Origin of the sequence: Prauserella endophytica, from assembly GCF_005146945.1 — a bacterium.
Lineage (GTDB): Bacteria > Actinomycetota > Actinomycetes > Mycobacteriales > Pseudonocardiaceae > Prauserella_A > Prauserella_A endophytica.
Map to the genome: position 1 here is coordinate 56,763 of NZ_SWMS01000010.1, position 109,884 is coordinate 166,646.

112 protein-coding genes, 1 tRNA gene and 1 pseudogene (1 of these 114 cut by a window edge) are annotated in these 109,884 nt (G+C 71.9%); 55 read left to right on the forward strand and 59 right to left on the reverse strand.

Annotated features, from left to right (window positions below; genetic code table 11):
* Both hsaC and hsaB read left to right on the forward strand, forming a co-directional pair.
* Positions 1-9, forward strand: partial view of an iron-dependent extradiol dioxygenase HsaC gene (gene hsaC / locus FCN18_RS18900; RefSeq protein ID WP_137095738.1) — the 3' end only. Its footprint begins 891 nt before the window's first position; the window shows 9 of its 900 coding nt (coding positions 892-900); the start codon falls outside the window, past its left edge; it ends in the stop codon at positions 7-9.
* On the forward strand, positions 6-539 hold the full coding sequence (hsaB, locus tag FCN18_RS18905) for a 3-hydroxy-9,10-secoandrosta-1,3,5(10)-triene-9,17-dione monooxygenase reductase subunit (RefSeq protein WP_112267048.1): 534 nt from the start codon (positions 6-8) through the stop codon (positions 537-539). Before hsaC ends, hsaB begins: the two co-directional genes overlap by 4 nt.
* Positions 540-578: 39 nt before the next feature.
* Here the strand turns inward: hsaB and FCN18_RS18910 are convergent, their stop codons facing one another.
* Both FCN18_RS18910 and FCN18_RS18915 read right to left on the reverse strand, forming a co-directional pair.
* Positions 579-1,004: a type II toxin-antitoxin system VapC family toxin gene (locus FCN18_RS18910; protein WP_137095739.1), complete on the reverse strand. Its 426-nt coding sequence runs from the start codon at positions 1,002-1,004 to the stop codon at positions 579-581.
* The gene (locus FCN18_RS18915) at positions 1,001-1,252 is read right to left on the reverse strand and encodes a ribbon-helix-helix domain-containing protein (protein ID WP_110338595.1); all 252 of its coding nucleotides are present in this window, start codon (positions 1,250-1,252) and stop codon (positions 1,001-1,003) included. Before FCN18_RS18915 ends, FCN18_RS18910 begins: the two co-directional genes overlap by 4 nt.
* An 87-nt stretch (positions 1,253-1,339) precedes the next feature.
* Between FCN18_RS18915 and FCN18_RS18920 the strand changes: the two genes are divergently transcribed.
* The 3 genes from FCN18_RS18920 to FCN18_RS18930 all read left to right on the forward strand — a co-directional run bounded on the left by FCN18_RS18920 (position 1,340) and on the right by FCN18_RS18930 (position 3,075).
* The gene (locus tag FCN18_RS18920; RefSeq protein ID WP_112267046.1) at positions 1,340-2,083 is read left to right on the forward strand and encodes an SDR family oxidoreductase; all 744 of its coding nucleotides are present in this window, start codon (positions 1,340-1,342) and stop codon (positions 2,081-2,083) included.
* A gap of 120 nt (positions 2,084-2,203) precedes the next feature.
* Complete coding sequence (locus tag FCN18_RS40190) at positions 2,204-2,647, forward strand: hypothetical protein (protein ID WP_228714035.1); 444 nt, start codon at positions 2,204-2,206, stop codon at positions 2,645-2,647.
* Positions 2,648-2,778: 131 nt separating this feature from the next.
* On the forward strand, positions 2,779-3,075 hold the full coding sequence (locus tag FCN18_RS18930) for a hypothetical protein (protein WP_112267045.1): 297 nt from the start codon (positions 2,779-2,781) through the stop codon (positions 3,073-3,075).
* A 3-nt stretch (positions 3,076-3,078) separates the two neighbouring features.
* Here FCN18_RS18930 and FCN18_RS18935 read toward each other — a convergent pair whose 3' ends face one another.
* The gene (locus tag FCN18_RS18935; RefSeq protein WP_137095740.1) at positions 3,079-4,242 is read right to left on the reverse strand and encodes a steroid 3-ketoacyl-CoA thiolase; all 1,164 of its coding nucleotides are present in this window, start codon (positions 4,240-4,242) and stop codon (positions 3,079-3,081) included.
* 241 nt (positions 4,243-4,483) lie between these two features.
* On the opposite strand from FCN18_RS18935, the gene FCN18_RS18940 reads away from it, so the two are divergent.
* Positions 4,484-5,710 carry a cytochrome P450 gene (locus FCN18_RS18940; RefSeq protein WP_112267043.1) on the forward strand — a complete coding sequence of 409 codons (1,227 nt, stop codon included), beginning with the start codon at positions 4,484-4,486 and terminating at the stop codon, positions 5,708-5,710.
* 271 nt (positions 5,711-5,981) lie between these two features.
* On the opposite strand, the gene FCN18_RS18950 is transcribed toward FCN18_RS18940, so the two are convergent.
* Positions 5,982-6,683, reverse strand: coding sequence for an NAD(P)-dependent oxidoreductase (locus tag FCN18_RS18950; protein ID WP_137095741.1), 702 nt, complete (start codon positions 6,681-6,683; stop codon positions 5,982-5,984).
* A 72-nt stretch (positions 6,684-6,755) separates the two neighbouring features.
* Between FCN18_RS18950 and FCN18_RS18955 the strand changes: the two genes are divergently transcribed.
* Positions 6,756-7,409, forward strand: a complete 654-nt coding sequence (locus FCN18_RS18955; RefSeq protein ID WP_199543236.1) for a TetR/AcrR family transcriptional regulator — start codon at positions 6,756-6,758, stop codon at positions 7,407-7,409.
* 61 nt (positions 7,410-7,470) lie between these two features.
* Here the strand turns inward: FCN18_RS18955 and FCN18_RS18960 are convergent, their stop codons facing one another.
* Genes FCN18_RS18960 through FCN18_RS18970 form a run of 3 tightly spaced genes read right to left on the reverse strand, consistent with a single transcriptional unit; the run spans position 7,471 to position 10,702 of the window.
* The gene (locus FCN18_RS18960) at positions 7,471-8,637 is read right to left on the reverse strand and encodes a thiolase domain-containing protein (protein WP_113644006.1); all 1,167 of its coding nucleotides are present in this window, start codon (positions 8,635-8,637) and stop codon (positions 7,471-7,473) included.
* A 3-nt stretch (positions 8,638-8,640) separates the two neighbouring features.
* The gene (locus tag FCN18_RS18965) at positions 8,641-9,696 is read right to left on the reverse strand and encodes a thiolase domain-containing protein (RefSeq protein ID WP_112267040.1); all 1,056 of its coding nucleotides are present in this window, start codon (positions 9,694-9,696) and stop codon (positions 8,641-8,643) included.
* Between the two features lie 10 nt (positions 9,697-9,706).
* Entirely contained in the window at positions 9,707-10,702 is a 996-nt protein-coding gene (locus FCN18_RS18970; RefSeq protein WP_112267038.1) for a Zn-ribbon domain-containing OB-fold protein, read from the reverse strand.
* A 101-nt stretch (positions 10,703-10,803) separates the two neighbouring features.
* On the opposite strand from FCN18_RS18970, the gene FCN18_RS18975 reads away from it, so the two are divergent.
* Entirely contained in the window at positions 10,804-12,378 is a 1,575-nt protein-coding gene (locus FCN18_RS18975; RefSeq protein WP_137095742.1) for an acyl-CoA synthetase, read from the forward strand.
* Positions 12,379-12,472: 94 nt separating this feature from the next.
* Here the strand turns inward: FCN18_RS18975 and FCN18_RS18980 are convergent, their stop codons facing one another.
* A complete protein-coding gene (locus FCN18_RS18980; RefSeq protein ID WP_112267034.1) occupies positions 12,473-13,261 on the reverse strand; it encodes a crotonase/enoyl-CoA hydratase family protein in 789 nt (262 codons plus the stop codon).
* Between the two features lie 59 nt (positions 13,262-13,320).
* On the opposite strand from FCN18_RS18980, the gene FCN18_RS18985 reads away from it, so the two are divergent.
* Both FCN18_RS18985 and FCN18_RS18990 read left to right on the forward strand, forming a co-directional pair.
* Entirely contained in the window at positions 13,321-14,940 is a 1,620-nt protein-coding gene (locus tag FCN18_RS18985) for an acyl-CoA synthetase (RefSeq protein WP_199543237.1), read from the forward strand.
* Between the two features lie 13 nt (positions 14,941-14,953).
* Positions 14,954-16,066 (forward strand): NAD(P)H-dependent flavin oxidoreductase, encoded by a 1,113-nt coding sequence (locus tag FCN18_RS18990; RefSeq protein ID WP_112267030.1) that lies wholly within the window; start codon positions 14,954-14,956, stop codon positions 16,064-16,066.
* Here FCN18_RS18990 and FCN18_RS18995 read toward each other — a convergent pair.
* On the reverse strand, positions 16,053-17,300 hold the full coding sequence (locus tag FCN18_RS18995) for an APC family permease (RefSeq protein ID WP_137095743.1): 1,248 nt from the start codon (positions 17,298-17,300) through the stop codon (positions 16,053-16,055). The two genes, FCN18_RS18990 and FCN18_RS18995, sit on opposite strands and share 14 nt — an antisense overlap.
* A 77-nt stretch (positions 17,301-17,377) precedes the next feature.
* Between FCN18_RS18995 and FCN18_RS19000 the strand changes: the two genes are divergently transcribed.
* Together FCN18_RS19000 and FCN18_RS19005 are read left to right on the forward strand one after the other, a co-directional pair.
* Positions 17,378-17,854, forward strand: a complete 477-nt coding sequence (locus FCN18_RS19000; RefSeq protein WP_228714036.1) for a hypothetical protein — start codon at positions 17,378-17,380, stop codon at positions 17,852-17,854.
* Between the two features lie 20 nt (positions 17,855-17,874).
* On the forward strand, positions 17,875-18,327 hold the full coding sequence (locus FCN18_RS19005; protein ID WP_113644012.1) for an SRPBCC family protein: 453 nt from the start codon (positions 17,875-17,877) through the stop codon (positions 18,325-18,327).
* A gap of 132 nt (positions 18,328-18,459) precedes the next feature.
* Here FCN18_RS19005 and FCN18_RS19010 read toward each other — a convergent pair whose 3' ends face one another.
* The 4 genes from FCN18_RS19010 to FCN18_RS19025 form a co-directional block, all read right to left on the reverse strand.
* Positions 18,460-20,124 (reverse strand): fumarate hydratase, encoded by a 1,665-nt coding sequence (locus tag FCN18_RS19010; protein ID WP_137095744.1) that lies wholly within the window; start codon positions 20,122-20,124, stop codon positions 18,460-18,462.
* Between the two features lie 341 nt (positions 20,125-20,465).
* On the reverse strand, positions 20,466-21,494 hold the full coding sequence (locus FCN18_RS19015; RefSeq protein WP_112267022.1) for a sigma-70 family RNA polymerase sigma factor: 1,029 nt from the start codon (positions 21,492-21,494) through the stop codon (positions 20,466-20,468).
* A 249-nt stretch (positions 21,495-21,743) separates the two neighbouring features.
* A complete protein-coding gene (dtd, locus tag FCN18_RS19020) occupies positions 21,744-22,169 on the reverse strand; it encodes a D-aminoacyl-tRNA deacylase (RefSeq protein WP_112267020.1) in 426 nt (141 codons plus the stop codon).
* Positions 22,166-23,656 carry a DUF7782 domain-containing protein gene (locus FCN18_RS19025; protein ID WP_137095745.1) on the reverse strand — a complete coding sequence of 497 codons (1,491 nt, stop codon included), beginning with the start codon at positions 23,654-23,656 and terminating at the stop codon, positions 22,166-22,168. Before FCN18_RS19025 ends, dtd begins: the two co-directional genes overlap by 4 nt.
* A gap of 72 nt (positions 23,657-23,728) precedes the next feature.
* On the opposite strand from FCN18_RS19025, the gene FCN18_RS19030 reads away from it, so the two are divergent.
* Both FCN18_RS19030 and FCN18_RS19035 read left to right on the forward strand, forming a co-directional pair.
* The gene (locus FCN18_RS19030) at positions 23,729-25,003 is read left to right on the forward strand and encodes a M20 family metallopeptidase (RefSeq protein ID WP_137095746.1); all 1,275 of its coding nucleotides are present in this window, start codon (positions 23,729-23,731) and stop codon (positions 25,001-25,003) included.
* A 40-nt stretch (positions 25,004-25,043) separates the two neighbouring features.
* Complete coding sequence (locus tag FCN18_RS19035; RefSeq protein WP_112268245.1) at positions 25,044-25,358, forward strand: DUF3099 domain-containing protein; 315 nt, start codon at positions 25,044-25,046, stop codon at positions 25,356-25,358.
* 87 nt (positions 25,359-25,445) lie between these two features.
* Here the strand turns inward: FCN18_RS19035 and FCN18_RS19040 are convergent, their stop codons facing one another.
* Complete coding sequence (locus FCN18_RS19040) at positions 25,446-26,318, reverse strand: carbohydrate kinase family protein (RefSeq protein ID WP_112267014.1); 873 nt, start codon at positions 26,316-26,318, stop codon at positions 25,446-25,448.
* Positions 26,315-27,214 (reverse strand): pseudouridine-5'-phosphate glycosidase, encoded by a 900-nt coding sequence (locus FCN18_RS19045; protein ID WP_228714049.1) that lies wholly within the window; start codon positions 27,212-27,214, stop codon positions 26,315-26,317. The genes FCN18_RS19040 and FCN18_RS19045 overlap by 4 nt, the downstream gene beginning before the upstream one ends.
* Positions 27,215-27,336: 122 nt before the next feature.
* Here FCN18_RS19045 and FCN18_RS19050 point away from each other — a divergent pair, with 122 nt between their 5' ends.
* The gene (locus FCN18_RS19050; RefSeq protein ID WP_112267010.1) at positions 27,337-27,585 is read left to right on the forward strand and encodes a DUF3039 domain-containing protein; all 249 of its coding nucleotides are present in this window, start codon (positions 27,337-27,339) and stop codon (positions 27,583-27,585) included.
* Here FCN18_RS19050 and FCN18_RS19055 read toward each other — a convergent pair.
* Positions 27,552-28,721: a YihY/virulence factor BrkB family protein gene (locus tag FCN18_RS19055; protein WP_112267008.1), complete on the reverse strand. Its 1,170-nt coding sequence runs from the start codon at positions 28,719-28,721 to the stop codon at positions 27,552-27,554. The two genes, FCN18_RS19050 and FCN18_RS19055, sit on opposite strands and share 34 nt — an antisense overlap.
* 212 nt (positions 28,722-28,933) lie before the next feature.
* Here FCN18_RS19055 and FCN18_RS19060 point away from each other — a divergent pair, with 212 nt between their 5' ends.
* From FCN18_RS19060 to FCN18_RS19080, 5 genes are all read left to right on the forward strand, one after another.
* A complete protein-coding gene (locus tag FCN18_RS19060) occupies positions 28,934-30,694 on the forward strand; it encodes a DEAD/DEAH box helicase (RefSeq protein ID WP_112267006.1) in 1,761 nt (586 codons plus the stop codon).
* Positions 30,695-31,156: 462 nt separating this feature from the next.
* The gene (locus FCN18_RS19065) at positions 31,157-32,290 is read left to right on the forward strand and encodes a sugar ABC transporter substrate-binding protein (protein WP_112267004.1); all 1,134 of its coding nucleotides are present in this window, start codon (positions 31,157-31,159) and stop codon (positions 32,288-32,290) included.
* A gap of 86 nt (positions 32,291-32,376) precedes the next feature.
* Positions 32,377-33,150 (forward strand): ATP-binding cassette domain-containing protein, encoded by a 774-nt coding sequence (locus FCN18_RS19070; protein WP_112267002.1) that lies wholly within the window; start codon positions 32,377-32,379, stop codon positions 33,148-33,150.
* A 29-nt stretch (positions 33,151-33,179) separates the two neighbouring features.
* A complete protein-coding gene (locus FCN18_RS19075) occupies positions 33,180-34,598 on the forward strand; it encodes a sugar ABC transporter permease (protein WP_113642526.1) in 1,419 nt (472 codons plus the stop codon).
* A 25-nt stretch (positions 34,599-34,623) separates the two neighbouring features.
* On the forward strand, positions 34,624-35,793 hold the full coding sequence (locus FCN18_RS19080; RefSeq protein WP_137095748.1) for an ROK family transcriptional regulator: 1,170 nt from the start codon (positions 34,624-34,626) through the stop codon (positions 35,791-35,793).
* A gap of 52 nt (positions 35,794-35,845) precedes the next feature.
* On the opposite strand, the gene FCN18_RS19085 is transcribed toward FCN18_RS19080, so the two are convergent.
* Complete coding sequence (locus tag FCN18_RS19085) at positions 35,846-37,225, reverse strand: PepSY-associated TM helix domain-containing protein (RefSeq protein ID WP_137095749.1); 1,380 nt, start codon at positions 37,223-37,225, stop codon at positions 35,846-35,848.
* Between the two features lie 137 nt (positions 37,226-37,362).
* Positions 37,363-37,542 carry a DUF7455 domain-containing protein gene (locus FCN18_RS19090; RefSeq protein ID WP_110338539.1) on the reverse strand — a complete coding sequence of 60 codons (180 nt, stop codon included), beginning with the start codon at positions 37,540-37,542 and terminating at the stop codon, positions 37,363-37,365.
* Positions 37,543-37,867: 325 nt separating this feature from the next.
* Here FCN18_RS19090 and FCN18_RS19095 point away from each other — a divergent pair, with 325 nt between their 5' ends.
* From FCN18_RS19095 to FCN18_RS19105, 3 genes are read left to right on the forward strand one after another with little or no spacing between them, the layout of a single operon-like run.
* Entirely contained in the window at positions 37,868-38,671 is an 804-nt protein-coding gene (locus FCN18_RS19095) for an EamA family transporter (protein ID WP_228714037.1), read from the forward strand.
* A gap of 38 nt (positions 38,672-38,709) precedes the next feature.
* Complete coding sequence (locus FCN18_RS19100; protein WP_137095750.1) at positions 38,710-40,062, forward strand: type I glutamate--ammonia ligase; 1,353 nt, start codon at positions 38,710-38,712, stop codon at positions 40,060-40,062.
* A gap of 4 nt (positions 40,063-40,066) precedes the next feature.
* The gene (locus FCN18_RS19105; protein WP_137095751.1) at positions 40,067-40,870 is read left to right on the forward strand and encodes a DUF6885 family protein; all 804 of its coding nucleotides are present in this window, start codon (positions 40,067-40,069) and stop codon (positions 40,868-40,870) included.
* On the opposite strand, the gene FCN18_RS19110 is transcribed toward FCN18_RS19105, so the two are convergent.
* Genes FCN18_RS19110 through FCN18_RS19120 form a run of 3 tightly spaced genes read right to left on the reverse strand, consistent with a single transcriptional unit; the run spans position 40,863 to position 44,183 of the window.
* Entirely contained in the window at positions 40,863-42,320 is a 1,458-nt protein-coding gene (locus FCN18_RS19110) for an amino acid permease (protein WP_113642533.1), read from the reverse strand. The genes FCN18_RS19105 and FCN18_RS19110 overlap by 8 nt on opposite strands.
* Positions 42,321-42,372: 52 nt before the next feature.
* Positions 42,373-43,011: a response regulator gene (locus tag FCN18_RS19115; RefSeq protein ID WP_112266985.1), complete on the reverse strand. Its 639-nt coding sequence runs from the start codon at positions 43,009-43,011 to the stop codon at positions 42,373-42,375.
* Positions 43,008-44,183 (reverse strand): sensor histidine kinase, encoded by a 1,176-nt coding sequence (locus FCN18_RS19120; protein ID WP_112266983.1) that lies wholly within the window; start codon positions 44,181-44,183, stop codon positions 43,008-43,010. Before FCN18_RS19120 ends, FCN18_RS19115 begins: the two co-directional genes overlap by 4 nt.
* Before the next feature lie 110 nt (positions 44,184-44,293).
* Between FCN18_RS19120 and FCN18_RS19125 the strand changes: the two genes are divergently transcribed.
* Positions 44,294-44,500 carry a hypothetical protein gene (locus FCN18_RS19125; protein WP_113642535.1) on the forward strand — a complete coding sequence of 69 codons (207 nt, stop codon included), beginning with the start codon at positions 44,294-44,296 and terminating at the stop codon, positions 44,498-44,500.
* 55 nt (positions 44,501-44,555) lie between these two features.
* On the opposite strand, the gene FCN18_RS19130 is transcribed toward FCN18_RS19125, so the two are convergent.
* Both FCN18_RS19130 and ppgK read right to left on the reverse strand, forming a co-directional pair.
* A complete protein-coding gene (locus FCN18_RS19130; protein WP_112266968.1) occupies positions 44,556-45,965 on the reverse strand; it encodes an RNA polymerase sigma factor in 1,410 nt (469 codons plus the stop codon).
* A gap of 174 nt (positions 45,966-46,139) precedes the next feature.
* Positions 46,140-46,901 (reverse strand): polyphosphate--glucose phosphotransferase, encoded by a 762-nt coding sequence (ppgK, locus tag FCN18_RS19135; RefSeq protein WP_137095752.1) that lies wholly within the window; start codon positions 46,899-46,901, stop codon positions 46,140-46,142.
* A 72-nt stretch (positions 46,902-46,973) separates the two neighbouring features.
* On the opposite strand from ppgK, the gene FCN18_RS19140 reads away from it, so the two are divergent.
* The gene (locus FCN18_RS19140; RefSeq protein WP_228714038.1) at positions 46,974-47,801 is read left to right on the forward strand and encodes an inositol monophosphatase family protein; all 828 of its coding nucleotides are present in this window, start codon (positions 46,974-46,976) and stop codon (positions 47,799-47,801) included.
* Positions 47,802-47,876: 75 nt separating this feature from the next.
* Here the strand turns inward: FCN18_RS19140 and cei are convergent, their stop codons facing one another.
* On the reverse strand, positions 47,877-48,560 hold the full coding sequence (cei, locus tag FCN18_RS19145) for an envelope integrity protein Cei (protein ID WP_112268241.1): 684 nt from the start codon (positions 48,558-48,560) through the stop codon (positions 47,877-47,879).
* A gap of 449 nt (positions 48,561-49,009) precedes the next feature.
* Between cei and FCN18_RS19150 the strand changes: the two genes are divergently transcribed.
* On the forward strand, positions 49,010-49,318 hold the full coding sequence (locus FCN18_RS19150; protein WP_009153915.1) for a DUF4193 domain-containing protein: 309 nt from the start codon (positions 49,010-49,012) through the stop codon (positions 49,316-49,318).
* Between the two features lie 111 nt (positions 49,319-49,429).
* Here the strand turns inward: FCN18_RS19150 and FCN18_RS19155 are convergent, their stop codons facing one another.
* Positions 49,430-49,924 carry a DUF3093 domain-containing protein gene (locus FCN18_RS19155; protein WP_113642537.1) on the reverse strand — a complete coding sequence of 165 codons (495 nt, stop codon included), beginning with the start codon at positions 49,922-49,924 and terminating at the stop codon, positions 49,430-49,432.
* Between the two features lie 24 nt (positions 49,925-49,948).
* On the opposite strand from FCN18_RS19155, the gene dut reads away from it, so the two are divergent.
* Entirely contained in the window at positions 49,949-50,413 is a 465-nt protein-coding gene (gene dut, locus FCN18_RS19160) for a dUTP diphosphatase (protein ID WP_137095753.1), read from the forward strand.
* On the forward strand, positions 50,413-51,081 hold the full coding sequence (locus tag FCN18_RS19165; protein WP_137095754.1) for a DUF3710 domain-containing protein: 669 nt from the start codon (positions 50,413-50,415) through the stop codon (positions 51,079-51,081). The genes dut and FCN18_RS19165 overlap by 1 nt, the downstream gene beginning before the upstream one ends.
* Before the next feature lie 14 nt (positions 51,082-51,095).
* On the opposite strand, the gene FCN18_RS19170 is transcribed toward FCN18_RS19165, so the two are convergent.
* Positions 51,096-51,812, reverse strand: a complete 717-nt coding sequence (locus tag FCN18_RS19170) for an alpha/beta fold hydrolase (RefSeq protein WP_137095755.1) — start codon at positions 51,810-51,812, stop codon at positions 51,096-51,098.
* Between the two features lie 116 nt (positions 51,813-51,928).
* On the opposite strand from FCN18_RS19170, the gene FCN18_RS19175 reads away from it, so the two are divergent.
* Together FCN18_RS19175 and FCN18_RS19180 are read left to right on the forward strand one after the other, a co-directional pair.
* The gene (locus FCN18_RS19175; RefSeq protein ID WP_110338513.1) at positions 51,929-52,306 is read left to right on the forward strand and encodes an OB-fold nucleic acid binding domain-containing protein; all 378 of its coding nucleotides are present in this window, start codon (positions 51,929-51,931) and stop codon (positions 52,304-52,306) included.
* A gap of 97 nt (positions 52,307-52,403) precedes the next feature.
* On the forward strand, positions 52,404-53,072 hold the full coding sequence (locus tag FCN18_RS19180; protein WP_228714050.1) for a DUF3159 domain-containing protein: 669 nt from the start codon (positions 52,404-52,406) through the stop codon (positions 53,070-53,072).
* A 4-nt stretch (positions 53,073-53,076) separates the two neighbouring features.
* Here the strand turns inward: FCN18_RS19180 and FCN18_RS19185 are convergent, their stop codons facing one another.
* Positions 53,077-53,733 carry a potassium channel family protein gene (locus FCN18_RS19185; RefSeq protein WP_112266962.1) on the reverse strand — a complete coding sequence of 219 codons (657 nt, stop codon included), beginning with the start codon at positions 53,731-53,733 and terminating at the stop codon, positions 53,077-53,079.
* 163 nt (positions 53,734-53,896) lie between these two features.
* Complete coding sequence (locus tag FCN18_RS19190; protein ID WP_112266961.1) at positions 53,897-54,562, reverse strand: potassium channel family protein; 666 nt, start codon at positions 54,560-54,562, stop codon at positions 53,897-53,899.
* A 156-nt stretch (positions 54,563-54,718) separates the two neighbouring features.
* Here FCN18_RS19190 and FCN18_RS19195 point away from each other — a divergent pair, with 156 nt between their 5' ends.
* From FCN18_RS19195 to FCN18_RS19205, 3 genes are read left to right on the forward strand one after another with little or no spacing between them, the layout of a single operon-like run.
* Entirely contained in the window at positions 54,719-55,174 is a 456-nt protein-coding gene (locus tag FCN18_RS19195) for a GbsR/MarR family transcriptional regulator (protein ID WP_112266959.1), read from the forward strand.
* A gap of 36 nt (positions 55,175-55,210) precedes the next feature.
* Positions 55,211-57,271, forward strand: coding sequence for an APC family permease (locus tag FCN18_RS19200; RefSeq protein WP_112266957.1), 2,061 nt, complete (start codon positions 55,211-55,213; stop codon positions 57,269-57,271).
* Positions 57,268-58,452, forward strand: coding sequence for a class I SAM-dependent RNA methyltransferase (locus tag FCN18_RS19205; RefSeq protein ID WP_137095756.1), 1,185 nt, complete (start codon positions 57,268-57,270; stop codon positions 58,450-58,452). The genes FCN18_RS19200 and FCN18_RS19205 overlap by 4 nt, the downstream gene beginning before the upstream one ends.
* A gap of 51 nt (positions 58,453-58,503) precedes the next feature.
* Here FCN18_RS19205 and FCN18_RS19210 read toward each other — a convergent pair whose 3' ends face one another.
* Genes FCN18_RS19210 through FCN18_RS19225 form a run of 4 tightly spaced genes read right to left on the reverse strand, consistent with a single transcriptional unit; the run spans position 58,504 to position 62,243 of the window.
* Positions 58,504-59,520 (reverse strand): L-idonate 5-dehydrogenase, encoded by a 1,017-nt coding sequence (locus FCN18_RS19210; protein WP_228714039.1) that lies wholly within the window; start codon positions 59,518-59,520, stop codon positions 58,504-58,506.
* Positions 59,521-59,536: 16 nt separating this feature from the next.
* Complete coding sequence (locus FCN18_RS19215; RefSeq protein ID WP_137095757.1) at positions 59,537-60,289, reverse strand: SDR family oxidoreductase; 753 nt, start codon at positions 60,287-60,289, stop codon at positions 59,537-59,539.
* A gap of 12 nt (positions 60,290-60,301) precedes the next feature.
* A complete protein-coding gene (locus FCN18_RS19220; protein ID WP_137095758.1) occupies positions 60,302-61,693 on the reverse strand; it encodes a GntP family permease in 1,392 nt (463 codons plus the stop codon).
* Between the two features lie 40 nt (positions 61,694-61,733).
* Positions 61,734-62,243 (reverse strand): gluconokinase, encoded by a 510-nt coding sequence (locus FCN18_RS19225; RefSeq protein ID WP_112266949.1) that lies wholly within the window; start codon positions 62,241-62,243, stop codon positions 61,734-61,736.
* A 94-nt stretch (positions 62,244-62,337) separates the two neighbouring features.
* Between FCN18_RS19225 and FCN18_RS19230 the strand changes: the two genes are divergently transcribed.
* Positions 62,338-63,054: a FadR/GntR family transcriptional regulator gene (locus FCN18_RS19230; RefSeq protein WP_112266947.1), complete on the forward strand. Its 717-nt coding sequence runs from the start codon at positions 62,338-62,340 to the stop codon at positions 63,052-63,054.
* A gap of 231 nt (positions 63,055-63,285) precedes the next feature.
* Here FCN18_RS19230 and FCN18_RS19240 read toward each other — a convergent pair whose 3' ends face one another.
* Together FCN18_RS19240 and FCN18_RS19245 are read right to left on the reverse strand one after the other, a co-directional pair.
* Complete coding sequence (locus tag FCN18_RS19240) at positions 63,286-63,867, reverse strand: putative glycolipid-binding domain-containing protein (RefSeq protein WP_137095760.1); 582 nt, start codon at positions 63,865-63,867, stop codon at positions 63,286-63,288.
* Positions 63,868-64,159: 292 nt separating this feature from the next.
* Positions 64,160-65,635 carry an aldehyde dehydrogenase family protein gene (locus FCN18_RS19245; RefSeq protein ID WP_112266943.1) on the reverse strand — a complete coding sequence of 492 codons (1,476 nt, stop codon included), beginning with the start codon at positions 65,633-65,635 and terminating at the stop codon, positions 64,160-64,162.
* Between the two features lie 147 nt (positions 65,636-65,782).
* On the opposite strand from FCN18_RS19245, the gene dxs reads away from it, so the two are divergent.
* The 4 genes from dxs to FCN18_RS19265 all read left to right on the forward strand — a co-directional run bounded on the left by dxs (position 65,783) and on the right by FCN18_RS19265 (position 70,471).
* A complete protein-coding gene (gene dxs / locus FCN18_RS19250) occupies positions 65,783-67,702 on the forward strand; it encodes a 1-deoxy-D-xylulose-5-phosphate synthase (RefSeq protein ID WP_112266941.1) in 1,920 nt (639 codons plus the stop codon).
* Between the two features lie 98 nt (positions 67,703-67,800).
* The gene (locus tag FCN18_RS19255; protein WP_112266939.1) at positions 67,801-68,496 is read left to right on the forward strand and encodes a response regulator transcription factor; all 696 of its coding nucleotides are present in this window, start codon (positions 67,801-67,803) and stop codon (positions 68,494-68,496) included.
* Positions 68,493-69,629: a sensor histidine kinase gene (locus FCN18_RS19260; protein WP_112266937.1), complete on the forward strand. Its 1,137-nt coding sequence runs from the start codon at positions 68,493-68,495 to the stop codon at positions 69,627-69,629. Before FCN18_RS19255 ends, FCN18_RS19260 begins: the two co-directional genes overlap by 4 nt.
* A 17-nt stretch (positions 69,630-69,646) precedes the next feature.
* Complete coding sequence (locus FCN18_RS19265; protein WP_137095761.1) at positions 69,647-70,471, forward strand: aldo/keto reductase; 825 nt, start codon at positions 69,647-69,649, stop codon at positions 70,469-70,471.
* 101 nt (positions 70,472-70,572) lie between these two features.
* On the opposite strand, the gene FCN18_RS19270 is transcribed toward FCN18_RS19265, so the two are convergent.
* From FCN18_RS19270 to FCN18_RS19290, 5 genes are all read right to left on the reverse strand, one after another.
* Entirely contained in the window at positions 70,573-72,681 is a 2,109-nt protein-coding gene (locus tag FCN18_RS19270) for a 3-hydroxyacyl-CoA dehydrogenase NAD-binding domain-containing protein (RefSeq protein ID WP_137095762.1), read from the reverse strand.
* Positions 72,678-73,868, reverse strand: coding sequence for a thiolase family protein (locus FCN18_RS19275; protein WP_112268235.1), 1,191 nt, complete (start codon positions 73,866-73,868; stop codon positions 72,678-72,680). Before FCN18_RS19275 ends, FCN18_RS19270 begins: the two co-directional genes overlap by 4 nt.
* Before the next feature lie 122 nt (positions 73,869-73,990).
* Positions 73,991-75,205: a ribonuclease D gene (locus tag FCN18_RS19280; RefSeq protein WP_206077940.1), complete on the reverse strand. Its 1,215-nt coding sequence runs from the start codon at positions 75,203-75,205 to the stop codon at positions 73,991-73,993.
* Positions 75,206-75,298: 93 nt separating this feature from the next.
* Positions 75,299-76,015, reverse strand: a complete 717-nt coding sequence (locus tag FCN18_RS19285) for a response regulator transcription factor (RefSeq protein WP_110338478.1) — start codon at positions 76,013-76,015, stop codon at positions 75,299-75,301.
* Positions 76,016-76,372: 357 nt separating this feature from the next.
* Positions 76,373-76,927 carry a DUF3000 domain-containing protein gene (locus tag FCN18_RS19290; RefSeq protein WP_112266929.1) on the reverse strand — a complete coding sequence of 185 codons (555 nt, stop codon included), beginning with the start codon at positions 76,925-76,927 and terminating at the stop codon, positions 76,373-76,375.
* A 96-nt stretch (positions 76,928-77,023) separates the two neighbouring features.
* On the opposite strand from FCN18_RS19290, the gene hemE reads away from it, so the two are divergent.
* Genes hemE through FCN18_RS19315 form a run of 5 tightly spaced genes read left to right on the forward strand, consistent with a single transcriptional unit; the run spans position 77,024 to position 80,908 of the window.
* On the forward strand, positions 77,024-78,121 hold the full coding sequence (gene hemE, locus FCN18_RS19295; protein ID WP_113644842.1) for a uroporphyrinogen decarboxylase: 1,098 nt from the start codon (positions 77,024-77,026) through the stop codon (positions 78,119-78,121).
* Positions 78,122-78,125: 4 nt separating this feature from the next.
* Positions 78,126-79,532 carry a protoporphyrinogen oxidase gene (hemG, locus tag FCN18_RS19300; protein WP_113644841.1) on the forward strand — a complete coding sequence of 469 codons (1,407 nt, stop codon included), beginning with the start codon at positions 78,126-78,128 and terminating at the stop codon, positions 79,530-79,532.
* A gap of 4 nt (positions 79,533-79,536) precedes the next feature.
* Positions 79,537-80,229 (forward strand): hydrogen peroxide-dependent heme synthase, encoded by a 693-nt coding sequence (gene hemQ, locus FCN18_RS19305; RefSeq protein ID WP_113644826.1) that lies wholly within the window; start codon positions 79,537-79,539, stop codon positions 80,227-80,229.
* A gap of 15 nt (positions 80,230-80,244) precedes the next feature.
* Entirely contained in the window at positions 80,245-80,517 is a 273-nt protein-coding gene (locus FCN18_RS19310) for a FitA-like ribbon-helix-helix domain-containing protein (RefSeq protein WP_228714041.1), read from the forward strand.
* Positions 80,507-80,908, forward strand: a complete 402-nt coding sequence (locus tag FCN18_RS19315; RefSeq protein ID WP_228714042.1) for a type II toxin-antitoxin system VapC family toxin — start codon at positions 80,507-80,509, stop codon at positions 80,906-80,908. Before FCN18_RS19310 ends, FCN18_RS19315 begins: the two co-directional genes overlap by 11 nt.
* A gap of 6 nt (positions 80,909-80,914) precedes the next feature.
* On the opposite strand, the gene msrB is transcribed toward FCN18_RS19315, so the two are convergent.
* From msrB to FCN18_RS19335, 4 genes are all read right to left on the reverse strand, one after another.
* Positions 80,915-81,340, reverse strand: a complete 426-nt coding sequence (msrB, locus tag FCN18_RS19320; protein WP_113644824.1) for a peptide-methionine (R)-S-oxide reductase MsrB — start codon at positions 81,338-81,340, stop codon at positions 80,915-80,917.
* A 10-nt stretch (positions 81,341-81,350) separates the two neighbouring features.
* Positions 81,351-81,650 carry a hypothetical protein gene (locus FCN18_RS19325; protein WP_112266919.1) on the reverse strand — a complete coding sequence of 100 codons (300 nt, stop codon included), beginning with the start codon at positions 81,648-81,650 and terminating at the stop codon, positions 81,351-81,353.
* Between the two features lie 35 nt (positions 81,651-81,685).
* Positions 81,686-83,224 carry a serine/threonine-protein kinase gene (locus FCN18_RS19330; protein WP_112268229.1) on the reverse strand — a complete coding sequence of 513 codons (1,539 nt, stop codon included), beginning with the start codon at positions 83,222-83,224 and terminating at the stop codon, positions 81,686-81,688.
* 140 nt (positions 83,225-83,364) lie between these two features.
* Positions 83,365-84,018: a TVP38/TMEM64 family protein gene (locus tag FCN18_RS19335; protein ID WP_137095830.1), complete on the reverse strand. Its 654-nt coding sequence runs from the start codon at positions 84,016-84,018 to the stop codon at positions 83,365-83,367.
* Between the two features lie 61 nt (positions 84,019-84,079).
* Here FCN18_RS19335 and ligD point away from each other — a divergent pair, with 61 nt between their 5' ends.
* Positions 84,080-85,096, forward strand: a complete 1,017-nt coding sequence (ligD, locus tag FCN18_RS19340; RefSeq protein ID WP_112268228.1) for a non-homologous end-joining DNA ligase — start codon at positions 84,080-84,082, stop codon at positions 85,094-85,096.
* 91 nt (positions 85,097-85,187) lie between these two features.
* Here the strand turns inward: ligD and FCN18_RS19345 are convergent, their stop codons facing one another.
* Together FCN18_RS19345 and FCN18_RS19350 are read right to left on the reverse strand one after the other, a co-directional pair.
* A complete protein-coding gene (locus FCN18_RS19345; RefSeq protein ID WP_112266915.1) occupies positions 85,188-85,598 on the reverse strand; it encodes a pyridoxamine 5'-phosphate oxidase family protein in 411 nt (136 codons plus the stop codon).
* A gap of 49 nt (positions 85,599-85,647) precedes the next feature.
* Positions 85,648-86,922 carry an AMP-binding protein gene (locus tag FCN18_RS19350; protein ID WP_112266913.1) on the reverse strand — a complete coding sequence of 425 codons (1,275 nt, stop codon included), beginning with the start codon at positions 86,920-86,922 and terminating at the stop codon, positions 85,648-85,650.
* 57 nt (positions 86,923-86,979) lie between these two features.
* Here FCN18_RS19350 and FCN18_RS19355 point away from each other — a divergent pair, with 57 nt between their 5' ends.
* A complete protein-coding gene (locus FCN18_RS19355) occupies positions 86,980-87,819 on the forward strand; it encodes an endonuclease/exonuclease/phosphatase family protein (RefSeq protein ID WP_137095763.1) in 840 nt (279 codons plus the stop codon).
* 120 nt (positions 87,820-87,939) lie between these two features.
* Here the strand turns inward: FCN18_RS19355 and FCN18_RS19360 are convergent, their stop codons facing one another.
* The 4 genes from FCN18_RS19360 to FCN18_RS19375 all read right to left on the reverse strand — a co-directional run bounded on the left by FCN18_RS19360 (position 87,940) and on the right by FCN18_RS19375 (position 91,852).
* On the reverse strand, positions 87,940-89,493 hold the full coding sequence (locus FCN18_RS19360) for an alpha/beta hydrolase (RefSeq protein ID WP_112266911.1): 1,554 nt from the start codon (positions 89,491-89,493) through the stop codon (positions 87,940-87,942).
* A 75-nt stretch (positions 89,494-89,568) separates the two neighbouring features.
* The gene (locus FCN18_RS19365) at positions 89,569-90,645 is read right to left on the reverse strand and encodes an ATP-dependent DNA ligase (protein ID WP_113644819.1); all 1,077 of its coding nucleotides are present in this window, start codon (positions 90,643-90,645) and stop codon (positions 89,569-89,571) included.
* Positions 90,646-90,670: 25 nt separating this feature from the next.
* Positions 90,671-90,988: a hypothetical protein gene (locus FCN18_RS19370; protein ID WP_137095764.1), complete on the reverse strand. Its 318-nt coding sequence runs from the start codon at positions 90,986-90,988 to the stop codon at positions 90,671-90,673.
* Between the two features lie 93 nt (positions 90,989-91,081).
* Positions 91,082-91,852 (reverse strand): pyrimidine reductase family protein, encoded by a 771-nt coding sequence (locus FCN18_RS19375; RefSeq protein ID WP_137095765.1) that lies wholly within the window; start codon positions 91,850-91,852, stop codon positions 91,082-91,084.
* 60 nt (positions 91,853-91,912) lie between these two features.
* On the opposite strand from FCN18_RS19375, the gene zapE reads away from it, so the two are divergent.
* A complete protein-coding gene (gene zapE, locus FCN18_RS19380; protein ID WP_137095766.1) occupies positions 91,913-92,944 on the forward strand; it encodes a cell division protein ZapE in 1,032 nt (343 codons plus the stop codon).
* On the opposite strand, the gene FCN18_RS19385 is transcribed toward zapE, so the two are convergent.
* Positions 92,879-93,517: a phosphatase PAP2 family protein gene (locus FCN18_RS19385; protein WP_112266901.1), complete on the reverse strand. Its 639-nt coding sequence runs from the start codon at positions 93,515-93,517 to the stop codon at positions 92,879-92,881. The genes zapE and FCN18_RS19385 overlap by 66 nt on opposite strands.
* Positions 93,518-93,572: 55 nt before the next feature.
* On the opposite strand from FCN18_RS19385, the gene FCN18_RS19390 reads away from it, so the two are divergent.
* Positions 93,573-95,177, forward strand: a complete 1,605-nt coding sequence (locus FCN18_RS19390; protein WP_206077941.1) for an ABC-F family ATP-binding cassette domain-containing protein — start codon at positions 93,573-93,575, stop codon at positions 95,175-95,177.
* Positions 95,178-95,328: 151 nt separating this feature from the next.
* Here the strand turns inward: FCN18_RS19390 and FCN18_RS19395 are convergent, their stop codons facing one another.
* Both FCN18_RS19395 and rocD read right to left on the reverse strand, forming a co-directional pair.
* Complete coding sequence (locus FCN18_RS19395; RefSeq protein ID WP_137095768.1) at positions 95,329-96,708, reverse strand: DUF2252 domain-containing protein; 1,380 nt, start codon at positions 96,706-96,708, stop codon at positions 95,329-95,331.
* 16 nt (positions 96,709-96,724) lie between these two features.
* A complete protein-coding gene (gene rocD, locus FCN18_RS19400; RefSeq protein WP_112266897.1) occupies positions 96,725-97,957 on the reverse strand; it encodes an ornithine--oxo-acid transaminase in 1,233 nt (410 codons plus the stop codon).
* Between the two features lie 155 nt (positions 97,958-98,112).
* On the opposite strand from rocD, the gene FCN18_RS19405 reads away from it, so the two are divergent.
* Both FCN18_RS19405 and FCN18_RS19410 read left to right on the forward strand, forming a co-directional pair.
* Complete coding sequence (locus tag FCN18_RS19405; protein WP_137095769.1) at positions 98,113-100,194, forward strand: S9 family peptidase; 2,082 nt, start codon at positions 98,113-98,115, stop codon at positions 100,192-100,194.
* Positions 100,191-101,141, forward strand: a complete 951-nt coding sequence (locus FCN18_RS19410; protein WP_137095770.1) for an LLM class F420-dependent oxidoreductase — start codon at positions 100,191-100,193, stop codon at positions 101,139-101,141. The genes FCN18_RS19405 and FCN18_RS19410 overlap by 4 nt, the downstream gene beginning before the upstream one ends.
* Here the strand turns inward: FCN18_RS19410 and crcB are convergent.
* From crcB to FCN18_RS19425, 3 genes are read right to left on the reverse strand one after another with little or no spacing between them, the layout of a single operon-like run.
* A complete protein-coding gene (gene crcB, locus FCN18_RS19415; protein ID WP_112268222.1) occupies positions 101,138-101,512 on the reverse strand; it encodes a fluoride efflux transporter CrcB in 375 nt (124 codons plus the stop codon). The two genes, FCN18_RS19410 and crcB, sit on opposite strands and share 4 nt — an antisense overlap.
* A 46-nt stretch (positions 101,513-101,558) precedes the next feature.
* Entirely contained in the window at positions 101,559-101,699 is a 141-nt protein-coding gene (locus FCN18_RS19420) for a DUF190 domain-containing protein (protein WP_112266891.1), read from the reverse strand.
* Positions 101,699-102,142, reverse strand: coding sequence for a fluoride efflux transporter FluC (locus FCN18_RS19425; protein WP_112266889.1), 444 nt, complete (start codon positions 102,140-102,142; stop codon positions 101,699-101,701). The genes FCN18_RS19420 and FCN18_RS19425 overlap by 1 nt, the downstream gene beginning before the upstream one ends.
* A 43-nt stretch (positions 102,143-102,185) precedes the next feature.
* On the opposite strand from FCN18_RS19425, the gene FCN18_RS19430 reads away from it, so the two are divergent.
* The gene (locus FCN18_RS19430) at positions 102,186-104,129 is read left to right on the forward strand and encodes an aconitate hydratase (RefSeq protein WP_137095771.1); all 1,944 of its coding nucleotides are present in this window, start codon (positions 102,186-102,188) and stop codon (positions 104,127-104,129) included.
* Here the strand turns inward: FCN18_RS19430 and FCN18_RS19435 are convergent.
* The gene (locus tag FCN18_RS19435; RefSeq protein WP_137095772.1) at positions 104,075-105,082 is read right to left on the reverse strand and encodes a GlxA family transcriptional regulator; all 1,008 of its coding nucleotides are present in this window, start codon (positions 105,080-105,082) and stop codon (positions 104,075-104,077) included. The genes FCN18_RS19430 and FCN18_RS19435 overlap by 55 nt on opposite strands.
* A gap of 97 nt (positions 105,083-105,179) precedes the next feature.
* Here FCN18_RS19435 and FCN18_RS19440 point away from each other — a divergent pair, with 97 nt between their 5' ends.
* The 3 genes from FCN18_RS19440 to FCN18_RS19450 all read left to right on the forward strand — a co-directional run bounded on the left by FCN18_RS19440 (position 105,180) and on the right by FCN18_RS19450 (position 106,565).
* Positions 105,180-105,872 (forward strand): DJ-1/PfpI family protein, encoded by a 693-nt coding sequence (locus FCN18_RS19440; RefSeq protein WP_137095773.1) that lies wholly within the window; start codon positions 105,180-105,182, stop codon positions 105,870-105,872.
* A gap of 224 nt (positions 105,873-106,096) precedes the next feature.
* Positions 106,097-106,170 (forward strand) — tRNA-Pro (locus FCN18_RS19445).
* A 170-nt stretch (positions 106,171-106,340) separates the two neighbouring features.
* Positions 106,341-106,565, forward strand: coding sequence for a hypothetical protein (locus FCN18_RS19450; RefSeq protein ID WP_137095774.1), 225 nt, complete (start codon positions 106,341-106,343; stop codon positions 106,563-106,565).
* A 14-nt stretch (positions 106,566-106,579) separates the two neighbouring features.
* Here FCN18_RS19450 and FCN18_RS19455 read toward each other — a convergent pair whose 3' ends face one another.
* The 3 genes from FCN18_RS19455 to FCN18_RS40210 are packed head-to-tail and all read right to left on the reverse strand — an operon-like array spanning position 106,580 to position 108,311.
* The gene (locus FCN18_RS19455; protein WP_112268412.1) at positions 106,580-107,329 is read right to left on the reverse strand and encodes an SDR family oxidoreductase; all 750 of its coding nucleotides are present in this window, start codon (positions 107,327-107,329) and stop codon (positions 106,580-106,582) included.
* Positions 107,326-107,799 (reverse strand): nitroreductase/quinone reductase family protein, encoded by a 474-nt coding sequence (locus tag FCN18_RS40205; RefSeq protein WP_112268414.1) that lies wholly within the window; start codon positions 107,797-107,799, stop codon positions 107,326-107,328. The genes FCN18_RS19455 and FCN18_RS40205 overlap by 4 nt, the downstream gene beginning before the upstream one ends.
* Positions 107,796-108,311, reverse strand: a complete 516-nt coding sequence (locus FCN18_RS40210) for a pyridoxamine 5'-phosphate oxidase family protein (RefSeq protein ID WP_137095775.1) — start codon at positions 108,309-108,311, stop codon at positions 107,796-107,798. The genes FCN18_RS40205 and FCN18_RS40210 overlap by 4 nt, the downstream gene beginning before the upstream one ends.
* Before the next feature lie 83 nt (positions 108,312-108,394).
* On the opposite strand from FCN18_RS40210, the gene FCN18_RS19470 reads away from it, so the two are divergent.
* Together FCN18_RS19470 and FCN18_RS19475 are read left to right on the forward strand one after the other, a co-directional pair.
* On the forward strand, positions 108,395-109,252 hold the full coding sequence (locus FCN18_RS19470; protein ID WP_137095776.1) for an AraC family transcriptional regulator: 858 nt from the start codon (positions 108,395-108,397) through the stop codon (positions 109,250-109,252).
* Positions 109,253-109,280: 28 nt separating this feature from the next.
* Positions 109,281-109,636, forward strand: a pseudogene (locus tag FCN18_RS19475) (ArsC/Spx/MgsR family protein).
* The last annotated feature ends 248 nt before the right edge of the window (positions 109,637-109,884 follow it).

Here is a 109,884-nt window from a genome sequence, read left to right on the forward strand (position 1 = left end):
GCGCGATGACCTCGGTGGCGCTGGACCCCGCGCGGTTCCGGTCGGTGCTCGGGCACTTCTGCACGGGCGTGGCCGTGGTGACGGCGTGCGACGGCGACGAGCCGGTCGGCTTCGCCTGCCAATCGTTCGCGGCGCTGTCCCTGGACCCGCCGCTGGTGCTGTTCTGCCCGGCGCGGACCTCGCGCACCTGGCCCGTGATCGAGCGGGCAGGCCGTTTCGCCGTGAACGTCCTCTCCGGTGAGCAGCGCGACGTGAGCGTGACGTTCGGCGCCCGGGGCGCCGACAAGTTCGCCTCGGTGGACTGGACGCGCGCGCCGAGCGGTGCCCCGCTGCTGACCGGTGCGCTCACGTGGATCGACTGCGCACTCGACGCCGTGCACGAGGCCGGTGACCATCACGTGGTGATCGGACGTGTCACCGCGCTCGGCGAGGTCTCCGACGCCCAGCCGCTGTTGTTCTACCGGGGCCGCTACACGGTGACCGAGACAGAGGCCGTGGGGGAGCTGTTCACCTGGCCTCGCCCGGACGACTGGTTCTAGGCCCGGCCGCGGTGAAGGCCACCTTCACTGCGGCCGGGCCTAGCCCAGCTTGTGCACGCGCACGCCGTCGAAGCGCGTGAAGTCGGCGTCGAAGGACACCACCTCGGCACCGTGCTGGGCGGCGGTCGCCGCCAGGTGGGCGTCGTTGACCAGATTGCCCGCCGTGCCGGCCTTGCCCAGCAGCCCGCGCAGTACCCCGGCGTGCCGGGTCGTCGGCTCCACGAGCACCGCGCCGGGCTGACTCAGCCACGCCTCGACGGTGTCGAACGCGGTGTCCTGCGACAGCGGGCGCGGGAAGATGCCCGGATGGGTGCTGATGCGGAGGAACGCCAGCAGCACGATCCACGAGAAGCCCACGGTCTCCTCACCGGAGAACGCCTTGTCCAGCCACTCGCGGGCGGCCCGGTGCTGAGGGACGTCGCTGTTGACGGCGTAGAGCAGGACGTTGGCGTCGACGATCTTCATCGGCCCGTGGCGAGCTTGCGCTGCAGCTCGGCGTCCTCCAGGTCGGCGGCCACGCGCAGCGCGTGGTCGAGCGGCACGGTGGGGCCGCCCATCGCGAACGTGGGCGTGTGGAACCGCTCGCGGGCCGGCGTGCCCAGCGCAGAGCGCAGCGCGCTGTTGACGGCTTCCTTGAACGACAGCCCCCGCTCGGCCATCAGCTTGCGCACCAGCGCCTCGACGTCCGGGTCCAGCGTGATCGTCGTCCTCACCGCTGCATCATAGCATCAGCCCGGATGATGCGCTGATGCGTGGATGTCTCTGTCGGTCACGGTGCGCACGGGGGGTATCAACGGCCCATGACTCACGAGCGGGTGGCAGTGGTGACGGGTGCGGGTTCCGGGATCGGCAGGAGTGTGGCGAGGGCGTTGCTCGCGGACGGCTACCGGGTGGCGCTCGCGGGCAGGCGCGTGGATCCGCTCACCGAGACCGCGGCCGGCTCGGGGCTGGCGCTCGTCGTCCCCACGGACGTCACCGACGACGCGCAGGTCGCCGCGTTGTTCGCCGAGGTGCGCCGGAACTGGGGCAGGGTCGATGTGCTGTTCAACAACGCGGGCACGTTCGGCGCGCCGGGCGCTGTCGACACGCTGCCGGTGGAGGAGTGGCGCCGGACCGTCGACGTGAACCTGACGGGCATGTTCCTGTGCGCGCACCACGCGGTGCGGCTCATGAAGGAGCAGGACCCGAGGGGCGGGCGGATCATCAACAACGGCTCGATCTCGGCACATGCCCCGCGCCCGGAGAGCGTGGCCTACACCGCGACCAAGCACGCGATCACGGGACTGACGAAGTCGATCTCACTGGACGGCCGTGCATTCGATGTCGCGTGTGGACAGATCGACATCGGCAACGCCGCGACGGAGCTGACCGCGGGCATCGCGACCGGGGCCAAGCAGGCCGACGGCAGCGTGCGGCCGGAGCCGACGTTCGACGTCGAGCACGTCGCGGAGGCCGTGCTGGGCATGGCGGCCCTTCCCCTCTCGGCGAACGTGCAGTTCCTGACTCTCACCGCCACCGCGATGCCGTTCCTCGGCAGGGGCTGACCCGTCACCCGGTGGACTGCTCCTGTCATCCGACCGGGTCGCGTCGCGATCGAACGGCCCCCGCGCGGGTAAGCCCCTCCTTGTGCGGAAACGAACGCCTTTCCCGGGGGTGATGGTCCGGTGACGACACGGCGATGGCTGGCCGCGCTGGGTGCGGTGCTCGTGCTGCCGGTGGTGACGGGGGCGGCCGCGCCCGAGCAGGTGCCTGTGCAGGCCGCCCAGCAGCAGCCCGCGGCGGACCGGGAGGACGGTGACGGCGACCCCGGGCTGTGGGGCCTGCTCGGCCTGGGCGGGCTGCTGGGACTCGCCGGTCTGGTGCGGCGCAGGCCCAAGCCCGCGCCCGGTGACCCGCTGGCCGCCTACCCCGCCGCTCGCCGGCAGCCGACGCCGCACGGCCCTCCGGCGCGCCACCGTGCGACCGGGAATCCGCCTCCTTCGTCCGCGGATACGGCGCCCGTCAGCGTGAACGGGCGCAGGCCGCCCACCGCGCCGGGCGACGTCCCGCCCCACGCGCCCCAGTACCCACCCCACGCGCCCCAGTACCCGCCACCGCGCGAGGACTGAGCGGCGCCGGATCCGGTGGCGTGCGGGTGGAGGGGCCCGCACGCCACCGGTCTGAAAAACCTCGCGTTGACGGCCTTCGCCGACCGGGCGCATGATCCGGTGCGCAGGGGGCCGGCACCGGAGGCACTGCCATGACTTTCATGCAACTCATCGAGTTCAGCACGTCGCGGTACGACGAGATGAACGAGCTCATGGAGAGCTGGATGCGGGAAACGGAGGGCAAGCGGACAGCCACCCACGCGGTGATGGGCAGCGACCGCGACCACCCGGGCACCTATGTCGAGCTGGTGGAGTTCCCGTCCTACGAGGAGGCGATGAAGAACTCCGCCCTGCCGGAGACGAGCAAGTTCGCGGAGAGGATGACGGCCCTGTGCGACGGCCCGCCCGTCTTCCACAACCTCGACGTCGTCAGGGACGAGAAACTGTAGCCCTCACAGGCGTTCGAGCACGGTGGCCGTGGACAGCGCCCCGCCCGCGCACATGGTCACCAGCGCCGTCGCCGCGTCACGCCGTTCCAGCTCGTGCAGCGCGGTGGTGAGCAGGCGCGTGCCCGTGCTGCCGACCGGGTGGCCGAGCGCGATGGCGCCGCCGTTGACGTTCACGGCTGCCGGGTCGGGCCCGTGCACCCGCTGCCACGAAAGGACGACGGAGGCGAACGCCTCGTTCACCTCGAACAGGTCGAGGTCGCCGATCGTCATCCGCGCCCGCTCCAGGACGCGCGCCGTCGCCTGCACCGGCCCGTCGAGGTGATAGTAGGGCTCGGCGCCGACGAGCGCCTGCGCGCGCAGGCGCGCCCTCGGGCGCAGGCCGAGGGTGCGTGCCCGATCGGCTTCCATGATCAGCACCGCCGACGCGCCGTCGGAGATCTGCGACGAGGTGCCCGCGGTGTGCACGCCGCCCTCGAGCACGGGCCTGAGCCTCGCGAGCGCCTCGGTGCTGGTCTCCCGCAGCCCCTGGTCCCGGCCGACCAGCCGGGTCTCGCCCGTCGGCTCGCCGTCGTCGCCGAGTACGGGTGCCTTGACCGGCACGACCTCCCGGTCGAAGCGGCCCTCCGCCCAGGCGGTCGCCGCCTTGTGCTGGGAGGCGAGCCCGAACGCGTCGACGTCGGCACGGGTGAGCCCGCGGCGCTGCGCGATACGCTCTGCGGCCTCGTACTGGTTCGGCATGTCGATCGACCACGACGCCGGCCTCCGGGAACCCGCGTCCACACCCTGGTTGGCGCCCAGCGGCACCCGGCTCATCGCCTCGACGCCGCACGCGATGCCGATCTCGATCGCGTCCGCGGCTATGAGCCCCGCCACCAGGTGCGCCGCCTGCTGGGCCGACCCGCACTGGGCGTCGACGGTCGTGGCCCCGGTCTCCTGGGGCAGCCCCGCGTGCAGCCAGGCCGTGCGGGCGATGTTGCCTGCCTGCTCACCGGCCTGCGTCACGGTGCCGGCGATGACCTGTTCGACGAGGTCCGCACCGAGCCCGGCCTTCTCAACGAGCGCGGTCTGGGCGGCGCCGAGCAGCTCCGCGGCGTGCAGGCCGGACAGCCAGCCGTTGCGCCTGCCGATCGGGGTGCGCACGGCCTCGACGATGACGGGTACGCCCACGCTGGTCTCCTCGGTTCGGGGGATGTCGCTCAAAACTAGAACACGTTCCTAAATCTGGCAACGCTCCGCGAGGTCAACCGCCATTTGGTGACCGATTGCGAAGATGTTGTCTACCAGGAGTTTCAAGATCCTCATCGATCCAGTAAACATCGTTCACTAAAACCCTTCCCGTAGTTAACACCGTATGCTTCAATCAGGCTCTAGAACGTGTTCCACGACGCTGCTGTCGGAGGTACGGCGTATGAGCCCCTCGTTGCTCCCCACCGGATTCGACTTCACCGATCCCGACCTGTACGCCACCCGGCTGCCGCTGGAGGAGTTCGCCCTGCTGCGGCGCACGGCGCCGGTGTGGTGGAACTCCCAGCCCTACAACAAGGCGGGATTCAAGGACGAAGGCTTCTGGGTGGTCACCCGGCTCGAGGATGTCAAGGCCGTCTCCAGGGACAGCCAGCTGTTCTCGTCCCAGGAGAAGACGGCCATCATCCGGTTCGACGAGACCATGGACGAGGACGGCCTGAACGCCAACCGGCTCGTGCTGCTCAACATGGACGCGCCGCAGCACACCAAGCTGCGCCGCATCGTGTCCAAGGGCTTCACGCCGCGCGCCATCGGGAAGCTGGAGGACGCGCTGCGCGAGCGCGCCCAGCAGATCGTGCACACCGCCAAGGCCAAGGGCTCCGGGGACTTCGTCGCCGACGTCGCGTGCGAGCTGCCCCTGCAGGCCATCGCGGAGCTGATCGGCATCCCGCAGGAGGACCGGCTCAAGATCTTCGACTGGTCCAACCAGATGATCGGCTACGACGACCCCGAGTACGACGTGGAGCCGATCGCGGCCTCGGCCGAGCTGGTCGGCTACGCGTTCAACATGGCCGAGCAGCGCCGCCAGTGCCCGATGGACGACATCGTCACCAAGCTCGTCCAGGCCGATGTGGACGGTGAGTCGCTCGCGTCGGACGAGTTCGGCTTCTTCGTGATCCTCCTCGCCGTGGCGGGCAACGAGACCACGCGCAACGCGATCACGCATGGCATGAAGGCGCTCATCGACCATCCCGAGCAGTGGGAGATCTACAAGGAGCAGCGGCCCAAGACCGCGCCCGACGAGATCGTGCGCTGGGCGACGCCGGTGGTCGCGTTCCAGCGCACGGCGACCGCCGACACCGAGCTCGGCGGGCAGCACATCAGGGCGGGCGACCGTGTCGGCATGTTCTACAGCTCCGCCAACTTCGACCCCGAGGTGTTCGACGAGCCCGAGAAGTTCGACGTGCTGCGCGAGGACAACCCGCACGTCGGCTTCGGTGGCACCGGGTCGCACTACTGCATCGGCGCCAACCTCGCGCGACTGGAGATCGACCTCATCTTCAACGCGATCGCCGATGTGATGCCGAACATCCGGGAACTGGCACCGCCCGAGCGGCTGCGGTCCGGCTGGCTCAACGGAATCAAGCACTACCAGGTCGCCTACGAGTGAGAAGCTCCGCGCCGCGATCGCCTATCGCGGCGCGCCGCCCCTGCCCGACGGCGTCTGCGACCTGCAGTCGCGGCCAGGTCCGCCCGGTGTCGTGCGCTTCACCGGGTGGCCCGACCGCGTCAAGGACGTCGAAACCCGGTTGCCGCACAACGAGGTCACCGAAATGGTGGCGCCCACGCGCCCACGCGCCCACGCGCCCACGCGCCGGGTGGATCCAGGCGATCTGCCTGAGCGGCGGCCGCGCTATCCCGGTCATCCCCGGTCATCCCGACTATCCCGCCTGTGGGGTGCCGTCTTCGGCGTGGGCGAGCGCGCTGGGGGAGAGGCGGCCGACGATCGCGGGTGCCTCGCGCACGAGCGTGTCGTCGGTGAGCGCCTCCACCATGAACAGTGCGAAGTCCACGCGCCGCGTGAGGTTGCTCGCGAGCACCGGGTCGCCGACGTGGCGGCTCCACACGGGCAGGCCCTGGCTCTCCCCCTCCTCGAGATCGCTGCCGCGGACGACGGTCCAGCGCCGGTCGCTGGCGAAGATCCGCCGGCACGCCTCGACCTGGTCGTCGATGTCAACGGCGCGCACCAGGCGGGCCAGCTTGGCGGCTATCCAGAGGGCCGTCCTGAACCGCCGGGAGTACCGGTCCTTTCCGTCCCGCGTGATGTGCCAGCCGCACGAGAAGACCAGGCGCGCACCCGGTTCGGCGTGGTCGAGCACCGCCTGCGCCGTGCCCGACGAGTACTGCCGCACGCCCCAGGGCACCAGCACGGTCAGCACGCCGTCGCACCCCGCGACCGCCTTCCGGATCACCTCCCGGTCGTTCGTCGGCCCGGGCACGATCGTGATCCGGTCGGCGACCGCGGCTAGCTTGCCCACGCTGCGTTCGCGGCACACGCCGACGACTTCGTAGCCCCGGTCCAGTGCGTGCCGGACCAGGTACTGCCCGAGCTTCCCCGAGGCACCGATGACGCAGATCCTCATGTCCCTGCTCCTTACTTACGGTGTAAGTCACGGTAGACTTACGCTGTAAGTCGCGTCAAGGAGGAAGCAGGCATGGGGCCGAAGCGGGAACCGCTGTCCCGGGAGCGGGTGGTCGCCGCGGCGATGGCGCTGGCCGACGAGAAGGGGGAGTCCGGCGTCACCATGCGGGCGGTGGCGGCGCGGCTCGGGGTCGAGGCGATGTCGCTCTACAACCACGTGGCGGGCAGAGAGGGCCTGCTGAACGGAATGGTGGACGCGGTGTTCGCCGAGATCGAGCTCCCTGCGCCCACCGCTGACTGGAAGACGGCCATGCGCGAGCGGGCGGTCTCGTCGCGCGCGGCGCTGCGGCGTCATCCGTGGGCCGTCGGGCTCATGGACTCCCGCAGGCAACCCGGACCGGCGACCCTGCGCCACCACGACGCCGTCCTGGGCGCGCTGCGCGCGGGCGGCTTCTCCGTAGCCATGGCCGGGCACGCCTTCTCGCTGATCGACAGCTACCTTTACGGGTTCGTCCTCCAGGAGCTGAGCCTGCCGTTCAACGACCATGCCGGGCTCGAGGAGGTCGCGGGCGACATCCTGAACGACCTCCCAGCCGGCGCCTACCCGCACCTCACGGAGCTAGCCACCGAGCACGCCCTCAAACCGGGCTACGACTACGCCGACGAGTTCGAGTTCGGCCTCACGCTGATCCTCGACGCGCTCCAACCCGACGAGCGCCCGCAGTGAAGGCCACCTTCACTGCGTTCAACGCAGGCAAGGTGGCCTTCACTGCGGCCGGGGTGTGCTGCTAGCTGCCCGGCTTGGCGGAGCCGACCACCCACATCGAGAAGTACTGCGAGCCGCCGCCGTAGGCGTGGCCGAGTGCCGTGCGGGCGCCGTCGACCTGGTAGTCGCCCGCCCGGCCCATCACCTGCTTGGCCGCCTCGGAGAAGCGCAGCATGCCCGACGCGCCGATCGGGTTGGACGAGAGCACCCCTCCCGAGGGGTTCACCGGCAGCCGCCCGCCGATCGCCGTCTCGCCTGCCTCGGTGAGCTTCCAGCCCTCGCCCTCGGGCATGAAGCCGAGGTTCTCCAGCCACATCGGCTCGAACCAGGAGAACGGCACGTAGATCTCCGCGGCGTCCACTTCGGACAGCGGATCGCTGATGCCGGCCTCGCGCCACAGCGCCGCCGCCGCCTCCTGGCCCGCCCGCGGGTTCACCTGGTCCCGCCCGGCGAACGTCGTTGGCTCGGTGCGCATGGCCGTCGCGTGGATCCACGCGGCGCCACCCACGACGGCGTCGCCCGCAGCCTCGTCACCGAGGACCATCGCGCACGCGCCGTCGGAGGAGGGGCACGTCTCGTCGTAGCGGATGGGGTCCCACAGCATCTGCGACGCCCGCACCGACTCGACGGTGATGTCGGGCTGACGCAGGTGCGCGAACGGGTTCAGCGCGCCGTTGCGCCGGTCCTTGGCCGCGACGATCGCGCCGACGTGCTCGGGGGCTCCGGAGCGGCGGATGTAGGAGCGAACGTGCGGCGCGAAGTACCCGCCCGCACCCGCCCCCACCGGCATCTGGAACGGCGGCAGGATCGACAGCGCCCACATCGCGTTGGACTCGGACTGCTTCTCGTAGGCCACGGTCAGCACCCGCCGGTGCACGCCTGCCTGCACGAGGCTCGCCGCGACCAGCGCCGTCGAACCGCCCACGGAGCCCGCGGTGTGCACCCGCAGCAGCGGTTTGCCGTTCGCGCCGAGCGCGTCGGCGAGAAACAGCTCCGGCATCATCACGCCCTCGAACATGTCGGGCGCCTTGCCCACCACGACGGCGTCGATGTCCGGCCAGTCCACCCGCGCGTCCTCCATCGCCCGGTCCACGGCCTCCCGCAGCAGCCCTGGCATCGACACGTCGGTGCGCTTCGCGCGGTGGTGGGTCTGTCCCGTGCCGAGCACGGCGGCGAGTTGCTTGCCCACGCACTAGCCCCTTTCCAGTACTGCCACGAGGTTCTGTTGAAGGGCCGGCCCGCTCGTCGCGTGCGCGAGCGTCCGCCGTGCGTTGCCCGCGAGGATCTGCCTGGCCGCCTCGCCGATGCGCACGAGCCCCGCAGAGAACATGGGGTTGCCGGTGAGCGCCCCGCCGGAGGGGTTGATCCGCACCTGCTCGCCGAGGCCCAGTGCGTCGCGCACGATCAGCTCCTGGTGGGTGAACGGCGCGTGCAGCTCGGCGATCTCGACGTCCGGGCTCGCCCCCGCCGCGCGGCCCGCCGCCGTGGTCGAAGGGGAGCGGGTGAGGTCGCGCGCGCCGAGGCCGGGGGAGTCGACGCGGTGGTCGATGCCGGTGATGACGGCGGGTCGCTCCGCGAGGTCGCGGGCCCGTTCGGCGGAGGCCAGCACGATCACCGCGGCGCCATCGGTGACGGGCGCGATGTCGTGGGCCCGCAACGGATCCGCGACGAACGGGGTGTCGAGAAGCGCGGCGGCGTCGGTGTCGCCGGCGAGCTGGGCGAACGGGTTGCCCGCCGCGTCGCGCCTGCTGCGGGCGGCGACCTCGGCGAGGTCCTTCTCGCTCCAAAGCCCGGCCTCCATGCCCAGCCGGGCCTGCAGGCCGGCCAGCGAGATCGAGTCCGGCCACAGCGGCGCGACGACGTACGGGTCGAGCTGCAGTGAGAGCACGCGGCGCAGCTGCCCCGCCGAGGACTTGCCGAAGCCGTACACGAGCGCGGTGTCGACCTCGCCCATGCGGATCTTCAGCCACGCCTCGTAGAGCGCCCAGGCGGCGTCCATCTCCACGTGTGACTCGTGGATGGGCGGGAAGGCGCCGATCGCGTCGATCGCGGCGATGAACGAGAAAGCCCTGCCTGCGAGGTAGTCCGACGAGCCGGAACACCAGAACCCGATGTCGCGTTTGGACAGCCCGGTCTGCTCGAAGACCTCCTTGAAGATCGGCACGAGCATCTCGACTCCGTTGGTGGTGCCCTGGGTTCGCCGCACGCTCGGTGACTGCGCGAACCCGACCACCGCCACGTCTGTCATGGCGTACTCCTCACAAGTGGTGGGCGAAGGACTCGTACGGCGCGTCGGGCTCGCCCGTCGGCTCGAAGTGCGCGATGTTCTCGAGCGTCGTCGACCACTCCTCGCGGGGCTTCCACGCCGCTCGCACCCGCATGCCCATGCGCACCTCAGAGGCCTCGCAGCCGAGCACGAGGTGCAGGAAAGCGATGTCGGCGCCGTCGAGCAGGATGTAGGCCGCGACGTACGGCGGTTTGATGCGCTGGCCGAGGAAGGGCACGTTGACGATGCAGAACGTGGTGACGATCCCGGTGTCGGGCAGCTCCACCTCGTCGGTGGTCGGCACGCCGTCGGTGGGGCACGCGCCGCGCGGCGGGACGTAGACCTTGCCGCATGCGGGGCAGCGCTGGCCGAGCAGCCTGCCCTCGGCGAGCCCGCGGAGGTAGCGGCTCTCCTCTGGCGACGCGGAATGCATGTAGTGCAGGTGGATCGGCGTGATGACCGTGCTCACCGGCTCGCCCTCGGCCCGCTCGGCCACGGGTGGCGGGGGAGGGGCGGGCGCCGGGTCCTCCGGTGGTGAGTCGACGCTGACGAAGCACACGATGTCTCGGATGTGGCCCACGGTCTCGTCCGCCCAGCGGGCCTTCACGCGCATACCGGTGCTGATCCTGGAGGGCGACCCGGCGTCGACGGCGTGCAGCAGGCACGTGTCGGCGCCGTCGAGCCGGATCAGCGCCCACGCGAAGGGCCGCTGGAGCGGCTGTCCGTCCAGCGGTTCGGCGACCCACGACCAGGACACGACGGTGCCCTCGTCGCCGACGTCGGTGAAGTCGGTGAGCGCGCGGGCGGTGTCCGGGTCGTACTCGACGGGCGGTACGTGCACGCGGCCGTCGTCGCCTCGCACGCCCACCACGCGCCGCTCGCGCAGAGCGTTGACGAAGCGCCCGAGGACGGGGCCGACCGAACGGGTGTAGTCGAAGCCCACGTCGAGCGGAGCCGACAGCGGGGTCTCGGTCTCGGCGGCAGTCACGCACAGAAGTGAAACACGTTCTCGTGATCTCGGCAAGCAGTGGCTGGCTTGTGTAGCAGCTTGTTCTTGCCCAATAGTGGAACGCGTTCTAGATTCTCGGTATGCCCACAACTGCTGTTCCGGCAACGGACACCATCGGCCTGTGGAACCTCGCCGCCGCGCGGCCCGACCTCGTCGCGGTGGTGGATCCCGACGGCACGGAGGTCACCTACGGTCAGCTGGCCGGCAAGGCCAACGCCTACGCCAGGGGGCTGCAGGCGCTGGGGCTGGAGACCGGCGACGCGATCGTGGTGCTCCAGCCGAACGGCTCCGAGCTGCTCGCCGCCTACTTCGCCGCGATCCAGTCGGGGCTCTACGTCGTGATGGTCAACTGGCATCTCGTGGGGCCCGAGGTCGCCTACATCATCAGCGACTCCGGGGCCAAGGCGTTCCTCGCGCACGAACGGTTCGCCGACGTCGCCGTGGCGGCAGCCGACGAGGCGGGACTCGCGGCCGACGCGCGGTTCGCGGTCGGAGCCGTACCGGGCTTCCGCGACGTCGCCGAGCTCGCCGCGGCGGGCGGCGAGGGGCGTCCGGAGCGCAGGACCGCGGGCTCACCGATGCTCTACACGTCGGGCACGACCGGCCGTCCCAAGGGCGTGCGCCGACCGCTCACCGGTGCCGATCCCGACGACGTCCCCGCCGCGTCGACGTGGTTCTTCGGCATCTTCGGGCTCAAGCCGTTCGATGGGCACGTGCACCTGTGCGGCTCCCCGCTCTACCACACGGCGGTCCTCAACTTCGTCGCGATCTCCATCCAGCTCGGGCATCCGGCCGTGCTGATGGACCGCTGGGACCCGGAGCAGATGCTCGCGCTCATCGAGCGGCACCGCGTGACGCACAGCCACATGGTGCCCACGCAGTTCCGCAGGCTGCTGGCGCTGCCGGAGGACGTGCGCGAGCGCTACGACGTGTCGTCACTGCGGAACATGATCCACGGAGCCGCGCCGTGCCCACACGAGGTGAAGCGGCGGATGCTGGACTGGTGGGGGCCCGTGGTCACCGAGTACTACGCGGCCACCGAGGGCGGGGGCACCGCGATCAGCGGCGAGGAGTGGCTGCGCAAACCGGGTTCGGTCGGCAAGCCGTGGCCGGGCTCGACGATCAAGGTGCTCGACGACGACGGCGCCGAACTGCCGCCCGGCGAGGCCGGGACCGTCTACATGCGCATGGGCGACTCGTCGTTCGAGTACCACAAGGACAAGGCGAAGACCGAGAAAGCCCGCGTTGGCAACCTGTTCACGCTCGGCGACGTCGGCTACCTCGACGAGGACGGCTACCTGTACCTGCACGACCGCAAGAACGACATGATCATCTCCGGCGGGGTGAACATCTATCCCGCCGAGATCGAGAACGAGCTCGTGCTGCACCCGAAGGTCGCCGACGTGGCGGTGTTCGGCGTGCCGCACGAGGACTGGGGCGAGGAGATCAAGGCGGTGGTCCAGCCCGCGGAGGGCGTGGAGCCCTCCGACAAGCTCACCGAGGAGCTGCTGGAGTACGCGCGCGGCAGGCTCGCCAAGTTCAAGCTGCCGCGCAGCGTCGACTACGCCGAGGCGCTGCCGAGGGACCCCAACGGCAAGCTCTACAAGCGCAAGCTCCGTGACCCCTACTGGCAGGGCCGCGAACGCTCCATCTGACGCGGCCCTCACCCGCCCCGTCCGCAGTGAAGGCCACCATGCCTGCGTTCAACGCAGTGAAGGTGGCCTTCACTGCGGGTGAGGGGGCTCCGGGTCAGCGGCCCTGGAAGTTCGGTTTGCGCTTCTCGGCGAAGGCGCGCGGGCCCTCCTTGGCGTCCTCGCTCGCGAAGACGGTGACGCCGTACTGGGCGTCGAGCTTGAACGCCTCCTCCTCGTGCATGCCCTCGGTGTCGCGCATGGTCCGCAGGATCGCCCGCACCGCGAGCGGACCGTTCGCGGCGATCGTGTCCGCGATCTCCAATGCCTTCTCGAGCGCGGTGCCGTCGGGGACGACGTGCCCGACGAGGCCGATCTCCTTCGCCTCCGCCGCCGTGAGGTGCCTGCCGGTCAGCAGGATCTCCGCCGCGAGCGTGTACGGGATCTGCCGGGGCAGCCGAACCGCCGAGCCGCCGAGCGGGAACAGCCCCCAGCGCGCCTCCGACACGCCGAACTTGGCGCTCTCCCCGGCGATCCTGATGTCGGTGCCCTGCAGGATCTCGGTGCCGCCCGCGATGGCGGGCCCCTCGACCGCGGCGATCAGCGGCTTGGTGAGCCTGCGGCCCTTGAGCAGGCCGTCGATGCGGCTCGGGTCGAACGTGCCCTTCTCGAACGCCGTCGACGGGCTGTTGCGGCTCATCGACTTCAGATCCGCCCCCGCACAGAACGCCCCGCCCGCACCGGTCAGCACACACGTGCGGATCTCCGGATCGTCGTCCACCCGGTCCCAGGCGTCGACCATGATCGCCAGCATCTCACCGGTGAGGGCGTTGCGGGCCTCGGGCCGGTTCATCGTCACCACGAGCGTGTGCCCGCGTTGTTCCACCAAAGCGTGCGCGTCGGTCATCGCTGCCTCTCCTCACTGGAGCATTGCCGAAAACGATAACATGTTCTAGTTTGTTCCACGTGGCTCTCAACATCGCGGATCTGCTCGAGCACGCCGTCGACGCCGTGCCGGATCGCACCGCGGTCGTCTGCGACGGCAGGTGCCTGACCTACGCGCAACTGGACGAGCGGGCCAACCGGCTCGCCCATCACCTCGCCGCAAACGGGATCGGCAAGGGTGACCACATCGGCGTCTACTCCCGAAACTCCATCGAGATGATCGAAACGATGTTCGCGGCGTACAAGCTCCGCGCCATCGCGATCAACGTCAACTACCGGTACGTCCACGGCGAGCTCGCCTACCTGTTCACCAATGCCGACCTGGTCGCTCTCGTGCACGAGCGGCAGTACTCCGACAGGGTCGCCGCCGTGCTTCCCGAGGCGCCCGAACTGAAACACGTTTTAGTCGTCGAGGACGGCAGCGACGCCGATTTCACCGCGCACGGCGGCATCGCCTACGAGGACGCGCTGGCTCAGGAGTCGCCGGAGCGCGACTTCGGCGAGCGCAGTCCCGACGACCTCTACATCCTCTACACCGGCGGCACCACCGGGTATCCGAAGGGCGTGATGTGGCGCCACGAGGACGTCTGGCGGGCCCTCGGCGGCGGCATCGACTTCGTCACCGGCGAGTACGTGCCCGACGAGTGGGCGATGGCGGAGCAGGGCAAACAGGGAGCGCTGGTGCGCCTGCCCGCGGCGCCGCTCATCCACGGCGCGGCCCAGTGGGCGGCGTTCGGAGCGATGTTCGCGGGCGGGACGGTGGTGTTCGTGCCGCAGTTCGACGCGCACGAGATCTGGCGGGCCGTCGAACAACACCGAGTCCAGGTGCTCACCATCGTCGGCGACGCCATGGCGCGCCCGCTCATCGAGGCCTACCGCGAGGGCGGCTACGACGCCTCCTCGCTCGTCGCCGTGTCCAGCCACGCGGCCCTGTTCTCCCAGTCCGTCAAGCAGGACTACCTGAACACCTTCCCGAACGTGGTGCTCACCGACGCGATCGGCTCGTCGGAGAGCGGCTTCACCGGCATCGGCATGATGGCCAAGGACGCCGACCACTCGGCAGGGCCCAGGGTCAACTTCGGCAAGGACGCGATCCTGCTCGACGACGACGGCGCGGTCGTGAAACCCGAGCCCGGCGCGATCGGCCGCATCGGCAGGCGCGGCCACGTCCCGCTCGGTTACTACAAGGACCCCGCGAAGAGCGAGACGATCTTCGTCGAGGCGGACGGCGTGCGCTACGTCGTGCCCGGCGACTACGCCCGGTACGAGGCGGACGGCACGGTCACGCTCCTCGGCCGGGGCTCGCAGTGCGTCAACACCGGCGGCGAGAAGGTGTTCCCCGAGGAGGTCGAGGGCGCTCTCAAGTCGCACCCCGACGTCTTCGACGCGCTCGTGATCGCGGTGCCCGACTCCCGGCTCGGCCAGCGCGTCGGCGCCGTCATCCAGCCGAGGCCGGGCGTCACCCCCGACCTCGCGGCGCTCGAGGCCCACGTCCGCACCGAGATCGCCGGATACAAGGTGCCCCGCAGCATCTGGGTCACCGACGAGATCGGCAGGCTGCCCAGCGGCAAGCCCGACTATCCGTGGGCCCAGCGATACGCGGCCGAGCACGAGCCGGCCGTCGACCTCTTGAAAGCCTAGGAGGAAGCCAGGAATGCGCACCGCGCTGTGCGACACGCTCGGGATCGACCTGCCGATCGTCGGGTTCACGCCGTCGGAACACGTCGCCGCGGCGATCAGCAGGGCAGGCGGGCTCGGCGTGCTCGGCTGCGTCCGGTTCAACGACGCCGCCGAGCTCGACAAGGTCCTCCACTGGATGGACGCCAACACCGGCGGCAAGCCCTACGGCGTCGATGTGGTGATGCCCTCCAAGATCCCGACGGAAGGCAGCTCGGTCGACCTCACGAAGATGATCCCCGACGAGCACAAGGCCTTCGTCGAGCGCACGCTCGCACAGCTCGGCGTGCCGGAGCTGCCCGAGGGCACCGACGAGCGTGCGGGCGTGCTCGGCTGGCTGCACTCGGTGGCACGTTCGCACGTGGAGGTGGCGCTCGAGCACCCGATCGCGCTGATCGCCAACGCCCTCGGCTCACCGCCCGGGGACGTGATCGCGCAGGCCCACGAGCACGGCGTGCCCGTCGCCGCGCTCGCCGGCAAGGCCGAGCACGCGGTCCGGCACGTCGACAACGGCGTCGACTTCGTGGTCGCGCAGGGCTACGAGGCGGGAGGGCACACCGGCGAGATCGCCTCGATGGTGCTGCTGCCCGAGATCGTCGACGCCGTCGGGGACCGGGCGCCGGTGCTCGCCGCGGGCGGCATCGGCACCGGAAGGCAGGCCGCCGCCGCGCTCGCGCTCGGCGCCTCGGGCGTGTGGACGGGCTCGCTGTGGCTCGCCACCAAGGAGTACCTGGAGACGATGCCGGAGTCGGAGGCCATGCAGCGGGCGCTGGTGGGCGCGACGTCGTCGGACACGGTCCGCACCCGCATCTACACCGGCAAGCCCGCCCGGTTGCTCAAGACGCGCTGGACCGAGGCGTGGGCGGCACCCGACGCCCCGGAGCCGCTGCCGATGCCGCTGCAGAACCTGCTCGTCGCGCCCGCGCACGACCGGATCCACGCGGCCGCCGACCCGTCCGTGGTGTCGATGCCGGTGGGCCAGATCGTCGGCAGGCTCTCCGAGGTGAGGGCGGTCGCCGACGTGATCGCCGAGCTGACCGGCGACTTCGACGCCGCGGTCGCCCGGCTCGACGGCATCAGGACGGCCTGAGCGCCCCGCGCAGGAGGTACGCCACGGCGCCGGTGGCGAGCACGACCGCACCGGCCAGCACCGACGACAGGGGCAGGCTGAGCGCCAGCACCACGCACCCGAGCAGGCCGACCGCCGGCACGATCCGGCCGCGGCCCAGCGTCCACGCGCTCGCGTTGGCGATCGCGTAGTAGGCGAGCACCGCGAACGAGGAGAAGCCGATCGCGTCGCGCAGGTCGGCGACCGACACGAGCACCGCCACCACGACGCCCACGGCCAGTTCGGCGTGGTGGGGCACCGAGAAGCGCGGGTGCACGGCGGCGAGCGTGCGGGGCAGATGGCCGTCGCGGGCCATCGCGAGCACGGTCCTCGACACGCCGAGCACCAGGGCCAGCAGTGCGCCGAGCGCGGCCAGCGCGGCGCCGGCCCGCACCACCGGAGCCAGCCACGGCCACGACGTCCCGGCCACCGCGTGCGCCACCGGGTCGGTCGCGGCGGCCAGCGCAGATGGCCCGAGCACGAGCAGCAGCGCCGTGGCCACCGCCGCGTACACCACCAGCACGATCCCGAGCGCGAGCGGCACGGCCCTCGGGATCGTGCGCTGGGGATCGCGCACCTCCTCACCGAGCGTGGCGATCCGCGCGTAGCCCGCGAACGCGAAGAACAGCAGCCCCGCCGACTCCAGCACCCCGGGTGCGTCCGTGCCGGGGAACGGCGCGAGGCGCTCACCGCTCGGGTCGCCGGTCAGCAGCATCGCCGCGACGGCCGCCGCCAGCACCAGCAGGCTCAGCGTCACCAGCACGGTCGCCGCGGCCGTCGAGCGCTGCACGCCCCGGTAGTTCAGCGCCGTCACCGCCGCGACGGCCGCGACCGCGACGACGCCGCGCCACGGCTGCTCCACCCCCGGCGCGACGTAGAAGGCGACGGTCAGCGCCATCGCCGCGCAGCTCGCGGTCTTGCCGACCACGAAGCCCCAGCCTGCCAGGTGCCCCCAGAACGGGCCGAGGCGCTCGCGGCCGTAGACGTACGTGCCGCCCGAGGCCGGGTACCGGGCGGCGAGCCGCGCCGAGGACGACGCGTTGCAGTACGCCACCACCGCGGCGACCGCGAGCCCGAGCAGCAGCCCGCTGCCGGCCGCGCCCGCGGCGGGGGCGAACGCCGCGAACACACCGGCGCCGATCATCGAGGACAGGCCCACGACGACGGCGTCGCCCGTGCCGAGCCTGCGGGCCAGCCTGCCCGGTTCAGCGGTCATGCCGTGCAACCTAACTTGTCCCCGGTTACGTCTTCCCGACCAGGAGATGACCGATGAACGGAAAGGGGAGATTCGTCGTGAGGTGGAAAGAGACGATCATCGGCGCCGGCGCGGCGCTGGTGTTCGCCACCGCGTGTGGCGAGCAGCCGGCGGCTCCGCAGGCACCCGCGGAGTCTCCTCCGGCCTCCCAGGAGCTCACCAAGGTGCCCGGCCGCAAACCGGCCGAACCGCCCGCCCAGGACCAGGGCGGATCGGTGCCCGCCGCGCAGATCGACAGCGGCGCGCTGCCAAGGGGCTACCCCGTCGACGTGTCGAGGGGGAAGGGCGGCAACACCCTCACGATCGTCGGCCAGGAGGGCGGGTGCAGCCAGGCGAGCGCGGAGGTCGGCGAGCAGCGCGGCGACCGCGTCACCGTCACCATGGTCGAGACGAAACCCGCGGACAAGAACACGATGTGCACGATGGACATGCGCTACCCGCCCATCACCGTCCGCCTCGACGACCCGCTCGGCGACCGGCTGCTGGTGCTGAAGTACGCGCAGCGCACGGAGTGAACACCGTTTAGGGTGACGCCATGACACGTCGTCAGGTCTCCGTCACCACCACGGTCGCCGCCACGCCCGAGCAGATCTTCGACCTGCTGACCGACCCGGCCAAGCACCCGCTGCTCGACGGCTCCGGTACCGTCCAGGCCGCTCACGGGAGCAACCCGGACCGGCTGGAGCTCGGGTCGAAGTTCGGCATGGACATGAAGATGGGCGCCCCGTACAAGATCAAGAACACGGTGGTCGAGTACGAGCGGAACCGTCTCATCGCGTGGCGGCACTTCAACGGGCACCGCTGGCGCTGGGAGCTCGAACCGGCCGGCGAGGGTAGGACGACGGTGACGGAGACCTTCGACTGGTCGACCGCGCGTATCCCGTTCCTCATCGAGCTCGCCCGGTTCCCCGCCAGGAACAAGGCCGCCATCCGCAGGACGCTGGACCGCCTGGCGGAAATGTTCGGCGAGCAGTCCCGGCTGCAGTGAAGGCCACCTTCACTGCGCCCGCCCGTCTCCCACCGCCGCCCAAGCGGAGGCGCTGCGCGCCGCTGTGTCGATTCGACGCAGTGAAGGCCACCTTCACTGCGTTGACCGCAGTGAAGGTGGCCTTCACTGCGGTCAGCGGAACGAGATCTGCAGGACCGGCTCGGAGGTCTCGGCGAAGAAGTCGTTGCCCTTGTCGTCGATGACGATGAAGGCGGGGAACTCCTCGACCTCGATCTTCCAGACGGCCTCCATGCCGAGCTCGGGGTACTCCAGCACCTCGACCTTCTTGATGCAGTCCTGGGCCAGCCGGGCCGCGGGGCCGCCGATCGAGCCGAGGTAGAAGCCGCCGTGCTGCTTGCACGACTGCGTCACCTTGTTGGACCGGTTGCCCTTGGCCAGCATCACCAGCGAGCCGCCCGCGGCCTGGAACTGGTCGACGTAGGAGTCCATGCGGCCCGCCGTCGTCGGCCCGAACGAGCCCGACGCGTAGCCCTCCGGGGTCTTGGCCGGGCCCGCGTAGTACACCGGGTGGTCGCGCAGGTACCGAGGCATCTCCTCGCCGGCCTCGAGCCGCTCGGCGATCTTGGCGTGCGCGATGTCGCGCGCAACCACCAGCGGGCCGGTGAGGCTCAGCCGGGTCTTCACCGGCAGCTGCGACAGCTGCTCGCGGATCTCGGCCATCGGCCGGTTCAGGTCGACGGACACGACCTCCTCGGACAGGTCGTCCTCGGTGACCTCGGGCAGGAACCGGGCGGGGTCGCGCTCCAGCTGCTCGATGAACACGCCCTCGGCGGTGATCTTCGCCTTCGCCTGGCGGTCGGCGGAGCACGACACCGCGATGCCGACCGGGCACGAGGCGCCGTGGCGCGGCAGGCGGATCACGCGCACGTCGTGGCAGAAGTACTTGCCGCCGAACTGCGCGCCGATGCCGAACTGCCTGGTCATCTCCAGCACCTGCTGCTCGAGGTCGGGGTCGCGGAAGCCGTGGCCCAGCTCAGAGCCCTCGGTGGGGAGGTCGTCGAGGTAACGCGCGGAGGCGAGCTTGGCGACCTTCAGGTTGAACTCCGCCGACATGCCGCCCACGACGATCGCCAGGTGGTACGGCGGGCACGCGGCCGTGCCGAGGCCGCGCAGCTTCTCGTCGAGGAACTTCGCGAGCCGCTTCGGGTTCAGGACCGCCTTGGTCTCCTGGTAGAGGAACGTCTTGTTGGCGCTGCCGCCGCCCTTGGCCATGAAGAGGAACTCGTAGGCCGGCTCGCCGTCACCATCCTTGTGGTACAGCTCCACCTGCGCAGGGAGGTTGGTGCCCGTGTTGCGCTCCTCCCAGAAGTTCACCGGGGCCATCTGCGAGTACCGCAGGTTGAGCGTCTGGTAGGCCTCGAACACGCCCTTCGAGAGGGCCTTCTCGTCGGTGCCACCGGTGAGCACGCCCTCGCTGCGCTTGCCGATCACGATGGCCGTGCCCGTGTCCTGACACATCGGCAGCACACCGCCCGCCGAGATGGCGGCGTTGCGCAGCAGGTCCATGGCCACGAACCGGTCGTTGCCGCTGGCCTCGGGGTCGTCGACGATCGCGCGCAGCTGGGCCAGGTGCGACGAGCGCAGCAGGTGCTGGATGTCGGTGATCGCGGTGCGGGCAAGCGCGGTCAGCGCCTCGGGGTCGATCTGCAGGAAGCGGCGCTCGCCCGCCTCGACGACGCGCACACCCTCCGTGGTCACCAGGCGGTACTCGGTGTGCGTGTCCTTGCCGAGCGGCAGGACTTCGGTGTGCTGAAACGGGGTGGTGGAAGAGGTCACAGCTCGGGCTCCGTCGCACGTGGTCAGGTCAGGAAAGGCTTCGACCGTACCGCGCGTTGTCACCGACCGGACCGGACCCGTGCCCGTCCGCGACGCAGATCACCTGCGTGGAGCCCGGAAAACACCCCGGAAATGCGGAAGGCCGGGCCCACCCCGACGGACCCGACCTTCCGGGGAAAGCGACCGGCGCCGGAGGCACCCGCCGCGAAGTCCTCACGCCATGGGAGACGCGCGGGTGGCGGGGACGTTGCCCCGCCATGCCCACGACCGTCTCGTGATCCACGTCATAAGTCAACGCGGCCTTCCGGGTGTCCCCCGGTGCCCCGGCGTGACGGTGCTGGTCAGCTGGCGTACGCCCGCAGGCGGTCGGCCCGCTCGCCCTGACGCAGCTTCGCCATCACCTCGCGCTCGATCTGGCGCACGCGCTCGCGGGAGAGCCCGAAGTGCTTGCCGATCTGGTCGAGCGTGCGCGGCTGGCCGTCATCGAGGCCGTAGCGCAGGCGGATGACGTGCTGCTCCCGGTCGTCGAGCGTGGCCAGCACGCGGCGCATGTCGTCCTGCAGCAGGCCCGAGATCACGGCGCTCTCGGCGTCGGTGGCCTCGGAGTCCTCGATGAAGTCGCCGAGCGGCGCGTCCTCCTCGGTGCCCACCGGCATGTCGAGGCTCACCGGGTCGCGGGCGTGGTCGAGCAGGCTCGACACCTTCTCCGCGGCGATGCCCGACTCGGCGGCCAGCTCCTCGTTGGTGGCCTCACGGCCGAGCTGCTGGTGCAGGTCGCGCTTGATCCTGGCGAGCTTGTTGACCTGCTCGACCAGGTGCACGGGGAGGCGGATGGTGCGGCCCTGGTCGGCCATGCCGCGCGTGATGGCCTGGCGGATCCACCACGTGGCGTAGGTCGAGAACTTGAACCCCTTGGAGTAGTCGAACTTCTCCACCGCCCTGATCAGGCCCAGGTTCCCCTCCTGGATCAGATCGAGCAGCGGCATCCCCCGGCCCGTGTACCGCTTCGCGAGCGACACGACGAGCCGCAGGTTGGCCTGCAGCAGGTGGTTCTTCGCCAGCTGGCCGTCACGGACCAGCGCGGACAGCTCGGCCCGGCGCTCGGCGGAGAGCTCGGTGGTGTCGAGCATGTGCTGGGCGAACACCCCGGCCTCGATCCGCTTGGCCAGGTCGACCTCCTGCGCCGCGGTCAGCAGCGCGGTCTTGCCGATGCCGTTCAGGTACACGCGGACGAGGTCCGCGGAGGGGCCCTGCGCGTCGAGGTCGGGCTCCTCTGTCGGAACGGCGGCCACGTTGTCCGCGCGAGCGGCCATCGGGATGTCCCGCTCGCGGATCCCACGGGCCTCACGTTCGAGAGTCTGGACGGACATTCTGCCTCCCCGGTCAACGGGCTGACGTGTGATGCGGACGCACGCCTGCGTTGCGCGTCGCACCGGAGAGCCTGTGGAAACCCACCGGCGCGAGCCCAGCTTGCTGGCTGGACACTCGGATCAACGCCGGCGTGCGCCAAATCGTTCCCGCACCCCGCGCTGTGTTGGGCGCCTCACCTTGAGCAAAGCTGAGGTTTTCCTGAGAACGATGAGAGGCCTGTGGTCAGGGAGCTTTCCGGGGGGCTTGGTCTAAACCTCGACGAGGACGGTGAACGGGCCGTCGTTGACGCTGTGCACGGCCATCATCGCCCCGAACCGACCCGTGCTCACCGTGGCGCCGCGTTCCCGGAGCCGTTCGACGACCGTGTTCACGAGCTTCTCCGCCGCCTCCGGCCGGGCGGCGGCGGTCCACGATGGACGGCGGCCTTTCCGCGTGTCTCCGTACAAGGTGAACTGACTGACCACGAGCAGCGGTGCATGCGCGGTCGCGCATGACTCCTCGTCGCGCAGAATGCGCAGTTCGTGGAGCTTCCGCGCCATCGTGTCGGCCTGCTCCGGTGTGTCGTCCTTGTGAATTCCCAGCAGTACCAACAGGCCCGGCTCGTCGATGGCGCCGACGACCTCGCCGTCGACGGTCACGCTGGCCTCCGTCACGCGCGCCGCGACCGCCCTCATGCCACCACCTCGAGCATCCCGTGCCGCACCAGTTCGGCCACCACCGGGAGTGCGGCCTGTTCCAGTTGGGCCTCGTCCTCGCCGTGCGCGACCGCCAGCAGGCCCAGCAGGTCGGCCAGCGGGAGGACGCCGCGGCATCCGGCCAGCAGCGCCGTGGCCAGCTCGTCCAGCTCGTGCTGCCAGCCGGGCCCGTCGGTGCGGTGCAGCCGCGAGATCGCGGTCCGCCAGCCGTCGTCGGTCGGCTCGTCGATGCGCTCGAGCACCACCGTGTCCGGCACGCGGAACACCATGTCCGTCAACTGGGAACCGTGGCCGCGCAACCACTCCACCCGGTCCAGCCACGCGGCGGCCTCGCCCCCGAGCGGGTCGTCGTAGGCCTGCCGCAGGTCCTCGCACACGATCGTGGGCGTGCCCTCCGTGCGCCGCAGGGTCACGAACCCGAAGCCCACCCCGGCCACGTCGTTCGCCGCGAACCAGTCGAGCCACGCCTCGGCCTTGGCCCGGCCCTCCGCCGAGCGCGGGTCGATCCCGGCGTCGCGCAGCCACGTGCCGACGTAGAGCGCGGGCTCGGCGATGTCCCGCTGGACGAACCACGCGTCGGTGCCCTTCGGCAGCCACCGGCTCACCCGGTCGGCCCAGTCCTCGCCCTCCACGTGCAGCCACGACGCGAGCAGGTGGCCGACCCCGCCCTCGGTGAGGAACGCGGGCAGCTGCCGCACCACGAGCGCGCTCGCGTCGTCACCGGCGAGGCCGGAGTCGCGATACACGTAGTCGACGCGCGCGGGCCCCACCACGAACGGCGGGTTGCACACGACCTGGTCGAAGCGCCTGCGTGCGACGGGAGCGAACCACTCGCCCCTGAGCAGCTCGACGTCGAGCTCGTTCAGCAGGAACGTGCCCCGCGCCAGGCGCAGCGCCCTCGCCGAGACGTCGGTCGCCGTGACCCGCTGGGCGTGCCTGCTCGCGTGCAGCGCCTGCACGCCGTTGCCGGTGCCGAGGTCGAGCAGCGTGCCGACGCGACGGCGGCTGGTGGCCCTGATGAGGCTCAGCGACGCGTGCCCGACCCCCAGCACGTGGTCCTCGGGCACGGGCCCGCCGAGCTGGTCGGAGTCGAGGTCGGCCACGACCCACCACGAGCCGGCCTCGTCGCCGTGCGGGCGCACGTCGAGCCCCGCGCGCAGCCGGTCGCCGTCCGCGCGCAGCAGTCCCGCGGCGACGGCGTCCCCGACGGGCAGCGACCCGAGAGCGGCGGCGACCTCGCGCGCCGGCTCCGCCTCGCCGAGCAGGAAGAGCCTGATGAACGTGCCCAGCGTTCCCGCGTCACGGCTCGCCCGCAGCGCCGGGACCGGCTCGCCGCGCCCGAGCGCGGCGTGCGCCTGGCGGCCGAGCGCCTCCACCACGCCGTCGGCGTCGTACCGTGCCGCGAGGAAGGCGTCGCGCAGGCGGGCGCAGAGGCCCGCGGTCAGCTCGGGAAGATCATCGCTCACGGTGTGTCATCGTCCCACGCCGCCGCCCCTCGGTGTCCGGCGAGGCGGCGCCCGCCGTGGTCAGATGGACCGATGGGGACCCGACCTGTGGAGCGCGTGCTGTCCGGGCTCGACACGCAGCTGCCCGACCTCGAACGCCTGTACGTCGACCTCCACCGTCATCCCGAGCTGTCCTTCCGCGAGACCCGGACGGCCGCGAAGCTCGCGGCGCGGCTGACGGGGGCCGGATACGAGGTGCACACCGGGCTCGCGGGCACCGGCGTGCTCGGCGTGCTGCGCAACGGCGAGGGCCCGACGGTGCTGCTGCGCGCCGACATCGACGCGCTGCCCGTGGAGGAGCGGACGGGGCTGGAGTACGCCAGCACAGCGCGTGCCGTGAACGAGGACGGCAAGGAGGTGCCGGTGATGCACGCGTGCGGGCACGACATGCACGCCACGTGGCTCTCCGGCGCCGCCACCCGGCTCGCGGAGGCCCGTTCGGAGTGGTCCGGCACGCTGCTCGTGGTGTTCCAGCCGGGGGAGGAGTCCGGCGGCGGCGCGCGGGCGATGGTCGCCGACGGCCTGTTCGAGCGGGGCGGCACGCCGGACGTCGTGCTCGGCCAGCACGTCACGCCGGGGCCCGCGGGCTGGGTGCTGACCAGACCCGGCGTGCTCATGGCTGCCACCGACGCCCTGCGCGTCATCCTGCACGGGCGCGGCGGGCACGGCTCCCGGCCGGAGACCACGGTCGACCCGGTGGTGCTCGCGGCGTCGGTGGTGCTGCGGTTGCAGACCGTCGTGTCGCGCGAGCTGGCCGCGACCGAGTCGGCGGTGCTCACCATCGGATCGCTGCACGCCGGCACCGCGCACAACGTCATCCCCGACGAGGCGGCGCTCGAGCTCAACCTGCGCACCTTCGACCCGCAGGTGCGGGCCCGGGCGCTCGCGGCGATCGAGCGCATCGTGCGCGGCGAGGCACAGGCGGCGGGCGCCCCGAAGGAACCGGAGCTCACCGAGCTGGCGTCGTTCCCGGTGACGGCGAACGACGAGGAGGCCACCGAGCGGCTGACGGCGACCTTCCGGGAGCACTTCCCGGAGGGCCGCGTATGGGACGCCCCGCTGGTCACCGGTAGTGAGGACTTCGGCGAGCTGGGCACCGCCGCCGGTGCGCCGTCGGTGTTCTGGCTGGTCGGCGGCCTCGACGAGCGGACGGTGCTCGACGCGATGAGCGCGGGCCGGTTCGAGACCGATGTCCCCTCGAACCATTCGTCCCGGTTCGCACCCGTGCTGCACCCGACCCTGCGCACCGGCGTCGAGACGCTCGTCGCGGGTGCGCTCACCTGGCTGGGCTCCCCGGGTATCGCCTGAGCTGGCGCGGTGGGAGCATGGACGGGTGGAGGTGAGGCCGGTGCACGAGCACGACAGGCGGTCTGATCCGGTGCTGATCACCGCGGCGGCACCTTCCTACGACGACGAGCTGGCCGCTCGCAAGCGCAAGTACATGTTCACCATGGGGATGCGGTTCCCCTGCCTGATCCTGGCCGGCGTCTTCTACCACACGTGGTGGCTCGCGCTGGCGCTGCTGGTGCTGTCGGTGCCGCTGCCGTGGATCGCGGTGCTGATCGCCAACGACCGGCCGCCGCGCAAGGCCGAGGAGATCAGCCGCTACCAGCGCGAGGCGAAGCAGCTCGAAGCCCAGGAGCACCGCGTCATCGACGGCTAGCGAGTCGTTCGGGACGGCTTGCGTGGCGGCGCGGGCCGTGGTGCCCGCGGGCGCGAGGGGCTCCGCCGCTGCTGAGCGGGCCAGGCCCTAGCCGGGCGGCTGCGCGCCGACCCTGCTGACCGCCAGCGAGCCGAGCCGCACCCCGGCCCGCAGGCTCTCCTCTGCGGGCTCCCCGCGCAGCCAGGCCGCGAGCAGGCCCGCGTTGAAGGCGTCGCCCGCGCCCGTGCTGTCGACGCACTCGGCGGGCTCGGCGGGCACGCTCACGAGCCCGTCCCGGCCGACCCACGCCGCGCCGTCAAGCCCGGTGGTCACCACCACCGCCCCGGCCACGTCCAGCAGCCGCGCCGCCGACTCCGCTCCCTCCTGACCGGTCAACGCCCGCAGCTCCGCCGCGTTGGGCAGCAGCACGTCCACGCCCCGCACGTCCGCGAGGAACTTCTCCGGGTCGGTGAGCAGCGCCGCCGACTGCGGGTCGACCGAGGTGGTCAGCCCCGCCTCCCGCGCGGCCGCCAGCGCGGCGAGTCCCGCGGGCCGCGACGACGGGTCGAGCAGCACGTACCCGGACAGATGCAGGTGCCGCGCACCTGCGAGGGCCGCGGCGTCGATGTCGGCGGGGGACAGGCGTGCGTTGGCGCCGCGGTCGGGCAGCATGCTCCGCTGCCCCTCGGCGTCCACGAGCACCACGACACAGCACGTCGGCGCATCGGGATCCACCGCGAACGCGCACTCGACGCCGGCCGCCTCGAGCCCGGCGCGTACGGCGCGGCCCCCGAGGTCGTCCCCGATCCGGCCGACCAGCGTCGGCTCCGTGCCCGCCGCGCGCAGCCACAGCGCCGTGTTCGCACCCGCGCCGCCCCCGGTGAGGCGCACCTGGGCCCGCGTGTCGCCGCCGTGCACGACGGGGCCTTCGTGTCTGGCCACCACGTCGAGGCCGGCGTCGCCGACGACGACCACCTTCACGGAGCCAGCTCCACCGCCACCTCGGCCGCGAGGCGCACGTTGGCGACCACGAGCTCCTCGTTCGCGTCGAGGCTCACGCCGCCGCTCGCGGTGTGGAAGTGCTCGAGCAGCACGGGCGTCACGTCGGCGCCCTGCACGGCGCGCGAGGCCACCAGCTCGAGGCCCTCGGCGAGCAGCCGGTCGTGCAGCGTTCTGTCCATTTCGGACTCCGGAGGGATCGGGTTCGCCAGCAGCACTCCGGAGTCGGCGAAGTGGCGGTGCGCCGACACCACGGCGGCTACCTGCGCGGGGTCGTCCACCCGGCGAGGCGCCGGCAGCCCCGACGAGCGCAGGTAGAAGCCGGGGAACTCGTCCGTGCGGTAGCCCAGCACCGGCACCGAGTTGGTCTCCAGCACCTCCAGGGTCGCCGGGATGTCGAGGATCGACTTCATGCCGGAGCACACCACCAGCACCGGCGTGCGGGCGAGCGCCCCGAGGTCGGCCGAGACGTCCCAGGTCACCGGCGTGCCCGGCAGCGGGAGGTGCACGCCGCCCAGCCCGCCGGTGCCGAACACGGCGATCCCGGCGGCGTGTGCGAGCGCAACCGTGCTCGCCACGGTGGTCGCGCCCGAGCCGCCGAGCGCCAGCACCGGGCCGAGGTCGCGCAGCGAGAGCTTGTCCAGCCCGGCGTCGGGCGCGCACACGCGCTCCAACTGGGCGGGGGAGAGGCCGACGAGCGCCTGCCCGTCGAGCACCGCGATGGTGGCCGGCACCGCTCCGGCGTCGCGGACGGTCCGTTCGAGCCGGCGCCCGACCTCGAGGTTGCGGCCCGGCGGCAGGCCGTGGGACAGGATGGTGCTCTCGAGCGCGACGACGGCGGTGCCGGCGGCCAGCGCGTCGGCGACCTCGGCGGACATGGCGAGGCGGTGCGGAGCGGGGCTGATCACGGTGAGCATCCTCGCCTACCGGGCGTGGCGGAATCGCCGGTGGGTGGTGATCGGGTCCTCCGGCCGCGCGGCTCATGCGGCATCATGGACGCGTGAGTACGCAGACTTTGCCTGAGGTGGACACCCGGCCCGAGGGTACCGAGACCACCGACGACGACGCGCCGAAGATGTTCCACTACGTGCGCAAGAACAAGATCGCCGAGAGCGCGGTCATGGGCACGCACGTGGTGGCTCTGTGTGGCGAGGTGTTCCCGGTGACGAAGTCGCCGAAGCCCGGCTCGCCCGTGTGCCCGGACTGCAAGAAGATCTACGAGGGCCTGCCGCCCGGCGGCGAGGAGTAGCCCGCGCTCTCGGGCCGCACCTCGTCGTCCGCTCCCGCCGGGGCCTCGTCTCCGGCAGGCGGCTCGCCCGGTTCGTCCGGCTCCTCGTTCCGCTCCGGCTTGCGCGGCCTGCGCAGCGGGATGGTCGTCCGCTGCCACAGGCTCATGCCCTCCTGCTGGCGCATGCGCTCGTTGGCCCGCTCCATCTCCAGCCTGCGCCACCGGCGCCGTTGCCGCCGGGTCATCTTGGCGGGCCACAGCTCCTGGATCGCGGAGTTGAAGTAGGCCCCGGCCACGATCGCGAGCCCGATGAAGAACGTGAACAGCAGGAACGCGATGGGCGTGGCCAGCGCGCCATAGGTGTAGCCCGTGGTCGTGATCCAGCTGATGTAGATCCGCAGCCCGACACTGGACAGCAGGAAGATCACCATCGCCAGCGCGGCGCCCGGGAGCCCCCGGTGCCACGGGAGCTTGCGCGGCAGCGACACCTTGTAGAGCGTCGCGAGCGCGAGCACGAGCAGCACTCCCACGGTGGGGTAGTACAGCGCGCCGACCCACGTCGCGATGGTGGGCCGCCAGTCGACCGGGAAGAACTCCGGCAGCAGGTCGGGCCCGATCGCGATGATCGGCAGCCCCACCACGAGCAGTACCAGGCTCGCGAGGTACAGCAACAGCGCGAAGATCCGCTGCCACACCTCGTTGCGCACGCCGTACTGGTCGTGGGCCACCGTGATCGCGTCGACGAAGGACGACATCGCCGACGAGCCCGCCCACAGTGAGATCAGGAAGCCGACGGAGACGATCTCGCCCTTGCCCGTGGTCAGGATGTCGTCGACCGTAGGCTCGATGATCTGGGTGACGACGCTCTCGCTGAAGATCGTCTCCGAGAAGTCGATGAGACCGTCGTGCACCTGGCGCACGACGGTGTCGCCGAACCAGTCGCCCAGGAAGCCGAGGCTGCCGAGCAGACCGAGCAGCAGCGGCGGGAGCGACAGCGTCTGCCAGAACGCGGCCTCGGCGGACTCGGAGAAGATGTTGCCGTCCCACGCCTTGCCCAGGGTGCGGCTGATCAGGCGAACGGGTCCCTTGCGCCTGGCCCTCGGTTCAGGCGCGTGGCGGCCGCCGCCCTCCTGCTTACCCGGGTCTCGCGTCTCCATCGCGCTTCAAGCATGGTCCATGGGCGGGAATTCGGCGCGCCGGGTCCCCGAGTCGTCGGCGTGCCGCCGGGCTGCGCTGTCGGTGGCGGCGGGTACGCTCGTCTGCGCGCCCTCACCGCGTGACCCGGCACGGCTGCCGGGTCGCCTCCCGTGGGGGCCTTCGTGTGTCCGCGAACGGCGCGGGCCGGTCGGCGAGAGGAGTTGGAGCGTCGGTGTCGGATACGGCCCAGGCCCAGCACGGGTTCGCCGCACCCGAACCCCAGCACGACGCCACCGCCCGCCCCCTGCGCGCGTGGCAGCGCAGGGCACTCACGAAGTACCTCACGCAGAAGCCCAAGGACTTCCTCGCCGTGGCGACGCCCGGCGCGGGCAAGACCGTCTTCGGCCTGCGGATCGCCGCCGAGTTGCTCTCCGATCGCACCATCGAGGCGATCACTATCGTCACGCCGACCGAGCACCTCAAGCACCAGTGGGCGATCTCCGCCGCGGCGGCCGGCATCGCGATCGACTCGAACTTCCGCAACACCACGGGCGTCACCTCGTCCGACTACCAGGGTGTCGCGGTCACGTACGCGCAGGTCGCCGCACATCCGAACCTGCACCGGGTGCGCACGGAGAACCGCAAGACACTGGTGATCCTCGACGAGATCCACCACGCCGGCGACGCGAAGTCGTGGGGTGAGGCCGTGTCGGAGGCGTTCACGCCCGCCGTGCGCAGGCTGGCCCTCACCGGTACGCCCTTCCGCAGCGACGACTCGCCGATCCCGTTCGTCACCTACGAGCCCGACGCGGACGGCTCGCTGCGCAGCAAGGCCGACCACTCCTACGGATACGCCGACGCGCTCGCCGACGGCGTCGTCCGCCCCGTCGTGTTCCTCGCCTACTCGGGGGAGGCGTCGTGGCGGACCAGCGCGGGCGACGAGTTCACGGCGCGGCTCGGTGAGCCGCTGACGGCGGAGCAGACCGCGAGGGCGTGGCGCACCGCGCTCGACCCCGGCGGCGAGTGGGTTCCCTCGGTGCTCCAGGCCGCCGACACGCGGCTCACGCAGTTGCGGGCCGCCGGCATCCCGGACGCGGGCGGGCTGGTGATCGCCACCGACCAGGAGTCGGCGAGGGCCTACGCCAAGATCCTGACGCGCATCGCGGGCGAGCCGCCCGTGGTGGTGCTCTCCGACGACCCCAAGGCCACCAAGCGGATCGGCGAGTTCTCCGACTCCGACGAGCGCTGGCTGGTGGCCGTGCGCATGGTGTCGGAGGGCGTCGACGTGCCCCGCCTCGCCGTGGGCGTGTACGCGACCAGCGCGTCGACGCCGCTGTTCTTCGCGCAGGCGATCGGCCGTTTCGTGCGGTCGCGCAAGCAGGGCGAGACGGCGAGCGTGTTCCTGCCGAGCGTGCCGGTGCTGCTGGAGCTGGCGAGCGAACTCGAGGCCGAGCGCGACCACGTGCTCGGCAAGCCGCACCGCGAGAAGGACGGCTGGGACGACGAGCTGCTCGTCGCGGCCAACCGCACCGAGGACGAGCCCGGTGAGGAGGAGAAGGCGTTCACGTCGCTGGGCGCCTCCGCCGAGCTGGACCAGGTGATCTACGACGGGAACTCCTTCGGCACGGCGGTCTTCTCGGGCAGCGACGAGGAGCAGGAGTACCTCGGGCTGCCGGGGCTGCTGGAGCCGGACCAGGTGCGCGCGCTGCTGCGCAAGCGGCAGGAGGAGCAGCTCGCCGACGCCAAGCGCCGCAAGCCGCAGGCTTCGGAGGCGGCGGCGCCCGAGGCGGCGCCGAAGCCGAGGTCGGTGGGCGAGCGGATCGCGTCCCTGCGTAAGGAGCTCAACACCCTCGTCGGCGTCTACCACCACCGCACCCGCAAGCCCCACGGCGCCATCCACAGCGAGCTGCGGCGCATCTGCGGCGGCCCGCCCACCGCCATGGCCACAGTGGAGCAGCTCGAGGAGCGCATCGCCACCCTCCGCAGCTGGTAACGCCGCGCGAGTCCCCCGCTCTGGCGCGCGAGTCCCCCGCTCTGGCGCGCGAGTTGCCCGCTCTGGCGCGCGAGTCCCCCGCTCTGGCGCGCGAGTTGCCCGTTCCGGTGCCCGAGTTGCCCGCTCCAGGTCGAAATCCTGGTGCGGCGCCGTTCCTGAGCGCGCGACTCGCGGTCCGGGGTGCACGACTCGCGGTCCTGAGCGGGCGACTCGGTGTCCAGAACGGGGGACTCGCGGTCCTGAGCGGGGGACTCGGTGTCCGGAGCGGGGGACTCGCGGGCTGGAGCGGGGGACTCGCGGGTTACCAAACCGTGTCCGGTCGATGGGGGCTTAATCGGTACAGGACTCTTCCCGGCGCCCGGTCGCCGGGCATATGTTGTCGCCCACAACATTTGCGCGACGTGGCGCCGGCCAGTTCCGGGTCGCCGCTCGTCGGCTGGGAGATCCGGAAAGGTTCTACGGATGCGGACCAAGAGACCTCTTGCATTCGCCGCTGCCGTCCTGGGCGTTACGTTGACGCTTGCGGCATGCGGTGCCAACACCGGGGGCGGCGACGAGGGCGGTGCGGGCGACACGGCCGCGCAGGAAGGAGCCGCCCCGAACGGCACGGTCGGCGTGATCCTCCCCGAGACGGCCACCTCGGCCCGCTGGGAGGGCTTCGACAAGCCGATGATCGAGGAGGCGCTGCGCGCCGAGGGCTTCGACCCCGATGTGCAGAACGCCCAGGGTGACGTCCAGAAGTTCACGACGCTGGCCGACGGCATGATCGCCCAGGGCGTGAAGGTGCTCGTGATCGCCTCGATCAACAGCGAGGTCGGCAGCGCGGTCGCGGCCAAGGCCAAGAACGCGGGCATCCCGACCATCGACTACGACCGCCTCAACCTCGGCGGCGGCTCCGACTACTACGTCTCCTTCGACAACGTGAAGGTGGGCGAGCTCCAGGGCGAGGGCCTCGCCAAGGCGCTCGAAGGCAAGCGAGGCGCGCAGGTCATCGAGATCGAGGGCGCCCCGACGGACAACAACGCCACCCTCTTCCACGAGGGTCAGCGCAACGTCCTTCAGCCGCTGTACGACAACGGCACGCTCAAGCTCGTGCGGAGCCAGCCGATCGACGACTGGAACAACCAGAAGGGCGGCACGACCTTCGAGCAGATCCTGACGTCCAACGGCGGCAAGGTGGACGGCGTCGTCGCCGCCAACGACGGGCTCGCGGGCGCGATCATCACCGTGCTGAAGAAGAACGGCATGGCCGGCAAGGTCCCCGTGACGGGCCAGGACGCCACTCCCGACGGCCTCAAGGCCATCCTTCGCGGAGACCAGTACATGACGGTCTTCAAGCCCATCGAGGAGGAGGCCGAGGCGACGGCGAAGCTCGCCGCGGCGCTGGCCAAGAACGACACCGCAGCCGCCGACGCGCTGGCGAAGGACACCAGCCACGACCCCGAGGGCAACCGCGAGGTCAAGTCCGTGCTGCTGGAGCCCTACCTGATCACGAAGAACGAGGTCAAGCGCGTCATCGACGAGGGCTACGTCAAGGCCAGCGAGGTCTGCACCGGCGACCTGCAGGCGACCTGCTCGCAGCTCGGGATCTCCTGACCCCCGGCTCCCGACCCCGGGGCGGGGCGCGCACCCCGACGGCGCGTTCCGCCCCGGTCCCACGGACAAGAACGACAGGGACAAGCATGAGTGAGCCCATCCTGCACATCACCGGCCTGAACAAGAGCTTCGGGCCGGTTCACGTCCTGCACGACATCGACTTCGACGTTCGTGCGGGGGAGGTCACCGCGCTCGTCGGTGACAACGGGGCCGGCAAGTCGACGCTCGTCAAGTGCATCGCGGGCATCCACGGAGCCGACTCCGGCACGATCGAGTTCCAGGGCAGGGAAGTGCACATCCGCAGCCCCAAGGACGCCGCGGAGCTCGGCATCGAGGTCGTGTACCAGGACCTCGCCCTGGCCGACAACCTCGACATCGTGCAGAACATGTTCCTCGGCAGGGAGCGCGGCAGCGCGTGGCTGCTCGACGAGGCCAGCATGGAGAAGGCGGCGCGGGAGACCCTCGCCTCGCTGTCGGTGCGCACCGTGAAGTCCGTGCGCACCCCGGTCTCGGCGCTCTCGGGCGGGCAGCGGCAGACCGTGGCGATCGCCAAGTCGGTGCTGTGGGACAGCAAGGTCGTGCTGCTGGACGAGCCGACCGCCGCCCTCGGCGTCGCGCAGACCCGGCAGGTGCTGGACCTGGTCCGCAGGCTCGCCGAGCAGGGGCTCGGCGTGGTGCTGATCAGCCACAACATGGCCGACGTCTTCGAGGTCGCCGACCGCATCGCCGTGCTGTACCTCGGCCGGATGGCCGCGGAGGTCTACACCAAGAACGTCACCCATGGCCAGGTGGTCGAGCTGATCACCGCGGGCCGCTCCGGTGACATCGGACTCGCCCGTCCCGAGCACGCCGTGCTGTGAGCCGCACTGTGAACGAGAAAGAACCCACCATGACTCAAACCCCCACGGCGTCGCCGAACACGGCGATCACCGACTTCGGCATCGACACCACCACCATGTCGACGTCCGAGGCCGTGCGCGACTACATCTCCCGCCTGCGGGCGGGGCAGCTCGGCTCGCTGCCCGCGTTGCTCGGGCTCGTCGCGCTCGTCATCGTGTTCGCCTCGTTGTCCGACGTCTTCCTGTCGCTCAACAACCTCGCGAACCTGCTCGCACAGGGCGCCGGGCAGACGATCATCGCGATGGGCATCGTGTTCGTGCTGCTGGTCGGCGAGATCGACCTCTCGGCGGGCACGGCGTCCGGTGTCGCGGGCGCGGTGCTCGCGATGCACTTCGCCGAGAACGGGAACCTGCTGGGCGGCATGGGCTCCACCGTCTTCATCATGTTCCTGGCCGCACTTGGCCTCGGTGCGGTGCTCGCGGCGCTGCTGCGAATCTGGGCCGGTACCGCGATGTCGGTGCTGGGCATCGTGATCGCGGCGTCCGGGATGTCGGCCAACCCGTGGATCGAGATGCTGCTGGCGTTGTGCACCGGCACGGCGATCGGCTGCATCACGGGCTACCTCGTGTCCCGCATCGGCATGCCGTCCTTTGTGGTCACACTCGCGCTTTTCCTTGCGTGGCAAGGCGTCATTCTGCAGTTCATCGGCGAGGGCGGCGTGATCGGGATCAGCAGCTCGCCGGTGCTGGACAAGGTCGCCAACGGCAACCTGTCCGTGCTCGGCAGCTGGCTGCTGTGCGTGATCGCGGTCGGCGGGTTCGCTGCGGCGACGCTCGGCAGGCACTTCACCCGGCTGCGGCGCGGGCTCGTCACGCAGCCGACGTCGATCGTGCTGTTCAAGGTCGGCGGCATCGGGGCGATCGGCATCGCCGCCACCGCGCTGCTGACGGTCAACCGCTCGCCCAACGACAACATCGTGATCACCGGCGTGCCCTACGTGGTGCCGATCGTGCTCGGCCTGCTCGTGATCGGCACCTACGTGCTCAACCGGACGCGCTACGGCAGGCACATCTACGCCGTCGGCGGCAACCGCGAGGCGGCGCGCCGTGCGGGCGTCAACGTCACCAAGATCCGCGCGAGCGTGTTCGTGGTGTGCTCGTCGGTCGCCGCGCTCGGCGCGATCGTCTACTCGTCGAAGGTCGGCTCGGTGGACCCGCAGGCCGGTGGCCTGAACACCCTGCTGTTCGCCGTCGGCGCGGCCGTGATCGGTGGCGCGTCGCTGTTCGGTGGCCGGGGCCGGGTGTCCGACGCGGTGATCGGCGGCACGGTGCTCGCCGTCGTGGCCAACGGCCTTGGCCTGCTGCGCCAGCCCGCGGCCGTCGTTTCGATCGTGACCGGACTGGTGCTGCTGCTGGCCGCCACCGTCGACGCGCTGTCGCGCCGGCGCGCGGCCTCCGCGACACGATGAGTTCGGGTGATGGAACGATAACGTCGTGACCAGCACACCCGTTTCCCGACCAGACGAGGTGCGCCGGTACAACCGATCGAGTCTGCTCCGCCTTCTCCACGTGGGTGGCCCGGTCACCCGGGCCGCCCTGGCGACCGAGCTCGGGCTGAACCGCAGCACCATCAAGACGCTCGTCGACGGCCTCGCCGAGTCGGGCGTGGTCGAGGAACGGGTGCCCCGGCCGGGCCGTGGCGCGGGCAGGCCGTCGCTGCTGGTGCTGCCGCAGCCGCAGGCCGCCGTGGTGCTCGCGGTGGACGTCCAGGTGGAGCACGTGGCGATCGCGCTCGTCGGGCTCGGCGGGCTGATTCTCGGCCGCAACAGCTGGAACCTGCACGGCCGCACCGGGGAGCCTGCCGAGGTGATCACGCACGTCCTGGAGTCGACGGCGTGGCTGGCGGCCGACCTCGGCCTGAAGCCGGTCGCGTGCGGCATCTCGGTGCCCGGCGTGGTGCGGCGCTCGGACGGCCTTGTGCACGAGGCCCCGAACCTGCGCTGGTCGGAGGTCGCGCTCGGGACGCGGATGTCGGCGGGCCTCGGCGTGCCCGTGGTGGTCGGCAACGACGCCGAGCTCGGCGCGCTGGCCGAGCACCTGCGCGGGGCGGCTCGGGGCGCGTCGGACGCGGTCTTCGTGTCGGCCGACATCGGCGTCGGCGGGGGAGTGATCGCCCAGGGCTCGTCGCTGCGTGGCTCGGGGGGCTACGTGGGGGAGATCGGCCACATGGTCGTCAACCCCCACGGCCGGTCCTGCTACTGCGGCAACGTGGGGTGCTGGGAGACCGAGGTCGGCGAGGCCGCGTTGCGGAGGGCGCTCTCGCTGCCGCAGGACAGCCCGCGCGGCACGATCGTCGTCGAGCTGCGTGAGCTGGGACGGGACCCCGCCGTCTCGCTCGCGCGGCTCGGCGAGTTCGCCGAATGGCTCACACTCGGCCTGGTGAACGTGGTGAACCTGCTGGGCCCCGAGCTGGTGGTGCTCGGGGACCTGTTCACCGCGCTGCCGCCCGCCGTGCTGGACCGCGTCGGCGAGGAGGTCCGCACGCGCAGCATGGTGAGCCGCGCGGTCGGCGGCGTGCGGATCGAGAAGTCCTCGCTCGGCGCGGACGTCAAGCTCCTCGGCGCCGCCGAGGCCGCCTTCGAGGGCGTCCTCGACAGCGTCTGAGACGGCGGGTGAGACAGCGTCTGAGACGGCGGGTGAGACGGCTGGTGAGGCGTCAGGCCCGCACGCGCCGCCGCCAGGCCAGCAGCGCGTCGAGAACCAGGAACGCCACCAGCGAGACGCCCAGGAGCGGAAGGAACCAGCCGATGGCGACCGCGGCGGCGCCGAGCAGCACGAGCCCCCACGGCGGCACCTGGCGCCAGGCCCCGCGCGGGAACGGCCTGCCGACGCCGAACGCGGCGTCCCTCGTGGGCCTGCGCTGCCACCACATGCGGTAGCCGAGCACCACGAGTGTGATCACCGCGACGCACACGACCGCCAGCACCAGCTGGTTCGGCAGCCCGAACAGCAGGCCCATGTGGGCGTCGATGCCCCAGCGGGCGAACTTGGCCATCAGCGGCCAGTCCTCGAAGCGCACCACCTCGAGCACCTCGCCGGTGGCCGGGTCGACCGCGGCGGCGTCCTGGGCCGACGGCCAGCTCCGCTCGGTGCGCTGGACGACGTAGACCTCGCCATCGGCCGATGGCGGCCTGATCTCCACCGGATCGCCGAGACCTTCGTTCCGTGCCGAGGCCAGCACCCGGTCGAACCCGGCGTCGGTGACGGGTGCCGCGCCGTCGTGCGCGTGGCTGCCCGCGCCGTGCTCGGCGTGCTCGGCGTGCTCCCCGGCCGAGGCCGACACCGACGGCGTCTCCCACGACAGCGCCTCCCTGAGCTTGCCGACGTTCTCCCCGGCGAACTGCGACCACGTGAGCCCGGTGGCCGAGAGGAACAGCAGCACAAGCGCCACCCACGTGCCCGTGGCGCCGTGCCAGGACAGCGTGCGCTGCCTGCCTTTCGCCGCGCGGCCGGGCACGAGCCGCCTGCGGCGCCGCCTGCCCCACCACAGCACCAGCCCGCCGAGCACGACGACCCACAGCCAGCTGGCGGCGAGCTCGCTGTAGATCCGGCCGGCGTCACCCAGGTGCAGACCACGGTGCAGCTGGTCCAGCCACGCGCGCAGCGGCAGTGCCTGCCCGGAGCCGTAGGTCTCCAGCACGCCCCGGACCTCGCCGTCGTGCGGGTTGACGAACACGGTGTGGCGGTAGCTCTCCGCGAGCCCTGGCGTGTCGAAGATCACCTGCGTGGTGTCGGTCGGCGACGGCGAGGGCCGCACCGAGGCGAGCGTGCTGCCCGGCAGCTCGGCCTTTGCCGCGGCGACCTGCTGGGCCAGCGGCACCGACACAGGCGAGGCCGGGACGTGCAATTCGTGGTCGTAGACCGCCTGTTCGAGCTGGGGCGCGAAGATGTAGAGCAGGCCCGTCAGCGCTGCGACGAGGATGAATGGGCCGACGAGGATGCCCGCGTAGAAGTGCAGCCGCAGCAGGAGCGGCCGGAGTGTCCGGCGGTTCGGCGGTTCGGCGCGTGGTGACTCGATCTCGGCCTCGGTCGACATGCCTGACAGGTCGGTGGCCGGGCCGCCGCGGTTCCCGGAACGTCAGGGTGTGGCGCGAGTCACTGTGTCCCGGGTAGCCGAACGGGCGGGGACCCTCCTGAGGATCCCCGCCCGTTCTCGCGGCTGGTGGTGACGGCTCAGCGCTGGATGTCGGCTTCCAGCTCCTTGAGCTTGGCTTCGTACTCGCGGCCGTGGTGCCCGCAGAACAGCAGCTCTCCGCCGCTGGGGAGTACTGCGCGCATCTGTGCGGCTGCTCCACAGCGGTCGCAACGGTCCGCAGCGGTCAGTTCGGGGCGGGTGAGCGTCGGTGAAGTCATTGGAGTCTCCCTCCGTCCCGGCATCGGCGCGCCGATGCCATCAGTTCAGCCGCGATCACCTCGTCGGGCCGGGTGCCTTTCTCGGTGTTCGCTGCTTCCACTCTTGCAGACGTTTCGCCGCCCGCAAGTGTTCCCGCGTGTGTGGGAGGTGTGTCACGTCGAATTACCCCGGATGTCCTAGATCCATCCCGGCATTCAGGAAGCGATCTCCGCTACCACGACGTTTGCCATGGTCAGGCACCATCGTTGCGTGGACGTTGCGGCATCGAAACGGCGGATCGACAGGCTTCCCGCCCCGATCTTGTTCGTTCTCAGCGGAATTTCCATGTACGTCGGCGCGGCGCTCGCGGTGTGGCTGTTCGATGTGGCATCACCGTCCGGAGTCGCGTGGTTGCGCTGTCTGGGTGCCGCGGTGATCCTCCTGGCGTGGCGCCGTCCCGGCCGCGCGGCGTGGCGCGGCCGTCCGCTGTTGCTCGCGGGCGCGTTCGGGATCGTGACGGCGGGCATGAACGTGGTGTTCTACGAGGCCATCGCCCGCCTGCCGCTCGGCACCGTGGTGGCGCTGGAGTTCGTGGGACCGGTCGTGGTCGCGGCGTTCGGCTCGCGGGGCCGCCGCGACATCGCGGCCCTGGTGTTCGTCGCGGTCGGCGTGGTGTGCATCGCCGACGTCCAGCTGCGCGGCAGCCCGTCGGGCGTGGCGTTCGCGCTGGCGGCCGCCGCGGCGTGGGCGGGCTACATCGTGCTCGGCAAGAAGGTCGCGCTCGGCGGGAACGGCATCGACAGCCTCGCGGTGGGCTTCGCCGTGGCGACCGTGCTGCTCTCGCCGCTGGCGCTCGGCACGGGCGGCGTCTGGGGCGAGCCGGACCTGCTGGTGATGGGCATCGGCGTCGGCCTGCTCTCCACCGTCGTGCCCTACGTGCTCGACCAGGTGGTGTTGCGCCGGGTCGGGCAGGCCCGGTTCGCGGTGCTGCTGGCGCTACTGCCGGTGACGGCCACGGTGACCGGCCTGGTGGTGCTCGGGCAGGTCCCGAGCCTGCTGGAGGCGCTGGGCATCCTCGCCGTCGTCGCGGGTGTGGCCCTGCGCTCCCGCGACCCCGGGGAGGGCGCGGCGGTGCGCGAGCCGCCGTGATGCGTGACCGTGAGCGATCTCACTGGCAGGATGAGCCGATGAGCAAGGCGGCATCGGCGGCGGCCAAGGACCTCGCGCTCGCCGGCGTGCGTGGTGTGCACCTCGCCTGGGCAGACAACAACGGCATCCCCCGGTCGCGGATCGTGCCCATCGGCGGCCTCGCCGACGCCGCGGCGCGCGGCGTGGGGGCGACCGCGCTGTTCGCCGTCTTCGACACCCACGACCGCATCACCTACCGCCATCCGGGCCTGAGCACGCCGTCGGGCGACATCCGGCTCTTTCCGGTGCTCGAGCGCCTGCGCAGGCTCGCGGGCCAGCCCTCGTTCGCGTGGGCGCCCGCGCGGCAGGTCGCCGCCGACGGCTCGCCGTGGCCGTACTGCCAGCGTGGCGTGCTCGAACGCGTGGTCGCCGAGGCGGAGGTCAGGGGCTTCGAGCTGCGCGCGGGGTTCGAACTGGAGTTCGCGGTGGCGCCAGCGGCCAGCTCCGACATCGCCTCAGCGCCCGGCCACACCGGGCCCGCGTACAGCCCGCACGCGCTGGTGGGCATCGACGACTTCGTGGCGGGCCTGCTCCACGACTTCGACGTCAACGGGCTGCGGATCGGCCAGCTGCACGCCGAGTACGGCCTCGCCCAGCTCGAGCTGAGCCTGGCCGCCACCGACCCGGTCTCGGCGGCCGACGACCAGCTGCTCGCCCGGCAGACCATCCACGCCGCCGCGCACGCGCACGGGCTGCGGGCGAGCTTCGCGCCGCTCGTCAGCCCCCAGGCCGCCGGCAACGGCTGGCACCTGCACTCGTCGGTGCGGCGCAGGGCCCGCAACCTCCTCGCGGGGCGGGACCGGCCTGGCCCCGACGGCGCGGCCTACGTCGCGGGCCTGCTGCGGGACCTGCCCGCACTGACCGCCGTGACAGCTCCCAGCGTGCTGTCCACGGCCCGGCTGCGGCCCGGCTACTTCGCGAGCGCGTTCACGTTCTGGGGCACGGAGAACCGGGAGGCGCCGTTGCGGTACGTGCCCGGAACGGAGCTGCTGGGCGACGACCACGCCAACGTCGAGTACAAGCCCTGCGACGCCTCCGCGAACCCGTACCTCGCGCTCGCGGTGGTCTTCGCCGCCGGGCTGGCTGGGATCGAGGAGGGCCTCGAACCGCCCGCGCCGGTGGCCGAGGACCCGGGCACGTGGAGCTCAGGGCAGCGGGAAGCACGTGGCGTGCGCAGGCTGCCCGCGTCGCCGGAGGAGCAGGCCGCGGCGCTCGCCGCCTGTCCCCGCGTGTCTGGAGTGCTGGGAGAGGAGCTGCTCGGCGCGTTCCAGGCGGTGCGTGGGTCCGACGCCGAGTGGGCGGACGGCAAGCCGCTCCACGAGCTCGTCGGCGCGCACCTGTGGCGGTACTGACGTCGTGCGGCTCTCCGACGAGGTGCGCAGCCTGCCGGGCGGCGGACGGGTGGTCACACTGGCCGCAGGGGAACGCCCGCAGAAGGACGAGCTGTGCGGTGCCTTCGCGGGCCTGGTCGCGCTGCGCGCGGGCGGCGCCGAGGTGACCGACCAGGACGAGGTCGCGCTCGCGGCGGGCACGGTGCTCACCGAGGGCGCTCCGTCAGGCAGCCTCCCACCCGGGGAGAAGGGCCGCGCCGATTTCCGGCTCGCCCTGCCCCGCACGGCCGACCCCGCGCGGGCGGGCACGTCCGCGATCGGCGTGGTGCGGGCGATCGAGACGTTGTCCGAGGGAGCGCTCGCGGTCGTGCCCGCGAGTGGCGAGTGGTCGGCGTCCGTGGTGGCCCGGCTGCTCGACGGCGTGCGCGGGCTGGCGCTCGTCGCCGTCATCGCCAATGTGGACACCGGCGCGTTCGCCGCGCCCGACACGCCGCCGAGGGCACTGCGCGACTACCTCGACACCGGCCTCGTTCCACTGTGGACGTCGCGCTGGCGGGTCGGCCATTTCGTGCTCGTCGCCGGGGTGCTGTCCGGCGAGGAGGGCATCCTTGTCTCCATAGTGGACACCTACGAGTCGTTGGGCGACAACGGGGTTCATCTGCAGCCCATTGGCCACGTGGCCGCGGCGCTGCGCCGCGAGGGCGGCGCGCCCGGCGGGGTGCTGCTCGTCGTGCCCGCCGCCGAGGCGGACGCCGCCCGTGCCGTGGTGACCGGGTCCGGGCTGCGCGCCGAGCTGTGGGACAACGGCAGCCCCGCGCCCCTCACCTGAGCGACTTCTCGCGCTCCTCCGCCCCCAGCCGGGAGTGCCTGCGCCCGTAGAACAGGTAGATCAGCAGGCCGAGCAGCAGCCACGCGCCGAACCGGATCCACGTCAGCACGTCCAGGTTCAGCATGAGGTAGAAACACGCGAGCGCCGCCACGACCGGCAGCACCGGGGAGAGCGGCACGCGGAACGGGCGTCGCAGGTCGGGCCTGGTGCGGCGCAGCACGGGCACCGCGATCGCGACGATGATCATCGCCGAGAGCGCGCCGATGCTGACCATGTCGGCGAGCTCGCTGATCGGGACGAACGCGGCGAGCAGCGCGATCAGCACCGCGCCACCGATCGTCACGCGGTGCGGAGTGCCCCAGCGGGGGTGCACGGTTCCCAGCGGTTTGGGGAGCAGCCCGTCGCGGCCCATCGCGTAGCCGATCCGGCCGATCGTCACGAGCTCCACCATCATCACCGACGTCAGGCCCGTGATGGCGCCCAGCGAGATGAGCGCGGCCACCCAGTGCTGGCCCACCGAGCCGAACGCGGCGGCCAGCGGCGCGCCCTCGTCGATGTCGGTGAACGGCACCATGCCGGTGAGCACGAGCGACACGCCGAGGTAGAGCAGCGCGCACAGCCCGAGTGCGCCGAGGATGCCGACGCGCAGGTCCTTGCCGGGGTTGCGGGTCTCCTCACCGAGGTTGGCCAGAGCCTCGAACCCGGTGTACGCGAAGAACACGACGGCCGCGGCGGTGAGCATCCCGGCGAGGCCGTACACCGACTGCTCTAGGCCGAGCGCAGCCTGCACCACCGGCTGGTGCAGCGTGCTCGTGCCCTCCTCGGCGGGTTGCGCGGGCGGGACGAACGGGGTCAGGTTCGCGGCCTTGACGAAGAAGGCGCCGACGCCGATCACCAGCACGCACACGGCGACCTTGACGAGCACGAGCGCGTTGGTGGCCACGGCCGACTCGCGGATGCCCACGACGGCGATCACCGTGAGCACCGCGATGATCACCACCGCGCCGAGGTTCACGACGGCGTCCTCGCCGAACAGTTCCTGCGGCAGCCCGAGCAGGTTCGCCAGGTAGCCGGACCAGCTTCGCGACACCACGGCCGCGCCGAGTGCGAACTCCAGGAGCAGGTCCCAGCCGATGATCCACGCGAACACCTCGCCGAGGGTCGCGAACGCGTAAGTGTAGGCACTGCCCGCGGTCGGCACGCTGGATGCCAGCTCGGCGTAGCAGAGCGCGGCGAGGCCCGCGACCACCGCGCCGATCAGGAACGACAGCGTCACCGAAGGGCCTGCGTGGGTCTTCGCCTCGACGCCGGCGAGCGTGAAGATACCGGTGCCGATGATGATCCCGACACCGAAGCCGACGAGATCCCGGCCCTTGAGCCGTCGCTTCAGCTCGCTCGTTTCCTGTCGTTGGAGAACGTCGTCGACGTTCAGCGTCCGGAAAATACCCACCCGCGACACGGTAATTCACGCCGAAGACCGACGCTCGGCAACGTGGTCCCGCTCAACCATCCAGCTCGCTGGCCAGCAACGCGGCCTGGACGCGCGAGTGCAGGTGCAGTTTGGCCAGCACGCGCGACACGTGGGTCTTCACGGTGGTCTCGCCGATGAACAGCTTCGCCGCGATCTCGGCGTTGGACAGCCCTTCGCCGAGACACGCGAGCACCTCGCGTTCCCGGCCGGTGAGGTGCTCGAGCCCGGCGGGGCGCGGCGGGGGAGGGGCCGCCCTGGCGAACGCGCTGATGAGCTTGCGCGTGACCTGTGGCGCCACAACGCCCTCGCCCGCGGCGACCAGCCGCACTGCCTCCACCAGCCGGGGCGCCTCGACCGACTTCAGCAGGAACCCGGCCGCACCGGCCCGCAGCGCGCCGTACACGTACTCGTCGAGGTCGAACGTCGTGAGCACCAGCACCTCAGCCAGGTTCTCGCCCACGAGCTCGCGCGTGGCCGTGATGCCGTCGACGTCGGGCATCCGCACGTCCATGAGCACCACGTCCGGTTTGAGCGCCCGGGCCTGCCGGACCGCCGCTGCACCGTCGGCGGCCTCGCCGACCACCTCGATGCCGTCCGCGCCGGAGAGGATCATCACGATGCCGGCCCTGATCGCGGCGTGATCGTCGGCGACGACGACGCGGATGCTCATGCCGCGACCTCCGGCACCGGCAGTGCCGCGTGCACACGCCAGCCCCGCCCGCCGGGACCCGCCGCGAACGTCCCGCCCACGGCGGCCGCCCGCTCCCGCATGCTCAGCAGGCCGGTCCCGGACTCGCCCGCATGCGCGGAACCGGTGAGCTCGTTGGTGACCTCGACCGTGAGCACGCCGTCCGCGTGCCGGATCGTGAGCGTCGCCTCCGCGCCGGGCGCGTGCTTGACCGCGTTGGTGAGCGCCTCCTGGGCGATCCGGTACGCGGTGAGGTCCACGGCCGCGGGCAGCGGTGTGGCCGGGTCGAGGTCGGTGTGGACGTCGAGCCGCATCCCGCTCGCCCTCGCCGACTCGGTGAGCCGGGAGAGCCCGGCGAGCCTGGCAGGCGCGGTCACCTCCCCGGTGCCGTGCTCCCGCAGCAGCCCGATCATCGTCCGCATCTCCTCCAGCGCGCTCACACTGTTCTCCCGCACGGACGTCAGCACCGTCCGCGCGGCCTTCGGGTCCGTTGTGGACAGAGCGGCCTCCGACTGCAACGCTATCGCCGACAGGTGCCCGGCGATGACGTCGTGCAGATCCCGTGCCATGCGGGCACGTTCGGCCGCCACTGCGGCGTCGCGGTCCAGCTCGGCGATCCTCGCCAGCTGCGCCGCGTTGGCTCGTTCGGTCTCGGTCAGCTCGCGGTGCCACCGGATGTCGGTGCCCCACCACACCGGGATCGCGACGAAGGGCACGTACACGACGATCGCGAGCACCGCGATCCGCCAGTCGGGAACGAGCAGCAAGGCGATCACCGACGCCGCGAGCGCGCCCACCGCGGTGAGCGTCACCATGGCCCTGCTCAGCCGCCGGGAACCGTACAGCGTCGCCGAGTACAGCGTGTCGCCGAACGCCAGCAGCATCGGCACCGTGACCCCGAGGGCCGCGTCCACGCCGAGGGGGACCAGCGCCACGCACAGCAGCAGACCCGGCGCGCGCCTGCGCAGCAACAGCAGCGAGCACAGCACGCCCAGCAGCGCGTACCGTGTCCACATCGGAATGTGCTCACCGCCCAGCAGCGAGTGCAGGCCGGCCGAGTACAGCACGCTGCCGAGTGCGAAGTAGCCCGAGGCGATCACCGCGTCCTGGCCCCAGCGCGGCAGCCTGCTCAACGGCGGGTGATGCGGTGGCACGCCACCATCACAGCACACCTCGCTCCGGCCCGGCGTCCTCCCAAGTGATGACGGCTGCGTCGTGCCGTTCGCCGATGTCCCCGGCCCTCCGGCGGCGCAGGCTGGGAGCCATGATCGAACTACTCGGAATCCTGCTCGTCGTCCAGGGCGTCGGCGGGCTCGTCAACCGGATCGCGGGCAGCGGCTCGGAGAGCTGGTTCGTGCAGCTGCACCTGCTGCCCGACGTCGCGCACATCCCGGTCAGCATCGCGATGGGGCTCGCCGGCGCGGTGCTGGCGACCCTCGGGTCGGCCCGGCGCAAGAAGAACCCCTCGTGAAGGTTCCGGTGTCCGGAACCCTCACGAGGGGTGAGGGGGTCCTGCTGGTGGCCCGTCAGTCCAGGTAGTCGCGCAGCACCTGCGAACGCGACGGGTGCCGCAGCTTCGACATGGTCTTGGACTCGATCTGGCGGATGCGCTCGCGGGTCACGCCGTAGACCTGGCCGATCTCGTCTAAAGTCCTCGGCTGGCCGTCGGTGAGCCCGAAGCGCAGCCGCACCACGCCGGCCTCGCGCTCGGACAGTGTCTGCAGCACCGACTGCAGCTGGTCCTGCAGGAGCGTGAACGACACCGCGTCCACCGCCACGACGGCCTCGCTGTCCTCGATGAAGTCACCGAGCTGCGAGTCGCCCTCGTCGCCGATGGTCTGGTCGAGCGAGATCGGTTCGCGGGCGTACTGCTGGATCTCCAGGACCTTCTCCGGGGAGATGTCCATCTCCTTGGCGAGTTCCTCGGGGGTGGGCTCGCGGCCGAGGTCCTGCAGCAGCTCGCGCTGGATACGTCCCAGCTTGTTGATCACCTCGACCATGTGCACCGGGATGCGGATGGTGCGGGCCTGGTCGGCCATGGCGCGGGTGATCGCCTGCCGGATCCACCACGTGGCGTACGTGGAGAACTTGAAACCCTTGGTGTAGTCGAACTTCTCGACCGCGCGGATCAGGCCGAGGTTGCCCTCCTGGATGAGGTCCAGGAACGCCATGCCGCGGCCGGTGTAGCGCTTGGCCAGCGACACCACGAGACGGAGGTTCGCCTCGAGCAGGTGGCTCTTGGCCCGCTCGCCGTCCCGCACGATCCACTTGAGGTCGCGGCGCATCTGGGTGCTGAGCTTCTCGCCCTCGTCCTCGGCGACGCGCACCCGCTCGGCGGCGTAGAGCCCGGCCTCGATGCGCTTGGCGAGCTCCACCTCCTCCTCGGCGTTGAGCAGCGCGACCTTACCGATCTGCTTGAGGTAGGCGCGGACCGAGTCGGCCGATGCCGTCAGCTCGGCGTCCTTGCGGGCCTGCCGTAGCGCCTCCGACTCCTCCTCGTCCCAGACGAAGTCGGGGTCGTTCGAGGAGCGGGCCTTGGCGGGCGTGCCCGACTCCTCCTCGCTCTCGGACTCCTCGGAGTCCTCCTCCGTCACGGTCGCGTCGACGACGTCGACCTCCACCGCCTCGACATCCAGGTCCGACAGGTCGACGTCCTCCAGCTCGGTGGCGTCGACGTCCTCGCCGAACTCGGCGTCCTCGCCCTTGGTCTTCGGCTTGTCCGACTTGGCGCTCTTGCGCGTCCTCGGGGACTTCGCGGGCGCCTTCTTCGCGGCCGACTTCTTCGCCGGGGTCTTCGCACCCGTGGCCGTGCCGTTCGCGGCCGCCGTGCTGTCCTCGGCTGTCGCTTCCTTGGCGGCGCTCGTTGTCTTCGTCGTCCCGCTTCGGGTTGCGGTCTTTGCGGCTGCCACGTACGCCCTTTCACAGCGGTCGATCATGACGAACCGGTACGCATGCGTCCCGGCTGCCTTAGATTCGGGGAACATACCCCGGCCTGCGGTTTTGCCTCCCGCAGCCGAGGGCCGTGTTCCATTGTAACGACGATGTGGGTCAGCGTCGCCAAGCGATCAACTTTCGCCTGGCGAGCCGGTGTGCCTCCCGGCGCGGCGCCGTCAGTGCTCGATGCCCTCCACGGCGGCCGCCGCCGCCCCCACGATCCCGGCGTTGTTCTGCAACGATGCGACCACGACGCGTGTCCGGTTGTCGAGCAGGGGCACCCACTTCTCGGACTTCTTGCTGACCCCGCCGCCCACGATGAACAGGTCGGGCCAGATGAGATTCTCGAGCACAGTCAGATAACGATCGACGCGCTTGGTCCACTCCGGGTACGACAGGCCCTCGTTGTCCTTCACCGACGCGGCTGCCTTCTTCTCCGCGTCGTGCCCGTCGACCTCGAGGTGGCCGAGCTCGGTGTTCGGCACGAGTTTGCCGTCGTGGAACAGGGCGCTGCCGATGCCGGTGCCGAACGTCAGCAGCGCGACCACGCCGTGCCGCCCGGCCGGGTCGCCGAAGCGCATCTCGGCCATGCCCGCGGCGTCGGCGTCGTTGAGCATGGCGATGTCGTCGACGTGCCTGCCCAGCCGCTTCGCGAACAGCGAATCCGCGTCGGTGCCGATCCAGCTGGGGTCGATGTTCGCCGCGGTCTGCGCGACGCCCTTCTTGATGACGGCGGGCAGCGTGATGCCGACCGGGCCGTCCCAGCCGAAGTGGGCCACGATCTCGGCCACGACCTCAGCGACGGCGCCGGGCGTCGCCGGCTGCGGCGTGTCGATCCGCAGCCGGTCGCCGATCAGCTGGCCCTTCTCCAGATCGACAAGGGCGCCCTTGATGCCGCTGCCGCCGATGTCGATGCCGAAACCTCGGGTCGCCGTCATTGGCGTCGTCCCTTCCTGCTCGATTCAGAAGCCATTGGCCGAGACTTTAGCGGGGTGTGGTCCCATGGTGGAGTGGGTGCCTTTGAACTCGACGCAGCCGAGGCGGCTGCCCTGACCACCGTCGCCGAGCAGGTCGCCGCCGAGGCCGCCGGGCTCGTTCTCCGAGCCCGCGACTCCATGCTCTCGGGCCGCGCCGTGAGTGTCGCCACCAAGACCAGCGCCACCGACGTCGTCACCGCCGTCGACCGCGAGTCGGAGGAGCTCATCCGCACCCGGCTCGCCGAGCTGCGGCCGGGAGAGCCGGTGCTGGGCGAGGAGGAGGGCGGCCGGACCGGCGACGGCGTCACGTGGGTCGTCGACCCGATCGACGGCACCGTCAACTTCCTCTACGGGCTCCCGGAGTTCGCCGTGTCCGTCGCGGCGCAGGTGGACGGCGTGTCCGTGGCGGGCGCCGTCGTCGAGCCGGTGAGCGGGCGGCGCTGGACCGGTACGCGCGGCGCCGGGTCGTGGCTGGACGGCAGGCCGCTGCGGGTGTCGTCGCCGGAGCGGCTCGACCTCGCGCTGCTCGGCACCGGGTTCGCCTACGTGCCGGAGCGGAGGGCCCGCCAGGCGGACATGGTGGCCGGGCTGCTCGGCCACGTGCGCGACATCCGCAGGCCGGGCTCGGCGGCGCTGGACCTGTGCGCGGTGGCGGCTGGCTGGACCGACGCGTACTTCGAGCACGGGCTGCACCGCTGGGACTGGGCGGCGGGCGCCCTGATCGCCGCCGAGGCCGGCGCGGTCGTCTCGCTGCCGGGGGAGGACCCGGAGCTGGGCGTGGACGGCACGCTCGCGGCGGCGCCCTCCATCGCCGACGCGCTGCGCGCCGCGGTCGTCAAGTGCGGCGCGAGCGGAGTCTGACCCCCTGCGTGACCGGCCCCCAAGGCCACCTTTGTTGCGTTGAGCGCAACAAAGGTGGCCTTGGGGGCCGTTGGCTCAGCAGTGCTCGGGGCGGGTTTCGTCGAGGAGGGCCTGGTCGATGTCCGGGCCCTTGCCCGTCGACTGTTCCGACTCGCCGGTGCCGCGGTTCTGCGCCGACCACGTGTTGAGCCGGTCGAGCACGTCCCGCGCCGCCGTGGTGAGCCGCGCGTTGTTGAACGCCGTGCCGATGGCGAGGTCCACCGTCGCGTCCTGCCGGTTGTCCCGCACCAGCTCGAGGCAGGGGTCGACCAGCGCGACCGTGCGCGCCGCGCCCTCACCGTTGGCGCCGTAGCGGATCTGGCCGTGGCAGTTGGCCTCGGCGTTGGCGTAGGCGGGATCGTTCTCCGGCTCGGCGATCTGCGTGAACCCGAGCCGGCGCAGGCCCTCCGTGGTCATCGCGGCCTGTCCGCGCGTGCCGCTCGCGTTGAGCACGCGTACCGCCACGCGGTCCGGCGGCGTCGGCTGCGTGGCGTCGAGCGCGTCGTGGGGCTGCGGGGTGTAGGTGACGCCCCCGGTCGGAGTCGGCGACGGCTGACACCGGATCGCCTCTTCGAGGTCGGTGTTCGAAGAAATGGCGTTCACCCACACGAACGCCGCGACGAGCCCCAGCACCCCGATCACGATCAGGGCAGGCAGCGGCTTGTACTTCCGGTACGGCTTGACCCGCCCGCTCCGGAAGCCCCCGTTCCCCGACACCACCGCGCCGTCCCTTCCGATCCCCGTCCGCACATGCCTTCGACAGACACGTCGTTGCTGATCAGCCTAGGCGTTACAGGCCGAACAGCGGAAAGCCCCATCGGGATGGCACCACGCGCGCGCCGTGCGGGCAAGCGGACCATGCCGTCGGCCAGCCACCCGATACCGCGGAGCACCCCGAATGGGCCACCGTACCGCCCGACCCCGGATTAGCCCTGTTGGGTGACGTATTTTAGGCCTTGGGTGACCTGTTTCGAGTTGGGGTACGCGGTGGGCTACCCTCTCCGGGCTCCGGGCGGGAAGTGAGTGTCTCGGGATAGAGACGACCCTCACTGTCTTTTCGGGCACAAACACAGGCGCTGGAACGTTGACCAGCGGCACGAGGACTCACGAGCGGCGGGCTCGGGTGTCCGAAGTACTGATATCGAAGCTGATCGCAGGGGTGAAGGACAATGGCGACCGACTACGACGCTCCGCGCCGCAGCGAAGCCGACGAGCTTGCCGAAGACTCGTTGGAGGAGCTGAAGGCACGGCGTAACGAGACGCAGTCCGGCGTGGTCGACGTGGACGAGGACGCGACCGCCGAGAACTTCGAGCTTCCGGGGGCCGACCTGTCGGGGCTGTCGGGTGAGGACCTGACCGTCAAGGTCGTGCCGAAGCAGGCTGACGAGTTCACCTGCTCGGTGTGCTTCCTGGTGCACCACCGCAGCCGCCTGGCCGAGGAGTCGGGTGGACGGCTGATCTGCCGCGACTGCGCCTGACCGAGGGCGCAGGCGCCTGGCGCGGGGGCGGCGGCACCCGGAGGGGCTGGGGTTCTACGAAGGGGTGGTCGAGCGTGCGCTCGGCCACCCTGTTTCGTACCCGTGCGCGCGTCAGCCGGCCTCGCGGTGCCCGCGCAGCAGCTCGGCGAGCCGCTCCGGGTGCCGGGTGCTGATCAGCCAGTACGGCGTGGGGTCCTCGGGGTCGGTGAGGTGGATCCGGACCATCGTGGGCACCCAGCCGCGATGGGCGACGAACGCGGCTGGATCGAGCTCGGGGCCCAGCGCCTTGCGCTTGGCGGCCTTGCCGATCACCTCGACCTCCCCGGCGAAGCGCAGGGGCAGGTGCGCGTCGCCCACCCACAGCTCCGGCTCGGAGCCCTTGGTGACCGACACCGTGAGCCTGCCCATGCCGAGCAGCAGGACCACCACGACAGGCAGCAGGATCACGTAGGGCAGCCACGCCCGCACACCGGGGTAACCCATGTGGATCTCGGCGGCCAGCAACGCCCCGCCCAGCAGCGGCAGGGGCCAGCCCCACCACGACAGGTACAGGCGCTCCGAGTGCGCAAGGGCCGCCTTCGCTCGCGTACGTGTACTACTGCTCACGACGTCAGGGTAGTCTCGCGTGTCGTGTCCAGCGTGCAGGTCCTGCTCTCCCGTCTCGATCCCGGTGTCCCGCCGCCCGCCTACGCCAAGCCCGGCGACGCCGGAGCCGACCTGGTGACCACGTCGGACGTGGTCCTGCAGCCGGGAGAGCGGGCCGTCGTGGGCACGGGCGTGGCGATCGCGCTCCCGCCCGGCTACGCCGGCTTCGTCCATCCCCGTTCGGGCCTCGCCGCGCGGGTCGGGCTCTCGATCGTCAACACGCCGGGGACCATCGACTCGGGTTACCGGGGCGAGATCAAGGTGTGCCTGGTGAACCACGACCCGAAGGAGCCGGTCGAGCTGTCGCGGGGTGACCGGATCGCGCAGCTGGTGGTGCAGCGGGTCGAGCACGTTGAGTTCGTGGAGGTCGCCGAGCTGGAGGTCACGGAGCGGGGCGCGGGCGGATACGGTTCGACGGGTGGGCACGCGGCCCTCGGAACGGAGAAGTAGTGGGGATTTTCGGGCATAAGCGCAAGGCCGGGCGCGCGCGGGACGAGGAGTACGGCGACGACGCGGCCTACGAGGCCTACGACGCGGACACCGGGGAGGATCCGGAGGACGACGGTCCGGACGCGCCGGCGGGGCCGTACGACGTCGCCGACGCGCCGGACGACGGGCGCCCGCGCATGGACCTCGGCTCCGTGCGCGTGCCCGTGCCGGACGGGTCGCAGGTGCAGGTCGAGATGGACCAGCAGAGCGGCAACGTCCGCGCGGTGCACATCGTCACCGGGCACGGCCAGGTCACGGTCAGCGCCTACGCGGCGCCTCGCTCGGGCGGGCTGTGGAAGGACGTGAGCGCCGAGCTGGCCGACCAGCTGCGGGCCGACGGCGCGAAGGTGACCTCCGGCCGGGGCGAGTGGGGTACCGAGCTGTCGGCGATCGTCGGCGAGGTCGCGCTGCGGTTCGTCGGCGTGGACGGTCCGCGCTGGATGCTGCGCGGCGTGATCGCCGGCCCGCAGTCGCAGGCCGCGCAGGCGCCGGTCGTGCTGCGGGACATCGTGCGGGAGACGGTCGTCGTGCGCGGCGACTCGCCGATGCCGGTGCGCACGCCGCTGCCGATCAAGCTGCCCGAGTCCATCGCGGCGCACATCGCCGAGCAGCAGGCCCAGCAGGGCTGACCCGCTGGCGCCCGTCAGGACCGCGCCCCGGGGGTGAGCGCCCGCAGCCACGCGAGCACCGCGGCGCGGCCGAGCGCCTCGCGGTCGGCGCCGAACGCCGCGAGGCTCGTCTCGCACACGCTCGCCCTCGGCAGCGCGGCCGCCCACGCGTGCGCGACCGAAACGGGGTGCACCGGGTCGTCCACGCACGCGGCGATCCCTACGGGGACGTCGAGCGCGCCCAGCCGGTGCAGCTCCGGGGCGCGGTGGGTGGCGGCGGAGCGCAGGCTGCCCGGCAGCCCGTCGCCGTGCCTGCGCCACGCGCGGTCCAGCTCCCCGGCGAGCCACGGCGCCACGCCTGCCGTCGAGGTGGCCAGGGCCGCGTCGAGGCCCGCGCGTTCCACGAGCTCCGCCGAGGCCCTCGCCGCGAGGGCGGCCGGTGCCTCGCCGGGGTCGCCGTTCCACGCGGGCAGGGCCACCAGCACCCCCGCGCACCGCTCCGGGTTGCGCAGTGCCCACTCGGCCGCCAGGTGGGCGCCGAGCGAGATCCCGCCCGCCAGCACAGGTCCCGCCAGCGTCTCCGCCCACTGGTCGAGCAGGCCGAGGTAACCGGTCACCACCGCGTCGCCGGGCGGCGGGGGCGGGGCGACCAACTCGACTCCCAGGGCCGCCAGCGGGCCCGCGAAGACAGAACGGACAAACACCTCGTCCGACCCCGTTCCGGGCAGGATGACGGCGGTTGATCTCGGCATAACGGAGGTCACGTTGCGATACTGGCCGAAGTCGGCTTCCCTTGCTCCGACAGAGCTACGCTGGACAAGCACGGGCCAATCAAGTCGGGGGCCCCGGAGCACAGGAGCAGGCGCCTATGTCCGCCAAAGAAGGCGGCTACTTCAGCCGGTTGGTTCGCAAACTGACCAGTGACATCGAGCAGCTGGACGCCGACGACCTATCCGAGAAGTCAGAGGCCGGTGGCGCGCAGCGCGCGTGTGACTGCCGGTCGGGCGAGGAAGTGACCGTGCTGGGCCGGTTACGGAGTGTTGATTTGTGTCCGGCCAGCGAAGCCGCCACTCTGGAGGCGGAGTTGTTCGACGGCACGGACGAGGTCACGCTGGTGTGGCTCGGCCGCCGCCGGATCCCGGGGATCGAACCTGGGCGCACCATCAAGGTCCGCGGCCGCATGGCCGAACGCAACGGTCAGAAGGTGCTGTACAACCCGTACTACGAACTGTTGCAGACCACCTGAGTGAGAGTTTTCGCGCGTGACTGAGCCCGATCAGCCCGAACGCACCGACGAGAAGAACGCCGCCAAGCAGGGCACTGAGCACGAGCGCGAGCCCACGCTGCTCGAGCAGATGGGCGGCGTCTCTGGGCTGATCTACTCGTCGGTCCCGGTGATCGTGTTCGTCCTCGCGAACAGCCTGTTCGATCTGCCCGTCGCGATCTGGAGTGCGGTGGGCAGCGCCGTGCTGATCACGATCCTGCGGATCGTGCGCAAGGAGCCGCTGCAGCCGGCGATCTCCGGGTTCTTCGGCGTCGCGATCGCCGCGTTCATCGCCTACCGCACGGGCTCGGCCAAGGGCTTCTTCCTGTTCGGCATCTGGGCGAGCCTCGTGTACTGCGCGGCGCTGGTGCTGTCCGTGGTGGTGCGCTGGCCGCTCGCCGGGGTCGTGTGGAGCTACCTCAACGGCAGCGGCATGGCGTGGCGCAAGGACAAGCACTCGCGCCTCGGCTACGACATCGCCACGCTCGCGCTCGCCGCGGTGTTCGCGGCCCGGTTCGTGGTGCAGCGGTGGCTGTACGAGGAGGACTACACGGGCTGGCTCGCCTTCGCCAAGATCGCGATGGGCTACCCGCTGTACGGCCTCGCGCTGCTCGTCGTGGTGTGGGCCGTGCGCCGTTCCGACAAGCGGCTCAAGGAGCTCGAGACCGGCGAGGAGCTCACCGACGCCGAGATCGAGGCGCGGCTGCGCGTCAAGTACGGCGAGAGCCCCGCGCCCGGCACGCAGTAGCGGCTCAGTACCCGAGGGCCTTGCGGACGTCGCCCTCCACGTCGGCGGCCGCCACGAACAGCAGCTCGTCGCCGGGCTCCAGCGGGTCGTCCGGCTGCGGCACGATCACCCGGTCGCCGCGCAGGATCGTCACCAGCGCGGCGTCGCGGGGCAGCGCCAGGTCCCGCACCGGCTTGCCGGCCAGCGGCGTCTCCGACGGCAGCGTGAGCTCCACGAGGTTGGCCTGGCTCTGCCGGAACGTCATGAGCCGCACCAGGTCGCCGACGCTCACGGCCTCCTCGACCATCGCGGCGAGCATCCTCGGTGTCGACACGGCCACGTCCACGCCCCAGCTGTCGTTGAACAGCCACTCGTTGGCCGGGTTGTTGACCCTCGCGACCACGCGGCGCACCGCGAACTCGGTCTTGGCCAGCAGCGACACCACGAGGTTGACCTTGTCGTCGCCGGTCGCGGCGATCACCACGTCGCACAGCTGGATGCCGGACTCCTCCAGCGTCGACACCTCGCACGCGTCACCGAGCACCCAGTCGGCCTGCTCGACGGTGCCCGGCGTGAACTGGCCGGACTGCCGCTCGATGAGCATCACCTGGTGCCCGGCCTCGATCAGCTCCGACGCGATGGACCGGCCCACCGCGCCGGCACCCGCGATCGCGACGCGCATTAGTGTCCTCCGCTGGAAGTCTGTTGCTTGAGTCGGTGGATCCAGGTTTCCGCCGGCAAGGCGCCGGTTCGCCCTCGTGCTGGACCGTACTCGGGCGGACCGGTGACGCCGCCGGCGGGAAGCAGGGCGGCTGAATCATGTGGCGAACTTCCGGCGGGGGGCACTAGCTCTCCTCCTCTGGGCCACGGGCGGCCACGCTCGTCACGTCCCCGACGGTGCCCGAGTGCGCGGCGACGTACACCGCGTCGTCGGCCTGCAGCACCGTCTTCGCGTCGGGCAGCACACCGGTGCCGAAGCGCATCACGAACGCCACACGCGCGCCGGTGGCGTCCTCGAGCTCCCGCACGCTGTGCCCGATCCAGTTCTCGTGCAGGGGCAGCTGCAGCAGCGCCACCGTGCCCGTCGGATCGCGCCACGACGCCGCCACGCCCTCCGGCAGGAGGGTGCGCAGGAACCGGTCGGTCGTCCAGGGCACCGTGGCCACGGTCGGGATGCCGAGCCGCTCGTAGACGGCCGCGCGCTTCGGGTCGTAGATGCGCGCCACGACGTGCTCGACGCCGAAGGTCTCGCGCGCCACGCGCGCGGAGATGATGTTCGAGTTGTCGCCGCTCGAAACGGCGGCGAACGCGCCCGCGTGCTCGATGCCCGCCTCGATCAGCACCTGCCGGTCGAAGCCCATGCCGACCACCTGCTGGCCGTGGAAGTCGCTGCCGAGGCGTCTGAACGCCTCCCGGTCGCGGTCGATGACGGCCACGTCGTTGTCGAGCCGCTCCAGCGCGGCCGCCAGGGACGCGCCGACCCGGCCGCATCCCATGATCACCACGTGCACGTCGTGTGCCTCCTCCAGTGCGTCGGCGACTGCGCCGAACCTACCCCCGCAAGCTTCCGCCCACGCGGACAGGCCGGGAATCCACGCACTCAGCTTTCACGATGTTCGGAAGGTTGGAAAGGTTACGATGTCCGGTGAACCGGAGAGTGGAGGAGCATGGCGGACGTGCGGGACCCGGCCGAACGGATGGCCCTGACCCTGACCCGGCACGGCATGCACCGCATGACCGCCAGGGTGCTGTGCGTGTTGCTGTTCGCCGACCAGGAGACGATCACGGCGGGCGAGATCGCCGAGTGGCTGGGCGTGAGCGCGGGCTCGGTCTCCGGCGCGCTCAAGATGCTCGAGGCGATGGGCATGGTCGAGCGGGCCCCGGTGCCCGGCAGCCGCCGCGAGCACTACCGCTTCCCCGACGACGCGTGGCCCACGCTGATGTCCAACCAGAACCGGGTGGTGGAGGAGATGCAGATCGCCGCGGACGCGGGGATCGCGGTCGTGGGCGAGGGCAGTCCAGCAGGACGAAGGCTCGCCGAGATGCGCGACTTCTACGCCCACCTCATGCGGGCACTGCCCGAGCTGATCGAGGACTGGCGGCGCGGCCGGGTCCAGTCCTGATCCGGCACCCGAGACCCCGACGATTACGCTCCTGCCGTGTCCAAGTTCGCCACCGCGACGAAACGACTCGTTCTCGGTCGCCCCTTCCGCAGTGATCGGCTGGCGCACACCCTGCTGCCCAAGCGGATCGCGCTGCCGGTGTTCGCGTCCGACCCGATGTCGAGCGTGGCGTACGCGCCCGAGGAGATCCTCCTCATGCTGTCGGTCGCCGGAGCGTCGGCGTACGTCTACAGCCCCTGGATCGGCCTGCTCGTCGCGCTGGTGATGGCGGCGGTCGTCGCCTCGTACCGGCAGAACGTGCGCGCCTACGGCTCCGGTGGCGGCGACTACGAGGTCGCCACGGTCAACCACGGCCCGCGCTGGGGACTCGTGGTCGGCAGCGCGCTGCTCGTGGACTACATCCTCACCGTCGCCGTGTCGATCTCGTCGGCCGCGGCGAACATCGGCTCCGCGGTACCGTTCGTCGCCACGCACAAGGTGGAGTTCGCCGTCGTGGCGATCCTCGTGCTGATGGCGATCAATCTGCGTGGCGTCCGCGAGTCGGGCACGGCGTTCGCGATCCCGACCTACGCGTTCGTGGTGGGCATCCTCGGCATGATCGCGTGGGGCGCGTTCCGGACCTTCGTGCTCGACGAGGAGATGCCCGCGGAGAGCGCGGACTTCGAGCTCGTCGCCGAGGAACACCACCTCACCGGGCTCGCGTTCGCGTTCCTCATCCTGCGCGCGTTCTCCTCGGGCAGCGCGGCGCTCACCGGGGTCGAGGCGATCGCCAACGGCGTGCCCGCATTCCGCAAGCCCAAGGGCCGCAACGCCGCGACGACGCTGCTGATGATGGGCACCCTCGCGGTGACCATGTTCCTCGGTCTGCTGTTCCTCGCCGACGCGACGGGCGCGATCATGGCCGAGGACCCCGAGCGTCAGCTCATCGGCGCGCCCGAGGGCTACGAGCAGAAGACCCTCGTCGCGCAGCTCGCCGGCGCCGTCTTCGCCGGGTTCCCGCTCGGCACGTGGTACGTCATCTTCTTCACCGGGCTGATCCTCGTGCTCGCGGCCAACACGGCGTTCAACGGCTTCCCCGTCCTCGGCTCGATCCTCGCCCAGGACCGGTTCCTGCCGCGCCAGCTGCACACGCGCGGCGACCGGCTGGCGTTCAGCAACGGCATCCTCTTCCTCGCCGGGCTCGCGATCCTGCTCGTGGTGGCCTTCGACGCCGAGGTGACCAAGCTGATCCAGCTCTACATCGTCGGCGTCTTCGTATCCTTCGTCCTCAGCCAGAGCGGCATGATCCGGCACTGGAACCGCAAGCTGCGCGACGAGACCGACCCGGTGGCGCGGCGGCAGATGCGCAGGGCACAGTCGGTCAACGGGTTCGGCCTGTTCATGACCGCGTCGGTGCTCGTGGTGATCCTCGTGACCAAGTTCCTGGCCGGTGCCTGGATCTCGATCGTCGCCATGGGGGCCATCTACTTCATCATGGGCGCGATCCGCAAGCACTACGACCGGGTGGCGAACGAGCTCAAGGAGATCGAGGACGAGCCGGTCACCCTCCCTGCCCGCAACCACGCGATCGTGCTCGTGTCGCAGCTGCACCGGCCCACGCTGCGCGCGCTCGCCTACGCGAAGGCCACGCGGCCCGACGTGCTCGAGGCCGTCACCGTGAACGTCGACGACGCCGACACCCGCAAGCTCGTCGACGAGTGGCAGCGGCGTGGCTTCTCGATCCCGCTCAAGGTGGTCGAGTCGCCGTACCGGGAGATCACGAGGCCCGTGCTGGACTACGTCAGGCGCATCCGGGGCGACCATCCCCGCAACGTCGTCACGGTGTTCATCCCGGAGTACGTCGTCGGCCGGTGGTGGGAGCAGGTGCTGCACAACCAGAGCGCGCTGCGGCTCAAGGGCAGGCTGCTGTTCCAGTCCAGGGTTATGGTGACGAGCGTGCCATGGCAGCTGGAGTCGTCGAAGCGGGCGTCGAAGCGGGCCGACCGCGCCCGTCCGGTCGCGGGTGACGTCCGGCGCGGCTTCTACGGGCCCGAGCGCACCAGCAACGGGGTGGCCGACCGGCGGCCCGCGAGCAAGGGGCGGGAATCCCAGCGGTGACCGAGAACTGGACCGGCCGCACTCTGGAGCTCGAGGTCGGCGCCGTCGCGCACGGCGGGCACTGCGTCGCGCGCGCCGAGGGGCGGGTGGTGTTCGTGCGGCACGCGCTGCCCGGTGAACTCGTGGTCGCCGAGGTCACCGAGGACAAGGGCAAGTCCTTCTGCCGCGCCGATGCCGTGCGGATCCTGCGCGCGTCCGCGGACCGCGTCGAGCCGCCGTGCCCTGTCGCGGGGCCGGGCCTGTGCGGCGGCTGCGACTGGCAGCACGCGAGCGGCGCCGCGCAGCGCGGGCTCAAGGCCGAGGTGGTGGCCGAGCAGCTGCGCCGGCTCGCGGACGTGGACTGGCCGGTGAAGCTGGAGGCCCTGCCCGGCTCACTGCTGCGGTGGCGCACCCGCGTGCGTTTCGTCGCGGGCCGCGACGGCAGGCCGGGGCTTCGTGCGCACCGCAGCCACCGGGTGATCCCGCTCGAGGACTGCCCGATCACGCTGGAGCAGGCCGCCTCGGCCGGGCTCGCGCGGCGCAAGCGGCCGGGCACGGAGGTCGAGACCACCGAGGACGCCCGCGGTCGCGTGCACGTCGCCGAGGTGCCCTCGGGCGGCAAACCCAGGCAGCTCACGGGAGGCACCGCCGTGGAACGTGCCGCGGGGCGGGACTGGCGGCTCGCCGCGCACGGTTTCTGGCAGGTGCATCCCGAGGCCGCCGACACCCTCGCCCGCGTGGTGGGGGAGTGGGCGCGGGCCTCGCCCGGCGCCACGGCATGGGACCTCTACGCGGGCGTGGGGCTGTTCGCGTCGGTGCTCGCCGGGCAGGTCGGCCCGGAGGGGCACGTGCTGGCGATCGAGTCCGGGCGGCGTGCCGTTGCCGACGCCCACGCGAACCTCGCGGACCTGCCGCAGGTGCGCTGGGAGTGTGCCCGCGTCGAGCACGCGCTGCGGAACGTGTCCGGACGGCCGGAGGTGGTGGTGCTCGACCCGCCGCGCAAGGGCGCGGGCCGCGAGGTCGTGGAGTCCATTGTGGAGGCAGAGCCGGAGCGGATCGTCTACGTGGCCTGCGATCCGGCCGCGCTCGCGCGTGACGTGGCGACCTTCGCCGGGCATGGCTACCGGTTGCGGGAGCTGCGCGCGTTCGACGCCTTCCCCATGACCCACCACGTGGAGTGCGTGGCGCTGCTGACGCGGTAGCGGCCGCCTAGTGCCCTCCGCCGGGAGTCTGTTGCTTGAGTCGCGGGGGGACTAGAACCGCAGCAGCACCTTGCCCGACGACGACGCGTCGCGGGCCGTCGCGAACGCGGTCTCCGCCTCGGCGAGCGGGAACTCGTGGCTGATCACGGGCTCGGCCACCAACGAGCCGTCGGCCAGCGCGGCGACCACGCCCGCCAGCTCGGCGTGGAAGCGGAACGAGCCGGTGACGGTGAGCTCGCGCGTCACCACGAGCCCGGAGAGGAACGGCTGCTCGGGCCTCGGTGGCAGGCCGAGCAGCACCAGGTGCCCGCCGCGGCGCAGTGCGCGCACCGCGGTGGCCACACCCGCCGCCGCGCCCGAGGAGTCGATCGCGACGTCGGCGCCCAGGTCCTCTGGCGCGCTGCCGGTGAACGTCGCGGCGGCGCCGAGCTCGCGGGCCAGTCGCAGCGGCCGCTCGTGGAGGTCGGTCACCACGATCTCGCCCGCGCCCGCGCGGCGCAGCGCCGACACCACGAGGGCGCCGATCGGCCCCGCGCCCACCACGAGTACGCGCTTGCCCGCGACCTCGCCCGCCCTCGACACGGCGTGCCAGGCGACCGACGCCGGTTCGGCGAGCGCCGCGGTGCGGACGTCCAGCCCGGTGGGCAACGGCACGAGCCGGGCCGCGTCCACCACGTGCCGCTCGGCGAACGCCCCGTCGGTGTGCGGAAACCGGGCCGCGGAGCCGAGATACGTGGTGTGCGGGCACAGGTTCTGCCGCCCCGCCGCGCAGAGCTCGCACCCGCCGCACGGGGTCGCGGGATGGATGGTCACCGGCGTGCCCTCGGCTGGGCCGGAACCGTCGGCCGCCGCGACCGCGACGTGACCGGACACCTCGTGCCCGAGCACCATCGGCCCGCGCAGCACGGACTCTCCCACCGCGCCGTGCGCGTGATAGTGCAGGTCCGAGCCGCAGACGCCGCCGTAACCGACGGCCACCACGGCCTCGTGCGGCGAGGGCTCACGCATCGTGCGGGTTTCCACCCGCAGGTCACCGGCCCCGTGGGCCACCAGTGCCCGGTACTCCACGATTCCTCCCGGAAGGTCAGACGACGGCGGTCATGCCGCCATCGACGAACAGCACCTGCCCGTTGACGAACGCCGAGGCGTCCGAGGCGAGGAACACCGCAGGCCCGACCAGGTCGGCGACCGCACCCCAGCGGCCGGCCGGGGTGCGTCCGGTGACCCACGCGCTGAACTCGGAATCGGCGACGAGCGCCGAGGTCAGCTCCGTGTTGAAGTAGCCAGGCGCGATGCCGTTGACCTGCAGGCCATGACCCGCCCACTCGGCGGTCATGGCCCGTGTCAGGTTCCGCAGCCCGCCCTTCGCCGCCGTGTACGGGGCGATCGAGGGGCGGGCCAGGTCCGTCTGCACCGAGCAGATGTTGATGATCTTGCCGCGGCGCCGCTCGATCATGCCCTGCGCGACGGCCCTGCCGACCACGAACGCGCTCGTGAGGTCGGTGCGCAGCACGGCCTCCCAGTCGGCGAGCGCGAGGTCGAGCAGCGGCTGCCGGTGCTGGAAACCCGCGTTGTTGACGAGGATGTCGATGCCGCCGTGCCGCTCGGCGAGCTCCGCGACGGCGCTGGTCACCTGCGCCTCGTCGGTGACGTCGAACGCCGCCGCGTCCGCGCCCAGCGCCGCGCGGGCGGACTCGAGCCGGTCCGGGTCCCGGCCGTTGAGCACGACCGTGGCCCCGGCGGCGGCGAGCCCGGCCGCTATCGCGTGGCCGATGCCCCGGCTGCTGCCGGTGATCAGCGCGACCCGGCCGGTGAGGTCGAACAGCTTGTGTGACAAGGGTTTCTCCCGTTACGCGAGGACGAACACCGCCGACGACAACGCGAAGCCCATGAGGCCGATCGTGGTCTGCATGACCGTCCACGTCTTGAGCGTCGTCTTCACATCCATCCCGAAGAACCGGCCGACGAGCCAGAACCCGGAGTCGTTGACATGGCCTGCCGTCACCGAGCCGGCGGCCAGCGCGAGCACGAGCGCGGCCAGCTCGACGCCGTTGAACGACCCGCCGAGCACGAGCGGCTGCACCAGGCCCGCCGCGGTGGTGAGCGCGACCGTCGCGGAGCCCTGCGCGATACGCAGCACCGTGGCGATCAGGTACGCGGCGACGATCACGGGCAGGCCAAGGTCGGACATCGCGTCGGAGAGCGCGTCCCCGATCCCGCTGGCCCGCAGCACCCCGCCGAACATGCCGCCCGCGCCGGTGATGAGGATGATCGAGCACACCGGGCCGAGCGCGGAGTCGACGAGCTTCTCCAGCGTCTCCTTACCGCGGCCGCGCCGGGTGCCGAGCACGTACATCGCGACGAACACCGTGATCAGCAGGGCGATCGGGGTCGAGCCGATGGCCCTCGCGACCTGGAACCAGCCGGCGTCCTCGTCGAGCCAGCCCGCCGAACCCGCGGTGTTCAGGCCGGTGTCGGTGAAGATCAGCACGAGCGGCAGCAGCAGCAGCCACACGACGGTGCCCGGCTTCGGCGGGTTCTCGTCGCGCTCGTCGTCCTCCTGCTTGCCGCCGGTGAGGATGTTCGGCACCGGAAGGACGATGTTCTTGCCTGCCCACACACCGAAGAGGTAGCTGGTGACGAACCACGTCGGGATGGCGATGAGGAGGCCGAACGCGATGACGAGGCCGACGTCGGCGCCGAGCAGCCCGCTGGCCGCGACCGGGCCCGGGTGTGGCGGGACGTAGATGTGCATCACCGAGAACGCGCCCGCCGCTGGCAGGCCGTAGCGCAGCACGCCGCCGCCGAGGCGCCTCGCGACGGAGAAGACGATCGGCAGCATCACGACGAGCCCGGCGTCGAAGAAGATCGGGAAGCCGAAGATCAGCGACGCGATGCCGAGCGCGAGCGGGGCCCGGTCCTCGCCGAACCGGCGGATCAGGGCGTCGGTGAGCGCCCGCGCGCCACCGCTCACCTCCACGAGCCTGCCGAGGATCGCGCCGAGACCCACCAGCAGGGCGACGCTCGCGAGCGTCGAGCCGAACCCGTCGGTCAGCGTGTCGATCACCTCGCCCGCCGGGATCCCGGTGGCGAACGCCGTGGCGGCGCTGACGGTGACCAGCGCCAGGAAGGCGTGGACCTTCAGCTTGATGATGAGGAAGAGCAGCACGGCGATCGCTCCGGCGGCGATCCCCAGCAGGGGGCCCGCGCCGAGCGTCTGGGTCCACTCGTCGGTGTTCATACGTCAGCTCCGTTGCTTTCCGGTGTCGCGGTGGGGCGGGTCACGGGTGCAGGCCGAGGCGCGTCAGCGCGGTGGCGGTGACCTGCCCGGGACCTTGGGTGACGTCGACGGTCACGCCGTCCTCGTCGGGGGAGAGCGGCTCGAGATCGGCGAACTGCGAGCCGAGGAGCGAGGGCGGCATGAAGTGGCCTGAGCGCTCGGCCAGCCGGGCGCCGAGGGTCTCGGCGGTGCCGTAGAGGTGGACGAACCGCACGCGCGCCGTGGCCCCGCGCAGGATGTCGCGGTAGGAGCGCTTGAGCGCGGAACACGTCACGACGGCGTTCTCACCCGCCGCGGCGCGCTCGCTGATCCAGTCCCGGATGGCCCGCAGCCACGGCGCCCGGTCGGCGTCCGTGAGCGGCGTGCCCGCCGTCATCTTCTCGATGTTGGCCGGGGGATGGAACTCGTCCGCCTCGGCCATGCGCCAGCCCAGCCGGGTGGCGATGAGCTCGGCGATGGTGGTCTTGCCCGCACCGGACACCCCCATCACCACCAGGCACGTGGACGCCATGACCGCTCCTCGTTGAAAGGTACTATCTTTGGGGCGGAAAGATAACACCATTGGCGGAGCCGGGGAAGGGGCCCCTCCCGGATAGGCTTTGTGGGTGAGCGTTGGGTACGAGCCGGGTGTCGAGGCGAGGCACAGTCCGGTGCTGGACACGATCGGTCTCGAGATCACCTGCGGCGACCTGCCCGCCGGTCACGTCCTCACGCTCGACCGCATCCAGGAGCGCTTCGGCGTCTCGCGCACGGTCGCCCGCGAGACGATGCGGATCCTGGAGTCGATGGGCCTGGTCACCTCGCGGCGCCGCGTGGGCATCACGGTGCAGCCGAGGGACTCGTGGAACGTTTTCGACCCCAGGGTGATCTGGTGGCGCCTTTCCGGGTCGGGGCGGGACGCCCAGCTGCGGTCACTGACCGAGCTGCGGATCGCGATCGAACCGCTCGCGGCGGGTGCGGCGGCGCGCAGCGCGTCGGCGGCGCAGCGGGAGCGCGTGGTGGAGGTGGCCGGTCGCATGCGCGGGCTGGGCGAGGCGGGCAGGCTCGCCGAGTTCCTCGAGCTCGACATCGCCTTCCACCGGCTGCTGCTGGAGGCGAGCGGCAACGAGATGTTCGGCGCGCTGGCCGACGTGGTGGCTGTCGTGCTGCGCGGCCGGACCCAGCTGGGCCTCATGCCGCACCAGCCCGTTCCCGAGGCGCTGGCCCTGCACGAGGAGGTGGCCCGCGCCGTCGCGAGCGGGCGTGCCGTCGACGCTGAGGAGGGCATGCGCGAGCTGCTCGCCGAGGTCCGCGACGCGATGCTGCCCCTCTGGCAACGCTGACCCAGCTCGCGAGTCCCCCGCTCCGGCTCGCGAGTTGCCCGCTCCGGCTCGCGAGTTGCCCGCTCCGGCTCGCGAGTCCCCCGCTCCGGACCGCGAGTTGCCCGCTCCAGCCCGCGAGTCCCCCGCTCCGGACCGCGAGTCCCCCGCTCCGGCTCGCGAGTTGCCCGCTCCAGCCCGCGAGTTGCCCGCTCCAGCCCGCGAGTCCCCCGCTCCGGACCGCGAGTTGTGCGTTCAGGCCGTGCGGGCGGCGATGCCGGGGTAGGAGAGGACGAGCCCCGACTCGTCGTAGACCAGGGTGCAGGCGAACTCGAAGGCGCGAGCGGAGTAGTCGTACCGGTGCCGCCTGTCGTTGTCGACGAGGTGCTCGTAGACCTGCTCCAGCCGTTCGACGGCGAGGTCGTCCGCGCGCACGTAGGCCGCCGGAGCCGACGCCCGCCGGCCCGGCGGCAGGGCGAGGCGGTGGACCGGCAGCGTGTTGGTCATCGCCGACGACTCCAGGTCGACGTCGAGGCAGCCGTCGAGGTCCCCGGCCTCGGCGCCGTCGACCCACCAGTGCCCCTCGCCGTCGGCCTCGAGCACCGTCGTGCGCGCGCCGGTGGCCCAGCGCGCGGTGACGACGGTCCGGCGGGTCTTCCACGCGCGGTCCACCGTGATGTCGTAGCCGACGATCCAGGGCACGTCGTGCTCGACCGCCGTGGTGCAGCCACGCAGGTGGTACCCCTCATCGGCGGGCTCGAAGTAGGCGACCTCGAACCCGGATCGCGCACCCTCGTGTGACCAGGCGGCGCTCGCGGGCGGCGCGGCGAAGGACATACCGCAACGGTAGTCGGGAACGCGCAACTCGCAGTCCGGAGCGGGGGACTCGCGGCCCCGAGCGGGGGACTCGCAGTCCGGAGCGGGGGACTCGCGGTCCCGAGCGGGGGACTCGCGGTCCGGGCCGGACTCGAGCAGCGCCATTCACCGGTTCAGCTACCGCACCGCGGGATCATCCACATCGGATGGTCCCGCCTCGAGCGGGCACCCGGTCGCGTGCTGTGGGGCGCGGTGCTGCTCATCGGCGCCGGGTCCGTCGTCCACCCGGTCGCCGCCCATGCCTTCCTCCCGGTCAGGAGCCTCCCGAGAACCAGCGCTGCGGCGCGGGCCGCAAGTTCTGATAGATGTGCTTGACCTCCTGGTACTCGGCCAGCCCTGTCGGCCCGAGCTCCCGCCCGAAGCCGGACTGCTTGAACCCGCCCCACTCGGCCTGCGGCAGATAGGGATGGAAGTCGTTGATCCAGACCGTTCCATGACGCAGCCTGCCCGCGACGCGCTGCGCCCGGGAGGCGTCGGACGTGAACACCGCGCCCGCGAGCCCGTAGTGGGTGTCGTTGGCGATGCGCACGGCATCGTCCTCGTCGGTGAACGTCTCCACCGTGAGCACCGGTCCGAACGACTCCTCTCTGACCGCGGTGCTGCCCTGTGCCACGCCGTCGAGCACGGTCGGCAGGTAGTAGAAGCCGTCCGCCAGCTTCTCGTCGTCCGGCCTGCGGCCCCCGGTGCGCAGCACGGCGCCCTCGGCGAGCGCGGTGGCGACGTAGCGTTCCACCTTCTCGCGGTGCGCCGCCGAGATGAGCGGCCCGGTCTCGGCCTCGGGGTCGAACGGGCCGCCGAGCCGGATCAGCTCCGCGCGGCGCACCACCTCGTCGACGAAGGCGTCATGGATCTCCTGCTGCACGATCAGCCGCGACCCCGCGGAGCACACCTGGCCCGAGTGCAGGAAGATCGCCGTGAGCGCGTAGTCCACGGCCGTCTCGAAGTCGGCGTCGGCGAAGACGACGTTCGGGTTCTTGCCCCCGAGCTCGAGTGCGACTTTTTTCACGGTGGCCGCGGCCGAGGCCGCGATCACCTTGCCGGTGCCGAGGCCGCCGGTGAACGAGACGAGGTCCACGTCGGGGTGCTCCGCCAGCGGCGCGCCCGCGGCGGCGCCCGCGCCCAGCACGAGGTTGCCGACCCCGGCGGGCAGGCCCGCCTCGGTGAGGATCCGCATGAGCAGGATCGCCGTGTGGGGGGTCAGCTCACTCGGTTTCAGGACGAACGTGTTGCCCGCGGCGAGCGCGGGCGCGACCTTCCACGCCGTTTGCAGCAATGGGTAGTTCCACGGGGTGATGAGCCCGCACACGCCGACCGGCTCGTGCACGATCCGGCTGACGGAGTCCGCGTCCCCGGTGTCCACCACGCGACCGGCGTCCTGGCCGGCGAGCTTGCCGTAGTAGCGGAAACAGGCCGCGATGTCGGCCATGTCGTACTCGCTCTCCACCAGGCGTTTGCCCGTGTCGAGCGACTCGGCCCTTGCGAAGGCGTCCCGGTCGCGGTCGAGCAGGTCGGCCACGCGAAGCAGGAGGTCGCCCCGCTGCCAGGAGGGGGTCGAGGACCAGGCTCCGTCGTCGAACGCCGCCCTGGCCGCCGCGATCGCGCGCTCGGTGTCCTCCCGCGTCCCTTCGTCCACAGTGGCGACGAGGGAACCGTCGGCGGGACAACGGATCTCCCGCGTGCCACCCGAGGCCGCGCCGACCCATTCCCCGCCGATGAAGAAGTCCGCCATCGTTCGTCTCTCCGTACTCCAGACAATGGTTCACGACCGTACCTTTGTCGTGGTGATGGATCCACCCGGTCGAGGCCGACTTCATCGTGGCGTGTCTCTCCTAGACTGGGCGGGCGAGGCATCGAACCGAGGCGAGCGAGGTGGAGCGTGACGTTGCTGGAGTCCGTACACGGGCCGGCCGACCTCAGGCGAATGGACCACGGGCAACTGGGCGTGCTGGCCGAGGAGATCAGGCAGTTCCTTGTCGAGAAGGTGTGCAGGACCGGCGGTCACCTGGGGCCCAACCTGGGGGTTGTCGAGCTGACGCTGGCGTTGCACCGCGTCTTCGACTCGCCGCGCGACTCGATCCTGTTCGACGTCGGCCATCAGTCGTATGTGCACAAGATCGTCACCGGCCGCCATGATGGTTTCGACCAGCTGCGCCAGCAGGGCGGCATCGCGGGTTACCCGGCGCGCGCGGAGAGCGACCACGATCACATCGAGAACAGCCACGCCTCCACCGCCCTGTCCTACGCGGACGGTCTCGCCAAGGCATACCGGCTCGCGGGTGGGGGGCGGCACGTCGTCGCGGTGGTCGGTGACGGCGCGCTCACCGGCGGCATGTGCTGGGAGGCCCTCAACAACATCGCCGCCAATCCCGACCACCCCGTCGTGATCGTGGTCAACGACAACGGCCGGTCGTACTCGCCGACGATCGGCGGCCTCGCCGAGCACCTCGCCGCACTGCGCCTGCGGCCCGGCTACGAGCGGATCCTCGACGGTGGGCGTGAGTTGCTCCAGCACACGCCGGTGGTCGGCAAGCCGCTCTACACGGCCCTGCACGCCGCGAAGGCGGGCATCAAGGACGCGCTCAGCCCGCAGGTGATGTTCTCGGACCTCGGCCTCAAGTACTTCGGCCCCGTCGACGGTCACGACGTCGCCGCGCTGGAGAAGGCCCTGCACAACGCGAAGTCGTTCGGCGGGCCGGTGATCGTGCACGCGGTGACCGAGAAGGGCCATGGCTACCCGCCCGCGGTCAACCACGAGGCCGACCAGATGCACCAGACCGACCCGATCGACCCACAGACGGGGCTGCCGCCGAAGAAGGGGCCGAGCTGGACGTCGGTGTTCTCCGACGAGCTCGCCCGCATCGGAGCCGAACGCGAGGACGTGGTCGCCATCACGGCGGCGATGCTGCGCTCGACGGGTTTGCACAGGTTCGCCGACGCCTACCCGGACCGTTGGTACGACGTCGGCATCGCAGAGCAGCACGCGGTCACCTCGGCGGCGGGGCTGGCGATGGGCGGGCTGCACCCGGTGGTGGCGATCTACTCGACGTTCCTCAACCGCGCGTTCGACCAGGTGCTGATGGACGTCGCGCTGCACCGGCAGCCCGTGACGTTCGTGCTCGACCGCGCCGGCATCACGGGCCCCGACGGGCCAAGCCACCACGGTATGTGGGATCTGTCGCTGCTCGGCATGGTGCCGGGTATGAGGGTCGCCGCCCCGCGCGACGCCGAGACGCTGCGGGAGGAGCTGCGCGAGGCGGTCGCCGTCTCCGACGGGCCCACCGCGCTGCGCTTCTCGCGTGGCGGCGTCGTGGAGTCGGTGCCGGCGCAGGAGCGGATCGGCACGGTCGACGTGCTGCGCAAGGGTGCCAGCGAGGACGTGCTGCTGGTCGTGGTGGGCGCCTTCGCCCGGCTCGGGCTCGCGGCGGCCGACCGGCTGGCCGACCAGGGCATCGGCGTGACCGTCGTCGACCCGAGGTGGGTGGTGCCGGTGCCGGAGCAGCTCGTGGAGCTGGCCGCCCGTCACCGGCTCGTGGTCACGGTCGAGGACAGCGGCCGCCACGGCGGCTTCGGCTCCGCGCTGGCCGCTGCGCTGCGTGACGCCGACTGCGACGTTCCGTTGCGTGATCTCGGTGTGCCGCAACGATTCCTGGCACACGGCACGCGTGACGAGGTGCTCGCCGGGATCGGGCTCACGGCCCAGGACGTCGCCCGCAGGGTCACTGAGTGGGCCTCCACCCGTCTCGGCGAGCCGCACGCCACCAGCACCGTGGAGACCACGGAGTCCACGCCGGAATGAGCCCGTCTCGCACCGGCGAGCCGGAGCCGCTGAACGCCTAGAATTTCAACCGGGTCTTCACACAGGAAGCTCTCAGAAATCTGTGACACGGTGTTGACGTGCGGGTATTGGTAGTTGAGGACGAGGCGCCGCTCGCCGAGGCGATCGCGCGCGGCCTTCGCCGGGAGGGCATGGCCGTCGACGTCGCCTTCACGGGGGACGAGGGTCACGAGAAGGCGGCCATCACGCGGTACGACGTCGTGCTGCTCGACCGGGACCTGCCCGGCATGTCGGGTGACGACCTGTGCAAGGAGATCGTCACGTCCGGGGAGCTGACCCGGGTGCTCATGCTCACCGCCAGTGGGGCGGTGTCCGACCGGGTCGAGGGCCTGTCGCTGGGGGCGGACGACTACCTCGCCAAGCCATTCGCGTTCCCCGAACTGGTCGCGCGCGTGCGCGCGCTGGGCAGGCGGGCCACCCCGGCCACGCCGCCGGTGCTCACCGCGGGCGACGTCGAGCTCGACCCCTCGCGCCGCACCGTGCGCAGGGGCGGTGAGCTGGTGGAGCTGACGCGCAAGGAGTTCGGCGTGCTGGAGGTGCTGCTCTCCGCGGGCGGCGCCGTGGTCAGCAGCGAGGACCTCCTCGAGCGCGTGTGGGACGAGAACGCCGACCCCTTCACCACCACGGTGCGCGTCACGGTGATGACGCTGCGCAAGAAGCTGGGTGAGCCGGGCATCATCGACACGGTGGTCGGTTCCGGTTACCGGGTGCCGGGCGCGGGCTCGAGTGCGGAGTCTGGTTCGCTCGCGGAGTGATCCGCCGTACGGGACTCCCGGTGCGCAGCCTGCGCGCCCGTATCACCGTGCTCGCGACCGTGCTCGCCGCGGCCGTCAGCCTGGTCCTGCTGTGGCTCGCGTGGACACTCGTCGGTGACGCCGTCGCCGCGGTGCCGCAGCTGCCGCCCGGCACCACCGTCCGGGTCGATGGCGCCGACATCGAGGCGTCGGTGCTGGCCGACCATCTGAGACAGCACGCGAGGGAACGCGTGCTGATCGCCGGGGTGATCGCCTTCTGCTTCGTGGTGGCCGCCGCGGGGATCCTGGCGTGGACGTTCACCTCGCGTGTGCTGCGGCCGCTGCGGGAGATCACCGACACCGCGACGCGCCTCTCGGTCGAGTCGATGGGGGAGCGCATCGGGGAACTGTCCACTCGCGACGAACTCGCCGAGCTGGCCCACACGTTCGACGCCATGCTCGACCGGCTGCAGGCCGCGTTCGACGCGCAGCGGCATTTCGTCGCCAACGCGAGCCACGAGCTGCGCACCCCCCTCTCGGTGATTCGCACCGAGCTGGACGTGACGTTGTCCGACGAGCACGCCGACGAGGCCGAGCTGCGGCGCATGGCCGGGGTCGTGCGCGACGCCACCGAGCGGGCGGAGCAGCTCGTCGGCTCGCTGCTGCTGCTCGCGCGCACCGACGGCGCGGGGCTTGTGCTCACCGAACCGGTGGATCTGGCCGCGGTCGCCGGCACGGCGTGGCGGGCGGTGCGGACCGAAGCCGAGGGGCGGGGCCTGCGGGCGGAGTTCAACCTCGCTCCCGCCATCACCACCGGCGACGCCGCGCTGCTGGAACGCGTGGCGGGCAACCTGCTGGAGAACGCGGTGCGGCACAACGTCGACGGCGGCTGGCTGGAGGTCGCCACCGAGCAGGGGCCCCGCCGCGCGACGCTGCGGGTCCGCTCGTCGGGGCCGCTGATCGACCCCGCGACCGTCACCGAGCTGTTCGAGCCGTTCCGCAGGGCGGGGGTCGCCCGCACCGCGCGGTCGGGGGCCGGTCTCGGGCTCTCCATCGTGCGTGCCGCCGTGCAGGCCCACGGCGGCGCGGTCGGCGCCGAGCCCGTGGTCGGCGGTGGGCTCGCGGTCACCGTCCACCTGCCCGCGGCACCGTAGCGGGTTACGGTCGGGACATGGTTTCCGAAGTCGAACTCAACAACGGTGTCCGCATCCCCCAGCTCGGGTACGGCGTCTACAGGATCCCGGACGGCGACGTCGCGGGCGCGGTGCACCGGGCGTTCGAGGCCGGGTACCGCAGCATCGACACGGCGACGCTGTACCGCAACGAACGCGGTGTGGGCCAGGCCGTGCGGGAGTCTGGGCTGCCGCGCGAGGACGTGTTCGTCACCACCAAGCTGTGGAACACCGAGCACGGCCACGACGAGGCTCTGCGCGCGTTCGAGGGCAGTCTGCGGGAGCTGGGGCTCGACTACGTCGACCTGTACCTCATCCACTGGCCGGTGCCGAGCAGGGATCGCTACGTCGACACGTGGCGGGCGCTCGAGAAGATCGCCTCCGACGGCCGGGCCCGCGCGATCGGCGTCTCCAACTTCCAGGCGCCGCACCTGCGAAGGCTCATCGACGAGACCGGGGTCGTCCCGGCGGTGAACCAGATCGAGCTGCATCCGTGGCTGCAGCAGCCGAAGCTGCGGGCGTTCCACGAGGAGCACGGCATCGCGACGGAGGCGTGGAGCCCCATCGCACGGGGCGGCGAGCGGCTCTCCGGCAGTGAGGTGATCTCCACGGTCGCCCGCAAGCACGGCAAGACCCCGGCGCAGGTGGTGCTGCGCTGGCACATCGAACTCGGCCACATCGCGATCCCGAAGTCGGTGACGCCGGAGCGGATCAAGCAGAACATCGACGTCTTCGACTTCGAGTTCGACGAGCAGGACGTAGCCGGCTTCGCGACCCTGGAGGCGGGCGAGCGCCTCGGCCCGCACCCCGACACGCACAGCTAACCGTATAACACCCTATACGCTCCGGCCTCGACTGCAGTGAAGGCCACCATGCCTGCGTTGAACGCAGTGATGGTGGCCTTCACTGCGGCTGGGGCACGGGCTCAGGAGGCGGGGACCGAGGCGACGCCGGGGGCCAGGAACGGCTTGCCGTTCACTCGCTCCGAGACGCCGGTGCGGTCCAGGTACGGCGTGATGCCGCCCAGCCAGAACGGCCAGCCCGCGCCGAGGATCAGGCACAGGTCGATGTCCTGCGCCTCCGCGACCACGCCCTCGTCGAGCATGATCCGCACCTCCCCGGCCAGTGCGCCGAGCGCCCGTTCGCGCACCTGCTCCGCGGTGGACGGCGCTTCGCCCTGCCGCCACAGCTCCGCCACCTCGGGGTCGACGGTCCGGTTGCCCGAGGAGTCCCACTGCCACACGGACGACTTGCCCGCCTCGACGAACCGCCTGAGGTTCTCGCTCACCCCGAACCGGTCCGGGAACGCGCCGTGCATGGTCTCCGCGACGTGCAGCGCCACCGGCGGGCCGACAAGCTGCAGCAGCGTCAGCGGCGACATCGGCAGGCCCAGCGGGTCGAGGGCGGAGTCGGCCACCTCGAACGGCGTGCCCTCGTCCACCGCGGCCAGCACCTCGCCGAGAAACCGCGTGAGCAGCCGGTTCACCACGAACGCGGGCGCGTCCTTCACCAGCACGCTCGATTTCTTCAGCTGCTTGGCCACGGCGAACGCGGTCGCCAGCGCGGCGTCGTCGGTGCGCTCGCCGCGCACGATCTCCAGCAGCGGCAGCACGGCCACCGGGTTGAAGAAATGGAACCCGACCACACGCTCGGGGTGCTTCAACTCCGCCGCCATGGCGGTGACCGACAGCGACGAGGTGTTGGTCGCGAGGATCGCCTCGGGGCCGACGTGCGCTTCGACCTCGGCGAACACGGTCCGCTTGACGCCCAGCTCCTCGAACACGGCCTCGATCACGAAGTCCGCGTCGGCGAACGCGGCCTTGTCCAGCGAGCCGGACACCAACGTCGTCAGCCGGTTGGCCTCGTCCGGCGAGATCCGCTGCTTCGCCAGCAGCTTGCCGATCTCGTCGTGCACATAGGACACTCCCTTGTCGACCCGCTCCTGGTCGATGTCGGTGAGCACCACGGGAACCTTGAGCCTGCGCACGAACAGCAGCGCCAGCTGGCTCGCCATCAGCCCCGCGCCGACGATGCCGACCTTGTTCACCGGCCGTGCCAGCGACTTCTCCGGTGCGCCCGCGGGCCGCTTCGCCCGCTTGTTCACGAGGTTGAACGAGTACAGCCCAGCCCGCAGCGTGTCGGTGAGCAGCAGCTCGGCAAGCGCGTCGGTCTCGGCGGCGAACCCGGTGTCGAGATCGGCCGTGCGGGCAAGCTCCAGCAGCTCCACGGCCTTGGCCGCACCCGGCGAGGCGCCCTTCGTCTTACTGTCCACAAGGGACTTCGCGCGCGCCAGCGCGGCGTCCCACGCCTCGCCGCGGTCGATCTCCGGCCGGTCCGGCGTGATCTCACCGCGCACCACCTTCGCCAGCCACAGCAGCGACTGCTCGAGGAAGTCGGCGGAGCCGAGCAGCTCGTCGGCGATGCCGAGTTTCGCCGCCTGCGCCGGCTTGAGCATCCGGTTCTGGTTGAGCGCGTTCTCGACGAGTACCGTCACGGCGGGGTCGGCGCCGATCAGGTTCGGCAACAACTGCGTGCCGCCCCAGCCGGGGAACAGGCCGAGGAACACCTCGGGTAGCGACAGCGCCGCCGCGTTGTCGGAGAGCGTGCGGTAGTGGCACGACAGCGCGAGCTCGAGCCCGCCGCCCATCGCCGCGCCGTTGACGAACGCGAACGTGGGGATCTTCGACTCGGTGAACCGGCGGAACACGTCGTGCCCTGCCTGGGCGATCAGCCGCGCCACCTCCGGGTCTGCGACCCGCTCGATGCCCGAGAGGTCGGCGCCGACGGCGAAGACGAACGGCTTGCCGGTGACCGCGATCGCTGCGGGCTCGGCGGCGATCGCCTCGTCCAGCGCCGCGTTCAGGCTCACCAGGCCCTGGGGCCCGAAGGTCGAGGGCCGGGTGTGGTCGTGCCCGTTGTCGATCGTGATCAGCGCGACCGGCGCGGCCAGCCCCGGAACGGACACCAGCCGGGTCACCGCGCGCGTGACCACCTCGTCGGGAAAGGCCAGCTCGGCCTGCTCCTGGGTAATCACTTGGTCCCCTCCCAGTTCGGGTTCTCCCAGATGACGGTGCCGCCCATGCCGATGCCGATGCACATCGTGGTGAGGCCGTAGCGGACGTCGGGCCGCTCGGCGAACTGGCGCGAGAGCTGCGTCATGAGCCGCACGCCCGACGAAGCCAGCGGGTGACCGCACGCGATCGCGCCGCCCCACTGGTTGACGCGTGGGTCCTCCTCGGAGATGCCGAAGTGGTCGAGGAACGCGAGCACCTGCACCGCGAACGCCTCGTTGATCTCGAACAGCCCGATGTCGCCGATCGAGAGGCCCGCCCTGGCGAGCGCCTTCTCGGTCGCGGGCACCGGCCCGACACCCATCACCTCGGGCTCGACCCCGGCGAAGGCGTAGCCGACCAGCCGCATGCCGACGGGCAGGCCCAGCTCGCGGGCGGTCGACTCCTCGGCGAGCAGCGCGCCGGTTGCGCCGTCGTTGAGGCCGGCCGCGTTGCCCGCGGTGACCCTGCCGTGCGGACGGAACGGCGTCTTCAGCCCGGCGAGGCCCTCCATCGTGGTGCCGGGCCGGGGTGGCTCGTCCTCGGTCACCAGGCCCCAGCCCAGCTCGGGGTGCCGCGTCGCGACAGACACCAGGTCGGGGCCTATCTTGCCGGTCTTCACGGCGTCGGCGAAGCGCTCCTGGCTGCGCACGGCGTAGGCGTCGCAGCGCTGCTTGGTGATCGCGGGGAAGCGGTCGTGCACGTTCTCCGCGGTCTGGCCCATCACGAGCGCGGAGGGGTCGACGAGCCTGTCGGCGAGGAACCGCGGGTTCGGGTCCACACCCTCGCCCATCGGGTGCCTGCCCATGTGCTCGACGCCGCCGGCGATCGCGACGTCGTAGGCGCCGAAGCCGATACCGCTCGCGGTGGTGGTCACGGCGGTCATGGCGCCGGCGCACATGCGGTCGATCGCGAAGCCGGGCACGGACTTGGGCAGCCCGGCCAGCAGCGCGGCGGTGCGGCCGATGGTCAGGCCCTGGTCGCCGATCTGCGTGGTCGCGGCGATCGCGACCTCGTCGACGCGCTCGGGCGGCAGCTCGGGGTGCCGCCGCAGCAGTTCGCGGATGACCTTGACGACGAGGTCGTCGGCCCGCGTGTGGGCGTAGACGCCCTTGTCGCCTGCCTTGCCGAAGGGGGTTCGGACCCCTTCGACGAAGGCCACGGTGCGCACGGATGCGGCCACGGATGCTCCTTGGTGCGGAAGGTCGAGGTAACTCGGATAGCCGCACCATAGCCTTAGTTACCGCCCGGTAACCAGGGTGGCGCCCCTGTCGAGTGGCTCACAGCCACGGGTCAGGCGGTGGCGTGCAACGCCTTGCTGAGCTCGGTGGCGGTGAGCTCCACCTGCCACGGGCGGGCACCGTTCTCGCGCAGGACCTGCGCGACGCCGTCCGGCGAGCGGTCCTCAGGCGGCCGCCAGCACGTCCGTCGCAGCAGATCGGGCAGCAGCAGGTTCTCAACCGGTAGCCGGTGGTGCTCGGCGAGGCTCGTCAGCGCCGCGCGCGCCGCCGCCAGCCGGGCGGCCGCGTCCGGGTCCTTGTCGGCCCACCGGTTGGGCGGGGGAGGGCCGTCGTTGGGCACCGATGTGCTCGGCAGCTCCGAGGCCGGCAGCATCCGCGCCGCCTGCAGGTGCCGCAGCCAGTTGCTGGTGTAACGCCGCTGCACCCGCCCGCCGAACACGGGCAGCGCCTGCAGGTCCGCGCTGGTGCGCGGGTCGGCGAGCACGGCGTTGATGATCGCGCTGTCGGGCAGCACCCGGCTCGGCGCGCGGTCGCGCTTGCGGGCCTGCTCGTCGCGCGCCTCCCACAGCGCGCGCACGGCGGCGAGGCCCTTGGCCGTGCGGATCTTGTGGATGCCGGAGGTCCGGCGCCACGGCTCGGCCCTCGGCGCGGGCGGAGGGGCGGTGCGGACGGCCTCGAACTCCTGGCGCGCCCACTCGAGCTTGCCCTGCGCGGACAGGTCGGCCTCGAGCTTGTCCCGCAGCGGCACGAGGAGCTCGACGTCGAGTGCGGCGTAGTTGAGCCAGTCGGTGGGCAGCGGCCGCCTCGACCAGTCGGCGGCGCTGTGGCCCTTCTCCAGCTGGTAGCCGAGCAGCATCTCGACCAGCGTGCCCAGCGCGACGCGCTCGTAGCCGGCGAGCCTGCCCGCCAGCTCGGTGTCGAACAGCGACGGCGGGCGCAGGTCCAGCTCGGCGAGGCACGGCAGGTCCTGTGAGGCGGCGTGCAGCACCCATTCGGCGCCGCTCAGCACCTCGGCCAGTGGTTTGAGCTCGTCCCGCAGCGGGATGGGATCGATGAGAAAGGTGCCGGCGCCCTCGCGTCGCACCTGCACCAGGTAGGCCTTGGGCCAGTACCGGTACCCGGAGGCCCGCTCGGTGTCGACGGCGATCGAGCCGCTGCCGGCAGCCAGCAGGTCGCACGCCTCACGCAGCGCGGCGACGTCGGAGATGACCGGGGGAGTGCCCCCGGCCGGTTCCGTCAGCGGTATGGGCGCAGACTCCTCCGGCATCTCGGAGGCGTGATCTGCGTTTTCCACAAGAATGAACCCTACGGGACGAGCTCACCGCGCCTGGCTCGCCCGTCCCGTAGGGACGCCCTGCGACTAACGGATGACGCCGGCCCGCATGGCCAGCGCCACCATCTGCGCCCGGTCGCCGGTGCCGAGCTTGCGCCCGATCCGCGACAGGTGCGACTTCACCGTGAGCGCGGAGAGGCTCAGCTCCTCACCGATCTCCTTGTTCGACTGACCGTCCGCGACCAGCTGCAGCACCTCGACCTCGCGCGCCGAGAGCTCGCGCGGGGTGTTGTCGGTGCCCGCGACCCTGGTGCCGGTGGCCAGCACAGGGGCCACGCTCGGGTCGGCGTAGACGCCGCCCTCGAGAACCCTGCGCACGCCGTCGGTGACCACCACGGGCGACGCGGACTTCAGCAGGTAGGCCTGTGCCCCCGCCTGGAACGCCGAACGGACCGCGTAGGGGTCGTCCGACGAGGCGAGCACCACAACCCTGGGCCAGCCATTGCTGCGGAGCTCGGTGACCAGTTCGATGCCACTGCCGTCCGGCAGTCCGAGATCGAGGATCGCGAGGTCGCACGGCCCCGTGGCCGCCGCTCTCGCCCTCGCCTCGGCCACCGTCGCGGCCTCGTGCACCGTCCCGGCGCCCATCTGCGCCAGTCGTGCGGCAATCGCCTCCCTCAACAGTGGGTGGTCATCGACCACCAGCACGGAAAACAACTCTTCCCGCGGATGCGGAACCATGCTCGCCGGCAAGGCACCGGCTGGCGTGGAACGAACGGCCTGCGAAAAGCCGACGGCAGCCACGTCACTACCTCCCTGGAGTCGGTCGTGCCCCCCGACCGGCACCGGGACTTTCGGCCAATCAGCCGCGCCAGCTTTAGACCGAAAGTGGTGTCGTCGGATGCACTCTAGCCGCCCGAGTGGGTCAGTGGGGCGTTCGAACGGGTATCTATCCCGATCGGGTAGTTACTCGCTGCCGCTCGTGTAGCACGTTCGGGTCAATACACGGCGAGTGGTTAACGAAGCGCGCACTGTTGGCGATGTACTAAGTTTGCGGAGGTCAAACGGCTCGTGCAGACGCCGCGTGCACGCGGCTCGCGCGGCCGGTGGTGCGACAGGAAGTATCGCGGGAGGCCGGAACGAGCCCGGCCGGGGGTCGCGCTACGAGGTTTGGCGCTGTTCGAACAGCGTTACTCCGACTGGCGGAAGGCCGGCGTAGCTCGCGACGAGCTGACAGAACGCCTCGCCGTGCGGGCGCAGCTCCGCGCTCGTCGGCGTCCACGACGCCCGCAGCTCCAGATCGTCGGTCCGCGAGGGCCCCGCGATGTCGCCGAAGCGGGCCGAGGACGTCTCGGTGACCGTGCCGCCCAGCGCCGTCCACGACGCTCCCGAGGACTCCAGCGCGTCGGTGAGCCACGACCAGCCGACCGCCGGCAGGAACGGGTCGGTGGCCAGTTCCCGGTCCAGCTCCGCCCGCACGTACACGACGAGCCGGAAGACGCCGTTCCAGGCCTCCTGGCCCTCGGGGTCGTGCAGCAGGACGAGCCGCCCGGACGCCGGCACGTCGCCGGGACCCGTGGTCTCGCAGCCCAGCGCGTAGGACCATGGCGCGAGCCGCTGCGGCGCCCTGATCGGCTCGAGGCTCACCTCCGGCCGGGGACGCACCGATTGCAGCGCTGCGACGGCGTCTCGGAACTCCTCCGGCGCCTGCGTCATGGCGGTCACCGCCCGACTGTAGAGCGCGCCCCGTCGGGGCCGGGCCAGGACGCGCCGAGAATCGGCTCTCTATCAGGTCATGGCACGATAACGATGATGACAGTGCCTCCCTTGCCTCCTTCGCCTCCGGTCTCGCGCGCGAACCCACCCACGGCGCGCCGCGACCTCACCGACGCCCCGCTGCTCGTCGCGGCGCGGGGCGGCCGCCCCTCGCGGGTGCCCGTGTGGTTCATGCGCCAGGCGGGCCGGTCGCTGCCCGAGTACCGCGCGCTGCGCGAGGGTGTGTCGATGCTGCGGGCCTGCGCCGACCCGGAGATGCTCGCCGAGATCACCCTCCAGCCGGTGCGCAGGCACGGCGTCGACGCCGCGATCCTCTTCAGCGACATCGTGGTGCCACTGCACGCCGCCGGGGTGGACATCGACATCGTGCCCGGCACCGGTCCCGTGGTGGCCGCGCCGGTGCGGACCGCGGAGGCCGTCGCCGCGCTGCCTTCGCTCGACCCCGCCCAGGTCTCCCCGGTCACCGACGGGATCGGGCTGCTGCTGGAGCGGCTCGGCGACACACCGCTGATCGGGTTCGCCGGTGCGCCGTTCACGCTCGCGTCCTACCTCATCGAGGGCGGCCCCAGCCGTAACCACGAGCACACCAAGGCGCTCATGCACGCCGAACCGCGCCTGTGGCACGAGCTGGCGGGCAGGCTCGCCGACATCACGCTTGCCTTCCTGAGGGCCCAGCTCGACGCCGGGGTCGACGCGGTGCAGCTGTTCGACTCGTGGGCGGGCGCGCTCTCGCCGAAGGACTACCGCGAGTTCGTGCTGCCGCACTCGGCGAAGGTGCTCGCGGGCGTCGGGGAGTACGGCGTGCCGCGCATCCACTTCGGCGTCGGCACCGGCGAGCTGCTCACGGCGATGCGCGACGCGGGCGCCGACGTGATCGGCGTCGACTGGCGGGTGCCGCTCGACGAGGCCGCCCGCAGGCTCGCGCTACCCGACCGGCCCGCGCCGGTGGTGCAGGGCAACCTCGACCCCGCGCTGCTGATGGCGTCGTGGCCGGTGATCGAGGCCGAGGTCCGGCGGATCGTCGCCGAGGGGCGCGCGGCGGGCGGGCACATCTTCAACCTTGGTCACGGCGTGCTGCCCGAAACCGACCCCGAGGTGCTCACCCGCGTCGTGGAGCTGGTGCACAGTCTGTGAGGAGATCGTGAGGGTCGCCGTCGTCGGGGGAGGGATCTCCGGGCTCACCGCCGCCTACCGGCTGCGCAAGCGGCTCGGCGACACCGCCAGGATCACCGTGTGCGAGGCGGCGCCCTTGCTCGGCGGCAAGCTCCGCACGGTCGAGCTTGCGGGCCGCCCGTTCGACATCGGCGCCGAGGCGTTCCTCGCGCGCAGGCCCGAAGGGCTCGCGCTGGCCCGCGAGGTGGGGCTGGCGGACGAGCTGACCCATCCGGCGGCCGCCTCGGCCACCGTGCGGGCAGGCGGCAGGACCCTGCCGCTGCCACGCGGCACGCTCATGGGTGTGCCCGCGACCGGCGACGCCGTGGCCGGTGTGCTTTCCGAGGAGGGCCGCGGACGGGTCGAGGCGGAGTCGCGGCTGCCAGGTCTCGCGCTGCCGGAACGGGACGTGTCGCTGGGCGGGCTGCTGCGGGAGCGCTTCGGTGACGAGCTGGTGGACCGGCTCGTGGATCCGCTGCTCGGCGGCGTCTACGCCGGGGGAGCCGACGGACTGGGCCTGCGCGCGACCATGCCGGGGCTCGCGGCCGCGGTCGACGCGGGCGCCTCGTCGCTCACCGAGGCCGCCGCGGCGCAGCTGCCGGCCAGCCCGAGCACGGCACCGGTGTTCGCCACGCTCACCGGCGGGCTCGGCACGCTCGCCGAGCGCCTCGCGAAGGAGGCCGCGGCCGACGTCCGGCTCGGCGTTCCCGTGCGGGCGCTGCGGATGCTGCCGGAGGGCGGCTGGCGGCTCACGCTCGGCGCCGCCGCACCGGCCCACGCGCCCCAGGACGCTGAGCTGGACGCCGACGCCGTCGTGCTCGCCGTGCCCGCGCCCGCCGCGAGCCGGCTCCTCGCGGACGTCGCGCCCGCCGCCGCGGAAGCGCTGGCCGGGGTCGAGCTGGCCTCGATGGCGGTGGTCGGGCTTGCGCTGCCGCCGGGCACGGAGCTGCCACGCGCGTCCGGCCTGCTCATCGGCGAGCGCGAGCGCCGCGCGGACGGAACCCCGTTCGCGGCCAAGGCGTTCACCTTCTCCGCCCGGAAGTGGCCGCACCACGCGGCCGACGGCGCGCCGGTGCTCATCCGGGGCTCGGTGGGCCGCTTCGGCGAGGCCCAGCGCCTGCGCGCGACCGACGAGGAGCTGCTGCGGCTGGTGCGCGAGGACCTCGCCGAGCTGACCGGGGTCACCGCCGAGCCCGTCGACGCCGTCGTGCAACGCTGGGGCGGCGGGCTGCCGCAGTACGGGGTCGGCCACCTCGACCGGGTCGCCCGCGTCGAACGCGCGGTGGCGGAGGTGCCGGGCCTCGCCGTGGCGGGCGCCGCGCTGCACGGTGTGGGCGTGCCCGCCTGTATCGCGACCGCCGACGCCGCCGTCCGGCGCGTGGTGGGAAACTAGGGCCATGGCGCGCCTGAACTACCAAGAACTCAACGACACCATCCGCTACACCGCCTGGTCGGTCTTCAAGGTCGATGCGGGCAAACTGCCCGAGGACCGCGGCCCCTCCGCGCAGGAGACCACCGCGTACCTCGACGCGCTCGAGGGCAAGGGCGTGGTCGTGCGCGGCGTGTACGACGTCGCGGGCCTGCGGGCCGACGCCGACTACATGATCTGGTGGCACGCCGAGGAGGTCGAGCAGGTCCAGGCCGCCTACACCGGCTTCCGCCGCACCCCGCTCGGCCGGGTCTCCTCGCCGGTGTGGAGCCAGGTGGCGCTGCACCGGCCCGCCGAGTTCAACAAGAGCCACATCCCGGCGTTCCTGGCGGGCGAGGAAGCGCGCAAGTACGTGTGCGTGTACCCGTTCGTCCGCTCCTACGAGTGGTATCTGCTGCCCGACGAGGAGCGGCGCAAGATGCTCGCCGACCACGGCAAGGAGGCGCGCGGCTACCCGGACGTGCGGGCCAACACGGTCGCTTCGTTCGCGCTCGGTGACTACGAGTGGATCCTGGCGTTCGAAGCCGACGAGCTGCACCGCATCGTCGACCTCATGCGGCATCTGCGCGGCACCGAGGCGCGCCGCCACGTGCGGGAGGAGATCCCGTTCTACACGGGCACGCGCGTCGAGCCGGGTGAGCTCGTCCGCAACCTGCCGTAGCGCTAAACTAGCGCTATGGCGACGATCCAGATCCGCAACGTCCGGGACGAGGACTACCAGGCGTTGCGGGAGGCCGCGGAGGCCGAGGGCAAGTCGCTGCAGGCCTACATGCAGGAGCAGGCCTCGGTGCTCGCCCGGCGCGCGAAGAAGAAGGCCGCGTTCGACGCGGCCCGCTCCGCGCTGGCCGCCGACACGGGGACCGGGGTGACCACCGAGAGCATCCTTGCCGACCTCGATGCGATCCGCGGTCCCTGGCCGGGCGAGGAATCCGCCGCCCGTGGCCGATGAGCTGGTGGTCGACGCGTCGGCGATGGTGAAGGCGCTGACCGGAGCCGACGCGACGGCACAGGCGCTGGCCGAGAGATTGAGCGTCGCGGAACTGCACGCACCGCATCTGCTCGACGCGGAGGTGGGTGACGTCGTGCGGCGAAGGGCGCTGCAGGGGGCACTCGGCGAGGAGGTCGCGTCCGCGGCGCTCTGGTCGCTGGACGCCCTGCTCGACGCCCGCTACCCGCATGCGGGCCCACTCGCCCGCGGTGCCTGGGAGCTACGGGACCGGATCCGCTTTTACGACGCGCTCTACGTGGCGCTGGCCGCGCGGCTCGAACTGCCGCTGCTCACGGCCGACCCCCGGCTCGCGCGCGCCCACGGCCTGCCGTGCGCGGTCGAGGTGGTCTGAGCCGGGCTACGCTTCGGCGGGCACCAGGCGCAGGGCGATCGAGTTGATGCAGTAGCGCTGGTCGGTGGGCGTGCCGTAGCCCTCGCCCTCGAAGACGTGGCCGAGGTGGCTGTGGCACGTCGCGCACAGCACCTCCACGCGCACCATGCCCAGTGAGCGGTCCTCGCGCAGGATCACGGCGTCGGTGTCGGCCGGGTCGTAGAACGACGGCCAGCCGCAGTGGCTGTCGAACTTCGTGTCGCTGCGGAACAGTTCGGTGCCGCACGCGCGGCACTCGTAGACGCCGGTGGTCTTGGTGTCGGTGTACTCGCCGGTGAAGGGCCGCTCCGTGGCCGCCTGGCGGAGCACGGCGTACTCCTCGGGGCTCAGTTGGGCGCGCCATTCGTGGTCGGTCTTCTGGACGCGAGGGGACGTTCCGGCGGCGTGTTCCATGCCTTCCAGGCTACCTGGCGAGCCAGTCCAGGAGGTTGCCGAGCGTGTCCCACGCGGTGACGAGCACGCCGACGAGGATCAGGCACACCACCAGCACGGCGACGAGCCAGCGCAGGCCGCCCGCGCGGTTGCTGCCCTCGGCGAACTCGGAGACGCCGCGCAGCGAGCCCTCGATCGTGAACGCGGGCTCGCAGTGCTCCATGCGGTCGAGGTGGGCGGCGAAGGCCTGAGCCTCGGGGTCGTCCGGATCCAGGCCGATGAGCTCGTCGTCGAAACGCGAGCTGCGCCGGGATGCCTGGTCGTCGCGCATACCTCCACGGTAGGGCACGCGGGGCGGGATGCCCATCAGCCCGAGGAGCTGTTGTCCGGCCGGGTGTTGCCGTCGATCAACAGGGTGCCGCCGGAGTCGATCACGCGCATGGTCATGACCTGCGGACCGTCGCCGATGTCGACGGTGAGCTGCATGTCTACCGAGCCGTCGGGGTTGTTCTCTCGCTTGTAGGCGCTGATGCCCCGGAACGACCGGACCGTGTGGTCTTCCCAGTACTCGGCGAACTCTTCGGGGTCGTTGTCGTAGGCGGCCTTGCCCGCGGGGGAGAGCCGGCTCCAGGACCCGGCGGGGTTCGTGTAGAAGGCTTCGACGACCCCGCCTGCCAGTTTCCAGTCGACCTGGCTGCCGCTGTGCGCCGCCTGCGAGGGAGAGGTCGGGGAGGTGGGCGAGGTCTGGGTGGACGTCTGAGGGGCCTGGGTCTGGGAGTTGCCGCCGGCGTTGGGGTTCTCGTCGTTGCCGCTCGACGTGAGCACGATGGCCAGCACTACCGCGATGACGACCACCGCCGCACCGATCGCCCCGAACACGAGCGGCTTGCGTCTCGAGCCGCCGCTGCCGGCGGGCTCTTGAGGCGGGGGCACCGGCGTGCCCGCCGTGGTCGGATTGCGCGGCGGGCCGCTGGGAGCCTGGTTGCGCTGCCACGGCGGCGTGACGGACGCCGAAGCCGGTGTCACCGGCTTCGGGCCGCCCTGCTGCGCCAGGCCCAGCGGGGGAGAGACCAGGGTCGCGCCGAGGGCCTTGCCGTTGCTCTCGCCCGCGGCGAGCGCGGCGAGCCGGTCACGCGCCTCGGCCATGCTGGGCCGCTCCTCCGGCTCGGAACGAAGCAGGCTCATGAGCAGGGCCGTCGCCGGGCCGGAACGGGTGGGCGGGTTCAGCTTGCCGCTGGCCGCGGCGTACAGCAGGGCGAGCTGGTTGGTGCTGTCGCCGTAGGGAGGGAGCCCCTCGATGGAGTGGTACAGCGTCGCGCCCAGCGAGAAGACGTCGGAGGCGGGCTTCGGATCGGCGCCCCGAGCGAGTTCCGGAGCCAGGTAGGCGGGCGTGCCGCCGATCAGGCCGGTCTGGGTGAGGGTGAGGTCGCCGCTGGCCCGCGAGATGCCGAAGTCCATGATCTTGGCGACGCCGTTGTCGTCGATGAGGATGTTGCCCGGTTTGATGTCCCGGTGCACGATCCCCGCGCGGTGCGCCGCCACCAGCGCCGCGGCCACCTGCTCTCCGATCCTCGCCACCTCGGCGACGGGCAGAGTGCCACGCTCGGCCAGGATCGCGGAGAGGCTCTGCGAGGGCAGGTATTCCATGACGAGACACGGGTCACCCTCGTGCTCGGCGATGTCGAACACCACGATCGCGTTGGGATGCTGGAAGCGCGCGGCGTTCTTCGCCTCGCGCATGGCGCGCTGGCGGACGATGGCCCGCTCGGACTCGCTCAGCCCCGGCTGCGTCAGGATCTGCTTGACGGCGACCGAACGCTCCAAACGCTCATCGATCGCCCGCCAGACGATGCCCATGGCACCGCTGCCGATGTGCTCGACGAGGCGATAGTGGCCTGCGATCAACTGACCGGTGTCGATGACGCCTACTCCTCGGCTGCTTCTCGCGATCGTGAATGGACCCAGCGCGATGATCCGGTTCGCGCCCCGACCGAGTGTAGCGGTGTCCACTCGATGACCCACGTGAACCGCCGGTGTGCGCCGGATCAGTTCAGCGCGCGTTCAGGTTCCGGGGGATGCGGCTGTGCCGGTCCTGTCGTGCGGATGACGCGGAGCAACCCTAGCGCGCCCAGTCCGGCGAAGACCACATAGCAGGCAAGCAAAAGCGGCGGCGTGGTCCCGGTGAGCGCGTCACCGAGCACGACCACCGCGACGGTGCCGGGAAAACTGCCCAGCGCGGTTCCCAGCAGGTAGGGGCGCAACCGGATCGACGACACGCCGCAGCAATAACTGAACGGTGCAAAGGGAATCACGGGAATCAGCCGCAGCGACGCGACGGCCAGCGCACCGCCGTCCGCGAGCCGGTCGTTGACCGCGCGGACCGGAGTGCGGTGCAGTTGCCGGAAGACGGCGTCCCGGCCGAGGCCCCTGGCCAGCAGGAATCCGAGCAGGCCCGACACCACGGTGGCCGTGAGCGCGACCACGATGCCCACCACGTCGCCGAGCAACAGGCCGGCGGCCAGGTTGAACACCGTGCGGGGTATGGGAATCACGGTGAACACCGCGTACGCCACGAGAAACAGCACCACCGCGGCGGCGCCCGCGTCCTCGGCCATCGCGCGTAGCTCGGCCGGGCTGGGGACCGGCAGGGTGAGCGCCGCCACCACGAACGCCACGACCAGGACGAGTCCGATGATCATCTTGGTTCTGCCTGCCACCTCTTCACGGTAGTGCACGCGCGTTCACAGCTAAGCTCACGTGGTGGCCAGACACGGCGAAGCGGTGGAGTACCAGGTCGGCGCGCGCACGGTGCGGGTGTCCAATCCGGACAAGGTGTACTTCCCCGAGCGCGGCATCACCAAGCGTCAGGTCGTGGAGTACTACCTCGCGGTGGCGGATCCGTTGCTGCTGGCGATCGGCGACCGGCCGACCACGCTGAAACGCTTCGTCGACGGCGTCGCGGGCGAGCCCTTCTACGCCAAGCGCCTGCCGAAGGGCGCTCCCGGGTGGGTGGCCACGGCGCGGGTCACGTTCCCGTCGGGCCGGACGGCCGACCAGGTGTGCCCCACCGAGCCCGCCGTGCTCGCGTGGGCGGCGAACCTCGGCACCCTGGACTTCCACCCGTGGCCGGTGCGCAGCGCCGACACCGATCACCCCGACGAGCTGCGCATCGACGTCGACCCGCCGGACACCGCCGGGTACGCCGACGCCGTGCACGTCGCCGGCGTGGTGCGCGAGGTGCTTGCCGACGCGGGCCTCACCGGCTATCCGAAGACGTCGGGTGGTCGCGGCGTGCACGTGCTCGTCCGCATCCGGCCGGACTGGGATTTCGTCGACGTGCGGCATGCGGTGATCGCGCTGGGCCGGGAGGTGGAGCGGCGCACGCCGGACCGGGCGACGATCGCGTGGTGGAAGGAGGAGCGTGGTGGCCGGGTGTTCCTCGACTACAACCAGGCGGCGCGCGACCGCACGGTCGCCTCGGCGTGGTCGGTGCGGGGCACGCCACGCGCGACCGTCTCGATGCCGCTGACCTGGGCCGAGCTGGCCGAGGCCGATCCGGACGACTTCGACGTGCTGACGGTGCCGGGCCTGCTCGCCGAGCGCGGCAACCCGCACGCGGGCATCGACGGCGAGGCGTTCGGGATCGAGCAGCTGCTCGAGTGGTACGCCCGCGATCAGCGGGACCACGGACTCGGCGACCTGCCCTACCCGCCGGACCACCCCAAGATGGCGGGGGAGCCGAAGCGCGTGCAGCCCAGCAGGGCCCGCCCGGACTGACGCGGTGACGGCCCCGTTCGCCGCGGTGCCGACTGCCCCCCAAGGCCACCTTTGTTGCGCTCAACGCAACAAAGGTGGCCTTGGGGGTCGTTCAGGCGGTGCCGTTGCGCAGGGCGTAGCCGCTGACGAACTCGGGCGGGATCCGGATGAGCGCGCCCGGCCGCAGGCCTGTCCACGGCCGCAGCAGCAGCTCGCACCTCTCGGCGGCGGTCCCGCTCACGAGTTCGGCCTTGCCCGTGATGCTCACGCTCCAGCCGAGCTGGTGCTCCGGGTCGATGACGCCGGCCTCGTAGGCCACGATCTGTCCCACCGCCGAGTTGAGCTCGGAGCCGGAGTGGCTGCGGATGATCACGTCGCCCTCGTGGAGCACGTGCGTGGCGGGCCGGATCGCGGGCAGCGCGTGGAGGGTGAAGGCGACCCGCCCGAACGCCACGGTGCCGAGAAGCCGCAGGGCGGCGGTGGTGCTCAGCTCGTCGATGCGCCGGATGTCGGCGTCGCTCATCAGGGCAGTATTCGGCTGGTCCGGTCGGTGCCCATAGGGCACAAAGTCCTCAGGTGCCCTGGTGACCGTTCACCCGGCCAAGACAGCGGAAACCGCCGTCGGCGGTGAGCACGCCGAGGTCGCCGGTCGCGAACCAGCCGTCGTCGGTGAGCGGCGGTGGCTCGGGCTCCGGGTGGCCGAGGTAGGCGTCCACGACCGCGTAGCCGCGGAACTGCAGCTCTCCCTGCTCACCCGCGGGCAGCGCCCGCCCCGACACCGGGTCCGTCACTCGGACCTCGAGTTCCGACGACACCGTCCTGCCGCCCGCGTGCCACCGGGCCGGCGTTGGCGAGTCGCCCGGCCAGAGCGCCGAGGGAACGAGCACCTCCGCGGAGCCGTAGACGCCGGTGCTGACGACCCCGAGTTCCTTCTCGGCCCAGCCCGGAGCCTCCGGATCGCCACCCGTCGTCCCGAGCACGCCCAGCCAGCGCCACGTGGGCAGAGGGCGATGCCCTCGGTGCCACGCCCCGGCGAGTCGTCGCGCGGTGCCCTCGTCGGCGACGAGCTGGGTGGCGCCGAAGCGGGCCATGTCGTCGAGCAGTGTGTCCTCGTCGCAGTCGGGCTCCAGCAGACAGCCGGCACCGCCCGCGAGTGCGGCGAAGGCGACGCAGAAGCCGGGCACGCCGGTCAGGGGCCCCGTGCACGCCATGAGGTCGTTGTCGCGGATGCCGAGTGCCTCGGCCACGGCGAGGGAGTGCCGCACGATCGCCGACTCGCGGTGGGCGGCCAGCCCCGGCGCGAACGCCACGGCCAGCTCGTCGCCGCGGGTCTTCGGCATCGGCATGCCCGCCGTCGTCGCGCTGGGCAGCCACGCCCCGCCGCCGATGTCCCACGGCGAGGGGTCGATGGGCGCGCTGCCGTTCGGGCCCGCGATCACGGCCACCGCGGGCACGGGCGCGTCCGCGGCGGCGACGGCCTCCCGCAGCGCCGCGACCAGCCCGTTGCCGTTCTCGCCTGCCGGGAGCGCGACGACCCTCGGCCTCGTCCTGCCGAGCACCGGAACCACGGCCTCCCGCGCGGTGCGCGGGTCGAGACCCACGACGTGGGCGCCGAGCGACGCGGCCGCGATGTGCCAGTCCAGGACGTCGGACCAGTTGGGCAGCCACACGACCACGCCGTCACCACGGCCGACGCCCGCCGTCGCGAGATCCGCGCGCAGCTGAAGCGTGCGCCGCCAAAGCTCGGAGCGGCTCACGTGAACGGGCTGTCCGGGATCGGCATCGATCGCGATGAGTGCGTGCGGGTCGCGCTTGGTCAGGCCAGCGAGCAACGACAGAAGATTCACCGCGCGTCAGCGAAACATCCCCCACGGTCCGCGTCAAGTGGCAGTAAGTTGATCGCCATGCGAGGCCGCCGCATGATCGTCATCGCACTGGCCGTGGTATTGCTCGCGACCCCCGGGGCGGGCGCGCGCGAGGAGACGACGCTGCGGGTGCTGAGCTTCAACGTGCACGCGGGCACCGGAGTGGACGGCACCTTCGACCTGGTGAGGACCGCGGAGGCCATCCGGGCGACCGGGGCCGACGTGGTGGGCCTTCAAGAGGTGGACGTGCACTGGTCGGAGCGCAGCCGCTACACGGACCAGGCGGCCGAGCTGGCACGGCTCACCGGCATGCGGGTGTTCTTCGCGCCGATCTACGACCTGGACCCGGAGCCGGGACACGGGCAGCGGCGCCGGTACGGCGTGGCGGTGCTCAGCAGGCACCCGATCGTGGCCGCGGTGAACCACCAGCTCACCCGCCTGCCCACGGTGAATCCGGATCCGGTGCCCGAGCTCGCGCCCGGCTTCGCCGAGGTGGTCGTGTCGGTGCGCGGCGAGCCGGTCCACGTCTACGTCACTCACCTCGACCACCGGCCGGACCCCGCGGTGCGGGCGACCCAGGTGCGCGAGATGGTCGCCGTCCTCGACCGGGCGCCGCCGGGGGCGCGGCAGGTGCTGACGGGCGACCTCAACGCGGAGCCGGACGCGCCCGAGCTGGCGCCGCTGTTCGCCCGCGTCACCGACGCCTGGCGGGCCGCGCCGGGGACGGGGGAGGGCCGCACCTACCCGGCATCCGCGCCGGCGTCCCGCATCGACTACGTCACCTTCTCCGGCCCGCTGCGCGCCACGCACGCCTCCGTGCCCGCGACAACGGCGTCCGACCACCGCCCCGTGCTGGCGGAGCTGACCGAGCCGCAGTGAAGGCCACCATGCCTGCGCCCACCCGTCTCCCGCCACCACCCAAACGGAGGCGCTGCGCGCCGCTGTGTTCGATCAACGCAGGCATGGTGGCCTTCACTGCGGTGGCCCTTACCGCGGGAGCTAGGCGGGGCAGAGGGTGCCGTCCCTCGGCACCTTGCCGTCGGCCAGGAACGCGCGCACGGCCTCAGTCACGCAGGGCGAGCCGAGGGCGCCGTGGCCCGCGCCCTGCCACGCGATCCGCACCGCGCTCGGGATCTGCTCCGCCGCGCGGATCGTGCCCTGCTCGGGCGTCACCGGGTCGGTCGCGGTGCTCACCACGACCATCGGCGGGGCGCCGTCGCCCCCGATCTCGGGCAGCGCCTCCCTGCGGCTCGGCCACGGGCTGCACCACGTGAGCTCCTGCGCCACCAGTGCGCCGAACACCGGGTGCTTGGTGCCGAGCTCCCCGGTGACCCGGGTCAGCTGATCGGCGGGCAGCCGCGTCGAGGTGTCGTTGCAGCGTGTGGCGAGCGCGCCGTCGAGCCGGGCCGCGGCCACGTCGCTGTCCAGCAGGTACGGCTCGACGAACGCCGTCAGCGGGCCCCCGTTGCCACCCCTGGCCGCGGCGATGGCGTCGGCGAGCTCCGGCCAGCGCTCCCGTTCGGCGAGCCCCGTGAGGACGGCTCGCAGGGACAGCGCCCGCCCGAGCGTCACCCCGCTGTCGGTCACCAGTGGAGCCCCGGCGAGCTGATCGGCGAGCGAGGTCACGGCGGCGCGCGCGTCGGCGCCGAGCGGGCAGCCCCGGCTCGCGCAGTCCTCGGCGAAGGCGTCGAGCGTCGCCTCGGCGCCGCCCGCGACGCCGTCGAGCACAGCGGCGAGGTCGGCCGAGGGGTCGGGAACGCCGTCGAGCACCACCCGGCCGACCCGGTCCGGGTAGCGGGCGCCGTAGATCGCGACGACCTTCGAGCCCTCGCCGTGGCCGAGCGCGCTGAGGCGGTCGAGCCCCAGCTGCTGGCGCAGCTCGTCGAGATCGCCCGCCGCGCGCCAGCTGTCGAGCGCGCCCTGCTCCTCCTCCAGGTTGATGGCACACTGCTGGCCCGCCGTGCGGGCCGCGTCCAGCGCGGGCTCGACCCCGCGCTCCGGGTCGTGGCCGAGCAGGGTGGCACGCACCTCGCTGGGAATGCAGCGCACCGCGTCGGAGTCGCCGGTGCCCCTGCGGTCGATGCCGATCAGGTGGAACTTCCGCAGCAGCGCCTCGGGCAGCCGCGCGGCGAGCCGGGCGGCGTAGAGGGTGCCGGGCTCGCCGTCGACGTCGTTGACCACCGCGAGCGGGATGGGGCCCGTGCCGACCTTCAGCAGGGCCATGCGCGTGATGCCGCGGCGGGGCAGGTCTGGCGCGTCGAGGGTCGTGGTGATGCGCGCGCACGAGAAGTCCAGCGTGCCGGGCACCTGCCGGTCGCCGAGCCGGGCGCGGGTCTCCGGGCCGCAGTCGGCCCACGCGATGTCGCTCGCGCCGGGCTCCTCAAGGCCGGGCAGCGGCACCTGCCGGGGCGTGGTCGGCTGCCCGGACGGGGCCGGGCCGTCGTTCTCGACCACGGCGGGCCGCGTGGACGGCCCCGCCGTGCACCCTGCGAGGATCAGCCCCCCGGCCAGCGCGGCGACGGTCAGACGACGGGCACGACCACGGCGCGGCACTGGTTCGGTCCTCACTTCCCCTGGCTGGAGCCCTGCGACGCGGTCAACCCTCGCATGCGGGCGGTGAGGGGGACGTTAGCGGGTTCGCCTGACCTCGCCGTGGAAGACGGCGTCGAGGTCGTAGCGCGCCGGTTCGTCGAGCTGGGCGTAGTCGCACGACGCGGGGTCGCGATCGGGCCGCCAGCGCGCGAACTGGGCGGTGTGCCGGAACCGCGCGGGATGTCCGCCCTCGGTGTGCTCGTAGCCGACCTCGACCACGCGCTCTGGCCGCAACGGCACCCACGGCTGCTCGTTCGGCCGCCAGCGGTTGACCCCGCCGGGCAGGCGCTGGTGCTCCACCACCGCGTCGCCGAGCCACGGGTGCGGGCCCTCGGTGATCAGTGGCGCCAGCTCGGTGGCCAGCTCCTTCCGCCGCTGCGCGGGGAACGCGCCGACCACACCGACGTGGTGCAGCACACCGGCGTCGTCGTGCAGTCCGAGCAGCAGTGAGCCCACGGACTCGCCGGGTTCGGTGTCCACGTGCCAGCGCAGGCCCGCGACGACGCAGTCGGCCGTGCGGGAGTGCTTGTACTTGACCATCGAGCGCTTGCCGGGGACGTACGGCTCGGCGAGCGGCTTGCCGATGACGCCGTCCAGCCCGGCGCCCTCGAACAGCTCGAACCAGTGCCGCGCGGTGGCGGGGTCGGTGGTCGCGGGCGTCAGGCGGATGTCCTCGCCCGCCAGCTCCGTCAGAGCCTCCCTGCGCGCGCTCGTCGGCTCCTCCAGCAGCGCGCGGTCGCCGATCGCCAGCACGTCGAAGGCGATGAAACTCGCGGGAGTCTGCTCGGCGAGCAGGTTGATGCGGCTCGCCGCGGGGTGGATCCGCTCGGTGAGCGCGTCGAAGTCGAGCCTGCCGCCGCGGCCGACCACCAGTTCGCCATCGAGAACCACGCGCTCGGGCAGCGTCTCGGCCAGCTCGGCGAGGACCTCGGGAAAGTACCGGTCGAGGGGCTTGAGCGAGCGTGACTGGAGGGTCAGCTCGTCGCCGTCGCGGAAGACGAGGCAGCGGAAGCCGTCCCACTTCGGCTCGAACAACAGGTCCGCGGAGTCCGGGATCCGCTTGGCCGCCTTGGCGAGCATGGGCTTGACGGGCGGTGTCACCGGCAGGGGCATGTGCTCACCGTACGCGCCTGCGCGGTCAGCGCGGCGGCAACCCGCCCGCATCGTCCACAGTGGAGACCACACCGGCGAGCTCGACGTTCACCGCCATGTCCCCGGCCACGGACCGCACCAACTCGCGCAGCCGGGCCGTCACCTCGGGCAGTGGCCGGTCCAGGTACAGCACCACACCGAGCACCACCGGCCCGGTCGGACTGGCCACGCGCACACCCGCCACCCGCCCGCCGGGCACGTACGTGGCGACGAGGCCGAGTGATCCCGCGTCGAGCCGGACCACGGCCGGATCGGCGCTCACCGCGTGCGCGATCCGGTCCGCGAGCTCCGCGATCGTCGTCATGGGCGCCTCTTCCTTCTCCGGGGGCGTTCTGAGATGGAACCCCCGCGACCGCCCTCGCGTGAGCCCCGGCGCGCCCGGATTCGCCCGAACGGGTCAGTCCTCGCGTACGGCCCTGCGGTAGCGCAGCATCGTGAAGCCGTCCTCGTGGAGCAGCGAGGCCAGCTCCATCCGGCGCGGCACGTCGGTCGCCCGCCCGGTCACGATGCGGTCCGCGCCGGCACCGGCCAGCAGCGGTGCGAGCGTGAGGCACAGCTGATCGACCAGGTCCTCGGCGACGAGTGTCGCGAACAGGTGCGGCCCGCCCTCGCAGTTGACGCGGTAGAGCCCGCGCGCGGCCAGCACGTCCAGCGCGGCCTTGACGTCCACGCCGTGCTCCCCGACGACCACCACCTCCGCGCCGGCGTCGGCGAGCGCGGCCCTGCGGTCGGCGGATGCGGCCTCGGTGGTGAGGATGATCGGCGGCACGGTCGTGTCGGTGACGATAAGGTCGTCCGGCTCGATCGTGCAGCGCCCGGTTACCACGGCGATCGGCGGCACGTCGGCGAGACCGAGCCGCCGCCTGCGCTCGACGCGGCGCTCGCCGGCCCGCGCGCCGCGGTAGTTCTCCGCCTTGACGGTGCCCGCTCCCACCAGCACCACGTCGGCGAGGTCCCGGCCGAGCGCGAAGATCCGCTTGTCGGCGGGGTGGGACAGGCCCTCGGAGCGGTCGGACACGGTCACGGCGCCGTCGGCCGAGGACACGAAGTTGGCCTGCACCCACGGCCGGGTCAGCCCGGCGGGATAGGCGTAGATGCGTTCCAGGTCCGCGTCGGTCAGGGGGCCGGACGAGGTCGGGTCGGCTGGTACGGGCCACAACTGGTGCACGGATCACATCCCAGCACGGCGAGCGGGGCCAGGCCATCCGGGGCGGTTAACCTGGCTTTCATGCCTGCCGGGAAGCTCACCGAACGCCAGCCCGAGATCGGCGCCGACGAGCTGATCACCACGCTCGTGCCGCCGCCTCGCTTCGACGGTGTCCGCTTCTCGACCTACGTGCCCAACCCCGGCGAGCCGAGCCAGGCCGCCGCGGTGGAGTCGTGCTCGGCGTTCGCGGAGCGCGTCGTTGAGGCGAAGCCCAGATCCGGCTGGCGGTCGCTGTTCGGCAAGAAGGCCGAGCAGGGCAAGCCGGGCCTCTATCTCGACGGCGGCTTCGGCGTCGGCAAGACCCACCTGCTCGCCTCGATCTGGCACGCGGTGCCGGGCCCCAAGTCCTACGGCACGTTCGTGGAGCTCACGCACGTGGTGGGCGCGCTCGGGTTCGCCGAGGCCGTGCGGCGGCTCTCGGAGCACCGGCTGCTCGCGATCGACGAGTTCGAGCTCGACGACCCCGGCGACACCATGCTGGTCAACCGGCTCCTGCGCGAGCTGACCGAGGCGGGCGTGTACGTGGCTGCGACGTCCAACACGCTGCCCGACAAGCTCGGAGAGGGGCGCTTCGCCGCGGAGGACTTCCTGCGCGAGATCCAGGCGCTGTCGGCGAAGTTCGACGTGGTGCGGGTCGACGGGCCCGACTACCGGCACCGCGGCCTGCCCGACCCGCCGGAGCCGCTCGCCGACGAGGAGCTGACCGCGTCGGCCGAGGCGCGGCCCGGCTCGACGCTCGACGACTTCGACGCGCTGTGCGACCACCTCGCGCGCCTGCACCCCTCCCGCTACGGCAGGCTCGTCGACGGCGTCTCCGCCGTGCACCTGCGCGGCGTGCGCCCCGCCGACGACCAGGCCATCGCACTGCGGCTCGTGGCGTTCGCCGACCGGCTCTACGACCGTGCGATCCCGGTGCTCGTGTCCGGCGGGTCCCTGGGCGGGCTGTTCACCGAGGAGATGCTCGCGGGCGGCTACCGCAAGAAGTACCTACGCGCCGTCAGCAGGCTCACGGCGCTCGCCCGGGACGCCGCGGCTTCGCCGGTGTCCGGCTGAGGCGGCTCCGGCCGAGGCGAGTCCGAGCGTCACCGCGGCCGCGAACGCCGCGCCGCCCACCACGTCGGTGAGGTAGTGGTAGTTCAGCCCGACCATGCCGATCCCGGCGAGCGCGGTGAGCATCGCGCCCACGACGACCGTCGCGAGACGTCGCGCACCCGGCGCCGTGAACAGTGCCAGCAGGGTCAGCACCGTCACCAGGCTCACCGTGTGCCCGCTCGGGTAGGCGAGATGGTCGTCGTAGTGGCGGCCGAACGCGGGCTTGAGCACCCACGTGTTGACCGGGATTGCCACCGTGGGCGCGGCGACCACGAGCGCCACCAGGTCCCAGCGCCTGCGCCCTCCTGCGACGGCGACGAGAACGGCGAGCGCCCCGAGCACCACGGGGAACTCGGTGGGGAGCACGAACGCGGTGAGCAGGCCGTCGCCGAACGCGGACTCCACGCCTTTCTCGATGGCGGCGTCGAACGCCCCCGCGGAGCGCTCGCCCGCGAACGGCAGGCCGAGCACGAGCGTGACCACCGCGCAGGCGGCGGCGAGCAGCGGCGCATGACGGGGCGGCACGGTGTTCATGCTGCCCGACTCTGCGGCGGAATTCGGTCGCGGGCGTGCTGGCCGATCGGCGACCATGCGACCCGTGGGATTTCTGGAGGCGAGCGGGCTCGCGTACCGCCTTGACAACGGCAGGGAACTGTTCCGCGACGTGTCGTTCCGGGTGGGAGCGGGGGACGTCGTGGCCCTCGTCGGCGACAACGGAGCGGGCAAGACCACCCTGCTGCGGATCCTCGCCGGGGAGGTGCCGCCGCGCGCGGGCGGTTCGACGGCGCAGGGCGGACTCGCCGTCATGCCGCAGTTCATCGGCTCGGTCCGCGACGACCGCACGGTTCGCGACCTGCTGCTGGCCGTGGCCCCGCTCCCGGTGCGTGACGCGGCCGCGAGCCTGGACGCCGCCGAGCTCGCGCTCATGGACGCCGATGACGAGAAGACCCAGCTGCGCTACGCGGACGCGCTCACGGCGTGGGGCGAGGCGGGCGGCTACCAGGCCGAGGTGCTGTGGGACACGGTGACGGTCGCCGCGCTCGGGGTGCCGTTCGACACCGCCCGGTTCCGGGAGGTCCGCACGCTCTCCGGGGGCGAGCAGAAGCGGCTGGTGCTGGAGGCGCTGCTGCGCGGGCCGGAGCAGGTGCTGCTGCTCGACGAGCCGGACAACTATCTCGACGTGCCCGGCAAGCGCTGGCTCGAGGAGCGGCTCATCGACACCGGCAAGGCCGTGCTCCTGGTCAGCCACGACCGGGAGCTGCTGGCCCGCGCCGCGACCCACATCGTCACCGTCGAGGGTGGCACGGCGTGGGTGCACGGCGGCGGGTTCGGCGACTGGCACGCGGCGCGGGTCGCGCGGGCCGACCGGATGGCGGAGCTGCGCAGGCGCTGGGACGAGAAGCACGAGCAGCTCAAGGAGCTGGTGCGCTCGCTGCAGCGCGCCGCGACCATCAGCGACGTGATGGCCAACCGCTACAAGGCGGCACAGACGCGGCTGCGCAGGTTCGAGGAGGAGGGCGCGCCGCCGCTGCCGCCGAAGGAACAGCGCGTCAGGCCGCGGCTGCGCGGCGGGCGCACCGGCATCCGGGCCATCACGTGCGAGTCGCTGGAGCTGACCGGGCTCATGGCGCCGTTCGACCTGGAGGTGTTCTTCGGCGACCGGGTGTGCGTGCTGGGCGCGAACGGCTCCGGCAAGAGCCATTTCCTGCGCCTGCTGGCGGGGGAGCCCGTGCGGCACGCGGGCGCGTACCGGCTCGGCGCCCGCGTGGTGCCCGGCCTGTTCGCACAGACCCACCAGCACCCCGAATGGGAGGGCCGGACATTGCTCGACGTGCTGCACCGCGGCGAGGGCAGGCGGCAGGGCATGGATCGCGGGACGGCCACCGCGGCGCTGAGCCGCTACGGCCTCGCCGCGTCGGCCGAGCAGCGGTTCGAGACGCTCTCCGGCGGTCAGCAGGCGCGGTTCCAGGTGCTCCTGCTGGAACTGTCGGGGGCGACGCTGCTGCTGCTCGACGAGCCCACCGACAACCTGGACCTCGTGTCGGCGGAGGCGTTGCAGCAGGCGCTGGAGGAGTACACGGGCACGGTGGTGGCGGTGACCCACGACCGCTGGTTCGCCGACTCCTTCGACCGGTTCCTGCGCTTCGAGGAGGACGGCACAGTCTCGGAGGTCGCGAGCGTCGCCGTGGGCTAGCCCAGCCGCAGTGAAGGCCACCTTGCCTGCGTTGACCGCAGTGAAGGCCACCTTGCCTGCGTTGAACCAACACAGCGGCGCGCCAGCGTCTCCGTCTGGGTGGTGGTGGGAGACGGGCGGGCGCAGTGAAGGTGGCCTTCACTGCGGTCGGTCAGTCCTCGTCTTCCTCCGCCTCGAGTTTGCCGTCGCGGACGGCGGCGACGAGCTCGGCGTGGTCGGCCTCGGTCTGGTCCGCGTAGCGCACGGCGTAGCGGCCGACGGCCTCGTCCATGTCCTCGTCGTCGGAGAAGTAGCCCGCCAGCAGCCTCGGGTCGATCGAGCGCGCGTGTGCCCGCGCGAGCAGCGCGCCCGCCAGCCTGCCGTAGTCGTCGAGGTGGTCGCCCTTGAGCCCGGTGGGGTCGATGTCGCCCTTCAGGTTCCGGAACTGCCGCACGATGAACGGCCTGCCCTCGATGGTCGTCCAGCCGAGCAGGATGTCGGTCTCCGCCTGCACGAGCCGGGCTCCGTGCACGATGCGGCGCCCCTCGTGCCCGGCGGGCTCGACGTTAAGGTATTCCTCCAAAGCGGACGGACGGGCCTCCTTGAGCTGCAGCACGAGCACCTCGTCGCCGTTGCCGTGCAACAGCGCGATGTAGCAGCGCCAGCCGACGCTGCCCGTGCCGACCACGCGGAAGGCCACATCGGACACCGTGTAGCGGGCGATCAGGTCACGCCGCGACTCGCGCAAAGTGTCCACATAGGATTCCAGCCCGTCGATCACGGCCTCGGCGGTCCGTTCGTCGACCCTCGTCCGCACGGGCGGGTCCTCCACGAAGCGCAGCCGCCGCAGCCCACTCTCGTGCTCGTACTCCCGGGTGCCCTTCGCGGCGACCTTCGCGCTCGTGTTCTTGCGGGCCTTGGCGGCTGCCCGCTCGAAGTCGTCGATCAGCTCGTCGGCCTTCGCCTTGGCCACCACGGACGCGTCGGGCAGCGCGTTCCACGAGCGCAGGAACGGCAGCTCGGCGAGCCCGCGCACGACGCGACGGTAGGACTTCACCACGTCCTCGGCCGACTCGAGGCACTGCTTCTCCGACACGCCACCCTCTCGCCCCGCCAGCACGAGGCTCGCCGCGAGGCGCTTGAGATCCCACTCCCACGGCCCCGGCACCGTCTCGTCGAAGTCGTTGATGTCCATCACGATCTCGCCGTCCGGCGTGCCGTACAGGCCGAAGTTCGCGGCGTGGGCGTCCCCGCACAGCTGCGCGGTCAACCCGCTCGCCGGTGTGCCGGCCAGATCCGCGGCCATCAGCCCGGCCGCCCCGCGGAAGAAGGATAACGGTGAGCCGATCATCCGGCCGATCCGCAGGGGCAGCAGCCGCGGCAGCCGCCCGGCGTTGCTCGCCTCGACGTAGGCGAGCACGCCGGGCCTGCGCGGGCTCACGGGGTCGTGATCGTGGGAACCGGGCGGCACGGCGTCGCGCAGCGCCTTGCCCCGGGCCAGCACGTCCTCGGAGCTCACGGGGGTGCGAAGGTCGATCCCGTCTCGGGTCATGCCCCCATCTTGCCCGTCAGCGCGCCCGCACGACCTTCTCGATCGCGTCGATTCCCTGGTCGAGCTCGTCACGGCCGATCACGAGCGGGGGCGCGACGCGCAGGGTCGCGCCGTGCGTCTCCTTGCACAGCACGCCGCGGGCCATGAGCGCCTCCGAGGCTTCGCGTCCGGTGAGCCCGCCCGGCGCGATGTCGACCCCCGCCCACAGGCCGCGGCCGCGCACCTCGCTCACGCCGTGACCGATCAGCTCGCCCAGCCGCGCGTGCAGGTGCGCCCCGAGCGTGGTGGCCCGCTCCTGGAACTCGCCCGTCTCCAGCAGCCGCACCACGGCCCGGCCCACCGCGCACGCGAGCGGGTTGCCGCCGAAGGTGGAGCCGTGCTCACCGGGTCGCAGCACGCCGAGCACGTCGGCGCGCCCGGCCACCGCCGACACGGGCACGATCCCGCCGCCGAGCGCCTTGCCGAGCGTGTAGAGGTCGGCGCGCACGCCCTCGTGGTCGAGCGCGAGCACCGGGCCGGTGCGCGCGAGCCCCGACTGGATCTCGTCGGCGATCAGCAGCGCGCCCGCCTCGTCGCACAGCTCGCGTGCCCGCGCGAGGTAGCCGGGCGGCGGCACGATCACACCCGCCTCGCCCTGGACGGGCTCCAGCAGCACCGCCGCGGTGCGTTCGGTGATCGCCGCAGTCAGCGCCGCCTCGTCGCCGTAGGGCACGACGACGAAGCCGGGCGTGAACGGGCCGAAGTCCGCACGGGCCGTCTCGTCGGTGGAGAACGACACGATCGTGGTGGTGCGGCCGTGGAAGTTCGACGCGGCGACCACGATCTCCGCGGTGCCGTCCGGGATGCCCTTGACGCGGTAGGCCCACTTGCGCGCGATCTTGAGCGCCGACTCCACCGCCTCGGCGCCCGAGTTCATCGGCAGCACCATCTCGGTGCCGGTGAGCGCGGCGAGCTCCTGGCAGAAGCGGCCCAGCTGGTCGTGGTGGAACGCGCGCGAGGTGAGCGTGACCCGGCCGAGCTGCTCGACCGCGGCGGCCACGAGCGCGGGGTGGCGGTGGCCGAAGTTGAGCGCCGAGTAGCCGGAGAGGAAGTCGAGGTAGCGCCTGCCGTCGACGTCGGTGACCCACGGGCCCTCCGCCTCGGCGATCACGACCGGCAGCGGGTGGTAGTTGTGCGTGCTCCACCGCTCGTCGAGCGCGATCAGGTCGGCGGTCGTGGTGCTGGTGGTGCCGTCGGCGAAGGTCGTCATACGTTCAGATTAGGTCGAACTCGGCGGTGACATCAGCCGCGAACTCGTCTCACGATGTTCGGTTCGTTGCGCATATCGGCGCTGAGACACGCGAATCGTTGCACCCCGTGCCGGTGTTGGCGTGACCGCGACCCCTTCTGCAAGAGTGGGGCCTCGTGACGGACGATCTCTCCTTCCTGCGCACGCAGGCGCGGACGCAGCGGTTCACCCTTGGCGCGCCGAAGGAGTTCCGGGTCTCCCCGGACGGCTCCCGGCTGCTGTACCTGCGCGCCGAGTCCGGCGTCGACCGGCGCAACAGCCTCTGGCAGCTCGATCTGCGCTCGGCCGCCGAGACCAAGATCGTCGACGCGGCCGAACTGCTGCCCGGCGAGGAGGATCTGCCGCCCGAGGAGCGCGCGCGGCGGGAGCGGGCGCGCGAGACCTCCGGTGGCGTCGTCGGCTATGCGACCGACGCGGCGTTCACCGTCGTCGCCTTCTCGCTCTCCGGCAAGCTCTACACCGCCGACCTGCGCACGGGCGGGACCAGGGTGCTCGTCGACGGCGCCGTAGTCGACCCCCGCCCCAACCCCGCCGGCACGCACGTCGCCTACGTCGCCGACCGGCGCCTGCGCGTCGTCGACCTTGTCACGGGTGACGACCGGCTCATGGTCGACGAGCCGGGCGAGGACATCGCGTGGGGTCTCGCGGAGTTCATCGCCGCCGAGGAGATGGGCCGGGTCCGCGGCTACTGGTGGTCCCCTGACGGGCGCTCTCTCCTCGTCCAGCGGACCGACCGCTCGGCCGTGCCCCGTTGGCACATCGCCGACCCGGTCCACCCGGACGCCCCGGTCAACACCGTCGCCTACCCGGCCGCGGGCACCACCAACGTCGACGTCTCCCTGTCGTTTTTGGGTCTCGACGGCAGCCGCGTCGACGTCGAGCGCGGTGACTGGGAGTACCTCGTCGCCGTGCACTGGTCGGCAGGCGGCGCGCCGCTGATCACCGTGCAGCCGAGGGACCAGAAACGCCTCGAGGTCTACGCCGTCGATTCTGGCGACGGCTCGACGAGCCTCGTGCACGCCGAGAGCGACCCGGACTGGGTGGAGATCGTCGCGGGCGTGCCGGCCTGGACCACCGACGGCAGGCTCGCGCACGTGAGCGCCGCCGACGGCGCCTACCGGCTGCTGCTCGACGGCAAGCCCGTGACCGGTCCGGGCCTGCAGGTGCGTTCGGTGCTCGACGTCGGCGACGAGGTGCTGTTCAGCGCCTCCGAGGACGACCCGACGCAGATCCACGTCTACCGCACGGAGAACGGCTCGGTCCGCCGGTTGTCCACGGTGGACGGTGTGCACATCGGCGCGGGCAACACCGAGATCACGGTGCTCTCGTCGTGGAGCCTCACGCACAGCGGTCCGGAGGTCTCGGTGCTGCGGGACGGCGAGCCGATCGCGAAGGTCGCCTCGTACACCGTCGATCCCGGCATCGAGCCCAACCTCACCTGGCTCACCGTGGGGGAGCGGGGCCTGCGCGCGGCGCTGTTGCTGCCCACGGGTTACCAGCAGGGGAGCGCCAAGCTGCCGGTGCTGCTCGATCCGTACGGCGGCCCGCACGCCCAGCGTGTGCTGCAGAGCCGCAACGCGTTCCTCACCTCGCAGTGGCTGGCCGACCAGGGCTTCGCCGTCCTCGTCGCCGACGGTCGGGGCACGCCGGGACGCGGGCCCGGGTGGGAGAAGGAGATCGCGGGCAGGCTCGCCGAGGTCACCCTCACCGACCAGGTCGACGCGCTGCGCGCCGTCGCGGCCGACCACCCCGACCTCGACCTCGGCCGGGTCGCCATCCGGGGCTGGTCCTACGGCGGCTACCTCTCCGCGCTCGCGGTGCTGCGCAGGCCGGACGTGTTCCACGCCGCGGTGGCGGGCGCCCCGGTGACCGACTGGTCGCTGTACGACACGCACTACACCGAGCGTTACCTCGGCCGTCCGCAGGACGAGCCCGATAGCTACGAACGCAACTCGCTGCTCGCCGACGCGCCGAACCTTCGCCGGGAGCTGCTCATCGTGCACGGCCTGGCCGACGACAACGTGTTCGTCGCGCATGCTCTGCGGCTGTCCGCGGAGCTGCTGGCCGCGGGCAGGGCGCACACGTTCCTGCCGCTGGCGGGCGCCACGCACATGACGCCGCAGGCCGAGGAGGTCGCGGAGAACCTGATGCTCACGCAGGTCGAATGGCTGAAGAAGGCACTGGAGGCCGCACGATGAACCGCTGGGGACTGACCATTCCGCTCACCGGGGTGCCGCTGCCGCAGCACCGCGAGCTGATCGAGCGGCTGCCCGGCCTCGGCTACACCGACGCGTGGTCGGCCGAGACGGCGGGCACGGACGCGTTCTCGCCGCTGCTGCTGGCCTCGCAATGGGCGCCGCGGCTGCGGCTGGGCACGGCGATCGTGCCCGTCTACACGCGCGGTCCCGGCGTGCTCGCGATGAGCGCGGCCACGCTCGCCGAGTGCGCGCCGGGCAAGTTCGTGCTCGGTATCGGCGCGTCGTCACCGGTGATCGTGGAGAACTGGAACGCGGGCGCGTTCACCGAGCCCTACGCCCGCACGCGCGACACCCTGCGGTTCCTGCGCGCGGCGCTGGCGGGGGAGAAGGTGACCGAGGAGTACCCGACGTTCTCGGTCAGCCGCTTCCGCCTCGAGCGCCCGGCCGACCCGGCGCCGCCGATCATGCTCGCCGCGCTGCGCCCCGGCATGCTGCGGCTGGCGGCGCGGGAGGCCGACGGCGCCATCACCAACTGGCTCGCGCCCACGGACGTGCCGAAGGTGCGCGCGGAGGTCGGTCCGGACCTGGAGCTGGTGGCGCGGATCTTCGTGTGCCCCACCGAGGACGCCGACGCCGCGCGCAAGCTCGGCCGCCTGCTCATCAGCAGCTACCTCACGGTGCCGGTGTACCGGGCCTTCCACGACTGGCTCGGCCGGAGTGAGGTGCTGGCGCCCATGCACGAGGCTTGGGCGGCCGGGGACCGCAAGAAGGCCAACGCGGTGATCCCCGACGAGGTGGTGGACGAGCTGATCGTGCACGGCAGCCCCGAGCGGTGCCGCGAGACCCTCAAGTCCTATGTGGACAACGGGCTCACCACGCCGGTGATCTCGCTGCTGCCCACCGGTGGTGATCCGCTGGAGCAGGTGGAGGCGCTGGCGCCCCGCTAACCCCACAGCGCGGTGCCGAGCACGAGCCCGGCCCCGGCCGCGCCGAACCCGGCGAGCACGGTGACCACCACGTTCGCGACGGCGTAGAGCCGGGCCCCCTCGGTGACCAGCCGCACGGTCTCGTAGCCGAAGGTGGAGAAGGTGGTGAGCGCCCCGCAGAGCCCGGTGCCCACGAGCGCCTGCACGGCGCCGGGTTCCCCGCCGGAGAGGGCCCAGCCCGCGAGCACGCCGAGCAGACCAGAGCCGGCGACGTTGACGGTGAGCGTGCCCCACGGGAACACGGAGTCGTTGGCGCGCTGCACCCGCCGGTCGGTGAGGTAGCGCAGCACTGCCCCGGCCGCGCCGCCCAGCATCACCCACAGGACGGTCATGGCGCCCGCCTGCCCGTGTAGCACAGCACCCCGGGCTCATCGAGTGTCACGAGCCCCTCACCGGCGCCCCGGCGAGGCCGGCCTCGCGCGCCCAGCGCACGATCTCGCGGTAGAGGGGCCGGAGGTGCCGCGTGTCCCCCTCGCCCAGGTACCCGGTGAGCCGCAGTGCGCGGCCGGACGGTCGCATCAGACCCCTCCCGCCTGTTTCTGCCGGACGGGCCCGCGCCGGCCCGCGCGCCGCAGGAGCCGCCGGGTCACCAGCATGCCCGCGACCACCGCGGCGAGCGAGCACACCACCGAGCCCGCCGCGTAGAGCAGGGCGATCCCGGGCTTGCCGTGTCGTACCGACTCCATGGCGTCGAGGACGTACGTCGAGAACGTGGTGAAGCCGCCAAGCAGTCCCACGCCGACGAAGGGCCGCAGCAGGCGGTGCGGTTGTGCGGTCCGTGTGAGCACGACCATGAGCACGCCGATGAGCAGGCAGCCCAGCACGTTGACCAGCAGGGTGGACACGGCGAACCCGCCCGGTGGGTGGGGCAGCGCGACGCCGAGCCCGTACCGGGCGAGGCTGCCGAGCGCGCCGCCCGCGGCGATCGCGAGCAGCACGTCGGCCCGGTGCGTGGCTGCCATCCCACCATGATTGCCGACGCGTTCCCGCGGGTAGCCCCGGCCCATGGGGAAGACCGTCGCGCAGCAGCTCATCGCCGATCATCTCGTGAGTGGCGACATGGTGCCGGGGGAGGAGATCGGGCTCCGGATCGACCAGACCCTGACCCAGGACGCCACCGGCACGCTCGTGATGCAGGAGCTGGAGGCGCTCGGCCTCGATCGCGTGCGCACCGAGGTGAGCGTGCAGTACGTCGACCACAACCTGCTGCAGGCCGACGAGAAGAACGCCGAGGATCACGCGTTCCTGCGCTCGGCGTGCCGGAAGTACGGGCTGTGGTTCTCCAAGCCGGGCAACGGTGTCTCCCACCCCACGCACATGCAGCGCTTCGGCGCGCCCGGTAAGAGCATGGTCGGCTCCGACTCGCACACGTGCGCCGCGGGCTCACTCGGGATGCTCGCGATGGGCGTCGGCGGGCTCGAGGCGGCCATGGCCATCGCCGGCGAGCCCGTGTACCTGCGGATGCCCGAGATCTGGGGTGTCCGCCTGACCGGTGAACTGCCGCCGTGGGTGTCGGCGAAGGACGTGGTGCTGGAGATGCTGCGCCGCCACGGGGTCAAGGGCGGGCTGAACCGGATCATCGAGTACCACGGCCCCGGGGTGGCGACGCTGTCGGCGATGGACCGGCACGTGATCGCCAACATGGGCGCCGAGCTCGGCGCGACGACGACGGTGTTCCCTTCCGACGACGCCGTGCGCGCGTTCCTGCGCGCCGAGGGCCGGGAGGGCGACTTCACCGAGCTCGTCGCCGATCCGGACGCCGACTACGACATCACCGACGAGATCGAGCTGTCCACTCTGGAGCCGCTGATCGCGCGACCGTCCTCACCGGACAACGTGGTGCCGGTGTCCCAGGTGGCGGGCACGGAGGTGGGCCAGGTCGTGATCGGCTCGTCGGCGAACCCGGGTCTGCGCGACTTCGCGATCGCCGCGCACCTGGTGCGGGGCAGGCAGACCGACGACGCCGTGAGCTTCGACGTCAACCCGTCGTCGCGGGAGATCTTCGCCGACCTCACCAAACGGGGTGACACGTTCGACCTGATCTCCGCGGGCGCGCGCATCCACCAGGCAGGCTGCCTCGGCTGCATCGGCATGGGCCAGGCACCGGCCGTCGGCCACAACTCGCTGCGTACGTTCCCCCGCAACTTCCCCGGCCGCTCGGGTACGCGCGAGGACGCCGTGTGGCTGTGCTCGCCGGAGACCGCGGCCGCCTCGGCCCTCACCGGGGTGATCACCGATCCGCGTGACCTGGCCGGCGAGCTGGGCCTGGAGTGGCCGGACCTGCGGCTGCCGGAGCACGCCTCGGTGAACACGGACATGCTGGTGCCGCCGCTGCCGCCCGAGCAGGCCACGCGCGAGGAGCTCGTCAAGGGGCCCAACATCTCGGCGCTGCCGGACTTCCCGCCGCTGCCGGACAGCATCGAGGCGCCCGTGCTGCTGAAGGTGGGCGACAACGTGTCGACCGACGAGATCTCGCCCGCGGGCGCGAGAGCGCTGCCGTTCCGGTCCAATGTGCCCAAGCTGGCTGAGTTCACGTTCACGCAGATCGACGAGACCTACCCGGAGCGGGCCCGCCGGACCGACGGGCACGTGGTGGTCGGCGGCGACAACTACGGGCAGGGCTCGTCGCGGGAACACGCGGCGATCACGCCCCGGCACCTCGGGCTCAAGGCCGTGATCGCGAAGTCCTTCGCCCGGATCCACTGGCAGAACCTGGCGAACTTCGGGATCCTCGCGCTCGAGTTCCGCGACCCGGCCGACTACGACCGCGTCGAGCAGGGCGACACGCTCGTGCTCGCCGACCTGCGCGAGCAGCTGCCCGGCGGCCCCGAGCTGTCCGTGCGCAACGCGACGAAGGGCGAGAACTACGCGCTGCGCCATCGGCTCTCGGAGCGTCAGGTGGAGGCGGTGCTCGCGGGCGGGCGGATTCCGCTGCTGGCGCGGTCCTGACGGCGATGCGCGCGCCGGTAGGCCGACGGTGCCGCGTCGTAGTGGTCGAGGAACGCCTGCCGGAGCGTCTCGGTGGAGCCGAACCCGCACCGGCGGGCGACGGCCGAGAGCGGTAGCTCAGTGGTGGTCAGCAGTTGCGCGGCGGCCTCGGCGCGCGCGGCGCGGACGTAGCGGCTCGGCGAGGTCCCGAGGTGCTCGGCGAACAGGCGGGTGAGCTGGCGTTCGCTCACGCCGGCCGCCGCGGCCAGCGCGGGCGTGCTCAGGTCCCCGGCCAGCCCCGCGGCGATGTGCGTGGTCACCTGGTGCACCACCCGGTGTGCCGACGACGGCGCGGCCGTGAGGAACATGCTGACCTGCGCCTGGTTGCCGGGTCGCTGGAGGTACGTCACGAGGTGGCGGGCGACCTCGCGGGCGATGTCTGGCCCGTGGTCCTCTTCGACCAGGGCGAGCGCGAGATCGAGCGCGCTCGTGACGCCGGCCGAGGTGTAGACGTTGCCGTCCCGGATGAACAACGGAGCGGGATCGACGGTCACACCGGGGTAGCTGCCGGCGAAGCGGGACGCCCAGAACCAGTGGGTGGTCGCGCGCCGCCCGGTCAGCAGTCCCGCGGCCGCGAGCACCGTGGAGCCGGTGCAGACGGACGTGACCCTGCGGGTCGCTGCGGCCAGCCTGCGCAGGTGCGTGGTCAGGCGCACGTCGGCCGCGGCCGCCTCGTGCCCGAGGCCTCCCGCGACGACGAGTGTGTCGAGGGGACCGGAGAGCCGGTCGAGCCGCTCGTGCACCGCCAGCGTCAGGCCGGAGGTGCTGCGCAAGGGCCTGCCGTCGATGCTGGCGAGGCGGATGTCGTAGCCGGGGGTGACCCCCAGCCGGTTCACCGCGTCGAAGACGTCCGAGGGGCAGGCGATGTCCAGCAGGGCCGCGTCCTCGTAGCCGATGATCACGACACGCCTCATGCGCTGGAGGCTAGCAGCACCTGGCCGGCGGACAGGGTTCGCAGAGATCCGGACATCGCCGCCCGCCGGGTGCGGTGCGGTCGCCACTGTGTCGGTCATGGAGACGAAGACGATCGCGTTCGTGCTGTACCCGGGTCTGACGCCGCTGGACCTGGTGGGGCCGCTGCAGGTGCTCTCCGTGTTGCCGGTGGTGCTGCCCGGCTACGAGGTGGCGGTGGTCGGGGAGACCCGCGAGCCGGTGGTCACAGACACGCCGGTGCGGCTCGCCCCGAGCCACACGTTCGCCGAGGTCCCAGACCCGGCGGTGGTCCTCGTGCCAGGTGGGTTGGCGCCGACGATGAAGGCGATGACGGACGAGACGCTGCTGTCGTACCTCCGGAGGGCGGCGGTGAACGCGGACGTGGTGGGCTCGGTGTGCACGGGCTCGCTGATTCTGGGTGCCGCGGGCCTGCTGGAAGGCCGCGAGGCGACCACGCACTGGGCGTTCCTGGAGCAGCTCGCCGCGCTGGACGCCAAACCGGTGCGGCGCCGGTGGGTGGAGGACGGCCGCGTGTTCACGGCGGCGGGCGTCTCGGCGGGGATCGACCTGGCGCTGCACCTCGTGCGCACGCTGGCGGGCGAGGATGTGGCGAGGCAGGTGCAGTTCGGCATCGAGTACGACCCCGAGCCGCCGTTCGGCCCGCTCGACTGGGCGGCCGCGCCGCACGAGTTCTGGGCGCCCCTGCGCCGCGCGGCGCTGGAGGAGGGCCTCGCCGGCAGCCCGGAGCTGTCGGCTCGCCTGCTCGGATGACCCGAGCGCGGGCCCGTGCAGGCCTGCTCCCGGGGCTGTCGGCGCCGCTCGTCACTGCCGGGGACGGGTGGTGTGCGGTCGACGAGGACTTCAACCATGCTGAGCCGGCGGGCTCGCTCGGCTACCAGGTGGTCCTCTGCCGCTCAAGGAGGCCGCACCCGCTGTGAGGCGGGTGGAGGGGGCAAGGTAAAGTACTGCCATCGCCTTCGAGAGAAGGTGATGGCCGGGCTGTGGCGCAGTTTGGTAGCGCACTTGACTGGGGGTCAAGGGGTCGCAGGTTCAAATCCTGTCAGCCCGACGGTCGTGACAGAGCCCCTGATCTCGCAGTTCTTTGAGGTCAGGGGTCTTTTTGCAGGTCATGCCGGTGATCATGGCGACGATCTACACCGCCTTGAGCTTGGGACCACTTTGGGACCTGCGGAGGTAGGGAGCGGGCCAGGCGCCTGCGGGACCGAGCTGACCGCCGGCATGTCACGGGCCGAGGTGGTCGGCCTGCTCGGGGAGCCGATGGCGAAGACGAACGTGGGGGAGTTGCTGGCCGCGCAGCGCTCGGTGCGCTCGCTGGGCGGCCGTGACGCCGACGTCGAGCTGTGGTTCCTCGAGGTGCCGCCTACCCGGGATCGGGTGCTGCGGATCGCCTTCGGCGACGGCCGGGACCTCGGCATCGAGGAGGTCGACCGGCCGTCGCCGTGAGGCGAGCCCGCCGGTCAGAGCCCCTGCGCGTAGCCGCCGTCGACGGCCAGCTCGACGCCGGTGGTGAACGTGGCTCCGGTGGCCAGGAACAACGCCGCCGTGGCGATCTCCTCGGGAGTGCCGTTGCGGCCGAGTGGCGTGGTTTCGCTGCCCTGTGCGATGAACGCCGCTCGTTCGTCCTCGGTCAGGCCGGTGACGCCCATCGTCGGGGTGACGATGAAGCCGGGAGCGAGCGTGTTGACCCGGATGCGCCGTGGCGCCAGCTCGGCCGCGAGCACCTGCGCGAACGCCGTGATCGCCTCCTTCGAGGCGGAGTAGGCGCTCAGCCCCGGGAAGATCGAGTCGTTGGCCACGGTGGTGAGCACGATGGCACCACCGTCGCGCAGGAGCGGCGCGAGCCGCTGCACGGTGAAGAAGGACCCCTTGGTGTTCACCGCGAAGTGCCGGTCCCACGACTCCTCGGTGACCTGGTCGAACGGCCGGATCTCGGCGATGCCGTGGTTGACGAACAGGTAGTCGAGCCCACCGAGGTTCTCCTGCACGTAGGCGGCGAGTGCGTCGATGTCGGTCAGCTCGGCGGCATCGGAGCGCAGGACGTGGGCGAGCGGCGAGTCGAGCTCGGCGCGCGCCTTGCCGACGTTGTCCCGGTTGCGGCCGGTGGCCACCACCTCGGCGCCGTCGTCGAGCAACGCTCGCGCGATCGCCAGCCCCATGCCGTGGGTGCCGCCGGTGACGACAGCCGATCGTCCGGTCAGAGTTCTCATGTCAGCCTCCACAGTGGATCGAGCACCACCACGGGAATGACCCGTCTGGTGCGCGGTTGGTAGTAGGTGCGGTAGACGGGGGCGAGCTCGCACATGAGCCGCCAGAGCCGTTCGCGCTCGGCTCCCTCGGCGGTGTGCGCGCGGGCGACGAGCCGCTCGCCGCGCACCTGGATGTGCACCTCCGGGTGGACCAGCAGGTTGCGGTACCACTGCGGGTGCGTCTCGGTGGGCCGGGAGCCGGAGGCCACCAGCACGTAGCGATCGCCGTCGCTGCCGAAGAACAGGCCCGTCCGGCGCAGCGTGCCGCTCGTGCGGCCGACGGTGGTGAGCACGAGGTTGGTGGCCCCGCCCTCCAGGTAGCCGTCGGCCCCGTCGGTGGCCAGGTACCGCCGGACATGTTCGGTGACCGAGCCGTCGGGGCTGTCGGTGGCCTCCGCGGCGAAGACCTCGGCCCAGTGCTGCCTGCTCACGGCCGCTCCTCGCCGCGCCAGATCCGGGCGGGCACGCCGCGCGCGAGGTCGCGGCCGCGCAGCACCTGGATCCGCCACGGATCCAGCCGCAGCACCCGGAACCCCGGATCGCCGGGTCCACGCCAGAACCGGGCGGGGTCGTAGCCGCAGCCCGCCGGGCTGCCGCGCCGGTAGAGCTCCCAGACGTGCCGGGAGACCTCCGGATCGTCGGTCCACGCGGCCACGCTGTCGACTGCGACCACGTCCTGGGAGGGGCTCCAGTACGAGGTGGTCACGTGCGGGTTGTGCGCGAGGTGGTCCACCTTCACCGGGGTCGGGAACGTGCCGAGCCAGCCGACCGGCACCTCGTCGTCGAGCTCCCACACGGCGATCAGCACGCGGGAGCGGGGGCGCCCGTGCCGGTCGACCGTGGTCATCGTGCAGTAGCCGATGTCGCCGATGATCGCGGCGACGTCCTGGCGGAGCTCCGCGAAGGCCACGCCCTCGCGGGTGGTTTTCGGTGTCGTTGTCATCGCCCTCCAGCCAGCAGCCGTCGAGTTGGACGAACAACCGCTGGAAAGCTCGATAAGGCGTTTCCACGTCTAAGCTGGTTCCCATGGACACGCTCTCCCAGCTCCTGCGGGACGTCTGCCCCCGCGGGGCGTCGTTCCGGCGCACGACCGTGTCGCCGCCGTGGTCGCGGCAGTTCGGGACCGGTGCGCCGCTGACCCTGCTGGCGATCGCGCAGGGCGCGGCCCGGCTCAGCCCGGCCGACGGCGCGCCCGCCGACCTTCGGGCGGGCACCGTGGTGCTCGCCCTCGGCACCCAGCGCTACGCCCTCGGCGACGCGGGCGGCGGCACCGCCGAAGTGCTCACGGGCGCCTTCACCGCCGAGGGCAGCCTGTGCGACCGCATTCTCGGCGGACTGCCGCCGCTGCTGGTGGTGCGCACGGACGCGGTGACCCACCTGCTGGAGCTGGTCACCGCCGAGCTGGCCGAGGAGCGGCCCGGCAGGCAGGCCATCCTCGACCACCTCCTCGGGCTGCTGCTCGTGACGGCCTTGCGGGACTGGCTCGCGCGCCCGGAGTCGGACGCACCGCTGTGGTACCACGCGCAGCACGACCCCGTGACGGGCGTGGCGCTCCGCCTGATGCACGCCGATCCAGCACATCCCTGGTCCGTCGGCGAACTCGCCCGCAGGGCCGCGGTCTCCCGCGCCACCTTCGCCCGGCGCTTCGCCGACCTGGTCGGCGAGCCTCCCATGGCGTACCTCACGTGCTGGCGGATCTGCCTCGCCGCCGACCTGCTCGAGCACACCGACGACACGGTGAACGCGATCGCCCGCCGGGTCGGCTACACCGACGCCGACGCGCTCAGCGTGGCGTTCAAGCGCGTGCGCGGCATCCGGCCGGTGGAACACCGTGCGGCGCAACGGCGGGCGACGTCGCTGCCCGCGACGGCTACGATCCCGTGACTCGCACCGAGCCGGAGGACCCTCGTTCATGGAGGTCTGGATCAGCCCGGTCTGGTCCAAGTGCCGTGCCGCGCTGTCGTTGCTCGACGCCGAGGCCGCCGGTAACACGGTGCGGTACTACCTGGAGGATCCGCCCACTGTGGACGAACTGACCAGGGTGCCGCGGCGCCTGCGGCTGGAGCACTGGGACATCGCCCGCGTCGGCGAGCCCGTGGCCGCCGAACTGGGGCTGGCCGACTGGCCACGTGACGACGCCGACCGGGGCCGGCGCTGGAGGCGCCGGCGGCGCACCCGGCGCTCATCCAGCGGCCGATCATCACCGCCGACGACGGCACCACCGTGGTGGGCCGTACGCCGGAGGCGGTGCGCTCCGTGCTGCCGTAGCGAGGGCCGGCCGGTCGAGGACGTTCCGGCTGGTCGGAGCGACCGGCCAGCGATGGCCGCCACCTGACCTTCCCGTGGGCGCGGCACGGGCGTGAGGGTGGGCCCGACATCGACGTCGGGATCCCCGCCGCGCCTCGACCCGCCGGGCAGGAGCACGGAGAGTCCGATCGCGACCAGCCGGTCCACTCCGGCCCGCCGCAGGCCGGTGACGAGTGCCCGTGCGGCACCGATGAAGACGCGCCCGGATC

What these genes read in the sequence shown, in the direction of transcription:
- FCN18_RS18995 (WP_137095743.1), bottom strand. Translation starts at nt 17,300, where the DNA reads ATGACCGCTGAACCGGGCAGGCTGGCCCGCAGGCTCGGCACGGGCGAC.
- FCN18_RS19150 (WP_009153915.1), top strand. Translation starts at nt 49,010, where the DNA reads ATGGCGACCGACTACGACGCTCCGCGCCGCAGCGAAGCCGACGAGCTT.
- dtd (WP_112267020.1), bottom strand. Translation starts at nt 22,169, where the DNA reads ATGAGGGCGGTCGCGGCGCGCGTGACGGAGGCCAGCGTGACCGTCGAC.
- FCN18_RS18930 (WP_112267045.1), top strand. Translation starts at nt 2,779, where the DNA reads ATGACTTTCATGCAACTCATCGAGTTCAGCACGTCGCGGTACGACGAG.
- ppgK (WP_137095752.1), bottom strand. Translation starts at nt 46,901, where the DNA reads ATGACGGCGACCCGAGGTTTCGGCATCGACATCGGCGGCAGCGGCATC.
- FCN18_RS19345 (WP_112266915.1), bottom strand. Translation starts at nt 85,598, where the DNA reads ATGAGCGACGCCGACATCCGGCGCATCGACGAGCTGAGCACCACCGCC.
- rocD (WP_112266897.1), bottom strand. Translation starts at nt 97,957, where the DNA reads ATGACGACCTTCGCCGACGGCACCACCAGCACCACGACCGCCGACCTG.
- FCN18_RS19225 (WP_112266949.1), bottom strand. Translation starts at nt 62,243, where the DNA reads ATGGCGTCCACGTGCCTGGTGGTGATGGGGGTGTCCGGTGCGGGCAAG.
- FCN18_RS19290 (WP_112266929.1), bottom strand. Translation starts at nt 76,927, where the DNA reads ATGACGCAGGCGCCGGAGGAGTTCCGAGACGCCGTCGCAGCGCTGCAA.
- FCN18_RS19265 (WP_137095761.1), top strand. Translation starts at nt 69,647, where the DNA reads ATGGTTTCCGAAGTCGAACTCAACAACGGTGTCCGCATCCCCCAGCTC.
- FCN18_RS19450 (WP_137095774.1), top strand. Translation starts at nt 106,341, where the DNA reads ATGTCACGGGCCGAGGTGGTCGGCCTGCTCGGGGAGCCGATGGCGAAG.
- FCN18_RS19410 (WP_137095770.1), top strand. Translation starts at nt 100,191, where the DNA reads ATGAACCGCTGGGGACTGACCATTCCGCTCACCGGGGTGCCGCTGCCG.
- FCN18_RS19115 (WP_112266985.1), bottom strand. Translation starts at nt 43,011, where the DNA reads ATGAGCATCCGCGTCGTCGTCGCCGACGATCACGCCGCGATCAGGGCC.
- msrB (WP_113644824.1), bottom strand. Translation starts at nt 81,340, where the DNA reads ATGGAACACGCCGCCGGAACGTCCCCTCGCGTCCAGAAGACCGACCAC.
- FCN18_RS19075 (WP_113642526.1), top strand. Translation starts at nt 33,180, where the DNA reads ATGACTCAAACCCCCACGGCGTCGCCGAACACGGCGATCACCGACTTC.
- FCN18_RS19185 (WP_112266962.1), bottom strand. Translation starts at nt 53,733, where the DNA reads ATGCGCGTCGCGATCGCGGGTGCCGGCGCGGTGGGCCGGTCCATCGCG.
- FCN18_RS19390 (WP_206077941.1), top strand. Translation starts at nt 93,573, where the DNA reads ATGCGACCCGTGGGATTTCTGGAGGCGAGCGGGCTCGCGTACCGCCTT.
- FCN18_RS19005 (WP_113644012.1), top strand. Translation starts at nt 17,875, where the DNA reads ATGACACGTCGTCAGGTCTCCGTCACCACCACGGTCGCCGCCACGCCC.
- FCN18_RS19130 (WP_112266968.1), bottom strand. Translation starts at nt 45,965, where the DNA reads ATGATCGACCGCTGTGAAAGGGCGTACGTGGCAGCCGCAAAGACCGCA.
- hemE (WP_113644842.1), top strand. Translation starts at nt 77,024, where the DNA reads ATGACAGTGCCTCCCTTGCCTCCTTCGCCTCCGGTCTCGCGCGCGAAC.
- FCN18_RS19385 (WP_112266901.1), bottom strand. Translation starts at nt 93,517, where the DNA reads ATGAACACCGTGCCGCCCCGTCATGCGCCGCTGCTCGCCGCCGCCTGC.
- FCN18_RS18955 (WP_199543236.1), top strand. Translation starts at nt 6,756, where the DNA reads ATGGGGCCGAAGCGGGAACCGCTGTCCCGGGAGCGGGTGGTCGCCGCG.
- FCN18_RS19420 (WP_112266891.1), bottom strand. Translation starts at nt 101,699, where the DNA reads ATGCGACCGTCCGGCCGCGCACTGCGGCTCACCGGGTACCTGGGCGAG.
- FCN18_RS19175 (WP_110338513.1), top strand. Translation starts at nt 51,929, where the DNA reads ATGTCCGCCAAAGAAGGCGGCTACTTCAGCCGGTTGGTTCGCAAACTG.
- FCN18_RS19125 (WP_113642535.1), top strand. Translation starts at nt 44,294, where the DNA reads ATGATCGAACTACTCGGAATCCTGCTCGTCGTCCAGGGCGTCGGCGGG.
- FCN18_RS19365 (WP_113644819.1), bottom strand. Translation starts at nt 90,645, where the DNA reads ATGCCCCTGCCGGTGACACCGCCCGTCAAGCCCATGCTCGCCAAGGCG.
- FCN18_RS19065 (WP_112267004.1), top strand. Translation starts at nt 31,157, where the DNA reads ATGCGGACCAAGAGACCTCTTGCATTCGCCGCTGCCGTCCTGGGCGTT.
- FCN18_RS19430 (WP_137095771.1), top strand. Translation starts at nt 102,186, where the DNA reads ATGGGGAAGACCGTCGCGCAGCAGCTCATCGCCGATCATCTCGTGAGT.
- FCN18_RS18940 (WP_112267043.1), top strand. Translation starts at nt 4,484, where the DNA reads ATGAGCCCCTCGTTGCTCCCCACCGGATTCGACTTCACCGATCCCGAC.
- FCN18_RS19455 (WP_112268412.1), bottom strand. Translation starts at nt 107,329, where the DNA reads ATGAGAACTCTGACCGGACGATCGGCTGTCGTCACCGGCGGCACCCAC.
- FCN18_RS19335 (WP_137095830.1), bottom strand. Translation starts at nt 84,018, where the DNA reads ATGATCATCGGACTCGTCCTGGTCGTGGCGTTCGTGGTGGCGGCGCTC.
- FCN18_RS19310 (WP_228714041.1), top strand. Translation starts at nt 80,245, where the DNA reads ATGGCGACGATCCAGATCCGCAACGTCCGGGACGAGGACTACCAGGCG.
- FCN18_RS19090 (WP_110338539.1), bottom strand. Translation starts at nt 37,542, where the DNA reads ATGACTTCACCGACGCTCACCCGCCCCGAACTGACCGCTGCGGACCGT.
- FCN18_RS19325 (WP_112266919.1), bottom strand. Translation starts at nt 81,650, where the DNA reads ATGCGCGACGACCAGGCATCCCGGCGCAGCTCGCGTTTCGACGACGAG.
- FCN18_RS19280 (WP_206077940.1), bottom strand. Translation starts at nt 75,205, where the DNA reads ATGCCGGAGGAGTCTGCGCCCATACCGCTGACGGAACCGGCCGGGGGC.
- FCN18_RS18990 (WP_112267030.1), top strand. Translation starts at nt 14,954, where the DNA reads ATGCGCACCGCGCTGTGCGACACGCTCGGGATCGACCTGCCGATCGTC.
- FCN18_RS19195 (WP_112266959.1), top strand. Translation starts at nt 54,719, where the DNA reads ATGGCGGACGTGCGGGACCCGGCCGAACGGATGGCCCTGACCCTGACC.
- FCN18_RS19440 (WP_137095773.1), top strand. Translation starts at nt 105,180, where the DNA reads ATGGAGACGAAGACGATCGCGTTCGTGCTGTACCCGGGTCTGACGCCG.
- FCN18_RS19240 (WP_137095760.1), bottom strand. Translation starts at nt 63,867, where the DNA reads ATGTCCTTCGCCGCGCCGCCCGCGAGCGCCGCCTGGTCACACGAGGGT.
- FCN18_RS18950 (WP_137095741.1), bottom strand. Translation starts at nt 6,683, where the DNA reads ATGAGGATCTGCGTCATCGGTGCCTCGGGGAAGCTCGGGCAGTACCTG.
- FCN18_RS40210 (WP_137095775.1), bottom strand. Translation starts at nt 108,311, where the DNA reads ATGACAACGACACCGAAAACCACCCGCGAGGGCGTGGCCTTCGCGGAG.
- zapE (WP_137095766.1), top strand. Translation starts at nt 91,913, where the DNA reads ATGCCTGCCGGGAAGCTCACCGAACGCCAGCCCGAGATCGGCGCCGAC.
- FCN18_RS18975 (WP_137095742.1), top strand. Translation starts at nt 10,804, where the DNA reads ATGCCCACAACTGCTGTTCCGGCAACGGACACCATCGGCCTGTGGAAC.
- FCN18_RS19245 (WP_112266943.1), bottom strand. Translation starts at nt 65,635, where the DNA reads ATGGCGGACTTCTTCATCGGCGGGGAATGGGTCGGCGCGGCCTCGGGT.
- FCN18_RS19220 (WP_137095758.1), bottom strand. Translation starts at nt 61,693, where the DNA reads ATGAACACCGACGAGTGGACCCAGACGCTCGGCGCGGGCCCCCTGCTG.
- FCN18_RS19070 (WP_112267002.1), top strand. Translation starts at nt 32,377, where the DNA reads ATGAGTGAGCCCATCCTGCACATCACCGGCCTGAACAAGAGCTTCGGG.
- FCN18_RS19015 (WP_112267022.1), bottom strand. Translation starts at nt 21,494, where the DNA reads ATGTCCGTCCAGACTCTCGAACGTGAGGCCCGTGGGATCCGCGAGCGG.
- FCN18_RS19395 (WP_137095768.1), bottom strand. Translation starts at nt 96,708, where the DNA reads ATGACCCGAGACGGGATCGACCTTCGCACCCCCGTGAGCTCCGAGGAC.
- FCN18_RS19045 (WP_228714049.1), bottom strand. Translation starts at nt 27,214, where the DNA reads ATGTCCGCCGAGGTCGCCGACGCGCTGGCCGCCGGCACCGCCGTCGTC.
- FCN18_RS19170 (WP_137095755.1), bottom strand. Translation starts at nt 51,812, where the DNA reads ATGCCGAGATCAACCGCCGTCATCCTGCCCGGAACGGGGTCGGACGAG.
- FCN18_RS19435 (WP_137095772.1), bottom strand. Translation starts at nt 105,082, where the DNA reads ATGAGGCGTGTCGTGATCATCGGCTACGAGGACGCGGCCCTGCTGGAC.
- FCN18_RS18920 (WP_112267046.1), top strand. Translation starts at nt 1,340, where the DNA reads ATGACTCACGAGCGGGTGGCAGTGGTGACGGGTGCGGGTTCCGGGATC.
- FCN18_RS18980 (WP_112267034.1), bottom strand. Translation starts at nt 13,261, where the DNA reads ATGACCGACGCGCACGCTTTGGTGGAACAACGCGGGCACACGCTCGTG.
- FCN18_RS19470 (WP_137095776.1), top strand. Translation starts at nt 108,395, where the DNA reads ATGGACACGCTCTCCCAGCTCCTGCGGGACGTCTGCCCCCGCGGGGCG.
- FCN18_RS19370 (WP_137095764.1), bottom strand. Translation starts at nt 90,988, where the DNA reads ATGACGACGATCGCGGAGCTCGCGGACCGGATCGCGCACGCGGTGAGC.
- FCN18_RS18910 (WP_137095739.1), bottom strand. Translation starts at nt 1,004, where the DNA reads ATGAAGATCGTCGACGCCAACGTCCTGCTCTACGCCGTCAACAGCGAC.
- FCN18_RS19355 (WP_137095763.1), top strand. Translation starts at nt 86,980, where the DNA reads ATGCGAGGCCGCCGCATGATCGTCATCGCACTGGCCGTGGTATTGCTC.
- crcB (WP_112268222.1), bottom strand. Translation starts at nt 101,512, where the DNA reads ATGACCGTCCTGTGGGTGATGCTGGGCGGCGCGGCCGGGGCAGTGCTG.
- FCN18_RS19095 (WP_228714037.1), top strand. Translation starts at nt 37,868, where the DNA reads ATGTACGTCGGCGCGGCGCTCGCGGTGTGGCTGTTCGATGTGGCATCA.
- FCN18_RS19085 (WP_137095749.1), bottom strand. Translation starts at nt 37,225, where the DNA reads ATGTCGACCGAGGCCGAGATCGAGTCACCACGCGCCGAACCGCCGAAC.
- FCN18_RS18965 (WP_112267040.1), bottom strand. Translation starts at nt 9,696, where the DNA reads ATGACAGACGTGGCGGTGGTCGGGTTCGCGCAGTCACCGAGCGTGCGG.
- FCN18_RS19100 (WP_137095750.1), top strand. Translation starts at nt 38,710, where the DNA reads ATGAGCAAGGCGGCATCGGCGGCGGCCAAGGACCTCGCGCTCGCCGGC.
- hsaB (WP_112267048.1), top strand. Translation starts at nt 6, where the DNA reads ATGACCTCGGTGGCGCTGGACCCCGCGCGGTTCCGGTCGGTGCTCGGG.
- FCN18_RS19055 (WP_112267008.1), bottom strand. Translation starts at nt 28,721, where the DNA reads ATGGAGACGCGAGACCCGGGTAAGCAGGAGGGCGGCGGCCGCCACGCG.
- FCN18_RS19030 (WP_137095746.1), top strand. Translation starts at nt 23,729, where the DNA reads ATGGGGACCCGACCTGTGGAGCGCGTGCTGTCCGGGCTCGACACGCAG.
- hemQ (WP_113644826.1), top strand. Translation starts at nt 79,537, where the DNA reads ATGGCGCGCCTGAACTACCAAGAACTCAACGACACCATCCGCTACACC.
- FCN18_RS19425 (WP_112266889.1), bottom strand. Translation starts at nt 102,142, where the DNA reads ATGGCAGCCACGCACCGGGCCGACGTGCTGCTCGCGATCGCCGCGGGC.